At 60.6% G+C, this 105483-nt stretch carries 104 protein-coding genes, 5 tRNA genes and 2 pseudogenes; 88 read left to right on the forward strand and 23 right to left on the reverse strand.

The annotated features are described in order from the left end of the window. Positions 1-159: 159 nt before the first annotated feature. The 46 genes from KZO83_RS15690 (at position 160) to rplQ (ending at position 32937) form a co-directional block, all read left to right on the forward strand. Positions 160-1140: a biotin--[acetyl-CoA-carboxylase] ligase gene (locus KZO83_RS15690; RefSeq protein ID WP_247621431.1), complete on the forward strand. Its 981-nt coding sequence runs from the start codon at positions 160-162 to the stop codon at positions 1138-1140. Beyond that, positions 1137-1976, forward strand: coding sequence for a type III pantothenate kinase (locus tag KZO83_RS15695; RefSeq protein ID WP_178999560.1), 840 nt, complete (start codon positions 1137-1139; stop codon positions 1974-1976). Before KZO83_RS15690 ends, KZO83_RS15695 begins: the two co-directional genes overlap by 4 nt. A gap of 106 nt (positions 1977-2082) precedes the next feature. Continuing rightward, positions 2083-2166 (forward strand) — tRNA-Tyr (locus tag KZO83_RS15700). 50 nt (positions 2167-2216) lie between these two features. After that, positions 2217-2290, forward strand: a tRNA-Gly gene (locus KZO83_RS15705). 6 nt (positions 2291-2296) lie between these two features. Beyond that, positions 2297-2371 (forward strand) — tRNA-Thr (locus tag KZO83_RS15710). Positions 2372-2496: 125 nt separating this feature from the next. Further along, positions 2497-2572 (forward strand) — tRNA-Trp (locus KZO83_RS15715). 72 nt (positions 2573-2644) lie between these two features. After that, positions 2645-3013, forward strand: coding sequence for a preprotein translocase subunit SecE (secE, locus tag KZO83_RS15720; protein ID WP_178999559.1), 369 nt, complete (start codon positions 2645-2647; stop codon positions 3011-3013). A gap of 8 nt (positions 3014-3021) precedes the next feature. Then, positions 3022-3555 carry a transcription termination/antitermination protein NusG gene (gene nusG, locus KZO83_RS15725; RefSeq protein ID WP_040239448.1) on the forward strand — a complete coding sequence of 178 codons (534 nt, stop codon included), beginning with the start codon at positions 3022-3024 and terminating at the stop codon, positions 3553-3555. A 103-nt stretch (positions 3556-3658) separates the two neighbouring features. Further along, positions 3659-4090, forward strand: a complete 432-nt coding sequence (gene rplK / locus KZO83_RS15730; RefSeq protein ID WP_040239445.1) for a 50S ribosomal protein L11 — start codon at positions 3659-3661, stop codon at positions 4088-4090. 2 nt (positions 4091-4092) lie between these two features. Continuing rightward, positions 4093-4785, forward strand: a complete 693-nt coding sequence (gene rplA / locus KZO83_RS15735) for a 50S ribosomal protein L1 (protein WP_040239443.1) — start codon at positions 4093-4095, stop codon at positions 4783-4785. A gap of 261 nt (positions 4786-5046) precedes the next feature. Further along, positions 5047-5550: a 50S ribosomal protein L10 gene (rplJ, locus tag KZO83_RS15740; RefSeq protein WP_178999558.1), complete on the forward strand. Its 504-nt coding sequence runs from the start codon at positions 5047-5049 to the stop codon at positions 5548-5550. Between the two features lie 83 nt (positions 5551-5633). Continuing rightward, complete coding sequence (rplL, locus tag KZO83_RS15745) at positions 5634-6005, forward strand: 50S ribosomal protein L7/L12 (RefSeq protein WP_178999557.1); 372 nt, start codon at positions 5634-5636, stop codon at positions 6003-6005. Between the two features lie 227 nt (positions 6006-6232). Next, positions 6233-10309, forward strand: coding sequence for a DNA-directed RNA polymerase subunit beta (rpoB, locus tag KZO83_RS15750; RefSeq protein WP_178999556.1), 4077 nt, complete (start codon positions 6233-6235; stop codon positions 10307-10309). Positions 10310-10388: 79 nt separating this feature from the next. Then, complete coding sequence (gene rpoC, locus KZO83_RS15755; RefSeq protein ID WP_178999555.1) at positions 10389-14606, forward strand: DNA-directed RNA polymerase subunit beta'; 4218 nt, start codon at positions 10389-10391, stop codon at positions 14604-14606. 148 nt (positions 14607-14754) lie between these two features. Beyond that, positions 14755-15129: a 30S ribosomal protein S12 gene (gene rpsL, locus KZO83_RS15760; protein ID WP_040239433.1), complete on the forward strand. Its 375-nt coding sequence runs from the start codon at positions 14755-14757 to the stop codon at positions 15127-15129. A 110-nt stretch (positions 15130-15239) separates the two neighbouring features. Continuing rightward, on the forward strand, positions 15240-15710 hold the full coding sequence (gene rpsG / locus KZO83_RS15765) for a 30S ribosomal protein S7 (RefSeq protein ID WP_040239431.1): 471 nt from the start codon (positions 15240-15242) through the stop codon (positions 15708-15710). Positions 15711-15728: 18 nt separating this feature from the next. Further along, positions 15729-17849, forward strand: coding sequence for an elongation factor G (fusA, locus tag KZO83_RS15770; protein ID WP_040239429.1), 2121 nt, complete (start codon positions 15729-15731; stop codon positions 17847-17849). 29 nt (positions 17850-17878) lie between these two features. Further along, positions 17879-19072 (forward strand): elongation factor Tu, encoded by a 1194-nt coding sequence (gene tuf, locus KZO83_RS15775; protein WP_040239426.1) that lies wholly within the window; start codon positions 17879-17881, stop codon positions 19070-19072. A gap of 152 nt (positions 19073-19224) precedes the next feature. Next, positions 19225-19536: a 30S ribosomal protein S10 gene (gene rpsJ, locus KZO83_RS15780; protein ID WP_040239425.1), complete on the forward strand. Its 312-nt coding sequence runs from the start codon at positions 19225-19227 to the stop codon at positions 19534-19536. A gap of 130 nt (positions 19537-19666) precedes the next feature. Next, complete coding sequence (gene rplC / locus KZO83_RS15785) at positions 19667-20305, forward strand: 50S ribosomal protein L3 (protein ID WP_247621432.1); 639 nt, start codon at positions 19667-19669, stop codon at positions 20303-20305. A 14-nt stretch (positions 20306-20319) separates the two neighbouring features. After that, on the forward strand, positions 20320-20928 hold the full coding sequence (gene rplD, locus KZO83_RS15790; protein ID WP_040239419.1) for a 50S ribosomal protein L4: 609 nt from the start codon (positions 20320-20322) through the stop codon (positions 20926-20928). After that, positions 20925-21221: a 50S ribosomal protein L23 gene (rplW, locus tag KZO83_RS15795; RefSeq protein ID WP_040239417.1), complete on the forward strand. Its 297-nt coding sequence runs from the start codon at positions 20925-20927 to the stop codon at positions 21219-21221. Before rplD ends, rplW begins: the two co-directional genes overlap by 4 nt. Positions 21222-21237: 16 nt before the next feature. Further along, the gene (rplB, locus tag KZO83_RS15800) at positions 21238-22068 is read left to right on the forward strand and encodes a 50S ribosomal protein L2 (protein WP_075369414.1); all 831 of its coding nucleotides are present in this window, start codon (positions 21238-21240) and stop codon (positions 22066-22068) included. 34 nt (positions 22069-22102) lie between these two features. Beyond that, complete coding sequence (gene rpsS, locus KZO83_RS15805; RefSeq protein WP_011505733.1) at positions 22103-22378, forward strand: 30S ribosomal protein S19; 276 nt, start codon at positions 22103-22105, stop codon at positions 22376-22378. An 18-nt stretch (positions 22379-22396) separates the two neighbouring features. After that, positions 22397-22729, forward strand: coding sequence for a 50S ribosomal protein L22 (gene rplV, locus KZO83_RS15810; RefSeq protein ID WP_040239413.1), 333 nt, complete (start codon positions 22397-22399; stop codon positions 22727-22729). A gap of 11 nt (positions 22730-22740) precedes the next feature. Next, positions 22741-23439, forward strand: coding sequence for a 30S ribosomal protein S3 (gene rpsC / locus KZO83_RS15815; protein ID WP_178999553.1), 699 nt, complete (start codon positions 22741-22743; stop codon positions 23437-23439). Positions 23440-23454: 15 nt separating this feature from the next. Next, on the forward strand, positions 23455-23868 hold the full coding sequence (gene rplP / locus KZO83_RS15820; RefSeq protein ID WP_011505736.1) for a 50S ribosomal protein L16: 414 nt from the start codon (positions 23455-23457) through the stop codon (positions 23866-23868). Continuing rightward, the gene (gene rpmC, locus KZO83_RS15825) at positions 23868-24059 is read left to right on the forward strand and encodes a 50S ribosomal protein L29 (RefSeq protein ID WP_011505737.1); all 192 of its coding nucleotides are present in this window, start codon (positions 23868-23870) and stop codon (positions 24057-24059) included. The genes rplP and rpmC overlap by 1 nt, the downstream gene beginning before the upstream one ends. A 1-nt stretch (position 24060) precedes the next feature. After that, positions 24061-24321, forward strand: a complete 261-nt coding sequence (gene rpsQ, locus KZO83_RS15830) for a 30S ribosomal protein S17 (protein WP_075369413.1) — start codon at positions 24061-24063, stop codon at positions 24319-24321. A gap of 51 nt (positions 24322-24372) precedes the next feature. Further along, positions 24373-24744 (forward strand): 50S ribosomal protein L14, encoded by a 372-nt coding sequence (gene rplN / locus KZO83_RS15835; RefSeq protein WP_040239405.1) that lies wholly within the window; start codon positions 24373-24375, stop codon positions 24742-24744. 14 nt (positions 24745-24758) lie between these two features. Beyond that, the gene (gene rplX, locus KZO83_RS15840) at positions 24759-25073 is read left to right on the forward strand and encodes a 50S ribosomal protein L24 (protein WP_247621433.1); all 315 of its coding nucleotides are present in this window, start codon (positions 24759-24761) and stop codon (positions 25071-25073) included. Between the two features lie 18 nt (positions 25074-25091). Next, positions 25092-25631 carry a 50S ribosomal protein L5 gene (gene rplE / locus KZO83_RS15845; protein ID WP_040239400.1) on the forward strand — a complete coding sequence of 180 codons (540 nt, stop codon included), beginning with the start codon at positions 25092-25094 and terminating at the stop codon, positions 25629-25631. A gap of 10 nt (positions 25632-25641) precedes the next feature. Further along, a complete protein-coding gene (gene rpsN / locus KZO83_RS15850; protein ID WP_040239397.1) occupies positions 25642-25947 on the forward strand; it encodes a 30S ribosomal protein S14 in 306 nt (101 codons plus the stop codon). A gap of 28 nt (positions 25948-25975) precedes the next feature. After that, positions 25976-26368, forward strand: coding sequence for a 30S ribosomal protein S8 (rpsH, locus tag KZO83_RS15855; protein WP_178999552.1), 393 nt, complete (start codon positions 25976-25978; stop codon positions 26366-26368). A gap of 9 nt (positions 26369-26377) precedes the next feature. Then, positions 26378-26908: a 50S ribosomal protein L6 gene (rplF, locus tag KZO83_RS15860; protein WP_178999551.1), complete on the forward strand. Its 531-nt coding sequence runs from the start codon at positions 26378-26380 to the stop codon at positions 26906-26908. 9 nt (positions 26909-26917) lie between these two features. After that, a complete protein-coding gene (rplR, locus tag KZO83_RS15865; protein ID WP_040239390.1) occupies positions 26918-27268 on the forward strand; it encodes a 50S ribosomal protein L18 in 351 nt (116 codons plus the stop codon). Positions 27269-27279: 11 nt separating this feature from the next. Then, positions 27280-27780: a 30S ribosomal protein S5 gene (gene rpsE / locus KZO83_RS15870; RefSeq protein ID WP_178999550.1), complete on the forward strand. Its 501-nt coding sequence runs from the start codon at positions 27280-27282 to the stop codon at positions 27778-27780. Positions 27781-27786: 6 nt separating this feature from the next. After that, the gene (gene rpmD, locus KZO83_RS15875; protein WP_040239387.1) at positions 27787-27972 is read left to right on the forward strand and encodes a 50S ribosomal protein L30; all 186 of its coding nucleotides are present in this window, start codon (positions 27787-27789) and stop codon (positions 27970-27972) included. Positions 27973-27975: 3 nt separating this feature from the next. Further along, positions 27976-28410: a 50S ribosomal protein L15 gene (gene rplO / locus KZO83_RS15880; RefSeq protein ID WP_178999549.1), complete on the forward strand. Its 435-nt coding sequence runs from the start codon at positions 27976-27978 to the stop codon at positions 28408-28410. Then, positions 28410-29741: a preprotein translocase subunit SecY gene (gene secY, locus KZO83_RS15885; protein ID WP_040239383.1), complete on the forward strand. Its 1332-nt coding sequence runs from the start codon at positions 28410-28412 to the stop codon at positions 29739-29741. The genes rplO and secY overlap by 1 nt, the downstream gene beginning before the upstream one ends. 31 nt (positions 29742-29772) lie before the next feature. Beyond that, positions 29773-29886: a 50S ribosomal protein L36 gene (rpmJ, locus tag KZO83_RS15890; protein WP_075369409.1), complete on the forward strand. Its 114-nt coding sequence runs from the start codon at positions 29773-29775 to the stop codon at positions 29884-29886. Positions 29887-30008: 122 nt separating this feature from the next. Next, a complete protein-coding gene (rpsM, locus tag KZO83_RS15895) occupies positions 30009-30365 on the forward strand; it encodes a 30S ribosomal protein S13 (protein WP_075369408.1) in 357 nt (118 codons plus the stop codon). Positions 30366-30404: 39 nt separating this feature from the next. Then, positions 30405-30791 carry a 30S ribosomal protein S11 gene (gene rpsK, locus KZO83_RS15900; protein WP_011505752.1) on the forward strand — a complete coding sequence of 129 codons (387 nt, stop codon included), beginning with the start codon at positions 30405-30407 and terminating at the stop codon, positions 30789-30791. Between the two features lie 12 nt (positions 30792-30803). Beyond that, positions 30804-31424 carry a 30S ribosomal protein S4 gene (gene rpsD, locus KZO83_RS15905; protein ID WP_040239375.1) on the forward strand — a complete coding sequence of 207 codons (621 nt, stop codon included), beginning with the start codon at positions 30804-30806 and terminating at the stop codon, positions 31422-31424. Positions 31425-31515: 91 nt separating this feature from the next. Then, on the forward strand, positions 31516-32514 hold the full coding sequence (locus tag KZO83_RS15910) for a DNA-directed RNA polymerase subunit alpha (protein WP_040239374.1): 999 nt from the start codon (positions 31516-31518) through the stop codon (positions 32512-32514). A gap of 39 nt (positions 32515-32553) precedes the next feature. Continuing rightward, positions 32554-32937, forward strand: a complete 384-nt coding sequence (rplQ, locus tag KZO83_RS15915) for a 50S ribosomal protein L17 (protein ID WP_178999548.1) — start codon at positions 32554-32556, stop codon at positions 32935-32937. An 87-nt stretch (positions 32938-33024) separates the two neighbouring features. Here the strand turns inward: rplQ and uvrA are convergent, their stop codons facing one another. Beyond that, entirely contained in the window at positions 33025-35895 is a 2871-nt protein-coding gene (gene uvrA, locus KZO83_RS15920) for an excinuclease ABC subunit UvrA (RefSeq protein ID WP_178999547.1), read from the reverse strand. Between the two features lie 244 nt (positions 35896-36139). Here uvrA and KZO83_RS15925 point away from each other — a divergent pair, with 244 nt between their 5' ends. From KZO83_RS15925 to pgaD, 7 genes are all read left to right on the forward strand, one after another. Continuing rightward, positions 36140-37522 (forward strand): MFS transporter, encoded by a 1383-nt coding sequence (locus KZO83_RS15925; RefSeq protein WP_040239366.1) that lies wholly within the window; start codon positions 36140-36142, stop codon positions 37520-37522. A gap of 33 nt (positions 37523-37555) precedes the next feature. Beyond that, a complete protein-coding gene (gene ssb, locus KZO83_RS15930; RefSeq protein WP_040239365.1) occupies positions 37556-38095 on the forward strand; it encodes a single-stranded DNA-binding protein in 540 nt (179 codons plus the stop codon). Positions 38096-38329: 234 nt separating this feature from the next. Next, complete coding sequence (pgaA, locus tag KZO83_RS15935; RefSeq protein ID WP_247621434.1) at positions 38330-40534, forward strand: poly-beta-1,6 N-acetyl-D-glucosamine export porin PgaA; 2205 nt, start codon at positions 38330-38332, stop codon at positions 40532-40534. Further along, positions 40534-42654, forward strand: a complete 2121-nt coding sequence (pgaB, locus tag KZO83_RS15940) for a poly-beta-1,6-N-acetyl-D-glucosamine N-deacetylase PgaB (protein WP_247621435.1) — start codon at positions 40534-40536, stop codon at positions 42652-42654. The genes pgaA and pgaB overlap by 1 nt, the downstream gene beginning before the upstream one ends. Beyond that, complete coding sequence (gene pgaC / locus KZO83_RS15945) at positions 42651-43757, forward strand: poly-beta-1,6-N-acetyl-D-glucosamine synthase (protein WP_247621436.1); 1107 nt, start codon at positions 42651-42653, stop codon at positions 43755-43757. The genes pgaB and pgaC overlap by 4 nt, the downstream gene beginning before the upstream one ends. 21 nt (positions 43758-43778) lie before the next feature. Beyond that, a complete protein-coding gene (locus KZO83_RS15950) occupies positions 43779-43949 on the forward strand; it encodes a hypothetical protein (RefSeq protein ID WP_247621437.1) in 171 nt (56 codons plus the stop codon). A 1-nt stretch (position 43950) separates the two neighbouring features. Then, positions 43951-44409, forward strand: coding sequence for a poly-beta-1,6-N-acetyl-D-glucosamine biosynthesis protein PgaD (gene pgaD, locus KZO83_RS15955; RefSeq protein WP_247621438.1), 459 nt, complete (start codon positions 43951-43953; stop codon positions 44407-44409). Positions 44410-44454: 45 nt separating this feature from the next. Here the strand turns inward: pgaD and norR are convergent, their stop codons facing one another. Next, positions 44455-46029 (reverse strand): nitric oxide reductase transcriptional regulator NorR, encoded by a 1575-nt coding sequence (gene norR, locus KZO83_RS15960; protein WP_247621439.1) that lies wholly within the window; start codon positions 46027-46029, stop codon positions 44455-44457. A gap of 251 nt (positions 46030-46280) precedes the next feature. Here norR and hmpA point away from each other — a divergent pair, with 251 nt between their 5' ends. Further along, positions 46281-47462, forward strand: a complete 1182-nt coding sequence (gene hmpA, locus KZO83_RS15965; RefSeq protein ID WP_247621440.1) for an NO-inducible flavohemoprotein — start codon at positions 46281-46283, stop codon at positions 47460-47462. 156 nt (positions 47463-47618) lie between these two features. Here the strand turns inward: hmpA and KZO83_RS15970 are convergent, their stop codons facing one another. After that, positions 47619-48413 (reverse strand): 2OG-Fe dioxygenase family protein, encoded by a 795-nt coding sequence (locus KZO83_RS15970; RefSeq protein ID WP_247621441.1) that lies wholly within the window; start codon positions 48411-48413, stop codon positions 47619-47621. Positions 48414-48709: 296 nt separating this feature from the next. On the opposite strand from KZO83_RS15970, the gene KZO83_RS15975 reads away from it, so the two are divergent. The 3 genes from KZO83_RS15975 (at position 48710) to KZO83_RS15985 (ending at position 52356) form a co-directional block, all read left to right on the forward strand. Next, entirely contained in the window at positions 48710-50557 is a 1848-nt protein-coding gene (locus KZO83_RS15975; RefSeq protein WP_247621442.1) for a putative bifunctional diguanylate cyclase/phosphodiesterase, read from the forward strand. 174 nt (positions 50558-50731) lie between these two features. Then, positions 50732-51604, forward strand: a complete 873-nt coding sequence (locus KZO83_RS15980) for a sugar nucleotide-binding protein (protein ID WP_247621443.1) — start codon at positions 50732-50734, stop codon at positions 51602-51604. Next, on the forward strand, positions 51601-52356 hold the full coding sequence (locus KZO83_RS15985) for a lysophospholipid acyltransferase family protein (RefSeq protein ID WP_247621444.1): 756 nt from the start codon (positions 51601-51603) through the stop codon (positions 52354-52356). The genes KZO83_RS15980 and KZO83_RS15985 overlap by 4 nt, the downstream gene beginning before the upstream one ends. A 103-nt stretch (positions 52357-52459) precedes the next feature. On the opposite strand, the gene fabB is transcribed toward KZO83_RS15985, so the two are convergent. After that, positions 52460-53677, reverse strand: coding sequence for a beta-ketoacyl-ACP synthase I (fabB, locus tag KZO83_RS15990; RefSeq protein ID WP_040239353.1), 1218 nt, complete (start codon positions 53675-53677; stop codon positions 52460-52462). A gap of 13 nt (positions 53678-53690) precedes the next feature. Beyond that, positions 53691-54206 (reverse strand): 3-hydroxyacyl-[acyl-carrier-protein] dehydratase FabA, encoded by a 516-nt coding sequence (gene fabA, locus KZO83_RS15995; protein WP_247621445.1) that lies wholly within the window; start codon positions 54204-54206, stop codon positions 53691-53693. Positions 54207-54417: 211 nt separating this feature from the next. Here fabA and KZO83_RS16000 point away from each other — a divergent pair, with 211 nt between their 5' ends. Further along, positions 54418-56253, forward strand: a complete 1836-nt coding sequence (locus KZO83_RS16000) for a putative bifunctional diguanylate cyclase/phosphodiesterase (RefSeq protein WP_247621446.1) — start codon at positions 54418-54420, stop codon at positions 56251-56253. On the opposite strand, the gene KZO83_RS16005 is transcribed toward KZO83_RS16000, so the two are convergent. From KZO83_RS16005 to KZO83_RS16045, 9 genes and pseudogenes are all read right to left on the reverse strand, one after another. Beyond that, positions 56222-56788, reverse strand: coding sequence for a DUF2878 domain-containing protein (locus KZO83_RS16005; protein ID WP_336296581.1), 567 nt, complete (start codon positions 56786-56788; stop codon positions 56222-56224). The genes KZO83_RS16000 and KZO83_RS16005 overlap by 32 nt on opposite strands. Next, positions 56709-57978: pseudogene (locus KZO83_RS16010) on the reverse strand (class I SAM-dependent methyltransferase). Before KZO83_RS16010 ends, KZO83_RS16005 begins: the two are co-directional and overlap by 80 nt. After that, a complete protein-coding gene (locus KZO83_RS16015; protein WP_247621447.1) occupies positions 57975-58742 on the reverse strand; it encodes a DUF1365 domain-containing protein in 768 nt (255 codons plus the stop codon). Before KZO83_RS16015 ends, KZO83_RS16010 begins: the two are co-directional and overlap by 4 nt. Continuing rightward, positions 58739-60057, reverse strand: a pseudogene (locus tag KZO83_RS16020) (NAD(P)/FAD-dependent oxidoreductase). The gene KZO83_RS16015 and the pseudogene KZO83_RS16020 overlap by 4 nt, the downstream one beginning before the upstream one ends. Then, positions 60054-60845 carry an SDR family NAD(P)-dependent oxidoreductase gene (locus tag KZO83_RS16025; protein WP_247621448.1) on the reverse strand — a complete coding sequence of 264 codons (792 nt, stop codon included), beginning with the start codon at positions 60843-60845 and terminating at the stop codon, positions 60054-60056. Before KZO83_RS16025 ends, KZO83_RS16020 begins: the two are co-directional and overlap by 4 nt. A 21-nt stretch (positions 60846-60866) precedes the next feature. Next, positions 60867-61313 (reverse strand): nuclear transport factor 2 family protein, encoded by a 447-nt coding sequence (locus tag KZO83_RS16030; protein WP_247621449.1) that lies wholly within the window; start codon positions 61311-61313, stop codon positions 60867-60869. Positions 61314-61364: 51 nt separating this feature from the next. Then, positions 61365-62786: a deoxyribodipyrimidine photo-lyase gene (gene phrB, locus KZO83_RS16035; protein ID WP_247621450.1), complete on the reverse strand. Its 1422-nt coding sequence runs from the start codon at positions 62784-62786 to the stop codon at positions 61365-61367. Between the two features lie 27 nt (positions 62787-62813). After that, complete coding sequence (locus KZO83_RS16040) at positions 62814-63731, reverse strand: MerR family transcriptional regulator (RefSeq protein ID WP_247621451.1); 918 nt, start codon at positions 63729-63731, stop codon at positions 62814-62816. Between the two features lie 88 nt (positions 63732-63819). Next, positions 63820-64200 (reverse strand): sirohydrochlorin chelatase, encoded by a 381-nt coding sequence (locus KZO83_RS16045; protein ID WP_247621452.1) that lies wholly within the window; start codon positions 64198-64200, stop codon positions 63820-63822. Positions 64201-64362: 162 nt separating this feature from the next. On the opposite strand from KZO83_RS16045, the gene KZO83_RS16050 reads away from it, so the two are divergent. Next, a complete protein-coding gene (locus KZO83_RS16050; RefSeq protein WP_247621453.1) occupies positions 64363-65259 on the forward strand; it encodes a TIGR01777 family oxidoreductase in 897 nt (298 codons plus the stop codon). 22 nt (positions 65260-65281) lie between these two features. Here the strand turns inward: KZO83_RS16050 and rapA are convergent, their stop codons facing one another. Continuing rightward, on the reverse strand, positions 65282-68224 hold the full coding sequence (gene rapA / locus KZO83_RS16055) for an RNA polymerase-associated protein RapA (protein WP_247621454.1): 2943 nt from the start codon (positions 68222-68224) through the stop codon (positions 65282-65284). A 121-nt stretch (positions 68225-68345) separates the two neighbouring features. Beyond that, positions 68346-69149 (reverse strand): TlpA disulfide reductase family protein, encoded by an 804-nt coding sequence (locus KZO83_RS16060; protein WP_247621455.1) that lies wholly within the window; start codon positions 69147-69149, stop codon positions 68346-68348. A 138-nt stretch (positions 69150-69287) separates the two neighbouring features. On the opposite strand from KZO83_RS16060, the gene KZO83_RS16065 reads away from it, so the two are divergent. Continuing rightward, the gene (locus KZO83_RS16065) at positions 69288-69536 is read left to right on the forward strand and encodes a hypothetical protein (protein WP_178999532.1); all 249 of its coding nucleotides are present in this window, start codon (positions 69288-69290) and stop codon (positions 69534-69536) included. A gap of 8 nt (positions 69537-69544) precedes the next feature. Here KZO83_RS16065 and KZO83_RS16070 read toward each other — a convergent pair whose 3' ends face one another. The 3 genes from KZO83_RS16070 to ispB all read right to left on the reverse strand — a co-directional run bounded on the left by KZO83_RS16070 (position 69545) and on the right by ispB (position 71448). Continuing rightward, positions 69545-69961 (reverse strand): hypothetical protein, encoded by a 417-nt coding sequence (locus KZO83_RS16070; protein WP_247621456.1) that lies wholly within the window; start codon positions 69959-69961, stop codon positions 69545-69547. 354 nt (positions 69962-70315) lie between these two features. After that, positions 70316-70392 (reverse strand) — tRNA-Pro (locus KZO83_RS16075). A gap of 81 nt (positions 70393-70473) precedes the next feature. Beyond that, a complete protein-coding gene (ispB, locus tag KZO83_RS16080; RefSeq protein WP_247621457.1) occupies positions 70474-71448 on the reverse strand; it encodes an octaprenyl diphosphate synthase in 975 nt (324 codons plus the stop codon). 274 nt (positions 71449-71722) lie between these two features. On the opposite strand from ispB, the gene rplU reads away from it, so the two are divergent. The 15 genes from rplU (at position 71723) to KZO83_RS16155 (ending at position 86516) form a co-directional block, all read left to right on the forward strand. Further along, positions 71723-72034, forward strand: a complete 312-nt coding sequence (gene rplU, locus KZO83_RS16085) for a 50S ribosomal protein L21 (RefSeq protein WP_040239266.1) — start codon at positions 71723-71725, stop codon at positions 72032-72034. Between the two features lie 33 nt (positions 72035-72067). Beyond that, entirely contained in the window at positions 72068-72325 is a 258-nt protein-coding gene (gene rpmA / locus KZO83_RS16090; protein WP_040239264.1) for a 50S ribosomal protein L27, read from the forward strand. An 85-nt stretch (positions 72326-72410) separates the two neighbouring features. Then, positions 72411-73598, forward strand: coding sequence for an Obg family GTPase CgtA (gene cgtA, locus KZO83_RS16095; RefSeq protein WP_247621458.1), 1188 nt, complete (start codon positions 72411-72413; stop codon positions 73596-73598). Between the two features lie 26 nt (positions 73599-73624). Then, a complete protein-coding gene (gene proB, locus KZO83_RS16100; RefSeq protein WP_247621459.1) occupies positions 73625-74761 on the forward strand; it encodes a glutamate 5-kinase in 1137 nt (378 codons plus the stop codon). Positions 74762-74969: 208 nt separating this feature from the next. After that, positions 74970-75236 (forward strand): 30S ribosomal protein S20, encoded by a 267-nt coding sequence (gene rpsT / locus KZO83_RS16105; RefSeq protein WP_178999527.1) that lies wholly within the window; start codon positions 74970-74972, stop codon positions 75234-75236. A 193-nt stretch (positions 75237-75429) separates the two neighbouring features. Next, on the forward strand, positions 75430-76941 hold the full coding sequence (gene murJ / locus KZO83_RS16110) for a murein biosynthesis integral membrane protein MurJ (RefSeq protein ID WP_247621479.1): 1512 nt from the start codon (positions 75430-75432) through the stop codon (positions 76939-76941). 75 nt (positions 76942-77016) lie between these two features. Continuing rightward, on the forward strand, positions 77017-78084 hold the full coding sequence (gene ribF, locus KZO83_RS16115) for a bifunctional riboflavin kinase/FAD synthetase (RefSeq protein ID WP_178999526.1): 1068 nt from the start codon (positions 77017-77019) through the stop codon (positions 78082-78084). Between the two features lie 9 nt (positions 78085-78093). After that, positions 78094-80934 (forward strand): isoleucine--tRNA ligase, encoded by a 2841-nt coding sequence (gene ileS / locus KZO83_RS16120; protein WP_247621460.1) that lies wholly within the window; start codon positions 78094-78096, stop codon positions 80932-80934. Between the two features lie 65 nt (positions 80935-80999). Beyond that, entirely contained in the window at positions 81000-81545 is a 546-nt protein-coding gene (lspA, locus tag KZO83_RS16125) for a signal peptidase II (protein WP_040239247.1), read from the forward strand. Further along, the gene (gene fkpB, locus KZO83_RS16130) at positions 81542-81985 is read left to right on the forward strand and encodes an FKBP-type peptidyl-prolyl cis-trans isomerase (protein ID WP_035415327.1); all 444 of its coding nucleotides are present in this window, start codon (positions 81542-81544) and stop codon (positions 81983-81985) included. Before lspA ends, fkpB begins: the two co-directional genes overlap by 4 nt. A gap of 61 nt (positions 81986-82046) precedes the next feature. Further along, a complete protein-coding gene (ispH, locus tag KZO83_RS16135) occupies positions 82047-83000 on the forward strand; it encodes a 4-hydroxy-3-methylbut-2-enyl diphosphate reductase (RefSeq protein ID WP_247621461.1) in 954 nt (317 codons plus the stop codon). Positions 83001-83130: 130 nt separating this feature from the next. Further along, a complete protein-coding gene (locus tag KZO83_RS16140) occupies positions 83131-83658 on the forward strand; it encodes a GspH/FimT family pseudopilin (protein ID WP_247621462.1) in 528 nt (175 codons plus the stop codon). After that, complete coding sequence (gene pilV / locus KZO83_RS16145; protein ID WP_247621463.1) at positions 83655-84080, forward strand: type IV pilus modification protein PilV; 426 nt, start codon at positions 83655-83657, stop codon at positions 84078-84080. The genes KZO83_RS16140 and pilV (KZO83_RS16145) overlap by 4 nt, the downstream gene beginning before the upstream one ends. Before the next feature lies 1 nt (position 84081). Beyond that, a complete protein-coding gene (locus KZO83_RS16150) occupies positions 84082-84651 on the forward strand; it encodes a PilW family protein (RefSeq protein ID WP_247621464.1) in 570 nt (189 codons plus the stop codon). Beyond that, positions 84651-86516, forward strand: a complete 1866-nt coding sequence (locus KZO83_RS16155; RefSeq protein WP_247621465.1) for a polymer-forming cytoskeletal protein — start codon at positions 84651-84653, stop codon at positions 86514-86516. The genes KZO83_RS16150 and KZO83_RS16155 overlap by 1 nt, the downstream gene beginning before the upstream one ends. A gap of 1 nt (position 86517) precedes the next feature. Here the strand turns inward: KZO83_RS16155 and KZO83_RS16160 are convergent, their stop codons facing one another. Further along, complete coding sequence (locus KZO83_RS16160; protein ID WP_247621466.1) at positions 86518-87054, reverse strand: GspH/FimT family pseudopilin; 537 nt, start codon at positions 87052-87054, stop codon at positions 86518-86520. A gap of 71 nt (positions 87055-87125) precedes the next feature. On the opposite strand from KZO83_RS16160, the gene pilV (KZO83_RS16165) reads away from it, so the two are divergent. The 6 genes from pilV (KZO83_RS16165) (at position 87126) to KZO83_RS16190 (ending at position 92306) form a co-directional block, all read left to right on the forward strand. After that, positions 87126-87587 carry a type IV pilus modification protein PilV gene (pilV, locus tag KZO83_RS16165; RefSeq protein ID WP_261505799.1) on the forward strand — a complete coding sequence of 154 codons (462 nt, stop codon included), beginning with the start codon at positions 87126-87128 and terminating at the stop codon, positions 87585-87587. Continuing rightward, positions 87550-88320: a PilW family protein gene (locus KZO83_RS16170; RefSeq protein WP_247621467.1), complete on the forward strand. Its 771-nt coding sequence runs from the start codon at positions 87550-87552 to the stop codon at positions 88318-88320. Before pilV (KZO83_RS16165) ends, KZO83_RS16170 begins: the two co-directional genes overlap by 38 nt. Positions 88321-88349: 29 nt before the next feature. Beyond that, a complete protein-coding gene (locus KZO83_RS16175; RefSeq protein ID WP_247621468.1) occupies positions 88350-88949 on the forward strand; it encodes a pilus assembly PilX family protein in 600 nt (199 codons plus the stop codon). A 70-nt stretch (positions 88950-89019) separates the two neighbouring features. Next, positions 89020-89397, forward strand: coding sequence for a type IV pilin protein (locus KZO83_RS16180; protein ID WP_247621469.1), 378 nt, complete (start codon positions 89020-89022; stop codon positions 89395-89397). A gap of 80 nt (positions 89398-89477) precedes the next feature. Next, positions 89478-90566 (forward strand): glycine oxidase ThiO, encoded by a 1089-nt coding sequence (gene thiO, locus KZO83_RS16185; RefSeq protein WP_247621470.1) that lies wholly within the window; start codon positions 89478-89480, stop codon positions 90564-90566. A 108-nt stretch (positions 90567-90674) separates the two neighbouring features. Beyond that, the gene (locus tag KZO83_RS16190) at positions 90675-92306 is read left to right on the forward strand and encodes an NAD+ synthase (protein ID WP_247621471.1); all 1632 of its coding nucleotides are present in this window, start codon (positions 90675-90677) and stop codon (positions 92304-92306) included. Positions 92307-92458: 152 nt separating this feature from the next. Here the strand turns inward: KZO83_RS16190 and KZO83_RS16195 are convergent, their stop codons facing one another. Beyond that, complete coding sequence (locus tag KZO83_RS16195; protein ID WP_178999513.1) at positions 92459-93259, reverse strand: outer membrane protein assembly factor BamD; 801 nt, start codon at positions 93257-93259, stop codon at positions 92459-92461. Between the two features lie 105 nt (positions 93260-93364). Between KZO83_RS16195 and rluD the strand changes: the two genes are divergently transcribed. From rluD to clpB, 3 genes are all read left to right on the forward strand, one after another. After that, on the forward strand, positions 93365-94327 hold the full coding sequence (gene rluD, locus KZO83_RS16200; protein ID WP_247621472.1) for a 23S rRNA pseudouridine(1911/1915/1917) synthase RluD: 963 nt from the start codon (positions 93365-93367) through the stop codon (positions 94325-94327). Between the two features lie 7 nt (positions 94328-94334). Next, on the forward strand, positions 94335-95090 hold the full coding sequence (gene pgeF, locus KZO83_RS16205) for a peptidoglycan editing factor PgeF (protein ID WP_247621473.1): 756 nt from the start codon (positions 94335-94337) through the stop codon (positions 95088-95090). Positions 95091-95244: 154 nt separating this feature from the next. Further along, complete coding sequence (clpB, locus tag KZO83_RS16210; protein ID WP_247621474.1) at positions 95245-97827, forward strand: ATP-dependent chaperone ClpB; 2583 nt, start codon at positions 95245-95247, stop codon at positions 97825-97827. 133 nt (positions 97828-97960) lie between these two features. On the opposite strand, the gene KZO83_RS16215 is transcribed toward clpB, so the two are convergent. Then, on the reverse strand, positions 97961-99331 hold the full coding sequence (locus KZO83_RS16215) for a sugar porter family MFS transporter (RefSeq protein WP_336296582.1): 1371 nt from the start codon (positions 99329-99331) through the stop codon (positions 97961-97963). A 502-nt stretch (positions 99332-99833) separates the two neighbouring features. Here KZO83_RS16215 and KZO83_RS16220 point away from each other — a divergent pair. Further along, entirely contained in the window at positions 99834-101558 is a 1725-nt protein-coding gene (locus KZO83_RS16220; RefSeq protein WP_247621476.1) for an acetolactate synthase 3 large subunit, read from the forward strand. Then, entirely contained in the window at positions 101558-102049 is a 492-nt protein-coding gene (ilvN, locus tag KZO83_RS16225; protein WP_075368568.1) for an acetolactate synthase small subunit, read from the forward strand. The genes KZO83_RS16220 and ilvN overlap by 1 nt, the downstream gene beginning before the upstream one ends. Positions 102050-102135: 86 nt before the next feature. Here ilvN and ilvY read toward each other — a convergent pair whose 3' ends face one another. Continuing rightward, positions 102136-103017, reverse strand: coding sequence for an HTH-type transcriptional activator IlvY (gene ilvY / locus KZO83_RS16230; protein ID WP_178999508.1), 882 nt, complete (start codon positions 103015-103017; stop codon positions 102136-102138). A gap of 169 nt (positions 103018-103186) precedes the next feature. Between ilvY and ilvC the strand changes: the two genes are divergently transcribed. After that, the gene (ilvC, locus tag KZO83_RS16235) at positions 103187-104203 is read left to right on the forward strand and encodes a ketol-acid reductoisomerase (protein ID WP_247621477.1); all 1017 of its coding nucleotides are present in this window, start codon (positions 103187-103189) and stop codon (positions 104201-104203) included. Between the two features lie 156 nt (positions 104204-104359). Further along, positions 104360-105184 carry a CDP-diacylglycerol--serine O-phosphatidyltransferase gene (gene pssA, locus KZO83_RS16240; RefSeq protein ID WP_178999506.1) on the forward strand — a complete coding sequence of 275 codons (825 nt, stop codon included), beginning with the start codon at positions 104360-104362 and terminating at the stop codon, positions 105182-105184. Positions 105185-105483 lie beyond the last annotated feature (299 nt).

Raw genomic sequence — 105483 nt, forward strand, 5'->3', positions numbered from 1 at the left:
GGCGGGGGTTTTGTCGTTTGGGGGGATGAAAAAAATAGCAGTGCACGCTACGGCTAGATTGATGCCTGACAGAGTAATTTGTTGCGCTTTGGTCGGCTATGCTCCCCCGACGGAGTGCATTTCGATAGAATGGCATTTTTCCCGACGGGGATGATCGGAATGACGATTGGTGATCTGATCCGTTTGCTGAGCGACGGTGAGTACCACTCTGGCGAACAATTGGGCGAGCAGCTGGGCGTTTCACGCACGGCGGTCTGGAAGCAACTCAAGAAGCTAGAGAGCATGGGGTTGCAGTTGGAGGCGGTGAAAGGCCAAGGATATCGTTTGGCCGCACCGTTGGACCTGCTGTCCGGGCCGGCTATCATCGAGCGCCTGCCCGCGGAGCCACGTCATCATTTGACCCGCCTTTTCGTAGAAGATGCTCTGCCTTCGACCAACACTTTTTTGCGCGAGCGCTTCCAGCAAGGCGCTGGGCATGCTGAGGTGTGCCTAGCGGAGAGTCAGGAAGCCGGGCGTGGGCGGCGTGGCCGTCATTGGGTATGCCCCTGGGGGAGTGGTCTGTTGTTCTCGCTAGGATGGCGTTTCGATGAAGGCGCGTCGGCGTTGGAAGGCTTGAGCCTGGCTGTGGGCGTGGTACTGGCCGAAGTGTTGGAGCGCCTCTCCGTACCTGTGGCGCTTAAATGGCCCAATGATTTGTTGTTGCGCCGGGATGATGGCACGGCGAAGTTGGCCGGCATACTTCTGGAGGTGAGCGGCGATGTCGCCGGCCCTTGCGAGGTCGTCATCGGCATTGGGCTCAATGTCGCCTTGCCTGACGCCGCGAGAGATAGCGTTGACCAACCCGTTGCTGCCCTAAATGACGTGAGGTCCGATATCACGCGCAATGAATTGTCCGCATCGCTGGTTGAAGCCTTGCTGGGAATGTTGCCTCGTTTCGAGCAACATGGTTTCGAGCCGTGGCGTGATGCGTGGAATCGTCGCAATGCCTATGCAGGGCTCGAAGTGGATGTCGTTCAGGGTGGACACACTTATACAGCTGTTGCCGAGGGCGTGGATGCCACCGGGAACTTGCAAGTCAAAGTGGACGGGGAGGCCCGGCTGTTGGCCGGCGGTGAAATCAGCTTGCGCGCACTCTCATGATTTTGGATCTCGATATCGGCAATACCTTGTCGAAATGGCGCCTGAAGGATGTCGCGAGCAGCGAAATTCGCTCTCGTGGGGCCGTCTGGACACGGGAGGAATGGCGGCCTGGTGCCGACATACCAGATCTCGATGTCGTCGAGGCTGTGCGTATCTCGAGCGTTGCGCGAGAATCCGTATTGCGCGACACCGTGACCTTGCTACGGCGCCAGGTTGGAGTGGTTCACGTGGCGCGCTCTACTCCCGAAGCGCTTGGTGTCAGCTGTGGCTATGATGAGCCTGGGCGTCTTGGCGTCGATCGATGGATGGGAGTGCTTGCCGGCTATCAGCTGACTGGAGGCTGTTGCAGTGTCGATTGTGGCAGTGCGATTACCATGGATTTTGTGCTGCCGGGTGGTCGCCACTTGGGGGGATATATCATCCCAGGTCTACGCTTGATGAAGGAAAGCCTCAAGCTGGGGACGCGTAATGTGGCCATTGACCCTGACAGTGAAGCAGATGAGTTGCTGGCGCCAGGGCGCAACACGGTCGAGGCGGTCAATCACGGTATCTATATGTCGGCGGTGAGCGCCGTTAATCGTATCTATAGCGAAGTGTGCGATCGAGAGGGCGTTGCACTACCACTACTCTTGACCGGAGGAGATGCTCGAGTAGTGTCACGCGGACTGCGTATTCCACACGCAGTATGGCCGGACATGGTCTATGCCGGACTTGAAACATGTTACCCGTTGACGGCGGCGGAGCGCGCTGGGCGATTGGCCGGAGCGCCGCTGCCTCCCCCCGTCCCTCCCCTGGAAAAAGTCCGGGCCGGTCTTGCATTCTCAATGCTGCTTTGACACAATGCTGCGCGTTTCGGGTCGACGGGCTCATGGATAGAGAAAAAGCATTGTAAATTAAGTGCTTGACACACTTCTCAAAATCCGTAGAATTCGTCGCCACGTTGGAGGGGTTCCCGAGTGGCCAAAGGGAGCAGACTGTAAATCTGCCGCGAAAGCTTCGAAGGTTCGAATCCTTCCCCCTCCACCAGATTAAATGCTTGGCCGTCAGCCTTTAGGGCGCAAGCGACGAGTGGGTAGGCGGGCATAGTTCAATGGTAGAACCTCAGCCTTCCAAGCTGATGATGCGGGTTCGATCCCCGCTGCCCGCTCCAAGTTAAGCTCATGTAGCTCAGGGGTAGAGCACACCCTTGGTAAGGGTGAGGTCGACGGTTCAAATCCGTCCATGAGCTCCAGTATTGGGCGAGACACGCTTCTCGTCCTGGTGCGATACAATTGGGTTGCCTTCCTGGTTGTAGTTAGCTAACATGGCGCGCGCTATGGCAAAAGCCTACCAGTAAAGCGTCAGGTTGCAGAGTATAGGCCAGTAGCTCAATTGGCAGAGCAGCGGTCTCCAAAACCGCAGGTTGGGGGTTCGATTCCCTCCTGGCCTGCCAGCCTTCCTCAGTGCTGGTTCTTCCTTTATTCTTTCTTGTCACGCTTGTCGCGCCTTTAGGAGTTCCTTTTCCATGAAACAAAGCGCCGAGGTGCAAGGGTCGCGTTTCGATTTCGCCAGATGGGCGGTCGCCGTCGTTCTTGTCGTTCTGGCGGTGGCAGGCAATGCTTATTTTGCCGATCAGGCGCTGCTGTATCGCGTTCTAGGCGTCGTGGTGCTGGGTGTCGCCGCTGCGGCGGTAGCCTTGACCACGACCAAAGGGCGTGCGCTGACTGAGTTGGCGCGCGGGTCGCGTAAGGAAATTCAGCGCGTAGTGTGGCCGACGCGCCCCGAGACGATTCAGACCACTGCGATTGTCTTGGTGGCCGTAGTGTTGGTCGGCATTCTATTATGGCTGATCGATACGCTTCTCGGCTGGGCCATGTCCGGCATCATAGGTTAGGAGTTTTCATGTCCAAGCGTTGGTACGTCGTCCACGCCTACTCCGGTTTCGAAAAGCATGTGATGCGCTCTCTTCATGAGCGCGTCAAGATGTATGGCATGGAAGACCAGTTTGGCGAAATTCTGGTGCCGACCGAAGAAGTCGTCGAGATGCGTGACGGCAAGCGCCGCAAGAGTGAGCGCAAGTTTTATCCCGGCTATGTGCTGGTCGAGATGGAAATGACCGACGCCACCTGGCACTTGGTGAACGAGACGCCGCGTGTCATGGGGTTCATCGGCGGCACGCCGGAAAAGCCGGCCCCCATTACGCAAAAAGAAGCCGATGGCATCCTGCGGCGCGTGCAGGACGGTACGGACAAGCCACGTCCCAAGACGCTCTTCGATCCGGGCGAAACCGTGCGTGTCGTTGATGGGCCTTTTGCCGACTTCAACGGCGTGGTGGAAGAGGTCAACTACGAGAAGAGTCGCTTGCATGTCAGCGTGCTGATATTCGGGCGCTCGACGCCTGTCGAGCTCGAGTTCGCTCAGGTCGAAAAAGACTGAATTCAAGACGCCGGCTCGGTATGAGCCGGTGCGTGTCGTAGAGGCCTCAGGGTCTCATTGAAACGGGGAGCCGCAAGGCGTTAGCACCCAACTGGAGTCCAATATGGCGAAAAAAGTACAGGCCTATATCAAGCTGCAAGTTGCAGCGGGTAAGGCAAATCCGAGTCCCCCCGTGGGCCCCGCACTGGGTCAGCACGGCGTCAATATCATGGAGTTCTGCAAGACGTTTAACGCAGAAACTCAGGATATCGAGCCGGGCCTCCCGACGCCGGTCGTGATTACGGTCTACTCTGATCGCAGCTTCACGTTCATCACCAAGACGCCGCCCGCAGCAGTGTTGTTGAAGAAAGCGGCGGGAATCAAGTCTGGCTCTGGTGTGCCGAACAAGACCAAGGTCGGTACCGTGACGCGCGAGCAGCTGGAAGAGATTGCCAAGACCAAGGAGCCCGATTTGACGGCTTCCGACCTTGATGCGGCTGTCCGCACCATCGCAGGCAGTGCCCGTAGCATGGGCCTCAACGTGGAGGGTCTCTGATCATGGCCAAGCTTACCAAGCGCGTGCAGATGCTCAACGAAAAGGTCGACAAATCCAAGGTATATAACCTGGAAGAAGCGGTTGCCCTGTTGTCCGAAGTATCCGCGGTCAAGTTCAAGGAGTCCGTCGAAGTATCAATCAATCTCGGCGTTGACCCTCGCAAGTCCGACCAAGTTGTGCGTGGCGCTACTGTCATGCCTAACGGTACGGGCAAAACGGCGCGCGTCGCTGTCTTTGCGCAAGGCGCTGCTGCCGATGCCGCGAAAGAAGCCGGTGCCGATGTCGTGGGGATGGACGAACTGGCGGCAGACGTCAAGAAAGGCAATATGGACTTCGATGTGGTGGTTGCCGCACCGGACGCCATGCGTGTCGTGGGGCAGTTGGGCCAGATCCTCGGTCCGCGTGGCCTGATGCCCAACCCCAAGGTCGGTACCGTAACGCCGGACGTCGCTACTGCCGTGAAGAACGCGAAGGCAGGCCAGGTGCGCTTCCGTACCGACAAGAACGGCATCATTCATGCCGCCATCGGTAAGGTGGATTTCGACGCCAGTGCTATCAAGGGCAACCTCGATGCATTGATCGGTGACCTCAAGCGTCTCAAGCCGAGTACGTCCAAGGGCATCTACTTCAAGAAAATTACCCTGTCCACTACCATGGGACCAGGGCTGACCGTGGACCATACGCCGTTCGTGTGAGCCGCGGGAAAAGGCAGTAACTTTGCGGTCCCCGTACACAGCGTCTAGACGTGGCGGCGGGGCACCGTCAAAGACCGCAGGTGCCATGCCTTCTCGAGAAACATGGCTTAATGGACTTAAAAACCGCCTGCGCAGATGGTGTGGCCGCCAGATTTCTGGTGAGCACCATCACCCCGGCCCCCTCTCGTGATAAGCGAAGGTGGGGGAGATGGTAACCACTGGAACGCCCTAAAAGGCGTCCGGTACGAAGGAGTGATCACTGTGCCATTAGCACTCGAAGGCAAGAAAGCGATCGTTGCCGAGGTCAGTGAAGCCGCACAAGATGCGCTCTCCGTCGTCGTTGCCGATTCTCGCGGTGTGGCCGTAAGCGCCATGACCGAACTGCGCAAGCAGGCCCGCGAGAATGGTGTGCAAGTGCGTGTTGTGCGCAACACCCTAGCACGCCGCGCCCTCGAAGGTACTCCTTGGGAGTGCCTGAACGAGACGTTCTCGGGTCCGACCATGTTGGCCTTTTCCTATGAGCATCCGGGCGCTGCCGCTCGTCTGTTCAAGGAATTCGCCAAGAATGAGAAAGATTTCGAGATCAAGGCGCTGGCATACGAAGGCGAGTTCATCCCGGCTTCCGGTCTCGACCGTCTGGCGACGCTACCGACACGTGATGAAGCCATCGCCAAGCTGATGTCCGTCATGAAGGAAGCATCGGCTGGCAAGCTGGCTCGTACACTCGCTGCGTTGCGTGACCAGAAGCAGGAAGAAGCGGCCTAAGGGCAGGCTGAACCGCACTGGCACGAATCCTGTATCAACGAGCCCTCATAATATGAGGCTCCCGCAAAGTTAGGAATTTGATAATGGCACTGACTCAAGAAGATATCATCAACGCCGTCGCCGAAATGTCCGTCATGGAAGTGGCTGAGTTGGTTTCCGCGATGGAAGAGAAGTTCGGTGTTTCTGCGGCCGCCGCTGTTGTGGCTGGTCCGGGTGGTGGCGAAGCTGAAGAAGCTGAAGAACAGACCGAATTCGACCTGGTGCTGGCCAGCGCTGGTGATAAGAAGGTCAACGTCATCAAGGTGGTTCGTGAAATCACTGGTCTGGGCCTCAAGGAAGCCAAGGCAGCCGTCGACGGCGCCCCGGCAACCCTCAAAGAAGGCATGTCCAAGGAAGATGGCGAAGAAGCCAAGACCAAGTTGGAAGAAGCTGGCGCATCCGTGGAACTCAAGTAACTCCGGTGACCATGGCTTTACGCGCTGCGTAAGCTTCATGGCTGGCGGCGGGCTTTCCCGCTGCCGGCCTTTTTCTGTTGCTGCTAGCCAGAATGTCACGTGTCTGACTAGACGAATTCCGACGGCGAGCTCTCGTAAGGGCTTGCCGTCAGCGCCTGACGGGAGATCCCTTCAGGCGGCGCCGACCACGCACCGGTCACCCAAGGTGAACAAGCTGGGGAATACAGATGGCTTACTCATACACTGAGAAAAAACGCATCCGCAAGGATTTCGGCAAACTGCCACAAGTGATGGATGTGCCCTACCTGCTGGCCATTCAGCTTGATTCCTACTATGACTTCCTCCAGCAGGACCGGGCGATCGAAGAACGCCTCGACGTCGGCTTGCATGCTGCTTTCAAGTCCGTGTTCCCTATCGAGAGCTTTTCCGGCAATGCCGCTCTCGAGTATGTCAGCTACCGCTTTGGCACGTCGGCTTTCGACGTCAAGGAATGCCAGCTGCGTGGCGTGACCTATTCGGCGCCGCTGCGGGTCAAGGTGCGCTTGATCATCTACGATAAGGACTCGTCCAACAAGGCGATCAAGGACATTAAAGAGCAGGAAGTCTACATGGGGGAAATCCCCCTGATGACGGAAAACGGTACCTTCGTTGTCAATGGTACCGAACGCGTCATCGTCTCCCAGCTCCATCGCTCGCCGGGTGTATTCTTCGACCACGACAAGGGCAAGAGTCACACGTCCGGCAAGCTGTTGTACTCCGCGCGAATCATCCCATATCGCGGCTCATGGCTGGATTTCGAGTTCGATCCCAAGGACAACGTCTACGTCCGTATCGACCGTCGCCGCAAGCTGCCGGCCACGGTATTGTTGCGCGCGCTGGGCATGAGTGCCGAGGAGATTCTCGAGACGTTCTTCGACACCAGCACCTTCCATGTCGAGAAGAAAGGGTTCAGCGTCGAGCTGGTACCGTCACGCCTGCGTGGCGAGACGGCGACCTTCGATATCCAGGACGGCGAGGGTAACCTCATCGTCGAGGAAGGTCGTCGTATTACCCAGAAGCATATTCGCCAAATGGAAAAAGCCGGCCTCGAGCGTCTCGATGTGCCGATGGAATATCTATTCGGCAAGACGCTAGCCAAGGATCAGGTCGATCCGAATACCGGCGAGCTGGTGTGCGAATGCAATACGGAAATCACCCCCGAGCTGCTTGAAACGCTCGGTCAAGCGGGCATCACCACGCTCGAGACGTTGTACACCAACGATCTCGACGCGGGCTCGTTCGTCTCCGATACGTTGAAGATCGACACCACGCGCTCTCAGCTTGAGGCGTTGGTCGAGATCTATCGCATGATGCGTCCCGGGGAGCCGCCGACAAAAGAAGCGGCCGAGACGCTGTTCCACAATTTGTTCTTCACCGAGGACCGCTACGACCTGTCGGGCGTCGGTCGCATGAAGTTCAACCGTCGTCTGCGTCGCGAAGGGGATACCGGCTCCGGAATTCTCGACAATCAGGACATCCTCGATGTTCTCCGCGAGCTGATCAATATCCGTAACGGCTTTGGTGACGTCGATGATATCGACCACCTCGGCAACCGCCGCATTCGGTGTGTCGGTGAGATGGCGGAAAATCAGTTCCGCGTCGGTTTGGTGCGCGTCGAGCGTGCGGTCAAGGAACGCCTCTCCATGGCGGAGAGCGAAGGCTTGATGCCGCAGGACCTGATCAATGCCAAGCCGGTGGCGGCTGCAGTGAAAGAGTTCTTTGGCTCCTCGCAGCTTTCCCAGTTCATGGATCAGAACAACCCGCTCTCCGAGGTCACGCACAAGCGTCGCGTGTCCGCGCTGGGGCCGGGTGGCCTGACGCGTGAGCGTGCCGGTTTCGAAGTGCGCGACGTTCACGCCACGCACTACGGGCGCCTGTGCCCGATCGAAACGCCGGAAGGTCCCAACATCGGCCTGATCAACTCGCTGGCGACCTACAGTCACACCAACAGCTACGGCTTCCTGGAAACGCCGTATCGCAAGGTGAATGATCGTCAGGTGACCGACGAGGTCGTGCATCTGTCGGCTATCGAGGAAGGTGACTTCATCATTGCCCAGGCGTCGGCGACGGTGGACGAGGACGGCAAGCTAGTCGATGACTTGGTTCAGGTACGCCATAGAGGCGAGACGACCTTCATGGCGCCGGATAAGGTCACGTTGATGGACGTGTCGCCGCGTCAGGTAGTGTCCGTGGCCGCGGCGTTGATTCCGTTCCTCGAGCACGATGACGCCAACCGTGCCCTGATGGGCTCGAACATGCAGCGTCAGGCCGTTCCGACCCTGCGTGCCGAGAAGCCGCTGGTTGGTACGGGTATGGAGCGTTTCGTTGCTCGTGACTCTGGCGTTTGCGCAGTCGCACGGCGCGGTGGGGTGATCGATTCGGTCGATGCCAAGCGCATCGTGGTACGCATCAACGAAGATGAGATCATCGGCGGTGAAGCGGGTGTCGATATCTACAATCTCACCAAGTACCTGCGTTCCAACCAAAATACCTGCATGAACCAGCGCCCGATCGTGCGCCCGGGTGACACCGTGGCAAGCGGCGATATCCTGGCCGACGGGCCTTCCGTCGACATGGGGGATCTGGCACTGGGCCAGAACATGCGCATGGCCTTCATGCCGTGGAACGGCTACAACTTCGAGGATTCCATCCTTATCTCGGAGCGCGTAGTCGAGGAAGACCGTTTCACCAGCATTCACATTCAGGAACTTACCTGTGTGTCTCGCGACACCAAGCTGGGTGCCGAGGAAATTTCCTCGGACATTCCCAACGTCGGTGAAGCAGCACTTGGCAAGCTCGACGAAGCAGGTATCGTCTACATCGGTGCCGAAGTCGGCCCCGGCGATATCCTGGTCGGCAAGGTCACGCCCAAGGGCGAAACCCAGCTGACGCCGGAAGAGAAACTGCTACGCGCGATCTTCGGCGAGAAGGCGTCTGACGTGAAGGACACCTCGCTGCGTGCGCCGACGGGTATGAAGGGCACGATCATCGATGTGCAGGTCTTCACTCGCGATGGTGTCGAGAAGGACTCGCGCGCCCTATCCATCGAGCAAAGCCAGCTCGATGAGGTGCGCAAGGATCTTCAGGAAACCTACCGCATCGCCGAAGAGGCCACCTTCGAGCGCCTCAAGCGCACATTGCTCGGTCAGCCCGTCAATGGCGGTCCCAAGCTCAAGAAGGGTGACGTCCTTGATGAAGCCTACCTCGATGAGCTGCCGCGCAGCCAGTGGTTCAAGCTGCGCATGCAGGATGAGGCACTCAACGAGCTCTTGGCCCAGGCCGATGAGCAGCTGGAAAAACGTCGCAAAGAGATGGACGAGCGTTTCGAAGATAAGAAGCGTAAGTTGACTCAAGGCGATGATCTGGCGCCGGGCGTGCTCAAGATCGTCAAGGTCTACCTGGCCGTGAAGCGTCGCATTCAGTCGGGCGACAAGATGGCCGGTCGCCACGGTAACAAGGGTGTCATTTCGTCGATCATGCCCGTCGAGGACATGCCGTTCGACGACAATGGCGAGCCGGTCGATGTGGTGCTCAACCCGCTGGGTGTGCCCTCACGCATGAACGTCGGGCAGATCCTCGAGACGCACCTGGGCATGGCCGCCTGGGGGCTCGGGGTGAGAATCGACGAGATGCTGCGCGAGGCGCGTCAACAGCAGGTGGCGGAGATTCGTGACTTCTTGGGGCAGGTGTACAACACCGCCGAGACGCGCCAGGAGGATATCGACTCGCTCAGCGATGACGAGATCATCACCCTGGCGAAGAATCTGCGCAACGGCGTGCCGGTGTCGACGCCGGTCTTCGATGGTGCCAAGGAGCACGAGATCAAGCATCTCCTGAGCCTGGGCAACCTGCCGGATTCCGGTCAGATGACGCTCTACGATGGGCGTACGGGCGAAACCTTCGATCGCTCCGTGACGGTGGGCTACATGTACATGCTCAAGCTCAACCATCTGGTCGACGACAAGATGCACGCCCGTTCCACCGGCTCGTACTCGCTGGTGACTCAGCAACCGCTGGGTGGTAAGGCGCAGTTCGGCGGACAACGCTTCGGTGAGATGGAGGTCTGGGCGCTGGAAGCCTATGGCGCGGCCTATACCTTGCAGGAAATGCTGACCGTCAAGTCCGACGACGTGGAAGGCCGCACCAAGATGTACAAGAACATCGTCGACGGCGACCACTCGATGCAGGCAGGCATGCCGGAATCCTTCAACGTATTGGTGAAGGAAATCCGCTCGCTGGGTATTGATATCGAGCTGGAAGGCTGAGCGTTTCACGCTGACGAATGACGGTCCGCGGGGCCTTGATAGGCCCCGCTCATGACAACTCCGCTACGGAGCCGACCCCATGAAAGATTTGGTGAAAGTCCTCAAATCGCAGGCACAGTCCGAAGAATTCGATGCGATCAAGATTACGCTCGCGTCGCCGGACTTGATCCGCTCCTGGTCCTACGGCGAGGTCAAAAAGCCTGAGACCATCAACTACCGTACGTTCAAGCCTGAGCGTGATGGCCTGTTCTGCGCCAAGATCTTCGGTCCGGTGAAGGATTATGAGTGCTTGTGCGGTAAGTACAAGCGCATGAAGCATCGTGGCATCATTTGCGAAAAGTGCGGCGTCGAGGTCACTAAGGCCGCCGTGCGCCGCGAGCGTATGGGACATATCGAACTGGCTGCGCCGGTAGCGCACATCTGGTTCCTCAAGTCGCTGCCGTCACGCATTGGCTTGTTCCTGGACATGACCCTACGCGATATCGAGCGTGTGCTCTATTTCGAGAGCTTCATGGTCATCGATCCGGGCATGACCACGCTGGAGCGCGGCCAGCTGCTCAATGATGAGCAGTACTTCGAGGCGCTGGAAGAATTCGGTGACGACTTCGATGCCCGTATGGGTGCCGAAGCCGTACAGGCGTTGCTCAACGATGTCGATCTCGAAGAAGAGATCGAGCGCCTGCGCGAAGAAGTTCCGCAGACCAATTCCGAAACTAAGATCAAGAAGCTCTCCAAGCGCTTGAAGCTGCTGGAAGCTTTCTACAAGTCTGGCAACGACCCGGCGTGGATGATCATGGAAGTGCTGCCGGTGCTTCCGCCGGATCTGCGCCCGCTGGTGCCGCTGGACGGTGGCCGCTTCGCGACCTCGGATCTCAACGATCTGTATCGCCGCGTGATCAACCGCAACAACCGCTTGAAGCGGCTGCTCGATCTCAATGCGCCGGACATCATCGTGCGCAACGAGAAGCGCATGCTGCAGGAATCGGTCGATGCGCTGCTCGACAACGGCCGTCGCGGCCGTGCCATTACCGGCTCCAACAAGCGTCCGTTGAAGTCGCTGGCCGACATGATCAAGGGCAAGCAGGGGCGCTTCCGCCAGAACCTGCTGGGTAAGCGCGTCGACTACTCCGGCCGCTCGGTGATCACCGTGGGCCCGACGCTGCGTCTGCACCAATGTGGTTTGCCCAAGAAGATGGCGCTTGAGCTGTTCAAGCCATTCATCTATTCCAAGCTACAGGCGAGCGGCCAAGCGTCCACCATCAAAGCCGCCAAGAAGATGGTCGAGCGCGAGCTGCCGGAAGTGTGGGACATCCTTGCCGATGTCATCCGCGAGCATCCGGTGATGCTCAACCGCGCGCCGACCCTGCACCGCTTGGGTATCCAAGCCTTCGAGCCGTTGTTGATCGAAGGCAAGGCGATTCAACTGCATCCGCTGGTTTGCGCGGCGTATAATGCCGACTTCGACGGCGACCAGATGGCCGTACACGTCCCGCTGACGCTAGAAGCACAGCTTGAGGCGCGGACGCTGATGATGGCCACTAACAATGTGCTGTCGCCAGCCAACGGCGAGCCCATCATCGTGCCGTCTCAGGACGTCGTGCTGGGGCTTTATTACATGACTCGCGAGAAGGTCAATGCCAAGGGCGAAGGCATGGTTTTCTCCAACCTCGACGAAGTCGAGCGTGCGTTCGGGACCGAGAGCGTGTCGATGCATGCGCGCGTCAAGGTGCGTCTCACCGAATACGAACGGGACGACGAAAGCGGTGAACTGAACGGCAAGACCTCGCTGCGCGATACGACCGTGGGGCGTGCCTTGTTGTTCCGCATCTTGCCCAAAGGGATGCCCTACGAGCTGGTCGATCAGCCGATGAAGAAGAAGGCGATTTCCGGCTTGATCAATGCCGTCTATCGTCGTGCTGGCCTCAAAGATACGGTCATCTTCGCCGACCAGCTGATGTACACCGGCTTCCGTCTGGCGACGTGGTCGGGCGCGTCGATCGGCGTCAACGACTTCGTTATCCCCGACTCGAAGAAAGAAATCGTCGACGGGGCCGAGGAAGAGGTCAAGGAAATCGAGGACCAGTTCTCCTCCGGTCTGGTGACTGCGGGCGAGAAGTACAACAAGGTCATCGATATCTGGTCCAAGGCCAACGATAAGGTCGCCAAAGCTATGATGGCGGGGATCTCGAAGGAGACCATCACCGACCGTCATGGCGAGGAAGTCGAGCAGGACTCGTTCAATAGCGTCTTCATCATGGCCGACTCCGGGGCGCGTGGTAGTGCCGCACAGATCCGCCAGCTGGCTGGCATGCGCGGGCTGATGGCAAAGCCGGATGGCTCGATCATCGAGACGCCGATCACCGCCAACTTCCGTGAAGGTCTGAACGTCCTGCAGTACTTCATCTCGACGCACGGCGCGCGTAAGGGTCTGGCGGATACGGCACTCAAGACCGCCAACTCCGGTTACCTGACGCGGCGTTTGGTGGACGTGTCTCAGGACTTGGTGGTGACCGAAGAGGATTGCGGCACGTATGAAGGCCTGACGCTACATCCGGTGATCGAGGGCGGTGACGTCATCGTCTCGTTGGCACAGCGTGTGCTGGGTCGTGTCGTGGCTCAGGACGTCATCGATCCGCAGACCGAGGATGTCCTGATCCCGCGCGGCACGTTGTTGGATGAGGCCTGGTGCGCCGAGCTCGATACCATGGGCGTGGACGAGATCATCGTGCGCAGCGCCATCACCTGCGAAACGCAACATGGTGTGTGCTCAGCATGCTACGGCCGTGACTTGGCGCGTGGCCATCAGGTCAACATCGGCGAGGCCGTTGGGGTCATTGCGGCACAGTCGATCGGTGAGCCGGGTACCCAGCTCACCATGCGTACCTTCCACATTGGGGGGGCCGCATCGCGTGCCTCGGCCGTCGATAGCGTTCAGGTTAAGCACGGCGGTACGGTGCGCCTGCATAACATCAAGCACGTCGAGCGCAATGACGGCAAGCTCATCGTCGTTTCACGCTCGAGTGCTCTGGCCGTCGCCGACGAGCATGGTCGCGAACGCGAGTACTATAAGTTGCCGTATGGTGCCGAGCTTTCGGTACGCGACGGTGACATGGTCGAAGGTGGGACGCCGGTCGCCAAGTGGGACCCGCACACTCACCCGGTTGTGGCCGAGGTCGAAGGCAGGGCCCAGTTCAGCGACATGGAAGAAGGCATCACCATCCACCGCAGCGTGGACGAGATGACCGGCCTGTCGAACATCGAGGTGATCGAAACGGCTGCGCGTCCAACCTCCGGTCGTGAAAAGCGCCCGATGATCATGCTGCTCGACGACAATGGTGAGCATGTCACGCTGCCGGGCTCGAATACCCCTGTGCAGTACATGCTGCCCGGCAAGGCTATTATCGCAGGCGAAAACGGCGACCAGGTCGGCGTTGGTGAGGTTATCGCGCGTATCCCGGTCGAAGCGTCCGGTAACAAGGACATCACTGGGGGTCTGCCGCGTGTCGCCGACTTGTTCGAGGCGCGCAAGCCCAAGGAGCCAGCGATTCTGGCTGAGGTCACCGGGACCATCAGCTTTGGCAAGGAAACCAAGGGTAAGCGTCGTCTGACGGTCACGCCTGAAGAAGGTGAACCGGTCGAGATGCTGATCCCCAAATGGCGTCAGATCGGTGTGTTCGAAGGCGAGACAGTGGAGAAAGGCGAGGTCATTTCTGATGGCCCCAGCAATCCCCACGATATTCTGCGCTTGCTCGGGATCGCGGAATTGGCCAAGTACATCACGGTCGAGATCCAGGACGTCTATCGTCTGCAGGGCGTGGTCATCGATGACAAGCACATCGAGGTGATCGTGCGTCAGATGCTGCGCAAGGTAGAAATCACCGATGCCGGAGATTCTTCCTTCATTACCGGTGATCAGGCGGAATACGTTCGCGTCCTCGAGGAAAACGCACGCCTGGCCCAGGAAGGTAAATTCCCGGCGAAATGCGAGCGTCTGCTGCTGGGTATCACCAAGGCGAGCCTGGCTACCGAGTCGTTCATCTCGGCGGCATCGTTCCAGGAAACCACCCGCGTATTGACCGAGGCGGCGGTGTCCGGCAAGCGTGACTACCTGCGCGGCCTCAAGGAGAACGTTGTGGTGGGTCGTCTGGTGCCGGCCGGGACTGGTTTGGCGCATCACGCCGAGCGGCGTCGCAAGCGTGAGGGTGATGAACAGATCCTCAACCCATCGGCCTCCGACGTCGAACAGGAGTTGGGCGCGCAGCTCACTGCGCTGGACGCCGACGACGAAGATCTCTAGACGTATGCCGTCAAGTCCGGTGCCTACTGGGTGGCGGACTTGACGTGGCTCGTCGCCAGACATTAGAATGCGCAGCCTTTAACAGTGGGGTGGGTACGTCCTGTCCCAATGTTGAAAGGTTTGGCAACCATTGGAGTCAGCTACAGATATGGCAACGATCAATCAGCTCGTGCGCAAGCCGCGCAAGCGCCCGGCCGCCAAGAGCGACGTGCCGGCGCTGCAGTCTTGCCCGCAAAAGCGCGGGGTTTGCACCCGTGTATACACCACCACCCCGAAGAAGCCGAACTCGGCGCTGCGTAAGGTCTGCCGTGTGCGCCTGACGAATGGCTACGAAGTCGCTTCCTATATCGGCGGTGAAGGTCACAACCTGCAGGAACACTCCGTGGTCCTGATTCGCGGCGGTCGTGTAAAGGACTTGCCGGGTGTGCGTTATCACACCGTTCGCGGCGCGCTGGATACTTCTGGTGTTCAGAACCGCCGTCAGGGCCGTTCCAAGTACGGTACCAAACGTCCCAAGTCCTGATCGCAGCGCGATCAGAACTTCAACTGTTGTCGGTCAGATAAGAGTAAGGTCGAGCGCGCGATGCGTCGTCTCGAGTTTACCTGAAGGACCCTTCGAAACGAGGGCTTATCATGCCTAGAAGAAGAGTTATCGCCAAACGCGAAATCCTCCCGGATCCGAAATTCGGAAGTGAGCGTCTGGCCAAGTTCATGAACCACCTGATGATCAGCGGCAAGAAGTCTGTAGCTGAGCGCATCGTCTATGGTGCGCTGGACAGGGTTGCCGAACGTAGCAAGGATGAGCCGCTGGAAATCTTCGACAAGGCGCTGGAAACGATCCAGCCGATGGTTGAGGTCAAGTCTCGCCGCGTTGGCGGTGCGACCTATCAGGTGCCCGTGGAAGTCCGTCCTTCTCGCCGCCAGGCCCTGGCCATGCGTTGGCTGGTGGATGCGGCGCGCAGTCGTGGTGAGAAGACCATGGTGCAGCGCCTCGCTGGCGAAATGCTGGACGCCGCCGAAGGCAAGGGTGCTGCTGTGAAGAAGCGTGAAGACGTGCATCGCATGGCAGATGCCAACAAGGCCTTCTCTCACTACCGCTTCTAACCAACGGGGTATTCCATCGTGGCACGCAAGACTCCGCTTAATCGCTACCGTAATATCGGTATCGTGGCTCACGTCGACGCCGGGAAGACTACCACTACCGAGCGTGTCCTGTTCTATACCGGCCTGTCGCACAAGGTCGGCGAGGTTCATGATGGTGCCGCCACCATGGACTGGATGGAGCAGGAGCAGGAGCGTGGTATCACAATCACCTCTGCTGCGACCACCTGTTTCTGGCAGGGGATGAGCAAGCAGTTCGATGAGCATCGTATCAATATCATCGATACACCGGGGCACGTTGACTTCACGATCGAAGTCGAGCGTTCCTTGCGTGTCCTCGACGGTGCCGTCGTTGTACTGTGTGGCTCTTCCGGTGTGCAGCCGCAAACCGAAACGGTTTGGCGCCAAGCCAATAAGTATGAAGTTCCGCGTATGGTGTTCGTCAACAAGATGGACCGTGCCGGGGCCGATTACTTCATGGTACTCAACCAGCTCAAGCAGAAGCTGGGGGCCAATACCGTTCCGATCCAGATCAACTGGGGCGCGGAAGATAACTTCAAAGGGGTTATCGACCTGATCCAGATGAAAGGCATTCTCTGGGACGAAGCCAACCACGGCATGAACTATGAGCTGGTCGATATTCCAGATGAGCTCAAGGAAACCGCCGATGAGTATCGCGAGGCGATGGTCGAAGCCGCCGCCGAAGCGTCCGAAGAGTTGATGGACAAGTACCTCGAAGAGGGCTCTCTCTCTGAGGCGGACATCAAGGCTGGCTTGCGTCGCCGTACCTTGGATAACGAAATCGTTCTGGTGACGTGCGGTAGCGCGTTCAAGAACAAGGGTGTCCAGGCGGTGCTCGATGGCGTGATCGAATACATGCCGTCGCCGACCGAAGTCAAGGCCATTGAAGGTGAGCTTGACGATAAGGATGGCACTATCGCCACGCGTGAAGCTGACGATAAAGCCCCCTTCGCCGCGCTGGCTTTCAAGATCGCGACTGACCCCTTCGTCGGTACGCTGACCTTCATCCGCGTCTACTCGGGTGTGCTCAAGTCCGGTGATAGCATCTTCAATTCCGTGAAGAGCAAGAAGGAGCGCGTGGGCCGTATCGTCCAGATGCACTCCAACTCACGCGAGGAGATCAAGGAAGTTTACGCGGGCGATATCGCCGCGTGCATCGGCCTCAAGGATGTCACTACCGGTGATACTCTCTGCGATCTGCATGACAAGATCATTCTTGAGCGCATGGAATTTCCGGATCCGGTGATCTCGGTTGCCGTGGAGCCGAAATCCAAGCCCGACCAGGAGAAGATGGGGACCGCGCTGGGTAAACTGGCTCAGGAAGATCCTTCTTTCCGCGTCAAGACGGACGAGGAAACCGGTCAGACGATCATTTCTGGCATGGGCGAGCTTCACCTCGACATCATCGTCGATCGACTGCGTCGCGAATTCAAAGTCGACGCCAATATCGGTAAGCCGCAGGTCGCCTACCGTGAAACGATTCGCGCCAGTGTCGAGCAGGAAGGCAAGTTCGTTCGTCAGTCGGGCGGTCGTGGTCAGTACGGTCACGTGCTGCTGCGCATCGAACCGCTGACGGCCGAAGACAAAGGCGAAGACGAAGACATGAACTTCAAGTTCGCCTCCGAAATCGTCGGTGGTGTGGTTCCCAAGGAATACGTACCGGCCGTCGAGAAAGGGGCCTATGAGCAGCTACAGAACGGGGTCATCGCGGGTTACCCGATGATTGACGTCAAGGTCACGCTGTTCGATGGTTCCTACCATGACGTGGACTCGAACGAGACTGCGTTCAAGGTTGCCTCTTCCATGGCGATCAAGGAAGGCGCGCCGAAGGCCAAGGCCGTGCTGCTGGAGCCGGTGATGAAGGTTGAGGTCGTGACTCCCGAAGAGTTCATGGGGGATGTTATGGGCGACATTAACCGCCGCCGTGGCCTCGTTCAGGGCATGGATGACTCGCCGTCAGGCAAGATTATCCGCGCCACGGTGCCGCTGGCTGAGATGTTCGGTTACGCGACCGATTTGCGTTCTCAGACCCAGGGCCGCGCAAGCTACACTATGGAGTTTGCGGATTACGAAGAGGCGCCCTCCAGCGTCGTTGAAGCCGTCATCAACCAGAATGGTTAACCGTTAGCTAACGTAAAGAGGTTATAGCAGTGGCTAAGGAAAAATTTGAACGTAACAAATCGCATATCAACGTTGGTACCATCGGTCACGTCGACCATGGCAAGACCACGCTGACTGCGGCACTGACTCGCGTTTCCGCGGAGGTTTTCGGCGGCGACTGGCGCGAATTCGATACGATCGACAACGCGCCGGAAGAGCGTGAGCGCGGTATCACCATCGCGACTGCTCACGTCGAATACCAGTCCGAAGAGCGCCACTACGCTCACGTCGACTGCCCCGGGCACGCCGACTACGTCAAGAACATGATCACTGGTGCCGCTCAGATGGACGGCGCTATCCTGGTCTGTTCTGCCGCGGACGGCCCCATGCCGCAGACGCGCGAGCACATCCTGCTGTCTCGCCAGGTTGGCGTTCCGAACATCGTCGTGTTCCTGAACAAGGCCGACATGGTCGACGACGAAGAGCTGCTCGAGCTGGTCGAAATGGAAGTTCGTGAGCTCCTCAACGAGTACGACTTCCCGGGCGACGACTGCCCGATCATCACCGGCTCCGCTCTGATGGCGCTGGAAGGCAAGGATGATAACGGCATGGGTACGACTGCCGTTGCCAACCTGATCAAGGCTCTGGATGCCTACATCCCGGAGCCGGAACGTGCCATCGATCAGCCGTTCCTGATGCCGATCGAAGACGTGTTCTCCATCTCCGGTCGCGGTACCGTTGTGACCGGTCGTGTCGAACGCGGCGTCGTCAAGTCTGGCGAAGAAGTCGAGATCGTGGGTCTCAAGGATACCGCCAAGACGACCGTTACGGGTGTCGAGATGTTCCGCAAGCTGCTCGACGAAGGTCGTGCCGGCGAGAACATCGGTGCGCTGCTGCGTGGCACCAAGCGTGACGACGTCGAGCGTGGCCAGGTACTGGCCAAGCCGGGCACCATCACGCCGCACACTGTCTTCGAAGCCGAAGTCTATGTGCTGTCCAAGGAAGAAGGCGGTCGTCATACGCCGTTCTTCAAGGGCTATCGTCCGCAGTTCTACTTCCGGACCACTGACGTGACCGGTACTTGTGAGCTGCCGGAAGGTGTCGAAATGGTCATGCCGGGCGACAACGTCCAGATGACTGTGACGCTGATCGCGCCGATCGCCATGGAAGACGGCCTGCGCTTCGCGGTTCGCGAAGGTGGACGTACCGTGGGCGCCGGTGTTGTCGCCAAGATCGTCAAGTAAGGGTTCCGCCCTTCGATGATCGAAGGGGGCTCCTTTGGGAGCCCCCTTTCTGTGCATGTTTGACAGTCACTGTCAGCCTGCCTATAATGCGCATCCTTTGAATGCGTGGGTAGACGGCTCGCGCCGTCGACATCCATTGGAGTTTAAGGCTAATGCAGAACCAAAAGATTCGCATTCGGTTGAAGGCCTTTGACCATCGCCTGATTGACCAGTCCGCGCAAGAAATCGTGGATACCGCGAAGCGTACGGGTGCTCAGGTCCGTGGTCCGATCCCACTACCGACTAATCGCGAGCGCTATACCGTATTGGTCTCACCGCACGTCAACAAGGACGCGCGCGATCAGTACGAGATTCGCACTCACAAGCGTGTGCTCGACATTGTCGAACCCACGGAAAAAACCGTAGACGCGCTGATGAAGCTCGACCTCGCCGCTGGCGTGGATGTGCAAATCAAGCTCGACTGACCACACTAGTCACTAGCGGCTTTTACACAAGGTCGCCACGCCGAGACGGCGTCACACAATGTGCTAGTGGAATGCTCTGGAAAGGGCAGCCATAGCGGGTGATAGCCCCGTACACTAAAGGAGACTGAACATGACTATCGGTTTGGTCGGTAAGAAGAGCGGTATGACCCGCATCTTTACCGAAAATGGCGCCTCCGTGCCCGTAACCGTTATCGAGGTCGAGCCGAATCGCGTGACTCGCGTCAAGACTGTCGAAAGCGACGGCTATAGCGCGATTCAAGTGACTTCGGGATCCCGCAAGGCCAAGCATCTGACCAAGGCTGCCGCAGGGCAGTACGCCAAGTCAGGTGTCGAGGCCGGTCGTTCATTGATGGAGTTTCGTCTGGCAGAAGGCGAAGACGCTCCTGAAGTGGGCGGCAATATCACCGTATCCCTCTTTGAAGCCGGTCAGAAAGTCGATGTGACTGGTACCTCTAAAGGCAAGGGCTTCCAGGGCGCCGTCAAGCGCTGGAACTTCCGCACCCAAGACAATGGTCACGGCAACTCGCTTGCGCACCGTGCACCGGGCTCCATCGGTATGTGCCAGACGCCGGGTCGCGTCTTCAAGGGCAAGAAGATGGCCGGTCAGCTGGGCAATGAGCGTGTGACCGTCCAGAGCCTGGAAATCGTGCGCGTCGATGCCGAGCGTAATTTGCTGCTGGTCAAAGGCGCCGTGCCGGGTGCGACCGACTGCGAAGTCATCGTACGCAGTGCCGTTAAAGCTCGCTGAGGGGTATGAGACCGATGAATTTGAATCTCGCAGGTGCCGAAGCCGGCACTGTCGAAGTGTCCGACGCTACCTTCGGTAAAGAGTTTAATGAGTCGCTGGTCCACCAGGTCGTGACTGCATACTTCGCAGCCGGTCGCCAGGGGACTCGTGCACAGAAGACTCGCGCCGAAGTACGTGGTGGCGGAAAGAAGCCGTGGCGTCAAAAAGGAACCGGCCGTGCGCGTGCCGGCACGATCCGCTCGCCACTGTGGCGTAGCGGTGGCGTGACCTTTGCAGCACGCCCGCAAGACTACACCCAGAAAGTCAACCGCAAGATGTACCGCGCAGCCATGCGCTCGATTCTCTCCGAGCTGGTGCGTCAGGAACGTCTGGTCGTCGTTGACAGCATTGCGGTGGATGCCCCCAAGACCAAGCAGCTGATTGCCAAGCTGAAGGACCTGGATCTCGAGAAGGCGCTGATCGTCACCGAAGATATCGACGAAAAGCTGTTTCTCGCCGCACGTAACATCCCCTACGTCGATGTGGTGGATGTCGCGGCTGCCGATCCGGTGAGCCTGGTTGCCTTTGACAAGGTGCTGGTCACCGTTTCCGCTCTGCGTAAATTCGAGGAGAAGCTGGGATGAACCAGGAACGCGTATTCAAGGTTCTGCTCGGGCCTCATATGACCGAGAAGGCCGCATTCGCCGCCGAAAACAACCAGTACGTGTTCAAGGTGGCCCAGGACGCGACCAAGCCCGAGATCAAGAAAGCCGTCGAAGCGCTCTTCGAGAAGAAGGTCGCCGGTGTGCAGGTCTTGAACGTCAAGGGTAAGACCAAGCGCACGCAGCACGGTGTTGGTCTGCGCAAGGGATATCGCAAGGCATACGTCACACTGGCGGCCGGCGAGACTCTCGAAGACTTCTCTGGCGCCGAGTAAGGCAGGAGTACGGATCATGGCAGTTGTTAAGACCAAACCCACGTCCGCCGGTCGTCGTCACGTCATCAAAGTCGTCAACGACGAGCTCTACAAGGGCCGCCCTTATGCCGGCCTGTTGGAAAAGAAATCCAAGAGCGGCGGTCGTAACAATAACGGTCGTATCACTACCCGTCATGTCGGGGGTGGGCACCGTCAGCACTATCGTGTGATCGATTTCAAACGTGCCAAGGATGGCGTTGCCGCTGTCGTTGAGCGTCTTGAATACGATCCTAATCGCAGCGCCAATATTGCGTTGCTCAAGTACCTGGACGGCGAGCGTCGCTACATTATCGCTCCGCGTGGCGTGAAAGCGGGCGACCGCTTGGAGTCCGGCGTCAATGCAGCGATCAAGCGTGGTAACGCGCTCCCGCTGCGTAACATTCCGGTAGGGTCTACCGTGCACTGCATCGAGATGAAGCCCGGTAAAGGTGCTCAGATCGCGCGGAGTGCCGGTGCCAGCGCCCAGTTGGTAGCACGTGAAGGCAACTACGCCACCGTGCGTCTACGTTCCGGCGAGATGCGCAAGATTCTGGCGGAATGTCGTGCGACCCTGGGTGAAGTGGGCAATTCCGAGCACAGCCTCCGTCAACTTGGCAAGGCCGGTGCAAAGCGCTGGAGAGGTGTGCGCCCGACGGTTCGCGGTGTCGCGATGAACCCGGTCGACCATCCGCATGGTGGTGGTGAAGGCCGCTCCAGCGGTGGCCGTCACCCGGTCAGCCCGTGGGGTATCCCCACCAAGGGCCATAAGACCCGCAAGAACAAGCGCACCGACAAGCTGATCGTCCGTCGCCGCAAGGCCCGGAAGTAAGCATCTAACGCCAAGACATTAAGAGGTAACGGCTGTGCCACGTTCACTGAAGAAAGGTCCCTTTATTGACCTTCATCTGTTGAAGAAGGTTGAGACTGCAGTGGAGAAGAGCGATCGCAAACCGATCAAGACTTGGTCGCGTCGCTCCATGATCCTGCCCAACATGGTCGGGCTCACCATTGCAGTCCATAACGGTCGCCAACACGTCCCGGTGCATGTCTCCGAGGAAATGGTTGGCCACAAGCTGGGCGAATTCGCTGCCACCCGCACCTACCGCGGCCATGCGGCGGACAAGAAAGCCAAACGGTAAGCCAGAGAGGTTAGAGAGATGGAAGTCACTGCAAAGCTGCGTGGCGCTCGTTTATCCGCCCAGAAGGCCCGTTTGGTGGCTGACCTGGTGCGCGGTAAGCCGGTCGCCGAAGCACTGGATACATTGACGTATTCGCCGAAGAAAGCGGCGAAGATCGTCAAGAAAGTGCTTCAGTCCGCCATCGCGAATGCGGAAGAAAACAATGGCATGGACATCGACGAGCTGCGTGTCTCGACCATCTGCGTCGATGAGGGCATGACGCTTAAGCGCATCCAGCCTCGCGCCAAGGGCCGTGCGGATCGCATTTTGAAGCGCACTTGCCACATCACCGTCAAGGTAGCCGAGAAGTAGGAGTCGACCAGATGGGTCAGAAAGTAAATCCGACAGGTATTCGGCTAGGTATCGTCAAGGACCACCGCTCCGTCTGGTACGCCGAGCGTGGTGCTTATGCCGATAAGCTGAATAATGACCTCGAAGTGCGTCGTTTCCTGGAGCAGCGTTTGAAGAACGCCTCCGTGAGCGACATCACCATTGAGCGTCCAGCAAATAACGCACGCATCACCATTCACACTGCTCGTCCGGGCATCGTGATTGGCAAGAAGGGCGAGGATGTCGATCGCCTGCGTCGCGATGTCTCTGAGATGATGGGCGTGCCCGTTCACGTCAACATCGAGGAAATCCGCAAGCCGGAACTCGACGCCCAGCTCGTCGCACAGAATGTGTGCGGCCAGCTCGAGCGCCGCGTGATGTTCCGTCGTGCCATGAAGCGCGCCGTACAGAACGCCATGCGCCTAGGCGCCGGTGGCATCAAGATCCAGCTGTCAGGGCGTCTTGGTGGTGCGGAAATCGCGCGTACCGAATGGTATCGCGAAGGTCGCGTGCCGCTGCACACGCTGCGCGCAGACATCGATTACGCCACTTACGAAGCGCACACCACTTACGGCGTTATCGGCGTCAAAGTGTGGGTCTTCAAGGGTGAGATCCTCGGCGGTATCGAGGAAGTGCGTGCCAAGCAGAAACAAGCTCAGGCACCGGGGCCCAAGAAGAAAGGTTCCAAGTAAGGGGAGAGTGGATCGATGTTACAACCCAAGCGTACGAAATTTCGCAAGGTGCAGAAGGGCCGTAACCGCGGTCTCGCGCATCGCGGAAGCAAGGTGAGCTTCGGCGAGTACGGCCTGAAAGCCACCGGTCGCGGACGTATCACCGCTCGCCAGATCGAAGCCGGCCGTCGTGCCATTACGCGTCACGTCAAGCGTGGCGGCAAGATCTGGATCCGCGTCTTCCCGGATAAGCCGATTACCGAGAAGCCGCTGGAAGTCCGTATGGGTAAGGGTAAGGGCTCCGTTGAATATTGGGTCGCCCAAATCCAGCCCGGCAAGGTGCTCTACGAGATCGAAGGCGTATCCGAGGAGCTGGCGCGTGAGGCTTTTGACCTGGCCGCCCAGAAGTTCCCGGTCTCCACCACCTTTGTGAAACGGACGGTGATGTGATGAAAGCCCAGGAAATTCGTGAAAAATCAGTCGAAGCGCTTCAGCAGCAGCTGCTCGAGCTCCTCCGGGAGCAGTTCAACCTGCGCATGCAGAAGGCCACCGGCCAGCTGAGCCAGACCCATCTGCTCAAGCAGGTGCGTCGCGATATCGCTCGCGTTAAGACTGTGCTCAATGAGAAGGCAGGTGACTGAGATGGCTGAAGAAAATAATGCCCGCACACTGAATGGCAAGGTCGTGAGCGACAAGATGGACAAGTCCATCGTCGTTCAGGTCGAGCGCCGTGTCCGGCATCCGATTTACGACAAGTACGTGAAGCGCTCCACCAAACTGCACGCCCATGACGAGGCGAATCAGGCGAAGGTCGGGGATACGGTCTCTATCGAAGAGTGCCGCCCGATCTCCAAGTTGAAAGCCTGGACGCTGGTCGAGGTGGTCGAGCAGGCCAAGGGCTGAGCAGGCCAGAGCCTTTCACCAGTGCAGTCAGTTTAGGTTTGGAGAAAACCGATGATTCAGACGCAGACAATGCTGGATGTCGCCGACAACAGCGGCGCGCGCCGGGTGCAATGCATCAAGGTGCTGGGTGGGTCACACCGCCGTTACGCCCGTGTTGGTGACGTCATCAAAGTGACGGTCAAGGAAGCGATTCCGCGAGGCAAGGTCAAAAAAGGCCAGGTCCTCAAGGCCGTCGTTGTACGTACCAAGAGTGGTGTCCGTCGTACAGACGGTTCACTGATCCGCTTCGATGGAAATGCGGCCGTTCTGTTGCAAAACGCCAACGAGCAGCCGATCGGTACCCGTATCTTCGGGCCGGTTACGCGTGAGCTTCGCAATGAGAAGTTCATGAAGATCATTTCCCTAGCGCCTGAAGTGCTGTGAGGAGCGAGGCGGATATGCGAAAGATTAAACGTGACGACGAAGTAATCGTCATTGCCGGCAAGGACAAGGGCAAGCGCGGCACGATCAAACGGGTCCTGGACGGGTCCTATGTCGTGTCCGGTGTGAACATGGTTAAACGTCACACCAAGCCTAACCCCATGCAAGGCAAGCAGGGGGGTATCGTCGAGCGTGAGGCCCCGATTCACGGATCCAACGTGGCCATCTTCAATCAGGAGACCGGTAAGGCGGATCGCGTCGGCTTCCAGATTCAGGAAGACGGTACCAAGGTACGTATCTACAAGTCGACGCAAAAGCAGATCGACGCCTAACGCGAGTCGGGTAGCAAAATGGCGAACTTGAAAGAACGTTATCAGAACGAGGTGGCAGCTCAGCTCCAAGAGCAGTTCAGCTACGCCAACGTGATGCAGATCCCTCGGATCACCAAGGTGACCCTCAATATGGGCATCGGCGATGCGACCAGCGATAAAAAGCTGATCGACAACGCCGTCGGCGACCTGGAGAAACTCTCCGGTCAAAAGCCGGTAGTGACCAAGGCGCGCAAGTCAATCGCAGGCTTCAAGGTCCGCGAGGGCTGGCCGATCGGCATCAAGGTGACTTTACGTCGCGAACGGATGTGGGATTTCCTCGATCGTCTCGTGAACGTCGCGATTCCGCGCGTTCGTGACTTTCGTGGTCTGAACCCCAAGTCCTTCGATGGTCGTGGCAACTACTCAATGGGTGTGCGTGAACAGATCATCTTTCCTGAACTCGAATATGATAAGATTGATCGTATTCGCGGGTTGGATGTCACAATCACCACTACTGCCAACACCGATGAAGAAGGCCGTGCGCTGCTGAGCGCGCTGAACTTCCCGTTCAAGAAATAAGGGTGGGATCATGGCAAAGAAAAGCATGATTGAGCGTGAGCTCAAGCGCGCGAAGCTGGTAGATAAGTACGCGGCCAAGCGTGCCGAGCTCAAGGCCGTCATCTATGACGTCAACGCTTCTGATGAAGAGCGCTTCGACGCCCAACTGAAACTTCAGGAGTTGCCGCGCGATTCCAGCCCGGTGCGTCAGCGTAATCGCTGCCGCGTCACCGGTCGTCCGCACGGCTTCTATAACAAGTTCGGCTTGGGCCGCAATAAACTGCGTGAAGCCGCCATGCGTGGCGACGTACCTGGGCTCAAGAAGTCCAGTTGGTAAGCTACGCGAGAATCAGGAGCGCAACGTAATGAGCATGCAAGATACTCTGGCGGATATGTTTACCCGTATCCGCAATGCGCAGATGGCCACCAAGGAGACGGTTTCTTTGCCGTCTTCCAACCTCAAGGTCGAGGTGGCTCGCGTATTGAAGCAAGAGGGCTATATCCACGACTTCACCGTCACGGAAGGCGCCAAGCCCCAGCTGACCGTTACTCTCAAGTACTTCGAGGGTAAGCCGGTCATCGAGCACATTCAGCGCTTTTCCAAGCCGTCCCTGCGCTCTTACAAGGGCAAGGACACGCTGCCGAAAGTCGCGGATGGTCTGGGCATCGCGATCGTCACCACTTCTCAGGGCGTGATGACCGACCGTGCGGCGCGTCAGGCCGGTGTCGGTGGTGAAGTCATCTGCACCGTATTCTAGGAGTTTGGAATGTCCCGCGTAGCCAAATATCCGGTGAAACTACCGAGTGGCGTCGAGGTCAAACTCGAGGCTAACAAGCTGACCGTCAAAGGCGGTCAGGGCACGCTCTCCATGACCGTGCATTCCGATGTCACTGTGGGCCAGGAAGAAGGCCAACTGACATTTAATCCGAGCGAGTCCGCTAAAAGCTGGGCGATGGTCGGAACCACCCGTGCGCTGGTACAGAATCTCGTGACTGGCGTTTCGGAAGGCTTCACCAAGTCTCTCGAGATCAACGGTGTCGGTTACCGCGCGCAATCAAGCGGCAACACACTCAACCTGACATTAGGCTTCTCGCACCCCGTCGAGTATACGCTGCCTGAAGGTGTGACGGCCGAAACGCCGAAGAACACCACGATCGTGCTGAAGAGCGCGGACAAGCAGAAGCTCGGCCAGGTCGCAGCGGAAATTCGTGCCTTCCGTCCCCCCGAGCCCTACAAGGGCAAAGGGATTCGGTATGGCGACGAAGAAGTCCGCCGCAAAGAAGCCAAGAAGAAGTAAGGCAGGGTTATGAACGCGAAGAAAGAATCTCGTCTCCGTCGTGCCCGCCGCGCTCGCGCCAAGATCCGCGAGCTTGGCGTGTCTCGCTTGTGCGTCAATCGCACGCCGCGCCACATCTACGCGCAGATCATTTCGCCGGATGGCGGCCAAGTACTGGCCAGCGCATCCACGCTCGATAAGAGCCTGCGTGAAGGATCCACGGGCAATGCGGACGCCGCCTCCAAGGTGGGCGCCCTGATTGCCGAACGCGCAAAGGAAGCGGGCATCACCGAGGTGGCCTTTGATCGTGCCGGGTTTAAATACCACGGTCGTATCAAGGCCCTGGCAGATGCCGCTCGTGAAGGCGGCCTGGAATTCTAAAGGGTTTTACGATGGCGAATAACGAACAGAAGGGCGGCGATCTGCAAGAGAAACTCGTGCAGGTAAACCGCGTCGCCAAGGTTGTGAAAGGTGGTCGTATTTTCGGCTTCACCGCACTGACCGTCGTTGGCGATGGCAACGGTCGCGTCGGCTTCGGCCGCGGCAAAGCACGTGAAGTGCCAGTCGCGATTCAGAAGGCGATGGATCAGGCGCGTCGCAACATGGTGAAGGTAAGTCTCAGCGGCGCTACGCTGCAGTACCCCACGAAGGCCCGTCATGGCGCCTCCAAGGTGTTCATGCAGCCGGCGTCTGAAGGTACCGGCATCATTGCTGGCGGTGCCATGCGCTCCGTACTCGAACTGGCAGGCGTCCATGACGTTCTCGCCAAGTGCTACGGTTCCACCAACCCGGTGAACGTGGTGCGCGCGACTATCAAAGGTCTCGCCGCCATGCAGTCTCCGGAGGATATTGCCGCTAAGCGTGGTATGTCCGTCGAAGAGCTCGCGGGGTAAGGCATCATGGCAGCAGCAACGATCAAGGTTACCCAGACTCGTAGTACCATCGGCATTCTGGAAAAGCACAAGGCCACTATTCGTGGCTTGGGCCTGCGCCGCATCGGTCACACGGTTGAGCTGGAAGACACCCCCGCCGTACGCGGTATGGTCAACAAGGTTAATTACCTTGTGCGTGTTGAGGGAGAGTAATCCATGAAACTCAATAGTCTGAGTCCAGCACTGGGCTCGAAGCACGCCGAGAAGCGCGTCGGTCGTGGTATCGGCTCCGGTCTGGGTAAGACCGGCGGTCGCGGCCACAAAGGCCAGAAGTCACGTTCCGGTGGGTCCGTGAAGCCCGGTTTCGAAGGCGGTCAGATGCCATTGCAGCGTCGTCTGCCGAAATACGGTTTCACGTCCATCAAGTCGTTGGCATCCGAAGAGGTGCGCGTGGCGGAGTTGGCCAAGATCGACGGTGATATCGTCGATCTGGATAGCCTTAAGAAAGCCAACGTACTTAAGGATAGCACCAAGTACGCGAAGGTGATTCTCTCCGGTGAACTGAACAAAGCAGTCACGGTTCGTGGTCTCAAGGTCACCAAGGGTGCCCGTGGCGCGATCGAAGCTGCCGGTGGCAAGGTAGAGGACTAATGGCTAAGTCAGGAAACATGCCGGCCAGTGGAAGTGGTCTGAGTGAACTTTGGGCGCGTTTGCGTTTCGTGTTCATCGCCATCGTGGTGTACCGTATCGGTGCCCATATTCCGGTGCCTGGCATCAATCCTGACCAGCTTGCTGCCTTGTTCAGGGAAAATCAGGGCACCATCTTGGGCATGTTCAACATGTTTTCGGGTGGTGCGCTGTCGCGCATGAGTATTTTTGCGCTGGGGATCATGCCGTATATCTCCGCGTCGATCATCATGCAGCTCCTGACGGCGGTCTCGCCTCAGCTGGAACAGCTGAAGAAGGAAGGTGAGGCTGGCCGGCGCAAGATCAACCAGTACACGCGCTACGGTACGGTGCTGCTGGCATTGATCCAAGCGACCGGCATGGCAGTCGGTCTGGTCGGACAGGGCGTCGCCTATAGCGGCGATCTCAGCTTCTACTTCACAGCAATCGTGACGTTTGTCGCGGGTGCCGTGTTCCTGATGTGGCTGGGAGAGCAGATCACCGAAAAAGGTATTGGTAACGGCATTTCCCTTATCATCTTCGCGGGTATCGTAGCGGGTCTGCCGAGCGCTATCGGGCAGTCTTTCGAACTGGCGCGAAATGATGGGGCTTGGAATATCTTGCCGCTGCTGTCTTTGGCAGTCCTGGGGATCGCGACTGTTGCATTCGTGGTCTTCATCGAGCGTGGCCAGCGACGGATCAAGGTGAATTATCCGCGTCGTCAGGTAGGCAACAAGATGTATGCCGGGCAGAGCAGCTATCTGCCGCTGAAGGTCAATATGGCCGGTGTTATTCCGCCGATCTTTGCCTCCAGCATCTTGCTGTTTCCGGCCTCGATTGGCCAATGGATCGGTGACGGGCAGAACATGGCCTGGCTGCAGACGGTGTCACAAGCGCTTGGCCCGGGGCAGCCGCTATACATCTTGCTTTTCGCGGCGGCGGTGCTATTCTTCTGCTTCTTTTACACGGCGTTGGTCTTCAATCCCAAGGATGTCGCCGACAACTTGAAGAAATCAGGAGCGTTTCTACCGGGGATTCGTCCGGGTGAGCAAACGTCCCGCTATGTCGATAAGGTCATGACACGTCTGACGCTTTTCGGCGCCTTGTACATCACCGCAGTTTCCTTGATGCCCCAGTTCCTCGTGGTGGCCTGGCAAGTACCTTTCTACTTTGGCGGTACTTCCCTGCTCATCGTGGTAGTGGTGGTCATGGACTTCATGGCCCAGGTGCAGTCGCATCTGATGTCGAATCAATATGAATCGGTGATGAAGAAGTCCAACCTGAAAGGCTATGGCAGCGGCGGTATCCTGCGTTAAACGAGCCCCGCTAGGTTTTTTGGAGAGAACGATGAAAGTTCGAGCTTCCGTCAAGAAAATGTGCCGTAACTGCAAGATCATTCGGCGCAATGGCGCGATTCGTGTCATCTGTAGCGAACCGCGGCATAAGCAGCGCCAGGGTTGATCCTGCGCTGACTTAAAAGCGGGCGTAGGCATACCCCTTGTCTCTAAGGAGGCAAAGGGGTATGCTATTGCGCCCTTATAGACGACTAAACGAGCAAGCCGCTCAACATTCGGAGTAAGCTGATGGCCCGTATTGCAGGCGTCAATATCCCGGACAACAAGCATGCGGCGATCTCGCTGACCTACATCTTCGGGATTGGCCGTACGCGTGCGCAGGAAATCTGCGTCGCTACCGGCATCGCGCCGACGACGAAAGTGCAGGAGCTGTCCGCCGAGGAGGTGGATGTCCTGCGTAACGAAGTCGGCAAGTATACCGTTGAAGGCGATCTTCGCCGTGATACGACGCTTAACATCAAGCGTCTCATGGACTTGGGTTGCTATCGTGGTCTGCGTCATCGTCGTGGTCTTCCGCTGCGTGGTCAGCGTACCAAGACCAATGCGCGTACCCGTAAGGGACCGCGTAAGCCGATTCGCAAATAAAACGCACGTTCTGGCGTTAAGACAGGAATAGACATCAACATGGCTAACCCGCGTAGTAACCGTAAAAAGGTGAAAAAGCAGGTAGTGGATGCGGTTGCCCACATCCATGCCTCTTTTAACAACACGATCGTGACGATCACAGACCGCCAGGGCAACGCTCTTTCTTGGGCGACTGCCGGTGGTTCGGGTTTTCGTGGTTCTCGTAAGAGCACCCCGTTCGCTGCTCAAGTAGCAAGCGAACGTGCAGCGACTGCTGCAGCCGAGTATGGTGTGAAAAACGTCGACGTGCTGGTCAAGGGACCCGGTCCCGGCCGTGAATCCGCCGTGCGTGCGCTCAATGCTGCGGGTTTCCGCGTGCAGAGCATTACCGACGCGACGCCCGTTCCCCATAACGGCTGCCGTCCGCCGAAGAAACGCCGCGTTTAAGGAGACAGATTCATGGCACGTTATATTGGACCGAAGTGCAAACTGTCTCGTCGTGAAGGCACCGACCTCTTTTTGAAGAGCGGTGTTACTCCCTTCGAGAAAAAGTGCAAATCCGAGCAGATCCCGGGTGTCCACGGCCAGCGCCGTCAGCGTCTTTCCGACTACGGCTTGCAGCTTCGTGAGAAGCAGAAAGTACGCCGCATGTACGGCGTACTCGAGAAGCAGTTCCGCAACTACTACAAGGAAGCGGCCCGCCTCAAGGGCGCGACCGGCGAGTTGTTGTTGCAGCTCCTCGAATCCCGACTGGACAATGTCGTCTACCGTATGGGCTTCGGCTCCACGCGCTCAGAAGCGCGTCAGTTGGTCAGCCACAAGGCAATCGCCGTGAATGGCCGTAGCGTCAACGTGGCTTCCTATCAGGTCAAGCCGGGTGACGTGGTGTCCGTTCGTGAAAAGTCCAAGAATCAGGCGCGCATTCAAAACGCCCTGGGAATCGCCGCCAACCGTGGCGATGTGACTTGGATCGACGTCGACTCCAAGAAGATGGAAGGCACTTTCAAGGCTGTCCCGGAACGCGGCGACCTGTCTGCCGACATCAACGAAAACCTGATCGTCGAGCTGTACTCGAAGTAATCATGCAGCCACTGCGTGATGCCGCCAGGCCCCATGCCAGGGCCTGGTTTCGAGTACCGAGTATCCGTTTGGCAGCCTGAAAGGTGTTCTTATGCAGCGTTCAGTGACAGAGTTTCTCCGTCCTCGCGACATCAAGGTCGAAGAGATCAACGCGAATCATGCGAAGATCGTGCTCGAGCCGTTCGAGCGTGGTTTCGGCCATACCCTGGGGAATGCTCTGCGTCGCATCCTGCTGTCTTCCATGCCCGGTTGCGCCATTGTGGAAGCGGAGATTGAAGGCGTTCTACACGAGTACAGCGCCATCGAGGGCGTCCAAGAAGACGTCATCGAAATTCTCCTGAACCTCAAGGACGTCGCCATCAAGATGCATGGCCGTGACGAAGTGGTTCTGACGCTGAGCAAGCAGGGTCCGAGTGTGGTGACCGCGGGCGATATCGCCGTCGATCATGACGTCGACGTCATCAACCCGGATCACGTTATCGCGCACCTCAACGACAGCGGCGAGCTGAAAATGGAGCTCAAGGTGGTCCGCGGTCGTGGCTATGAGCCGGCGGATACCCGTGCTTCCGAGGAAGACGAATCGCGCGCGATCGGTCGCCTCCAGTTGGATGCGACTTTCAGCCCGGTGCGTCGTGTGTCTTACTCCGTGGAAGCCGCGCGTGTCGAACAGCGTACCGATCTCGATAAGCTAATTATCGACTTGGAAACCGACGGCACCTTGGATCCGGAAGAGGCGATTCGCCGCAGCGCGACCATTCTGCAAGAGCAGTTGGGCGCGTTCGTCGATCTCGAAGCCGACAAGGAACAGGAAGTCGAAGAAGAAGAGGATCAGATCGATCCGATTCTACTGCGCCCCGTAGACGATCTCGAGTTGACCGTTCGCAGCGCCAACTGCTTGAAAGCCGAGAATATCTATTATATCGGTGATCTGATTCAGCGTACCGAAGTAGAGCTGTTGAAGACCCCGAACCTCGGCAAGAAATCCTTGAATGAGATCAAGGACGTTCTGGCAGCGCGCGGTCTTTCCCTCGGCATGCGGCTGGAAAACTGGCCGCCGGCGAGCCTGAAGGACGACAAGGCCTCTGCGTGAGCGCCGACTCGAGTCCCAGTTTGGTAAGGAATTTCAACCATGCGTCATCGTAAGAGTGGTCGTCACCTCAATCGTACGAGCTCGCATCGCCATGCCATGTTCAAGAACATGTGTGTGTCGCTAGTCGAGCACGAAGTCATCAAGACTACCCTGCCCAAGGCCAAGGAGTTGCGTCGTCACGTCGAGCCGCTGATTACTCTGGCCAAGCAGGACAGCGTCGCCAACCGCCGGCTGGCCTTCAACCGCACCCGTTCCAAAGAAACGGTCGGTAAGCTCTTCAATGAGCTGGGCCCACGTTATGTCGAGCGCCCGGGCGGCTATGTGCGTATTCTCAAGTGCGGTTTCCGTACTGGTGACAATGCGCCGATGGCTTATGTTGAGTTGGTCGACCGTCCGATCGTAGAGGAAGCCGCCGAGGAGTAATCTTCGTCAGGCTTCGCCATCTCGGCACAATAAAGCCGGCCCCTCGGGGCCGGCTTTTTTATGCGTTGTTGATAGCCGATATTTCGATCAGGTTTCGGCAGTACTCGCTTCGCGCGTTGCCTTGGCAGTTGTGCGCTTGGCTAGGATCGGCTCGAGGAAGCGCCCGGTGTGCGAAACGTCCATCTTGGCGACTTGCTCTGGTGTACCCTCGGCGATGATGCGTCCCCCGCCGGAACCGCCCTCCGGGCCAAGGTCGATAACCCAGTCGGCGGTCTTGATTACGTCGAGATTGTGCTCGATGACCACGATGGTGTTGCCATGATCGCGCAAGCGATGCAGGACACCCAGTAATTGCCGGATATCTTCGAAGTGCAGACCGGTAGTGGGTTCGTCGAGAATATAGAGCGTCTTGCCAGTATCGCGTTTGGCTAGCTCGCGGGCGAGCTTGACGCGCTGCGCCTCCCCGCCGGAAAGAGTGGTTGCGCTTTGCCCCAAGCGCACGTACGACAGGCCGACGTCCATCAGTGTCTGCAAGCGCCGGGCAAGCGCCGGGACCGGTGAGAAGAACTCCAATGCCTCCTCGATGGTCATTTCTAGCACCTCATGGATATTCTTGCCCTTATACTGAATCTCCAGAGTTTCGCGGTTATAGCGCTTGCCCTTGCAGACGTCGCAGGGCACGTAGATGTCGGGCAAAAAGTGCATCTCGACCTTGATCAGCCCCTCGCCCTGGCAGGCTTCGCAGCGTCCGCCCTTGACGTTGAAACTGAATCGCCCAGGTTTGTAGCCGCGCGAACGTGCCTCTTGGGTGCCCGCGAAGAGCTCTCGGATCGGTGTGAAAATGCCGGTATAGGTGGCCGGGTTGGAGCGCGGGGTCCGTCCGATCGGGCTCTGATCGATGTCGATGACCTTGTCGAGCAACTCTAGCCCTTGGATGCGCTTGTAAGGTGCGGGCGTGAGGCTCGTGGCGCGATTGAGCTCGCGCGTGGCGACGGGCATTAGCGTCGAATTGATCAGCGTCGACTTGCCCGAGCCGGACACCCCCGTCACGCACACGAAAAGGCCCAGGGGCAAGTCGAGCGTAACGTTCTGCAGATTATTGCCGTTGGCACCGGTGAGGTGCAGCATTTTCTCTGGATTGCCGGGGATGCGATATGGTGGGATCTCGATGCGGCGTTTATCCGATAGGTATTGGCCGGTCAGCGAGGCTTCGCATTCGGTGACTTGCTCGGGGGTCCCCTGCGCGACGATACGGCCGCCATGCACCCCGGCGCCGGGGCCGATATCGAGGACATGATCCGCCGCGCGTATCGCCTCCTCGTCGTGTTCGACGACGATGACCGTATTGCCGAGATCGCGCAGGCGTTCGAGCGTCTGAAGTAGCCGGTCGTTGTCGCGTTGATGCAGGCCGATCGAGGGTTCATCGAGGATGTACATGACGCCGACCAGGCCTGCGCCGATCTGGCTGGCCAGGCGAATGCGCTGAGCCTCTCCGCCGGAGAGTGTGTCGGCGCTGCGCTCTAGGGTTAGGTAGTCGAGCCCTACATTGACTAGGAACTCCAGGCGTGAGTGGATCTCATGGACGATCTTGACGGCGATTTCACCCTTGCGTCCAGGCAATTCCAGCGCCGCGAAGTAATGCCAGGCCTCGCCGATGGGCAGTCGTGAAATCTCGGGGAGTGGACGCCCGTCGATATACACATGGCGGGCTTCCTTGCGCAGCCGTGTTCCTTGGCAGGACGGGCAGGGCTGTACCGCCAGGTGTTTGGCGAGGTCTTCTCGCACCATGCTCGACTCGGTTTCGCGGTAGCGCCGTTCCATGTTGGGTAGGACGCCCTCGAAGGCATGTTCGCGTGTGACCTTGCGCCCCCGGTCGTTGACGTAGCTGAAGGCGATCTGGTCCTGCCCACTGCCGTGCAAAATGACATCACGCTCATGCCGGGCAAGATCCTGCCAGGGCGTTTCTAGCGCGAAGCGATAATGCTGGGCGACCGCCTGCAACTGGTTGAAGTAATACACGCTACGCCGATCCCAGCCCTTGATGGCGCCTTCGGCTAGCGACAGCTCGGGATGGCTGATCAGCTTGTGCGGATCGAAATACTGGCGTACCCCGAGGCCGTCACAGGTTGGGCAAGCCCCGGCGGGATTGTTGAACGAGAACAGCCGCGGTTCGAGCTCGGCGATCGAGTAGCCGCACACCGGGCACGCGAAGCGTGCCGAAAAGACGATATCGTCGCGCACGCCATCCATATCGTGAAGGATGGCGATGCCGTCGGACAGGCCGAGTGCGGTTTCGAACGACTCGGCCAGACGCAGGGCTAGCCCATCGCGTACCTTGATACGATCAACCACCACGCTGATGTCGTGCTTCTTGTTCTTGTCGAGCGGGCCAAGCTCGTCGAGTTCCACGGCCTGACCGTCGACCATGGCACGGACGTAGCCCTGGGAGCGCAGCTCGGCCAGTAGTTGCTGGTGCTCGCCCTTGCGACCACTAATGACCGGTGCCAGTAGCATCAACTTGCTGCCTTCGGGCAGCGCCAAGGCTTGGTCGACCATTTGCGAGACGGTTTGTGCTTCGAGATCGATGTCGTGATCGGGGCAGCGTGGCGTTCCCGCGCGGGCATAGAGCAGGCGCAGGTAATCGTGAATCTCGGTGATCGTGCCGACCGTCGAGCGCGGGTTGTGGGACGTCGATTTCTGCTCGATGGAAATCGCTGGCGAGAGCCCTTCGATGTGGTCAACATCGGGCTTTTCCATCATCGACAGGAATTGGCGGGCATAGGTGGAGAGGGATTCCACATAGCGGCGCTGTCCCTCGGCGTAGAGGGTGTCAAAGGCCAACGATGACTTGCCGGAACCGGACAAACCGGTAACGACGATCAGCTTGTTGCGCGGTAGTTCGACGTCGATGTTCTGCAAATTGTGGGTGCGTGCACCCCTGACCAGAATTCTGTCCATGCCCACCTCGTGCCGGTTGCGCCGTGGCGGTGGCGCGGTCAAAGGATCGATTATAGAGGGTGCAGTGGAGTCCGAGCAAAGCGCGTCCTTTCCTTGGCAGGCAGGCAGTCGGTAAAATGCGCTTGGTCGGCGTCTGCGCGCGTGCGAGACGCCGAGGTGTTGGTTCGTCACGGCCCCTGCGGCAAGGCCTCGCGGGCCGGTTTCGGTATCGAACGTTTCTTCTCTTCAACGACGCGACTCAATCATGTCTTCATCATTACTTCACACCGAGCGGCGTGCCATTTTCGGCCTCGCCAGCTTATATGCGACGCGCATGCTCGGGCTTTTCATGGTACTGCCGGTCCTGGCGCTGTATGCCGGGGACCTGGATGGTGCGACTCCCTTGCTGGTGGGAATGGCGCTGGGTGGTTACGGCCTGACACAGGCGATTCTACAAATTCCCTTCGGGCTGCTGTCGGATCGGTTCGGCCGCAAGCTCATCATCAGCATTGGACTCTTGTTGTTTCTGCTAGGTAGCGTTGTCGCCGCCCAGGCGACTTCGATCGGCTGGGTGATTGTCGGGCGCTGCCTACAAGGCAGCGGCGCAGTCGCCGGGGCGATCATGGCGCTGCTGGCCGATCAGACCCGCGAAGAAGTGCGTACGGCGGCGATGGCGACCATCGGGCTGTCGATAGGCATCGCGTTTGGCGTGGCGATGGTCGTGGGCCCCTTGGTCGCCGATCCTTTCGGCTTGGCCGGCGTGTTCTGGTTCACGGCCGCACTCGCGGCGGTGGGGATGCTGGTGCTGTGGCGCCTGGTGCCGCGTGCACCGCGTTTGGTGTCGCATCGCGATGTCGGGCTCGACCGCACCCAACTCCGCGCGATGCTGGCGCGGCGTGATCTGCTGCGCCTGGATTTCTCGATCTTCGCCCTGCACGCCATCCTGACGGCCTGCTTCGTGGCCGTGCCGTTTCGTCTGGAAGCGTTGGGCATTGCGCCGGCGCACCATGGCTGGGTGTATCTGCCGATCATGGCGCTGGCCTTCGTGGCCATGGTGCCGTTGGTGATCGTGGCTGAAAAGTACCGCAAGATGAAACCGATCTTCATCGGTGCCGTGGCATGGCTGACGCTATGTCTGGCGGGGCTGGTGGAGTTTTCCGATGGGCGTTGGGCGTTGTTCTCGCTGCTCTGGGGATTCTTCGTGGCTTTCAACTTGTTGGAAGCCACGCTGCCGTCGATGATCAGCAAGCTGGCCCCGGCGGGCGCCAAGGGCACGGCGATGGGCGTGTACTCCACCAGCCAGTTTCTGGGTGCCTTCCTGGGCGGAACGGCGGGCGGCTTCCTCTCCCAGCACTTCGGTCTGGACGCGGTCTTTCTGGGCGCGACGTTGTTGGGTGCGGTATGGTTGGCGATTGTCTGGAAGATGCCGGCACCCCGCCACCTCTCGAGCGAGATCGTCGCCCTGGACGAGCGCTCGATGGGCACGATGGATACACTGATGGAGCGATTCGCCGCCGTGGCTGGCGTCGAAGATGTCATGGTGGTGCCCGACGAGCGTGTCGCCTACCTCAAGGTTGACCGTCAGCGGCTGGATGCCGAGGCGCTAGAACGCGTCCTCGGGTCCGAGCGAGATCACAAGAGCGCCTGATAACGGGCGCGGAACTATTTCAAGGAGACTCACATGGCGCGCGGCGTGAACAAGGTCATCCTGATCGGCAATCTCGGTCAGGACCCGGAAGTCCGCTTTCTACCTTCCGGTAATCCGGTGTGCAATCTACGCATCGCGACCACCGATACCTGGACCGACCGTCAGAGCGGTCAGCGCCAGGAGCGTACCGAATGGCATACGGTGGTGATGTTCAATAAGCTGGCGGAAATCGCCCAGCAGTACGTGAAGAAAGGCTCGCGTATCTATATCGAGGGTCGCCTACAGACGCGTAAGTGGCAGGGTCAGGACGGGCAGGATCGGTATTCCACCGAGATTGTCGCCAACGACATGCAGATGCTCGATTCGCGCAGTGGCCAGGGTGGCGGCGACTATGCGCAACCCTCGCAAAATGCGCCTCAGCAGGGCGGTGGCTACGGCCAGCCACAAGGCGGTCCGCCCCCGCAGCAGCAGGCACCTCAGCAACAACCGCCCCAGCAGGGTGGCCAGCAAGGTAATTACGGTGCTCCCAATCCCGGCAACTTCGATGATTTCGACGACGAGATTCCGTTCTAGCGTTGCCGACGTGCTAAGTCGATAGACGTTTGTAGAGCCCCGTTAAACGGGGCTTTTTTATGTTGCCCGTGAAGGAAAGGCGCTCGAATCGTCATGGACACGCAAAAACACACAATATTACACTTGTTTGCATGCGGAGGTATTACCTACTAGCCTCAGTGGCGCAAAAGCACCCGCTCAACGGATTTGAGCCCTCATCTCGTTAATGGAACTAACGGTGGTGTCATCCCAATAATGCAACCTCTCCGCTTCGGCGGCCGGTGGATGGGTGGCCATCCAGGCCACTGCTCACGTGCGCGTACCGGCTGTCATCGTTTTCTACGCCCTTTTATTGGGTTTGCGGCGCTGGGTCTGCTGTTGGCGCCGACAGGTGCCGCTCAGGCGGACGCGCGCTTTCCCGATGGTCGACTGCCGGCCACTGATGCGCCGGCATCGGCCTATGGTGACGACGTGCGTGCAGGGCCTGATGGACATCCCAACGCCGATGATCTGGCAGGGATAGCCGAGCGCCAACGACAGCAAGGCCACCCCGGTATTGCACTGCAGCTCGCTGAGCGTGTCTTGACGTATGCGTCATCCAACCCTCAGGCGCTCGAGACGAAAACTTCCAGTCTCTCCAACTTGGGAGCCTATCGGCGTGCCGATCAATTGAGGCGACGTCATCAGCCCGAGTGGCCAGAGGATGTGGGCGACCGCTTCCGAGCGGATAAGGCGACGGCCGCTATCCAAAATGGAATGCTCGAGCAATCGCGTCACCAGCGTCGGCACAGATACGCTCAGGACGACGTCGCGCTATCGGCTGCGCTGGAGCAGCTCAATGCCAATCTCGATGACTTTGCTGCCGGTAGCGAGGCGCGTCGGCGCACTCGGTTCGATCGACTCGTGGTGCTACGCCAGTTGCGGCATTTCGATGATGTCATCGACGAATACGAAGCGTTACGTCGGGCATCGGTGACGTTACCGACCTATGCCCAGGCCCCGGTGGCTGATGCGTATCTGGCACGCCAACGACCCGAAGAGGCGGCGGCACTGTATCGCCAAGTGCTCGACGCCGATTCGTCGGCACCGCTCGCGGTCAAGACGGGGTATTACTACGCGTTGATCGAGAGCGAAGACTACGAGGGAGCCAAGCAACAACTGGCGCGCCTGAATGATCGCACCCCGACGTGGCGCTACCGCGAGAATCAGACGGCGTCGCCGGTTCCCAACTGGGAACGCAGTGAAATAGATCGCCTCCGAGTCCGCGATGCGGCGTACAGGCATCATGAAGAGGTGGCGCTTGATAGGGCCGCTACGCTTTATCGGGCGGCACCGCGCAACACCGATGTCATCAATACCTTGGCTACCGCTCAGCGTGCTCGCGGCTGGTATCGACAAGCGCAAGCGACGACCGAGCTAGCCGAGGCGTACGCGCCTGACGATAAGGCCACGCGTTTGAATATTGCCGAGAATGCCCAGGCCCTCGAAGCGTTCCCGCGTTGGCAGGCGACCAGCGAGGCTCTAGCGGAGCAGTTTCCGAGCGACTCGGCGGTGCGACGTAATCGGCTCGAATGGCTGGATCGCCAGCATTTTTCCCTCGAGGGGCAGGGGAGTTTTGGCCGCTCTCACGGTGGCAGTGCCGTCAATGGTAGCCAGGATGGCGATTATCAACTGCGCTTGAACTCGCCCTGGAGCGCGGGAGGCTATCGCATTTATGCCGAGCAGTCCTATCAATGGGGCGATTATGACGAGGGCGCGGAGCGCCATAGCCGCCAGAGCTTGGGTGTCGAACGTCAGTGGCTGCGCCGACACTGGTGGGCGGCATTGAGCGGTGAGCCTCTCAATGAAGATTTCGGCCTCGATCTTGGCTGGTCGCAATGGCTTGGCGATCATTGGCAGTACCAGTTACGCACACAGACGCAGTCACCCGAGACACCGCTGCGTGCCGAGCGCGCCGACCTGGACGGACGTCTTTACCAGACGCAAGTGACCTGGCGCCAGAATGAATCCCGCGACGCCACGCTCACGCTGGGCGCACTGGATATCAGCGACGGCAATTTACGCAGCGATGTAGCGGCCGAGCTGATCCAGCGCGTTCAGGCCAGTGCCCATCATCAGACCCGGCTGATTGGTTCGCTGTCGGCCGAACACAACCGCGATGTCGATGCCGATTATTACAACCCCGAGGATCAGCGCACGGCAGGCATTACGCTCGAACACGACTGGTTGACTTGGCGTCGCTACGACCGCTCGCTGACTCAGAACCTGTCGTTGGGTGCGGCATCTGAGTGGGAAAGCGGCTACGGCGGTGCGCCGGGTTATGAGGTGTCCTATGGGCATACTTGGCAACTGACGCGGACGTGGTCGATCAATTACGGCATCGGCTGGGAAAGCCATGCATACGAAGGCGAGCGCGAGAAGCGCTGGTATGGACAGTTCGGTTTCGAGGGGGTGCTGTAATGCCATCGCTGGTATCAATATTGCTGTTCGGCATGGGGTTGTTGATGGCCGGCCCCAGCGTGGCCGAGCCGTCGGCTGCGCCGTCCCCGAGCGATCCCGCTGTCTCGGCCAATGTGCACATACCGGATGGCCACTTCGCGACGCTCGCGTTTCATGATGTCCGTGACGCCGCCCAACCGGCGGTGGGGCGTGACCCCTATGCGATCAGCCATGAACGGCTGGCGGCATGGTTCGATTGGATGCTGGCGCATGACTGGCATCCTGTTTCGTTGGACGACATTCAAGCAGCACGCCAAGGCAAGCGGCCACTACCCTCGAATGCCGTACTGCTGAGTTTCGACGATGGCCTGGAAAGCTTCTATCGGCGCGTGTACCCGCTATTACAGGCCTACGACTATCCGGCACTCTTCGCGATCGAGACAGGATGGCTCGAGCGGGTCCGCAAGGGTGAGAGGGGCCAGGATAAGCATATCGCGACGCGCGAGACCGCCCAGTTGGCGGCCCATCTAGGCAATGCGACGAGCGACCCGCGTGACGAGGCAGCCGCGGATGAAATCCAGTACAACGGTGCGAAGCGTGGCCAGGCAGGGTTCGTCACCTGGGGGCAGGTACGTGAAATGCAGGCCTCGGGCCTGGTCGAGATCGCCACGCATACCCACGACCTGCACCGTGGCATTCGCGCCAACCCCCAGGGCAACGTCGAACCGGCCGCGTTGGCGCGGCGCTATGATCCGGCGAGCGGTGAGTATGAAGACGATGCCGCGTATCGCCAGCGCATTCATGACGATCTCGTACAGAGTGCCGATGTGATCGAGTCGAACACGGGCGTGCGTCCCAGGGCCGTAGTCTGGCCATATGGCGCTACCAATGCCGAAACCGAAGCGATTGCACGAGACGCGGGTTTTGAATTTACCTTCAACCTGGGGGACCGGCACCTACCGACACCGGCCTCGGGCCCTGACTTCGGACGCCTGCTGGTCATGGGCAATCCCCCACCGGTGGACATCGAAGCACAGGTCGCGCAGACCCTCGACCCGCCGGCGCGTATTCAGCGTGCCGTGCAGGTCGATCTCGACATGCTCTACGATGACGATCCCGAGCAGGTCCATGCCAACCTGAGCGCGCTACTCGATCGTATCAAGGCGATGCAGGTGCGCACGGTCTATCTGCAGGCGTTCGCCGACCCGGACGGCGATGGCACCGCCTCATCGCTTTACTTTCCCAATGATCATCTGCCGATGCGGGCCGACCTGTTCAACCGCGTCGCCTGGCAGCTCAAGACGCGTGCCGGGGTGGATGTTTATGCTTGGCTACCCTTGTTGGCCTTCGACTTGCCGGATGACTCACGGCAGCGTCGCTTGCAGGTTCGGGTACACGAGGCCGATGGCGAAAGCCGCGTTGCCGAGCGTGCCTATCGGCGCCTGAGCCCGTTTCGTCCCGAGGCGCAAGCGCTCGTCCATGACATCTACGCGGACTTGGCACGCAGTACGCCAGGCATCGACGGCATACTGATTCACGATGATGCTTACCTGGCCGCTGATGAAGATGCTCAGGCGTGTGCCCCCGAGGCTCGCTGGCCGGATAGCGGACGCCAGATTACCGATTGCAAGCTGAGCGCGCGTGACAAGACCCGAGCATTGATTGACTTCGGTGAGCAGGCGCTCGATGGAGCGCGACATTACGCCAATCTCAGCAATCGCTTTCGTGTAGCGCGCAACCTTTATGCGCGCGTTGTGCTCGACCCGAGTGCGGAAGCGCGTTTCTCCCAGGCGCTGGGACCATTCCTCGAGCATTACGATGATGTCGCCTTGATGGCGATGCCTTATCTGGATGGTACCGAGAAGCCGGCGGAAGAGTGGTTGGACACGCTTGTGGATCGGGTGCAGCGCTATCCGCGTGGCCTCGATAAAACGGTGTTCGAGCTGCAAACCTATGATTGGGAGCGCCAGGAGTGGATCGCGCCGAGGCGCCTGCGTGACTGGATGCACCAGCTCGTGCGTCGTGGCGCACTCAATCTGGCGTATTATCCGGATGATTTCATTACCGGCAAACCAGCGTTCCAGCCGACGTTCGAAGGCATGAGCCTTAACGAGTTTCCCCACCGTCGGAGCCAGCCATGATCGATGCACTCGTTTCCTGGATACTGACCATCGATTGGCGGGCAACGATGTTCGGTTTTGCTTTTTACTACCCGATCTTCATGGCCTGGATGTGGATCATCGGCGGGTTATGGTTCTATCTGCGCCGCGAACGTGGCCACACAGAGACACCGCGCTTCGAGGGTTCGGGGGCGGAGGTGGAACCCGTCAGTATCGTGATTCCATGTCACGATGAAGCGGACCAAATCGAGCAGACCATCCGGTATGCGCTGGCGACGCACTACCCCCGCGTCGAGGTTATCGCCGTCAATGACGGTAGCCAGGACGCGACCGGTGCCATCCTCGATAGGCTGGCAGAGAGCGATGCGCGTCTGCGGGTCATTCATTTTGGCGCCAACCAGGGCAAGGCCGTGGCGCTTAAGGCCGGGACGCTGGCGGCGTGCAGCGACTACCTGGTGACTATCGATGGCGATGCCTTGATACACCCTCATGCCGTCTATTGGATGATGCGCCATCTAACCGGAGGACCACGCGTGGGCGCGGTGAGCGGCAATCCGCGTATTCTCAATCGCTCGACCCTACTGGGGAAGATACAGGTCGGCGAGTTTTCCTCGATCATTGGCCTGATCAAGCGTGCCCAGCGTACGTATGGGCGTATTTTTACCGTATCAGGAGTCATCACGGGCTTTAACCGGGCCGCGCTGGATAGCGTGGGCTATTGGCGTGCCGATATGGTGACGGAAGACATCGACATTTCGTGGCGCCTGCAAATGGATCACTGGGACATACGTTTCGAGCCCGAGGCGCTTTGTTACATCTACATGCCGGAAACACTGAAAGGTCTATGGCAGCAACGCTTGCGTTGGGCTCAGGGCGGCGTCGAGGTGATGCGGCGTTATGGTCGAGGCTTGTTCGCCTGGCGCCAACGACGTTTCTGGGGCGTGGCAATCGAATACTTCACCAGCTTGATCTGGGCCTATGTGATGCTGGCGATTGCCGTGTTGTTTTGTTTGGGACCGTTTGTGCCCCTGCCACAGCAGTGGCGGGTGGCCACGCTGCTGCCCCAGTGGAATGGCCTGCTGCTGGGGGCGACATGCTTGATCCAGTTTCTTGTCAGTCTCTAGATCGACCAGCGTTACGAACGCATGGGTTTCCTGCGCCACTACTTCTGGGTGATCTGGTACCCCTTGCTCTATTGGACGCTGTCGACCTTTACCGCCGTGGTTGCGGTGCCCAAGACGTTACTTTCTTCACCCTGTCGGCGGGCACGTTGGCAGAGTCCCGATCGCGGCATCCAAACCGATAAGGACGCATGACATGCGAGACGATACTGCGGCGCTCGAGTTGCCTGAGATCATTCATCGTCCCGACCTGCAGTCGCGCCGTCAGCGTGGTGTGTTCGCGCTGCTCTCGGGGCTGGGGTGGATGCTGTGGCTCTACCTGTTCTTACCCTTGTCGACTCTATTGGGATGGGCCTTCGGGAGCGAGCGTTTTCAGGCCTATGTGATCGACAGCCACGAGCACAGCTGGGCCTCGCTGACAGTTTATGCCGTGACTGTCTTACTGGCGGGAATGGCGTTGCTGATATGGGCCTTCTACAACTATCGGCGCTTTCGGTATGCCGATCGCCGCCGCCCACCAACCCCGCTGACCACTGAGCGCCTGGCAGCTTCTTTCGGTGTGAGCGAGGCGCAGGTCGAGCATCTTCAGCGCAGCCGCGTGACGACCCTGCATCATGATGCGCGGGGTCACATCGTCGGCATTGAGTCGACATAGACGCTGTGAAGAGCGAGCGGCTGCGCTAGATGCCAAGCGTACCGCTTAAGGCTTGAGCCCCAGGCGTTTGCCCAGACGGTGCAGATTGCCGCTGTCTATCTGCAGGGTTCGCGCGGTAGCGGCCCAGTTGCCATCGTGTACCTCCAGTGCGTGGGCGATATGCCGGCGCTGGAAGTCCTCGACGGCTTCGCGTAGCGGGACTGTGGCTGGAGGGACGGGGTGCGCCTCGGCAATTGTCGGTTGGGGAGGCGTGGTGTCATCGGCAAGCGCCGTCGGCAGTTCCAAGTGATGTGCGGCGATGCGGACCACGGCATTGCGACGCGCGTCTTGCCCAGCAGGAGACTGCTCGCCGAAGGCACGTAGCGCGGCACGGCCCAGGGTGTGTTCCAGCTCGCGGATGTTTCCTGGCCACGGCCAGGACAGTAGGGCGTGTTCGGCCGCGAGGTCGAGGCGCAGATTGGCGAGCCCCAGGCGAATGCGGTTGTCCTCAAGGAAGCCACCGGCCAGCAGTGGCACGTCCTCGCGACGTTCCCGCAGGGGTGGGACCTGCAAGGGGAAGACGCTCAGACGGTGGTAGAGGTCTTCGCGGAAGCGCCCGGCGGCGACCTCCTGACTCAGGTCGCGATTGGTGACCGCGACCAGGCGCACGTTGACGCGCTGCGGGGTTTCGCTTCCCAGCGGCTGAATCTCCCCTTCCTGCAGCACGCGCAGTAGCTTGGGCTGCATGGCCAACGGTAGTTCACCGATTTCGTCGAGCATCAGCGTGCCTTCGTGGGCCATGGCGAAATGGCCGCGATGATCGCGGACGGCCCCGGAAAACGCGCCGCGCCGATGGCCGAAGAGTTCACTTTCAATCAGCGACTCGGGCAGGGCCGCGCAATTGACGCGTACCAGTGGCCCCTCGCGACGTGTGGAAAGCGCATGCACGCGGCGGGCGATACGCTCCTTGCCGACCCCGGTTTCGCCATGCAACAGCACACTCATGTCGGTGGGCGCCACCAGGGCGAGGCTTTCCTCCAACCGCCGCATGGCAGGACTCTGCCAATCGGGCGTGCTGTGACGCGGTGCGTCCTGATCGTTGAGGTGCTGTTCGAGTGCCTGATTGAGGCGCGAACGGGTATCGCTGAGCTGCTGTGAGAGACGCAGGCAAGTCGCCAACAGGCCCGCCGCGGCCAACAGTTCGTCATCATCGACGGTGGCTAGGCAACCCGGCGTCAGGGCATCCAGCGTCAGCATGCCGAGCAGTCGGTCGCCATCGCGCAGGGCCACGCCCATGCAGTCATGCACATGGCTCAAGGTGTCGTCGAGCAGACCATCGAAGGGATCGGGCAACGGCGAATCTAGCGGGAAGCGGCACACGCCGGGATGCGCGGCGATTGCGGCTAGACGCGGGTGCGCGATCAGGCTAAAGCGGCGCCCGCGGACTTCGTCGTCTAGGCCTAGCACGGCCACGGGCTGCAGGCCGTCGTCGTGAGCGACCATCAACGTGCTGGCATCGGCGGGATAATCGCCGACCAGCGCGGCGAGCAGCTTTGCCCAGCGCTCGGGCAGAGCGTCGCTGCCACGCCCGACGCTGAGATCGGCGAGTAGGTCGCGCAGGGTATGCAAGAAGACTGTCATTTGGACATTCTCTCTTGAGCAAATTGTCATAGTGACATGTGGTGTGGGTGTTATTTTGACAGTCATTACGCCGAGGGCAAGTGCTCGTCGTCTACCGGGCTGCGCCCTGTCGTTTCTGCAACGCGGCAACCACGCGGTCTCGACAGGCACTGGCGTGTCACAATGTCGCGGACACGGCTAAACGAACCGAGTTGGCACTCCGATTGCGATAGCAGGGGCACACACTTGAACGCTCATCGCGAGGAGACATCATGCTGACATCCGCCCAGGAGTCCGTAATCGCCGCCACCACACCGGTGGTTGCCGAACACATCGAAGCCATCGCCAAGCGCTTTTACCCGTTGATGTTTGCGCGTTATCCCGAGGTGAAGACGTTGTTCAACGCCGCGCATCAGCAAAGCGGCGGACAGCCGCGCGCGCTGGCGGGCGCCGTCGTCGCCTATGTACAACTGCGGCACGAGCCTGAACGTCTCGACGAGGTGCTGGGTATCATCGTCGACAAGCACGTCTCGCTGGGTATTCGTCCCGAGCACTATCCCATCGTCGGTGAATGCTTGATGGCGGCGATCGGCGAGGTGCTGGGCGAGGCGGTGACAGAGGACGTCGCCGATGCCTGGGGCGCGCTCTACGAGGAGCTGGCGGGATTGTTGATCGAAAAAGAGGCACGTCGCTATCACGACTTCGCCGCCCAGCCTGGTGGGTGGGACGGTACCCGTGAGTTCCGCATCGTCACCAAGCATCCCGAGAGCGCCGTCATCACTTCCTTCGAGTTGGCGCCGGTAGATGGCGGGCCTGTCGCCGAGCATCGTCCTGGGCAATACATCGGCTTCAAGCTGACCATCGACGGTGAGACCGTGCACCGCCACTATAGTCTGTCAGCCTCGCCCAACGGGGAGACCTATCGCGTATCCATCAAACGCGAGGACGGAGGCAAGGTCAGTCGCCATTTTCATGACCGCCTGGCCGAGGGCGATATGCTGGAGTTGTTGCCGCCGGCCGGCCATCTGACGCTGGACGAGGGCACGTCGCCGTTGATGTTGATTAGCGCGGGCGTCGGCCAGACACCGATGCTGCCGCTGGCACGGCAGGCGCTCGAGGAAGGACGCCGGGTCGTCTACCTGCATGCGGCACGCGATGGTGAAGTGCGTGCGTTTGCCGACGAGCTGGAGGAGTTACGCAAGGCGTTTCCGGCGTTGCTGCAAGTGGTCACCGTCTATTCGCAACCGCGCCCGGAGGACTCCCCTGATCACGTCGGCCGTGTGGATGCCGCGCTGCTGGCGGACTACGCCCCGCGTGACGCGCAGTACTATACGGTGGGGCCGGCGGATTTCATGCGCTGCGTCGATGCGGCGCTGGAAACGCTCGGCGTCGCGGCCAGCCGGCGCCATCATGAATTCTTCGGGCCTGCCGAGTCGTTGGCACGCGTCGCCTGAGACGCCGTGTCGATGACCGAAACGCCACGCCATTCGGCGTGGCGTTTTGCGTTGTGCGCCAGGCATGACATGCAGCGCCTGACTGGCGCTTTTATCTAGGGAAGAGGCGCCGGAGACGAACTCCGGCGCCGACCCGTTTGGGATTTGCGGTGAATCTTAGCGGGTCTCGTTGAGCACCGCCTCGGGAAAGTGCCGACGCAGGATTTGGTTCTGAAACGGATCCACGAAGCGGCTGTTGATGATGATGATGAAGCGCTCGAAGGGCGCGCCGGCATCTTCCTGGTGGATGGCATCCACGCTATGAAAGAGACGGTCATCACGCAGGTGGAGGATATCGCCCGGGGCGAGGGTCGTGTCGGCCACGGGAGAAGTGCCCGCCTTGTCAGCATAGAGGTGGTTATCGCCTCCGGCGACATTGTGGCGGCTTAACACCAGGATGCTCAGCGCCTTGCAGCCGTCGGCATGAATACCCTGACCCTGCAGAGGGTCGATCATGCCTTCGCCACGCACGCCGGTTATCTGCATCAGGATGGGCTCGTTGGGCTTCAGGCCCCAAAGCCGTGCCCAGGCGCGCACGAAGTCCTTGACGTCCGGTCGGGCCATGAATGCTGGCGTCAGTGGCTCATAGTAGCGCAGGCGGTCCGCCATGCTTTCGGCATCATTAAAGGCGCCGCCCTGTGCCATGGGACAATGGCCCATATCGACGACGTCGTCACGTTCATCCAGAGTCAGCCAGGACATGCGTTTCCAACGACGATTGACATAGGGGTCCCGTGGCAAGTCGGCGGTGAATGCTTGCCAGGCTTCGAGATCCACCCGGGAGCGGATCTCGGTCCTTGCCCAGCCCTGATAGTGTAAGGCTTGGGTAATCGATGGCGACCAGTAGTCGGCGAACGGATCGGCAGGTATGGTGCTTGAATTGACGCCATGCTTGAGGGTGTCGAGTGTCATGAGATCTTCTCCATTACAGTGTGAACCGAGATTGCCCGAGATTGCCCGAGATCGTCCGAGCAACCCTCGGAAAGGAGAATATCTGTAGCTAAATGTCAAAAAATGTATGAAAAGTGTCGCATTGCTTTGACGCTGATCACGATTAATTACGCTAGATGACAACGGTCATGCCGAGTCGGGCTGACGTGTAGATGCATGCCTGCGTATGCCTTGAAGGTGGGGTGATCTAGGTGGTGCGAAGATGCCTTCTGGCCTCATGATGCAGGCAACAGCATCTTTCGATGATGGGAAAGTTGATGAGCGGTTACGATGTCGTTTTCCGACGCTGGCTAGGCGCACAGTGTCATAAACTAGTGCGTTGGTGGCAGCAGTTCAGAGCGAGAGGGACAGAGGCTCAAGGCGAGAGCGCTCGGGACGATATCGAGCTCGTGCGCCGTCAGTATCTGGAGAGCGAACAGCGCTTTCGAGCCCTGCTGGAAAGCCTGCCCAGAGTGGCGGTCCAGGGCTATGATCGCGATCGCTGCGTGATCTACTGGAACGAGGCCAGCACCCGGCTCTATGGTTATGGCGCCGCGGAGGCGCAGGGCCAAGCGCTGGAAGAGCTGATCATCCCGGACCCCATGCGTGAATCGGTGATTCAGGCGCATCAGGCCTGGGTAAAGGAGGGGATCGAGATTCCGGCGGAGGAACTCGAACTTCAGCACAAGAGTGGTGAGCCGGTTCCGGTCTTCTCGCATCATGTCATGCTCGGTGAACACACCGAGAATCCCCTGATGTTTTGTGTCGACGTAGACCTCTCGGATCAGAAGCGAGCGTATCGCGAGCTGGATTTTGCCACGCGCTTCGATGCGCTGACCCACCTGCCCAATCGCCAGACCTTCGAAGCGCAGTTGGATGAAATCATCGCCTATTGCCGGCGAAAGCGTGTCGGGGTGACTCTGGTCTACCTGGATATCGACGACTTCGTAGCGATCAACGACGCTCTAAGCTACGAACAGGGAGACCGGTTACTCGTCGAGTTGACTCAGCGGCTGCATCAGGTAGTGGGAGCGTCAGACATCATGTCGCGGCTTTCCGGCGACGAGTTCGTGATCGCCTGCCCCATGTTCCAGCGCAAGGAAGTGCTCTTGCAACTGGTCCACAAGATTCAAGAGGTCCTTCGTTCTCCTTTCCTGATGAACGGTTCTCGGCATCAAGTGACCGCCTGCCTGGGGATCAGTCTCTATCCGGATAATGGCGAAACGGCCCGCGAGCTGATCCGCAACGCCGATGTGGCCAAGAATCGAGCCAAGATGGATGGTCAGGGTAGCGTGTGCTTCTTCGATCAGACGTTCCATGACCAACTGCTCTACCAGCATCGCCTTGTCGATCGGCTGACGAAAGCTCTGGACAGCGGAGAGCTCTCGCTGCATTACCAGCCTCAGGTGTCTGCTGCGAGTGGGCGTATCGAGAACCTCGAGGCGCTGCTTCGCTGGCAGCCGGCAGAGGGGCCTCCGATCTCACCGGCCGAGTTCATTCCCCTCGCCGAGCGTTCCGACTTGATCCATCGTCTCGGTGATTGGGTCATGGAAACCGCCTGTCAGCAGCGTGTGCTGTGGCGGGATGCCGGGCTAGCCGTCGGGCGCATCGATATCAACTTCTCCGGTCGACAGATGAGCAGGCCCGATGTCTTCCAGCGCTTCGAAGATTGCTTGGCGCGTCATGGCCTGGGGCCTCAGGACATAGGATTGGAACTCACCGAGAACGTACTCATCGAAGCCGACGACCGTATCCTGGAGGGCTTGCGCCGGCTTCATGATCTGGGATTTCGCATCGCCATCGATGACTTCGGCACCGGCTACTCGTCGCTGAGCTATCTCAAGCACTTTCCGGTAACGGCGCTCAAGATCGATCGCGCCTTCGTGCGTGATGCCCCGGATGAGCCCAAGGATCGCGCGATCATGGAGGCCGCGATCTTCATCGGCCACCGCCTGGGCCTGGAGGTCGTGGCCGAGGGTGTCGAAAATCGTGAGCAGCTCGCGCTGATTCGGGAGATGCGCTGCGACTTGGTTCAGGGGTTCTATTTCTTCCGCCCCATGCCCGCTCTGGAAATGGAACGTGTGCTGGGCGGTCTGGTAACGGGGCATCCTGGGGTTTCGGGCTGAGTCCACCGCCTGCATGGCGTAGAATGCGAGCCTTGCGCACGACCACGGCACGTCTCCGTGCGCAGCCTGTCGGCGGCAATGAGGATGACAGGCAATACGGCGATGGGCGAATATGTGCCCCTGTCGACGCGGTGGACGACGAATCGAGGAGACGAGCATGCGAAAGGAGAGGCCGTGAAGCTGTTGCTGGCGAATGCGGGACATTGCTTGAGCCTGGCGCTGGCGCGTGAGGCCAATCGACGTCGCGATACCCAATTGACCATCGTCGAGGAGACACAGGTCTCGGCGGAGGCCTTGGCCGAAGCCCGGCCCGATGCGCTGGTGGTGCCACCGTTATCGGCGCCGTCACGTCTGGCGCCCGCTGAGGTCATGGCCCATGTCGAGGCGGTCGACGCCAATCTCGCGCTGTGTCGGGAATACGATGTGCCGTTGATCTGGTGCGTATCCGATGAACTCTATGAGGATGGGGGCGACGGGCCGCTCGACGAGCATGTCATCCCGGCGCCACGCGATGACAGTCTGAAGCGCTTGATCGCCACCGGCGACCGGGTGCGTGAGTGTCTGCCGAGACATCTCATCGTACGGCTGGGGCCGCTGTTCGCGCTCGGCGGCGCGCATGCTTGGTTACCCGAGTTACTCGACACGCTGCTGGCGGGTGACGAAGTGCGCGCCGCGGAAGACATCATCCTGTGCCCGACTTCGGTCGATGCGGTGGCCATGGCGTTGATCGGCATGATGCAGCAGCAAGGGTGTGGCGCCGACGCTTGGGGCGCCTATCATCTGGCAGGTACCGAGCCGATCAGCCCATATACGTTCGCTTCCGTCGTACGCACCTACCTCACCACGCATCTCGAGCGGCAGGAGCGTGACGCCACATTAGGGACATTGCACGCCTTGCATCATCATCACGACCATCCCTTACGGCGTGTCCTGAATTGTCGCCGCGTATTGGACGTTTTCGGTATCCACCAGAAGCCCTGGCGGCTCGAGCTGAGCCGCATGTTGGATGACTGGTGCCTGCTGCATGACAAGGAGTCGGCGACGTGAAGGTGTTACGCAGTATCGTATTTTATACCGGCTACTTTTTGGCGCTGCTGATCAGCGGCCTAGTGTTGTTACCGACCGCACCGTTCTTGCCGTTGTTTTCGCGTTTTCGGCTGCTGAATCTGTATAACCGCTTCATCGTGGGTTGGTTCGCTGTGTCCTGCGGGGTGCGTTATCACGTCAGCGGGCGCGATAACGTGCCTGAGGGGCCCTGCGTGGTGCTCGCCAATCATCAAAGCGAGTGGGAAACCCTGTTCCTGCAGCTGCTCAAAGTGCCAGTGTGCACGGTACTCAAGCGTGAGCTGCTCAATATGCCTGTCTTCGGCTGGGGGCTGCGTTTGATCAAGCCCATCGCTCTGGATCGCTCGCGACCGTCGCGGGCCATGCGCATGGTACTCGAGCAAGGCACGCAGCGTTTGGCTGAGGGGCTATCGGTGCTGATCTTTCCCGAGGGTACGCGGGTGGCGCCTGGGCAGCGGCGTCGCTACAACAAGAGTGGGGTGGTGATTGCTTGTCGCTCAGGGGTCCCGGTGTTGCCCGTAGCCCATAATGCCGGTGAACACTGGCCGGGACGGCACTGGGTCAAGAAGCCTGGAGACTTGCATGTGGTGGTCGGCGAGCCGATTGCCACGCAGGGGCGCTCCACCAACGAGGTGTTGGCCGAGGTCGAGCATTGGATCGAATCGCAGCTTCGCGAGATCTCCGCGGTACCGCGTCCAGAGGCCGAGGGCGAGCCCACCAAGGTGCCCGCCTGAGCCTCTGCCGACGGAGGGTGTACCCGCACGCAAAAAGGGGCGTCTCGTGAGAGACGCCCCTTTTTCATGTCACCGGGGAACCTACGACGCTGAGGTCGCGCGCTTAGTCCCGGTAGCGTTGCAGCACCAAGCAGGCGTTGGTGCCGCCGAACCCGAAGCTATTGGATAGCACGCGCTCGATGGCGACATCGTCGCGACGTTGGTCGACGATATCGAAGCCTTGGGCGGCATCGTCCAGCTCGCTGATGTTGGCCGAGGCGGCGATGAAGGCGTGCTCCATCATCAACAGCGAGTAGATGGTTTCCTGCACGCCAGTGGCGCCCAGCGAATGCCCAGTCAGCGATTTGGTGGAACTCATCGCCGGCGTGGTATCGCCGAACACCTCGCGAATCGCCTTGAGCTCGGCGATGTCGCCCACCGGGGTGGAGGTGCCATGGGTGTTGATATAGTCGATCGGACCATCCACGTTCGCCATGGCTTGCCGCATGCAGCGCGCGGCGCCTTCGCCGGAGGGTGCGACCATGTCGTAGCCATCGGAAGTAGCGCCATAGCCGACGATTTCGGCATAGATCTTGGCGCCACGCGCCTTGGCGTGTTCCAACTCTTCGAGCACTAGCATGCCGCCACCGCCAGCGATGATGAAGCCATCGCGCGAGGCGTCATAGGGACGCGAGGCGGTTTCGGGGGCGTCGTTATAGCTAGTCGAGAGTGCGCCCATGGCATCGAACAGGCAGGACAGCGTCCAATGTTCCTCTTCGCCGCCACCGGCAAAGACTACGTCCTGCTTGCCGAGCTGGATCTGCTCGACGGCACTGCCGATGCAGTGGGCCGAGGTCGCGCAGGCCGAGGAGATGGAGTAGTTGACGCCCTTGATCTTGAACGGCGTGGCGAGGCAGGCGGAGACCGTGCTGCCCATGGTCCGCGTGACCCGGTAGGGGCCGACACGACGCAGCCCCTTCTCGCGTAGGACGTCGGCGGCTTCGACCTGGTTGGCGCTGGACGCGCCGCCGGAGCCAGCGATCAGGCCGGTACGCTCGTTGGAGATATCGCTTTCGTCGAGGCCGGCATCACGGATCGCCTGTTCCATCGAGACATAGGCGAATGCCGCGGCATCACCCATGAAGCGACGCAGCTTACGGTCGATTAAGGTATCGAGATCGATATCGATGGCACCGGCCACGTGGCTGCGGAAGCCACGTTCGGCGTATTCATCTTTGTAACGAATACCCGAGCGTCCGCTGCGTAGCGCGTCCAGTACCTGGTGCTGGTCATTGCCGAGGCAAGACACGATGCCTTGGCCGGTGACTACCACTCGTCGCATGGAAGCCTCCTGATCAGAAATTCGCGGTGGAGGTAAACAAGCCAACGCGCAAATCGTTGGCCTGATAGATATCGCGACCGTCGACCGAAACGGTGCCGTCGGCAATCCCCAGTATCAACCGCCGGGTAATAATCCGCTTGAGGTTGATCCGGTAGGTGACCTTCTCGGCGTTCGGCATGATCTGGCCCGAGAACTTGACCTCGCCACAGCCCAAGGCGCGCCCGCGGCCAGGATGACCCAGCCAGCCGAGGTAGAAGCCGACCAGTTGCCACATGGCATCCAGACCCAGACAGCCGGGCATGACCGGGTCGCCGGGAAAGTGGCAATCGAAGAACCACAGGTCGGGGTGGATATCCAGTTCGGCGATGAGCTCGCCCTTGTTGTACTCGCCTCCGCCCTCCTGGATCTGCGTGATGCGGTCGAGCATCAGCATGTTGGGGGCCGGCAGCTGGGCGTTGCCCGGGCCGAAAAGCTCGCCCTGGCTGCATGCCAGCAGTTCTTCGTAGCTGAAAGAATGTTGCTTGGTCACTGAATCTTTCCGAGAGTCGAAATTGTGGTGCGTCGCAGAGCACGAACACCTTAGTCTACTGGCAGTGCCGAATGAATGCACGCTGGGCTAGCCTACCGGGCGCGCGTGATGGGTGCAATCCGCGGATGGGTGCGGGTTGCGCCGGTCGCAAGAGAAGGGGCATGATGCCTGCACTTTCACGAACCTCTATTGATTGAGCCGCTAATTCGCCATGTGGTCCGTCTTTACGCTCAACCGTCCCTTGGTATGGACGGGCATTGCTGCCATGGCCTCCATGAGCCTTTTGCCAACGCTAATGTTGCGACTGGCGGCTCTGGTGGTCGTTGTCATCGGTGGCCTGGATGCCTGGCGGCAGATTCGTCTGGAGGCGGCCCGTCGCCGGCTGACTGAAACGGCGCTCACACTCTCCCCCGATGGCGTGGTTATTTCCAACGCCCATAATCGCATCGAGGCGGTCAATCCGGCCTTTACGCAAATCACCGGCTACAGCGATGACGAGATACGGGGTCTCGATACGTCGGTGCTCTCCTCCGGTCGCCACGACAAAACTTTTTACGAACATTATTGGCAGACCCTCAATGCCACTGGGCAATGGGAAGGGGAGGTCTGGAACCAGCGCAAGCATGGCGATCAATTCCCCGAATGGCTGCGTGTGCGGGCGGTCACCGATGACAAGGGGCGTGTCACGCATTACGTGGGGTTGTTCACCGATATTACTCGTCACAAGGCACGGGAGCAGGATCTGCAGCGTATCGGCTTCGAGGATCCGTTGACCGGCTTGCCCAATCGCCGGCGTCTGCACGATTTGCTGGCCTCGCGCTTGCAGCGCCTGCGAGCCGGTGAGGGGTTGGATATCGCGTTGATCGACATCGATGGCTTCAAGGCAGTCAACGACACCATGGGCGTCGACAAGGGTGATCGCCTGCTATCGCGCTTCGGACAACGGCTCGCCGCCTTCGTCGCCGGGGGCGTGGTCGGTCGCTTGGGCGGCGACGAGTTCATGGTCATTCGCACCACGACCTATGACGATCATGAACAATGGGTGGAAGGGCTACGCGGGCATCTTAGCGAACCGTTCGAGGTCGGCGATAAACCCCTTCGCCTAGGGCTGACCATCGGAACTTGCCGCGCGCCCGACGACGGGCGTGATTCCGGCGTGCTGTTCCAGCGTCTCGAGTCGGCTCTCTATGCCGCCAAGCGTCACGGGCGAAACCACAGTCAACGCTTCCGTCCCTCGCTGGAAGTCGCGGGGGACCCTCAGCTCGAGTTGCTCAACGAGCTTCGCCAGGCTCTGGCGCACGGTACGCAGCTCGAGCTCTTCTACCAGACCCAGCACTATCTCGACGACGGGCGACTGGCCGGTATGGAAGCCTTGTTGCGCTGGTATCATCCCACGCATGGCATGATTTCGCCGGGAACGTTCATCCCTCTGGCCGAGCGCCATGGTCTGATGGCCTCGCTGGGTGACTGGGTGATCGATCATGCCTGCGCGCAGTTGGCGACCTGGCGCCAGCAAGGGGTGTCGTTCGTGCCGGTGTGGATCAATATTTCTGCGGTGCAGCTCATTCAGGGCGATCTTGAGTCGCGGTTGTCCGCCAGTCTGTCCAAACACCACGTGCCTGCGGCCATGTTGGGATTGGAACTGACCGAGTCGGTGCTGCTCGACGAGCGCGCCGGGGATATCTCGACGCGTCTTGTCGCGCTGCGTGACAAGGGGCATCCGATTGCCATAGATGACTTCGGCACCGGCTATTCATCGATGGCCTATCTCAAGCAGTTGCCGGTGGATAAGCTCAAGCTCGACCGTGCCTTCGTGCGCGCCTTGCCCGACGATAGCGCCGATGCCGCTATCACGTCGGCAGTGCTCGCCATGGCACGCGGCCTGGGGCTGGATGTGATTGCCGAGGGGGTGGAAACCGAGGCGCAGCGGGACTATCTGCGTTCAGAAGGCTGTGCCATGGTACAGGGCTTCCTCTATGCACGCCCTGAACGGGTGACCGATGTCGAGATGCGGCTCAAGGGCGATCTCGAGATGTCGCTGCCCTGAGCGCCAGCCATCCGCATATGCTGCTCCACACTATGGCCTGCACCACCACTGCCCAAGGCGCCAGTTCGACATCCGCCAGGCGCGCGCCGCCTAGATAGGAACTCGGCCCTCCGAGCGCCCCGCCCAGTATCGCCAGCCAAGGGTGTGACCATAGCCAAGCGAGTGAATGGTGAAGGGTGGTCGCGAATAGTGGCCAGAGCAACCACAGCCATAGCGGCAGTTCCGAGGCACCGGGAAAGCGTAAACCGCCGAGCAACGTCAGCGTGCCATCCACGCCCGCGCCGAGTAGCGCGAACCCTGCCAGCCAGCGCCACTCTCCTGGTATGCCCAGCCACAGCAGGTGGCATGTCACGATCATTATGACCGTGGGCAAGGCCCAGGGCGTACCGCCGAGCACGCAGGCCAGCCAGCCGACCTGAAACGCGAGCGCGTTTAAAACCTTGCCCAGCATGGGATCAAGGTGCGCCGGTGAGTGGCGCGCGCCGACTGCCAGGCTTGGCCAGCAGCCACTGCGAGGCACCGATGGTGCGCTCACGGAAGCCGCCTTCGCAGTAGCACAGATAATAACGCCACATGCGGATGAAGCGTTCGTCATAGCCGAGCGTTCGAATATGCTCAAGGCGGGCCTCGAAGCGCCGGCGCCACTCGCAAAGCGTGCGTGCATAATGTGCCCCGATCTCATCAAGGGCGAGAACGTTGAGTTGCGTGCGCCGCGCGATACTTTCCAACATCGCCTGGTGGGAAGGCAGGAAACCGCCAGGAAAGATGTAGCGCTTGATGAAGTCGACCTCGCGCTTGGCCGCTTCATAGCGCTGATCGCGAATGGTGATGGCCTGAATAAGCGCCAGGCCGTCGTCGTCGAGTAGACGGTCGACGGTGGACAGATAAGTGGCCAGGTACTGATGCCCCACTGCCTCGATCATTTCCACCGATACCAGGCGGTCGTAACGCCCCTCGAGAGCGCGATAATCGCGCTTGAGTAGGGTGATGCGATCCTCGAGGCCGGCTTCGCGAATGCGCTGCGCGGTATGCGCGTACTGCTCCTCGGAAATGGTCGTGGTGGTGACGCGGCAGCCTCGTGTGCGCGCCGCGTGAAGTGCCAGTCCCCCCCCAGCCGGTACCGATTTCCAGCAGATGATGCTCGGGGCCGACATCCAGCTTGTCGAGAATGAGCTCGAGCTTATAGGTTGAAGCGTCTTCCAGGCTGGCGTCGGGGCATGGAAAGATGGCGCTAGAGTAAAGCCAGTGTTCACGATCGAGGAACGTCTCGAAGAGGGCATTGCCGAGGTCGTAATGCGCGGCGACATGGCGTCGGGCGCGGCCAGTGGTATTGCGTTGCAGGGCTTGGAGCGCGCTGAGAACACCTTGCGCCAGTCGTGCAGGGCCTTTCTCCAAACGTTCGTTGACGTGCTCCAGGTTGCGGGCGAGCAAGCGAATCAGCGCGACCAGGTCGTCGCAGTGCCAGTCACCGTCCATATAGGTTTCCCCGGCCGCGACGCTGCCCCCCAGCGCGATACGCCGCCAGACCCGGTCGTGATGTATCCGCAGGCGTACCGTGAGTGGCCCGCCCTGGCCGAGACGATGCGTGCGTTCGGCGTCCTCGACGATCAGCACGCCGCCCTCGAGGGTCGACAGTTGGCGCAGTAGGCGTGGCTTGAGCCAACGTGCTACACGCGCATCGAGCGTTCGAACAGGCGCCTTGGTGGCGGAACGGGTCGTCGTCACGGGCGTGTCTCCTCGCCACGGGGATGTGAAAAGAGTGGCACGCGCTTCAACCATAGGCGCAATGCTTCGAAATGAATGCCGGCCAGCGTCTTGAGACTCATCCACGGGGCTCGTGCCAGAGCGACAAGCCACGCCCGCCGCCCCGCGGGTTCGAAACGCAGACTCAGCGTGGCATCGAAATGGCGCGTGTCCTCGCGCCATGCCTCCATATGCATCAGTAGGTGTTCGCTTGGCGTGTTGAAGCGCCAGCGATAGCGCATTTCCATGGGATTGAACGGCGAGACATGCAGCGCCTTGTCGAAATGCGCGCTATGGGTATGGCGTGTCGGCGTCACTGAGTAGGCATAGACGTGGCGTTCCCGCCACGGCGTGTTGGTCACTTCGCCGAGGATGGCGCGCAAGCGTTCGTCATGGTCATAGACGTAATACAGCGTGATGGGATTGAAGAGTACGCCGCAGAGGCGCAACTGGGTCAACATGCGGACGGGACCTGCGGGTGCCGCCTCACCCAGCTCATGGCGCAACCGCTGATGGACTGCCGTCTTGAGCGGTAAATGCGTGGGCCCTAGATAATCCTCGCGGCGAAAGCGTGCCAGTGCCGCACGGCGTGCACTGAAGCCCGGCAGTGCATCGAAGAGCTCGGGCAACTCGTCCAGATCGAGCCAGACCATCCACACGCGGTAGATGAAGCGATGCGCGCGCGGCGTGAATCGCCGATGACGTAGCTCGCCCAGGGCCACCCGGCTATGCAAGAAAGCGCTCATGCCGGGACTCCTTCAGACACCGCGGTTGTCGACGAGCAGGACCCTGGCAGGGCATCGGGTTCATCGCAGCCCAGTGCGCGTGCCACGCGCAGCGCACTCCAGACGCCATCCTCGTGGAACCCGTGGCGCCAGTACGCGCCGCAGAAATGCGTACGATGGTGCGGACCGGAGATTTCCGCATGACGTTGCTGGGCGGCGGCCCCCGCCAGCGTGAAGCAGGGATGGCGATAGACGAAGCGCCGCAGCATGCAGTCGGGGGCGATGGCGTCGCTGTCGTTGAGCGTCACGCAGAAGCGCGTCACGCCTGGTAGATGCTGGAGACGATTCATGTCGTAGGTCACCGAGATGCGGGCGTCATCCTCACGGCCGTCGATGCGATAGTTCCAGCTCGCCCAGGCGCGGCGCCGACGTGGCAGCATTCGAGTGTCGGTATGCAGGACGACGTCATTGTCTTGATACGGCAGGGCATCGAGGATTTCGTGCTCCGCGTGGCTGGGCGAGGCCAGCATCGCCAGTGCTTGGTCACTGTGGCAGGCGAGTACCACCTGATCGAAACGCTCCCGGCCTTGGTGCGTGGTCAGTGTCACGCCCGTTGCATCGCGCTCGATACCCAGCACCGGGCAAGCCAGGCGGATGCGCTGGGCGTAGGCGGCTGTCAGCGGGGCGATGTAGCGTCGTGCACCGCCCACTAGCGTGTACCACTGGGGGCGGTTTCTCACCGACAGCAGTCCATGATGATGGAAGAACCGCACGAAGGATGTCAGCGGGAAATTCGCCATGTCGCGCTCGCTGGCGGACCAAATGGCGGCGCCCATGGGCAGCAGGTAACGGCGCCGGAAGATCTCTCCATAGCCACCCCGCGTCAGATACTCGCCCAGCGTCATGCCTTCCGGCAAGGTGCCGTGCGATAGATCGCGTACCGCGTGACGATTGAAGCGCAGGATATCGCGCAGCATGCCGTGAAAGCCGGGGCGGAGTAGATTGCGACGTTGGGCGAACAGGGTGTCGAGGGTGTGGCCGTTATATTCGAAGTCCTCGTGGGTGGCATGCACCGAGAAGCTCATTTCGGTGGCTTGCGCGGACACGCCCAACTGCGCCAGCAAGCGCTGAAAGTGCGGTCGTTGAAGACGATAAAACCGGTATCGATGGCATGCCGGTGCCCATGCAGTTCGACATCCACGGTTGCAGTGTGGCCGCCGAGGTGTGCGTTGGCCTCGAACAGTGTCACCTCGTGGCGTTGCGAGAGGTAATGGGCACACGCCATGCCAGCAATGCCGCCGCCAACTACTGCGATGCGTGAGGCGGGCACATTCATGAGCGATCCTCTTCGGCGGTATTGCGGGTCATGAGGCGTCCGAGGCGATGACGTAGTGCAGGCGGCAGGATACCCGCCAGTTTGACCAGCAAGGTGAAGCGACGCGGGAAGTGGATGTCGAGTGCACGTTTCTCCAGGCCGCGCAGGATGGCCTCCACGGCCTCATCGACCTCAACGCGCATGGGCATGGGGAAGTCGTTGCGTTCGGTTAGCGGCGTGCGCACGAAGCCCGGGTGTATGACGCTGACATCGATGCCTTCCGCCGCCAGATCCAGTCGCAGGGACGCGAGGAAGTAGCTGATTGCGGCCTTGGATGCACCGTAAGCTTCGGCGCGCGGCAGCGGAAAATACGCCGAGGCGCTGGAGACCGCCGCCAGCTGCGGACGCTGGGTGCCATGGCGAGCGCGACGCAGTAGCGGCAGAGCCGCATCGATGGCATACAGCGTGCCGTGAAGATTGGTGGCCAGCACGCGCTCGATGAGGTCGACATCGAAGTGTCGCGCGTCCACGTATTCGCAGGTGCCGGCGTTGAGCAGGGCCAGCTCGAGCCCCCCGAAGACGGCTTCTATGTATTCTCCGGCGGCGGTGACCGAGGTGCGATCAGTGAGATCGGCGGGAACGATCAGGGCGTTCTCGAAGGGGGCTGCCAACGTCTCTAGGGCATCGCGTCGACGTGCGGTCAGCGCGACCCTGTGGCCTTCCTTCAGCAACCGCACGGCAAGTGCCTCGCCGATGCCCGAGGTGGCGCCGGTTAACCAGATGCGCTGGGGGGCTGCTGATGTGGTCATGCGCTCTCCTTTAGACGAGGCCTAGTGCGATGAAGATGTTGGCCGCATATGCCGCTTGAGCCATCGGATCAGCGTGCCGAATACGGGCAGGTGCTCGTACAGCATGGCGCCGGCATCGAAGTAATCGCGTTGCTGGCAGATTCGCTCGTCACGAAACGTTAGCCGCGAACACCCCGCGACCTCGACGCCACGTCCGCCGGCAAGCCGGGGATGCGTGACATGCATGACCCAGTCTACGCAGGCTTCATCGCCCTCACGTTGATAGTGCCCGGTGTCGAAGCGGCACTCGGTCACGTTGGCGAGCATTTCGGTGTAGTAGTGCAGCAACGCACCGCGCCCCTCGATATGGTGTAACGGGTCCGTGAACGACACATCTTCAGTGTAGAGGTTTTCGAGGCTCTTTGTACATGTCTTGTCAAGCTTTTTGAAGGTCTGACAAAACGTCTCCAAGATAGGGTCCTGGCGCATGCGGTCCTCCGAAAAGGGCGTTGAGCTGTGGCGTGGGCTCGGGACTCGCGATTACGTCGTCAGTGACTTGAAGGCATCCAGCGCGCGTTGGCGTGCCGCCTTGTGGTCGACGAGGGGCTCGGCATACCCGGTTTGCCGGCGTTGCGCAGCGTCGGGGAAAAAGCGTGACTTGAGCGGCAACTCGGCCAGCTCTGGCAGATATTCCGCGATGAAGTGCCCTTCCGGATCGAAGCGTTCCGCCTGGGTGGTAGGGTTGAAGATACGAAAATAAGGCGCGGCATCGGTGCCGGTGGAGGCGGCCCACTGCCAACCGCCATTGTTGGAGGCGAAGTCGCCGTCAACGAGGTGGCGCATGAAGAAGGCTTCGCCACGACGCCAGTCGATCAGTAGGTGTTTGGACAAGAACATCGCCACGACCATGCGTAGGCGGTTGTGCATCCAGCCACGCTGAACCAACTGGCGCATGGCGGCGTCGACCAGCGGATAGCCGGTACGTCCTTCGCACCAAGCCTGAAACCCCGCGTCATCGTCGCGCCAGGCCAGGGCCTTTGTATGCGACTGAAAGGGGCGGTGGCGGTTGATGTCGGGGAAGCTGGCAGCGATATGCAGATAGAACTCGCGCCAGACCAATTCATTGGCCCAGGCGATGAGGCCGGCGTCGCCGTCGGCCAAGTGCCCCTCGTTGTTGCTCATCACCGCATGTAAGCACTGACGATGCGAGATCATGCCCAACGATAGGTAGGGAGACAGCTCGCTGGTACCGGGAAGCGCGGGGAAATCGCGCTGGCGCTTGTAGTGATGGCCACGGAAGCGCAGGAAGCGCTCGAGCCGGTCGCCGGCCTCGTCCTGGCCCGCAGGCCACAGGCTCGGGTCGAGTGGTGCGTCGGCCATTGTCTCGAGATCGCGAGAAGGCGGCGGGTCGGCGTCGATAGCCAGTTGAGCTTGGGGTTCAGGTTCTTCCACCAAAGCGATGCGGCTTGACGCCAGCTGGCGATGCCAAGCCTTGGCGAACGGCGTGAACACGCTATACGGCTCGCCCTTGCCGGTGAGCAGCTCTCCGGGCGCGTAAGCGACGGCGTCGGTATGCCCCCAGGCCGTCAGCCCTGCCGCCTGAAAGGCAGACTCCACCGCCGCATCGCGGCGGCGCTCGTTCAGAGGGTATTCGCGATTGAAGTGCAGAGCGCGGGCGCCGTGCTCACGCGCCAGCTCGAGCAGGGCCGCAGGTGCCTCGCCGAAGGTCGCGATGCGTCGCTGCAGCAAGGGGATATTGAGACCGGCCAAGTGTTCGCGAAGCGCCGCTACGCCCCGTAGCCAGAAGTCGACCTTGTTGGCGCCGTGGTCGTGGCGTTGCCACTGTGGAAGGCTGGTCAAAAAAACGGCGATCACCGGTCCGCGTTCGGCGGCGGCATGCAAGGCGCGGTTATCGAAGGTTCGCAGGTCGCTGCGGAACCACATCAATTGCACATCGGACATGGCCAATCCTTGGCGCAGGTATGAAAGTTAGCGCCCCAGCAGCCCATGCAGGCGGCTGAGCGCAGTGGGTAGTGCATCGCCGAGCGAGGCGATCTGAGTGCTTTCCAGCTCTGCGCTGCGGATACGTGCCACTGGGCCGACTAGGCACAGCGGTATCTCGAGCTGCTCCGCCAGACGCGGCAACTGACGTCGAATGAGATCGCTGCGCTCGGCATATCCACTGGTCATGAGCACGGCCTCTGCCTTGAAGCGCTCGGCGGCCAGCGGCACCTCGTTGAGCGGCAAGTCGGCATCCAGCCATTCGACCCGAAATCCCGAGGCAGACGCGACCAGCGCCAAAAGCAGCAATCGCAACAAGTCGCGCTCCTCGGGCAGGCGCAATAGCAGTAGGCGCGCCCCCCGCGCGGCTTGATTGGCGTGGTACAGGCGAATGGCGACTCGCGTACGTAAGAAGCTTTCCAGCAAGCGGCGCTGCAATTCGGCACCGAACTGATCGCCCCAGCGCTCCTCGAGCTGATCGATCACCGGCTGCCATAATTCGGTCACGCACGAACCAGCGGGATAAAGCGCCATGCTGCGGTTGAACAGGACGTCCAGCGTATCGCTATCCAGCGCGTCGACGGCCTGCAGCAGTCGCTGGCGCTGGCCTTCCCAGTCGCTGATATCCGGCGGCGGGACATCATTGGTCGTGGGTTCGGCCTGCTCGAGCAGGTCGCGTACCTGACTGACGGGAACGCCCCGGTTGAGCCATTGCAGGATGCGTTCGACGCGGCGTATGTCCTCGCGTGCATAGAGACGGTGTCCCTTGGGGGTACGCTGCGGACGGATCAGGCCGTAGCGGCGCTCCCAGGCGCGCAAGGTCACGGAATTGACGCCGGTCAGCCGTGAGACCTCGCGGATCGGGTACAGCGGCGAACTGGCCGGATCCATCGCCTGTTCACTCATGCGCTTAGGTTCCTCCTGTGAATCTTGCCACTTAGCATGGGGGATGAAGTTGTACGTCGCAATGATTTTGTACAATCCCCATCACGTCTTATGGCTCCGACGACGCCTCTACGCGGGCTGTCACGATGCCCGCCAATGCCTCGACGAAGGCGGGGTGCTGGCCGACGGGATCGAGCAGCGTCAATGCCGCTTGGGGATACTGAGCCTGCAATGCCTCGAGCTGGGCTGGAACGTCCTGACGTAGGTGGCGCCCGGCGGCGAAAAACAGCGGCAAGATATCGAGGTGTCGATGCCCCGCGTCATAAAGTTCGGCGACTCGGGTTTCCAGCGAGGGTTCGCTTAGCTCCATGTAAGCGATGACCGCAGGGGTCTCGAGGCGCGCGCGCAGGTCGTGCTCAAGCGTTTCGAAGGGCGCGCGCCAGCGCGCATCGCTAGAGCCATGGGCAAGTAGTATCAAGGCGTGGCTCATCGAGCGATCTCCTATGGTGAGTGACGTGGCGCCTTGCATGGCGACGACAGCCGCGTGGCGGGTGACCATGAGCTATGCTGTCCAGTCAGGCCAACGCATATTTACCTGGACAACTCTAGCAAATCGTACAACGGTCGTATAATTCGTATTCGGAGAGTCATCATGCGCATTTTGATCACCGGCGGTAGCGGTTTCGTCGGACGGCTGCTTTGTCAGCGCCTCCACGAGGCTGGCCATCGGTTGCTAGTGGTGTCGCGTTCGCCGGCTCGGGCGCAGACGCATCTGCCCGAGGGCGTCGAGGTCCGCGAGTCGGTCATGGCATTTGTGGACGACGCTCCCGAGGCGGTCGTCAATCTTGCCGGCGAGTCCATCGCCGACAAGCGCTGGAGCGAGACGCAGAAACAGCGGTTGCTTGAGTCGCGACTGACCATTACGCGTGATTTGGTGACGCTGTGCGAGCGCCTGGAGACGCCGCCTCGGGTCATGGTATCCGGGTCAGCCATGGGGTTTTACGGCGATCAGGGAGAGCGCGACGTTACCGAGCAGACGCCTCCCACCGATGAGTTCGCCCACCGTCTGTGCGCGCAGTGGGAATCGGCGGCGCGGGCAGCCGAGCCGCTGGGCGTGCGGGTCGCGCTATTGCGTACCGGACTGGTGCTCGATGCCGGTGGAGGGACGCTGAGCAAGCTGCTCCCGCCTTTCCGGCTGGGGCTCGGTGGTCGTCTGGGGAGCGGGCGTCAGTACATGCCGTGGATTCATCGCGAGGATCTCGTGCGCATCGTGCTGTTGTTGCTCGAGCGGGATGACCTCGAAGGGCCTTTCAATGCGTCTGCGCCGTATCCCGTCACCAATGCCGACTTCACGCGTGCCGTGGCGCGTCACCTGCATCGCCCTGCACTGATGAAGGTGCCTGCCGGCCTACTGCGGTTGGCCCTGGGGGAGATGTCACGCTTGTTGCTGACCGGCGCCCGTATGCGCCCCGCGCGCCTAGAGGCGGCGGGGTTCACGTTTCGCTATCCGACGCTGGACAGCGCCCTGAAGGCGATTCTCGGACGCTGACGCGTGGCCTCTCGGCCTAGATTTACTCGGGTGGGTCGACGGTAACGATCACGCGCACTGCGTCGAGGCGCAGCCGCGTGGCATCGATGGCCGTATCCAGCGCCTGGCGCTCGTGGGTGAGGGCGTCGATTTCCGCGTCGCGCACTGACGGATTGTGGCGTGCCAAGGCCTTGAGGCGGGCCAGCTCGGTGTCCAGCGTCTCGCGCATGCGCGTCTGTGCGGCCTCGACGATGCTCGGCAACTCGTTTTCGGCCTCGCCCTCGGCGTTGGTCAATAGCTCGCGCAATTGCGCATGGCGCGACTTGATCAGGTCGCGCGCGACGGCTTTCTTGACCTTCTTGAGGTTCTTCGCCAGGCCCCCGAACGAGACCTTCTGAGTCAGGTTGGCGCCCGACTCGTCGAGCAGCAAGCGAACCGCCGTGGGTGGCAAGAAGCGCCCGACATTCAAATGTTTGGGCGCCGGGCAATGGGTCCGGAACACCAGCTCGGCCATCAGCCGGCCACCGGGGATCGAGGGATGCTGAAGCAGTGCCAGTGCAGTATTGCCCAAGGTGCCGTCGAGGATGCGTTCCATCATTTCGCGCACCAGAGGGTGTTCCCAGGAAAGACGCTGCACGTCGTCGCGGGCCAAGGCACGCTGCCGATCGAACGTGGCCGAGAAGCCTTCCTCACCTTTGACTAGCCCCGGCAGGCCGTCGAGCATGTGCGGCCCTGCCAGCAGGTGCTGTATATCGCCGCCCAGGTCGCGGCTCTCGACGCCGAACACGTCCAGGGCCTTGTCAACGTAACGTGGCAGTGTCTTGTCTTCGTCCAGCTCGCGGATGGCCTCGGTGACTTCCTGGGCGCGCTCCGGGCGACAGGCGTTCCATTCCAGCAGCCGATCGCGGCCGGCCTCATGCGCAGCGAGGCGGCTTTCGAAATAGGCACGCGTTTCCGCGATGACCTCTTCAAGGGAGTCGTTGTCGAGCAGGGAATCGGCCACGGTATCGCCGAAGGCATCGTAGAGCTCGCTGCCGATGCCATGCGGCGCGTTGAAAGCACGCATGCCCTCATCGTACCAGCGCAGCAGGCACTCGCCGGGGCTATCTTCGAACACCGGCACGTAGAGCTCGATGGCGTGTTGTTGGCCGATACGGTCGAGGCGGCCGATGCGTTGCTCGAGTTGATCGGGATGTGCGGGTAGATCGAACATCACCAGATGGCGGCAGAACTGGAAGTTGCGTCCCTCGGAGCCGATTTCCGAGCATACCAGTACCTGGCAGCCGTCTTCGTCGTCGGCGAAGGCCGCCGCGGCCCGATCGCGCTCGATGAGCGTCATTCCCTCGTGGAACACGGGTGCCTGGAGGCCGCCCAGCACGCGTAGTGCCTCGCTGAGGTCGCTGGCGGTTTCGCGGTCGTGAGCGATGACCAGCACCTTGTCGCGGCCGACCTCGGTCAGGCGCTCCAGGAGCCAGGTCACGCGTGGGTCGATCTGCCACCAGGGTTCGGTGTTGAGCGATACGTCGCCCGGCGAATTGTCGCTCAGCGCACGGTACATGGCGTCGGGATAGAGCAGTACCTCGGGATGATCGAGCCCGGTAGCGATCAGCAGATCATCGAGGTAGTCCATGTCGCGGTCCAGCTTGCGTAGCTCGCGGCGGTAGCTGGAAGGCGGGGTCAGACGCGTGACGTGCAAATGACGCTCGGGGAAGCCGGCGACATGGCGGCGGCTGTTGCGGAACATCACGCGGCCGGTGCCGTGACGGTCCAGCAGCTGCTCGCGGAGTTGGCGGCGGGCGCTATGGTGCTGCGCCTCGTCGCTTTCGGGGTCGAACAGCGTCTCGAGCAGTGCCTGGCTGTCTGCGTCGTCGATGACGGCGCCCACGGTGTCGCGATCGGCGGCATCGCCGGGCAGGCGCTCGAGAGCGTCTACCGCCTCGGCGACCTGGGCATAGCCCGCTTCTTCGGCGGCGAAGGCCTCCAGGCTGGTGTAGCGCTCAGGGTCGAGTAGGCGCAGCCGCGCGAAGTGGCCGGCTTGGCCCATCTGCTCGGGGGTGGCAGTGAGCAGCAGTACACCGTCGATGACACGCGCCAACTGCTCGACGCAGGCATAGCCGGGGCCGCTGGACTCGGGCGTCCAGTCGAGATGATGGGCCTCGTCGACGATCAGTAGGTCCCAGTCGCAGGCCTGGGCCTGGGTTTGGCGGTGCGGATTGGCGAACAGCCATTGCTGACTGGCGAGTACCAGTTGGGCGCTCTCGAAAGGGTTGCCCGCGCTGTGTTGGCTTTGCTGTTCGTCGAGCAAGGTGAAATGCAGCGAGAAGCGGCGCAACATTTCCACCAGCCATTGATGGCTCAGGCTGTCGGGCACCAGGATCAGCGCACGCTCGACACGCCCAGTGAGCAGCAGACGATGCAGGATCAAACCGGCTTCGATGGTCTTGCCCAGGCCTACTTCGTCGGCCAGCAGTACGCGCGGCGCATGACGGCGCGAGACCTCGTCGGCGATGTATAGCTGGTGGGGAATGAGATCCACCCGCGGGCCGGCCAGGCCATTCGCCGGATGCTGGGCGATACGGTGATAGTGATGCAGGGTGCGGTAGCGTAACTCGAACCAGTCGTTGCGATCGACCTGGCCGGTGAGCAGTCGATCGCGCGCCTGCTGAAAACGCATGCTATCGGCGAGGCGGCTTTCGGGCAGCTCGTCGTATTCGCCGGCCGCCGTCTCGACGATATAGACCAGCAGCCCGTCGGCTTCCTTGGTGTCGTCGACGGTCAGGGTGCGGCCGTCGGCGGCTTCGATCCGGTCGCCGGCGCCGAATACCACGCGGGTTAGCGGCGCCTGGCGAACGCTGTAGGTGCGCGTTTCCTGGCTGGCGGCAAAGAGAACGGTCACGCTTCGGAGGTCACAGCTTAGGATCGTGCCCAGCCCCAGCTCGGCTTCGCCGTCGCTGACCCAGCGCTGGCCCGGAATGAATTCGCTCATGATGCCTCGGGATGATGATGTAACGGTACGTGGCGCGCCGTCTTGCCGGGGGAGCATGCAGGACGGCGGGGCGCGGTATTCTACCGGAAAGCGGCGGAGGGCTTAACAGGCGATTGCGTTTTCAGGTCGTGGGCGATAGCCAGCGCATGAGATGCGCCGTGGACATCTCGCCTGCCTGGTAATCGCGAAGCCTGCCCTGGGCGTCGAGGCGCATTATCAGCGGCAGTGCAGGCATCCCGAAGTAGGCCTGCAGGCGTTGGTATGGATCACGCAGGTCATGGCTGAAGGCGGCATGCCGAGCATCGAGATAGCGCGCGGCTTGCAGTAGGGTCTGGCCTTCGTTGACCGTCACGACGCTGGCGGCATCGCGCTTCAAGTCGGTGAGCCGCGCCAACGTGCGGCGGCATGCCCGACAGTCGCTGCGCCACAACACCACGATGAGCGGCGATGGCGACGCCAGCGTTTCGATGGGCGTCGGTGTGCCGTCGAGTGCCTTCAATGTCAGGCGCGGTAGATGTGAGGGCGGAGGATCGCCCGTCAGCGGTTGCCAGACGTTCAACCCCCACCATAGCGCACTGCACACCATGAGCGCACCCGTGGCTCGGCGCATTTGCTGGGCGGGCAGGTCGCGCAGGTGCCACAGTGTCCACGCGACGGCGCCGAGCAAGGCGCCCAGCGGATGATACCCGGTTTGCCACAGTGTGAAGGCCTCGAGCGGCGCCTCGCGATAAGCCTCGGCATGAAGCACGATATACATCAGGCGAGCCCCGATCAGCGCCGCCACCAACGTACCGCTCAACCACCGGCGTCGATGCGTGCGGGATAGGCGCAACAACGCGCCCAGCGCCAACAGCGCGAGCGCCGTGACGGCGGCGTATAGAGGCGCAGGTGGCAGCGGTACGTGGCCGAGCATGATCGGTGCCATGGGATCCTCATGGTGGCGATGACGAATCGCGATGCTGGACACGTTACACTAACGGTCTTGGGGTCGCCTCTTTAAAGCGTGGTAGCTGGGTTGAAGTCCTCGCGCGGCGGTTAGGACGAGACGGAACGGGGAGAATGCATGGTGAGTTCGCGCTATGGGATCGATGGGTTGCGCGCGGCAGCCATCGCCAGTCAGGCCCTGGGGTTCATCCTGATCATGACGCTGGAAACGTGTCTGGGCGACGCGGCACGCCCCTGGCAAGGTGCGACCCTGGCGCTGATGCTTCTTGCTGCATGCTGGGTGGCGCTGATGCGCCGCTATCGTCGCAACAAACAGCGCCGGGCGATGGCCGAGCGGGTCAGGCGAGCGCAAGAAGACGATGAGTGATGGGCTCGTCAAGGAGTCAGCCCGTGCGGACCCAGGTGTTGGCAGCGGTGTGGGTCGAGGGCGAGCAGCATCAGCTGCCAATCGCCGGGTAGCGGCATGGTCAGTACCCGCCAAGCACAGCCACGTGAGGCGCTGGGGTGTTCGCGCGACGCTTCCAGGCAATGTGCACCTTGGCTCATCAGTCGAGGTGCAAGACGCTCGAACTCCACATTGTCGGCTTCTAGGCGTAGCGTGCTGGCAGGAGCCTCAGGATGTTCTTCAAGCAGTAGTACATGACTGTTATGACCTTTGCGATGCAGCTCCAGATAAGCGCTGTACGAAGTACGTAACAAGACGGTCAGTGCCAGGTGTACCTGTAACCACTCGAGCAAGGGCGCAAGGCGCGCGACATGAAGTGCGGTGGGCTCCAGCGATAAGCGTTGCATGGTGGGCTCCCAGGACGCTGATGGGCACATCCATCAGTATGGATGCTGATGCGCCGTTGGGAAGCACAGCGTGGCTATGGTGAGGATGTGCAACGTCTATCGACGTGTTGGTGCCGTTGTTCGGGTGGGCGTTCTAGTGAGGAGTTGCGGAAGGTTGGCACATCCATGTGCCATTGGGCTTCCTAGCTTGGTCACGGTGTGCTCATGCGCCAGTATTATCGATAACCTGGGTTAAGAATGATTGTGCGTTAATGTAAAGCGGTGGCCGATGCGGCAGTCAGCCGTACTGGAAATCACTGCGTCTAGACGTAAAAAAGCCCATGACGATTTGATCGCATGGGCTTTTTTGAATTTTGGTCGGAGTAGCAGGATTCGAACCTACGACCTCTGCCTCCCGAAGGCAGCGCTCTACCAAGCTGAGCTATACTCCGTTCGCGCCGGGGGTGCCGACTCGACGGGGCTGCATTATACGCATCCGCGATGCGCGCGCAACCCTTTTGCGAGGCGGTGGATCAGGTCTGACGCTCGACAGCGAGATGAGCGAGTTCGGCCATGCTATCGCGGTAGCGGCTCTCGGGCAGAAGCTCGAGCTGAGCCAGGGCGCGGTCGGCCATTTCCACGGCGCGGCGGCGGGTATATTCCAGCGCACCAGTCTCGTTGACGATGGCCAGCACTTCGTCGAGATGGTCGAGCCCGCCTTGGCGAATGGCGCGCCGAATCGTCTTGGTCTGTTCGGCATCGCCGACGGCCATGGCATGGATGAGCGGCAGTGTGGGTTTACCCTCGGCAAGGTCATCGCCGACGTTCTTGCCCATGGCGTCGGCATCGCCCTGATAGTCGAGCAGGTCGTCGACGAGTTGGAATGCCAGGCCTAGATAGCGTCCGTAGAGTTTGAGGGCCTCTTCCTGTGCGGGACTTGCCTCGGCGAGCACCGCGCCGCTATGGCTGGCGGCCTCGAAGAGCATGGCGGTCTTGCCCTGGATGGTGTCGAAGTAGGCGGCCTCATCGATATCGGGGTTGCCGATATTGGTCAACTGCAGCACCTCGCCTTCGGCGATCACGCAGGTGGCGCCGGAGAGTATCTCCATCACGCGCATCGAGCCGACTTCGACCATCATCTGGAACGAGCGCGAATAAAGGAAGTCGCCGACCAGCACCGAGGGCGCGTTGCCCCAGGCGTCGTTGGCGGTGGCCTTGCCACGGCGCAGGTGCGATTCGTCGACCACGTCGTCGTGCAACAGCGTCGAGGTATGCATGAACTCGATCAGCGTGGCGAGGGTCACGTGGCGATCGCCTGGGTAGTCCAAAGAGCGCGCCGCGAGAAGCACGAGCAGAGGGCGCAGCCGTTTGCCACCGCTTTCTATGATGTAGTGGCCAATGGTTTCGACGAGGGGAACCCGGGAAGCCAGTTGGGCGAGGATGGTGCGGTCGACGGCGGCGAAATCATCCGCGACCGCCGCATGGATGGGCGATGCGTTGGGCTGCATGGGTCGGCTTGTCGCAATAAGGGGTTGGGCCGCCTCTTATTGCGGCCTTGGGCTCGGGCTATGCTAGGGGGCCCCCCGGAAGGCGTCAAGGCGCATGCCGGGGTCTCGCCAGGCCGCGTCAGTGATGGCGTGAAAGACGCTTGCCCGGTATGCCCGAGTGTCGCTATAATACGCGGCTCGACTCATCATGCTCCCTGTCAGATGGCTGCCGGAAGGGGCGCCACTCGCCGCAGGCCGATGAAGAGCGCAACCCCGATGAGTGCTGGAGAGTGACATGTACGCAGTAATCAAGAGCGGTGGCAAGCAGTACCGCGTTCAGGAAGGCCAGACCCTGAAGCTCGAGAAGCTGGAAGTGGCCACGGGTGATACCCTCGAGCTCGACCAAGTTCTGCTGGTCGGCGATGATGATGATATCAAGGTCGGCGCGCCGCTGGTCGACGGGGCCAAGGTAACGGCAGAAGTCGTTTCACATGGTCGTGGCGAAAAGGTCCAGATCATCAAGTTCCGTCGCCGTAAGCACCAGATGCGTCGTCAAGGCCATCGTCAGTGGTTCACCGAAGTCAAGATCACCGGAATTTCCGCGTAAGCGATATTCCCTAGATAACGCGAGGTATTTGCAATGGCTCATAAAAAGGCTGCCGGTAGTTCTCGTAACGGTCGCGATAGCGAATCCAAACGCCTTGGTGTCAAGCTGTTCGGTGGCCAGGCGGCGACCGCCGGCAACATCATCGTGCGTCAGCGTGGCACCAAGTTCCACGCGGGCAGCGGCGTTGGCATCGGCAAGGATCACACCTTGTTCGCTTTGAACGAAGGCGTGATCAAGTTCGAGACCAAGGGTCCGAAAAACCGCAAGTTCGTGAGCGTCGTCTCCGCCTGAGACCGCCACGAACGATGAAAGGAAAGGCCCCGCTCAGGCGGGGCCTTTTCGTATAGGGCGGCCGTAGCCGTCGGGAGAAGTGTCCATGCAATTCGTCGACGAAGCCTCGATCATTGTGGAGGCCGGTAAGGGTGGCAACGGCTGCCTGAGTTTCCGGCGCGAGAAGTACGTTCCCAAGGGTGGGCCGGACGGCGGCGACGGTGGGCACGGCGGTAGCGTCTATCTGATCGGCGACGACGCCCTCAATACACTGATCGACTTCAAGTATCAGCGTTTCTACAAGGCGCCCAATGGGCAGCCGGGCCAAGGTCGTCAGATGAGCGGCCGTAACGGTGAGGACTTGCACGTCAAGGTGCCGGTGGGGACCACGGTGATCGACGAGGATACCCTCGAGGTGATCGCCGACGTAACCGAGATCGGCCAAGTCGAGTTGGTGGCGCAGGCGGGTCGTCGAGGGCTGGGCAATATTCACTTCAAGTCTTCTACCAACCGGGCGCCGCGCAAGACCACGCCAGGCACCGAAGGCGAGCGTCGTAACTTGCGCTTCGAGATGAAGGTGATGGCCGACGTGGGCTTGCTGGGCGTCCCCAATGCCGGCAAGTCGACGCTGATTCGTGCCGTCTCGGCCGCCAAGCCCAAGGTTGCCAACTACCCCTTCACCACGCTGGTGCCCAATCTCGGGGTGGTCAAGTTGGGGACGCATGAGCATTTCGTGATGGCCGACGTGCCCGGATTGATCGAAGGTGCGTCCGACGGTGCAGGTTTGGGGCTGCGCTTTCTCAAACACCTGACCCGCACGCGGTTATTGCTGCATGTCGTCGATGTGGCGCCGTTCGATGAAAGCGATCCCGTGGAGAGTGCGCGGGCCATCGCGTACGAGCTCGAGCAATTCTCCACCACGCTGGCCGAACGGCCACGCTGGTTGGTACTTAACAAGCTCGATTTGCTTCCTGAGGAAGAGCGCCAGGCGACGGTCGACGACATCGTCGCGCGTCTGGAATGGACGGGGCCGGTGTTCCGGGTGTCGGCGATCAGTAGTGAGGGTACCCAGCCGTTGGTGCAGGCGGCGCACCGTTGGCTGACCGAGCAGCGCCAGCTCGAGGCGGAAGACGAGGCGGCCTTCGAGCATGAGCGCGAGATGCGCCAGCGCATGGAAGACGAGGCCGTGGCGCGTGCCGAAGCGCGCATGTCGCACAAGCGCAAGCCGGCCCAGGAAGAGGACGATGACTTCGACGATGACGATTATGACGTCGAGGTGGAATACGTCCCCTGAGTCGAGGCTAGAAGGGAGAGAAGCCGGTGAGTGAGTCGCAGTCGACGGGCCGTGATGCCTTGCGTAGTGCGCGGCGTGTCGTGATCAAGATCGGCAGTGCATTGTTGACCAACGATGGGCGTGGCCTCGATGCCGAGGCTATCGGTGGTTGGGTCGATCAGATCGCCTCCCTGCATGCGCGCGGTGTCGAGGTGGTGCTGGTCTCGTCCGGCGCGGTGGCCGAGGGTATGGCGCGTCTGGGCTGGGTATCCCGGCCCTCGGCAGTGTATGAACTGCAAGCGGCCGCCGCGGTGGGGCAGTCGGGCCTATCGCAATGTTACGAGGGTCACTTCGCGCGTCACGGCCTGCGCAGCGCGCAAGTGCTACTGACGCATGATGACCTGTCCGACCGCAAGCGTTACCTCAATGCGCGCTCGGCGTTGCGCACGCTGGTCGCACTGCGCGTGGTGCCGGTGATCAACGAAAACGACACCGTGGTCACCGACGAGATCCGCTTCGGCGATAACGATACGCTGGGTGCGCTGGTGGCCAACCTTCTGGAGGCGGACGCGCTGCTCCTGCTCACCGATCAGGAAGGTTTGTTCGATGCCGATCCACGCCACGATCCCGAGGCGCGGTTGATCAGCGAAGGGCGTGCCGATGATCCTGCCCTGGCGGCGGTTGCCGGTGATGGCGGTGCTTTAGGGCGCGGCGGGATGACGACCAAGGTGCGTGCTGCTCGCCTGGCGGCGCGCTCCGGCGCGCTGACGGTGATCGCCAGTGGGCGTCAGGCGTCGGTGCTCACGCGGCTGGCGGAAGGTGAGACGTTGGGCACGTTGTTGATGCCGGACCACGCGCCGTTGGCGGCGCGCAAGCGGTGGTTGGCGGGGCAGCTCCAGGTGCGCGGCACATTGGTGCTCGACGATGGTGCGGTCGAGGTATTGCATCGCCATGGTTCGAGCTTGCTGCCGGTGGGCGTGCGGCGTGCTGAGGGTGCCTTCAAGCGCGGCGACATGGTGGTCTGCGTCAACGAGCAAGGCGCCCGAGTCGCCAAGGGGTTGGTCAACTACGGTAGCGACGAAGCGCGGCGTATCGTGGGCCAGCCCAGTCATCGCATCGAGGCGTTGCTTGGCTACATGGAGTCGCCGGAGCTCATTCATCGCGATAACTTGGTCATCATCTGAGGGGCGTGATGTCGAGGCGTCTATCGGTGAACTATAGCCGTTTCCACGTGGGCCATGCTAGAATGCTGCATCCTCTCAGACACGGCCCGTTGATGGGGCGCCTCGCGAGTGGCGATCCCGTTTTGGCCGATTCGCATGAAGTAGTCGAAACGTCATGCGAATCAATTTCTTACAGAACATGACTGTCAACATCTCCAAGGAGTAGACGGTGGCGAACACCAAACAGGCCCGTAAACGCGCCCGCCAGGCGGAGCAGCGTCGTCAGCACAATGCCAGCCAACGCAGCATGGTGCGCACGTATATCAAGCGCGTCGTCAAGGCGATCCAGAATGGCGATCACGGTCAGGCCATGACCGAGTTCAAGGCGGCACAGCCGGTCATCGACCGCATCGCCGACAAGGACGCGATCTCCAAGCGTAAAGCTGCACGCATCAAGAGCCGTCTGAACAAGCGAATTAAGGCCCTGGCTGCCTGAAGCCGGGACTTGGCGGTAACGCGTGAAAAAACCGGCTTCGGCCGGTTTTTTTGTAAGTGGCGCTTGGGCGTCAACTCCGGGTGCTTGGAGGTAGTCGGTGACGGGTAAGCAATCGCAGGCAGTGCCGGAAGAGGATGCGTCGCCAGTATCGGAGGCGCGGCCTTCAGCGCGTGGCGGTCTATTGCGCTCGGGAATGGTGGTCAGCACGATGACCATGCTCTCGCGTGTACTAGGGCTGGCGCGCGATGTCGTGATCGCGGCTTTGTTCGGGGCCGGTAGCGGCGCGGATGCCTTCTTCGTCGCCTTCAAGATTCCCAACTTCATGCGTCGCCTGTTCGCCGAGGGCGCCTTCAATCAGGCGTTCATTCCGGTGCTGTCTGAGTATGCCACCCAGCGGACACGTGAAGAGGTACGCGAACTGCTCGATGCGGTCTCGGGCAGTCTTGGCGTGATACTGGCTCTGCTCAGCGCCGTGGCGGTACTCTTCGCGCCCTGGCTGGTGTGGCTATTCGCGCCGGGATTCAGCGCCGATCCCGGCAAGCTGGCGTTGACCGCCGACATGCTGCGCCTGACGTTTCCCTATCTGTGGTTGATTTCGCTCACCGCCTTTGCCGGCAGCGTGCTCAACACCTGGAACCGGTTCGCCGTCCCGGCGTTCACGCCGGTGCTGCTCAACCTGTCATTGATTGGCGCGGCGCTGGGCCTGACGCCTTGGATGCAGGACCCCTCGATGGCCCTGGCCTGGGGTGTGCTGATCGCCGGGGTCGTCCAGTTGGGCTTCCAGGTGCCGTTCCTGGCACGGCTGGGACTGATGCCGAGGCCGTGGCCGAACTTTCGCCACCCCGGGGTGCGCCGCATCCTGACACTGATGGTGCCAGCGCTGTTCGCGGTCTCGGTCTCGCAGATCAACTTGCTGCTGGATACCGTACTGGCGTCCCTGCTGGCGTCGGGCAGCGTGTCTTGGCTCTACTATTCGGATCGCCTGGTGGAGTTGCCGTTGGGCGTGTTCGGCGTGGCACTGGGCACGGTGATCCTGCCGGCCCTCTCCAAGCGCCATGCCGAACAGTCGCCAGCGCACTTCGCGAAGATGCTCGACTGGGCGTTGCGCGCGGTGCTATTGATCGGGCTTCCCGCAGCTCTGGCCTTGGTGTTGCTGGCCGAGCCATTGCTGGTGAGTCTGTTCCACTATGGCGCGATGACGGACCACGATATCGTGATGGCGGCACGCAGCATGCGGGCCTATGCGTTAGGTTTGTTGCCCTTCATGCTCATCAAGGTGCTGGCACCGGGGTACTTCGCGCGCCAGGATACCAAGACGCCGGTCAAGATCGGGGTCGTGGCGATGGTCGCCAACATGGTCTTGAACCTGCTGTTGATTTGGCCGCTGGCGCATGCGGGATTGGCGCTGGCCACGGCGCTGTCGGCGTTTCTCAATGCTGGCTTGCTGGGCTGGGGGCTACGGCGGCGTGGCGTACTGACATTTCAGCCGGGCTGGGGACGCTACGCGTTGACAGTGAGCGGTGGCTGCGTCGTCATGGGGGCCGGGATTTGGTGGCTATGCCCCGAATGGCATCAGTGGCTGGCCTGGGGCGTATGGCAGCGTGCGGCAACATTGCTCGGGCTGACCCTGGGCGGTGTCCTGGTCTACTTTGGATGGCTGGCGCTGTGCGGCGTGCGCCTCAGGCATTTCCGTCTGGGTGGCTGATGGTAGGGCAGGCATGGCTGTCAGGCGTGGCCCCCTTGGTTATAATCGAACGTTTCACCGGCATATGAACGGCATATGGAACTGATCAGAGGACTGCACAATCTGCGCGAGGCGGGCCCGTGCGTGGCGACGATCGGCAATTTCGATGGCGTACATCGTGGCCATCAGGCGATCCTCGATCAGCTCAAGAGTCGCGCCACGGCGTTGGGGTTGCCGATGACGGTGGTCGTCTTCGAGCCCCAGCCGCGTGAGTATTTTGCCGGCGAGCAGGCGCCGCCTCGTTTGAGCAGGTTGCGCGACAAGGTCGAGCTGCTGGCCGAATATGGCGCCGAGCGTATCGTCTGCCTGCCCTTCAATGCTGCTCTGCGAAGTCTGACGGCCGATGAGTTCATCGAGCGCGTGCTGATCCGCGGCCTGGGGGTCAAGCATCTCGTCGTGGGAGACGACTTCCGTTTCGGCTGTGACCGGGCGGGCGATTTCGCGTTGCTGCAACGCGTGGGCGAGCACCGTGGTTTTGAGGTCGAGCATACGCGTACCTTTGCCCTCGACGATGAACGCGTCTCGAGTACTCGGATACGCACCTTGCTGGCCAGCGGCAATTTCGCCCAGGCCGCGCGGTTGTTGGGGCGGCCCTATCAACTCTCGGGGCGCGTGGTTGCCGACCGGCAGTTGGGACGCACCATCGGCGTGCCCACCGCTAATCTGCCGTTGACGTCGCGTTCCCTGGCATTACGCGGTATCTATGCCTGCGTCACGCGGTTGCCCGATGGTCGCGAGCTGCTGGGGGCGGCCAATATAGGCTGGCGGCCGACGGTGGGCAGCTCGCGGCCGGTGCTGGAGGTGCATCTGTTCGATTTCGAGGGTGACCTCTATGGCCAGCGCCTTACGGTCGTGCCCTGCGCGCGGCTGCGAGGCGAGGTCAATTTTCCGGGGCTGGAGGCCCTGACGCGTCAGATTCATGCTGATCTGGCGCAGGCACGTCGCTATTTCCGCACGGCGACACCGCTCGATGCCACCGCGCTCGAGCTGCCGTGTGCTTCGACTGGCTGGACTTATCCGCTGGCCTCGGCGCCCCTGGCGCCCGAGCCTTCGACTTCCGACTCCTCGGCCGGCGCTCGCCCGGCCGACCAAGACGATGGCTGACCTTCCGCTATGAGCGATTACAAACATACCCTGAACCTCCCCGAAACCGACTTCCCCATGCGCGGCATGTTGCCCAAGCGTGAACCGGGGCGGGTATCGCAATGGCAGGACATGAACCTCTACGAGCGCCTGCGCGAAGCACGCGCCGGCCGTGAGAGCTTCGTACTGCACGATGGCCCTCCTTATGCCAACGGCAGTATTCACATCGGTCACGCCGTCAACAAGATTCTCAAAGACATCGTCGTCAAGTCGAAGGCGCTGGCGGGGTACGATGCGCCCTATGTGCCTGGTTGGGACTGTCACGGTTTGCCCATCGAGCACAAGGTCGAGACTACTCACGGCAAGCATCTCGCCGCCGGCGAGGCGCGTGATCTATGCCGCGAGTACGCGGGGGCGCAGATCGAAGCGCAGAAGACCGACTTCGTGCGCCTGGGCGTGATCGGCGACTGGGAGCACCCCTACCGGACCATGGATTTCGCCAACGAAGCGGGTGAGATTCGCGCGCTGGCGAAGATGGTCGAGGGTGGTTACGTCTTCAAAGGACTGAAGCCGGTCAACTGGTGCTTCGATTGTGGTTCGGCCCTGGCCGAGGCGGAAGTCGAGTACGCCGACAAGAAGTCCGATGCCATCGATGTCGCCTTCACCGCCGCCGATCCCGCCAAGCTAGCGACGGCGTTTGGGCTCACGTCGCTCGACAAGCCGGCGGCGATCGTCATCTGGACCACCACGCCGTGGACCATTCCCGCCAACCAGGCGCTGAACGTGCATCCCGACTTCACCTACGCCCTGGTCGATACCGGCGAGCGGCTGCTGGTGCTCGCCGAGGAGCTGGTCGAAAGCTGTCTGGCGCGCTATGGCCTCGAGGGCGATGTTGTGGCCACGACGACGGGCGCGTCGCTGGAGTTCATCAATTTCCAGCATCCTTTCTATGAGCGTATGGCGCCGGTGTATCTCGCCGACTACGTGACCGTGGAAGAAGGCAGCACGGGGATCGTCCACTCGGCGCCGTCATACGGCCTGGACGATTTCATGACCTGCCGCGCGCACGGCATGAGCTTCGATGACATGCTCAACCCCGTACAGGGCAATGGCGTGTACCGCGATGATCTGCCGTTCTTCGGCGGCGAGATGATCTGGAAGGCCAACCCTCAGATCGTCGACAAGCTGCGTGAAGTGAACGCGCTGATGGTGCACACGCCGATCACGCACAGCTACATGCACTGCTGGCGTCACAAGACGCCGGTCATCTACCGCGCGACCGCCCAGTGGTTCGTGGGCATGGACCGCGAGGACGATACGGGGCGCACCCTGCGTCAGCGCGCGCTGGATGGCGTCGAGGCGACGCAGTTCGTCCCCGCCTGGGGCAAGGCGCGGCTGCACTCGATGATCGCCAATCGTCCTGACTGGTGCATTTCGCGCCAGCGCAACTGGGGGGTGCCGATTCCATTCTTCCTGCACAAGCAGACCGGGGAGTGGCATCCGCGCACCGTCGCGCTGATGGAAGAGGTCGCCAAGCGTGTCGAAGCCGAGGGCATCGATGCCTGGTTCCGTCTCGATGCACAAGAGCTGCTGGGCTCCGAGGCCAGCGACTACGAGAAAGTCACCGATACCCTGGATGTGTGGTTCGATTCCGGCACCACGCATTGGCATGTCTTGCGGGGCTCGCATTCGCTGGGGCACCCACAAGGGCCGCGTGCCGATCTGTATCTCGAGGGTTCCGACCAGCATCGCGGCTGGTTCCATTCGTCGTTGCTCACCGGTTGCGCCATCGACGGCCATGCGCCCTACAAGGCGCTGCTGACGCACGGGTTCACCGTCGACGAAAAGGGACGCAAGATGTCCAAGTCGATGGGCAACGTGATCGCGCCGCAGCAGGTGATGGACAAGCTGGGCGCCGATATCCTGCGCCTGTGGGTCGCCTCTACCGATTACTCCGGTGAAATGGCGGTCTCCGACGAGATTCTGAAGCGCACCGCCGATGTCTACCGGCGTATCCGCAATACCGCGCGCTTCTTGCTGGCCAACTTGAATGGCTTCGATCCCGCGCGTGACGCCGTGGCGTTCGAGGATATGCTGGCGCTGGATCAGTGGGCGGTGGATCGCGCCGCACAGCTTCAGCAGCGCATGCAGACGGCCTATGACGACTACCGCTTCCGTGACGTCTACCAGCAGGTGCACGACTTCTGCGCGCACGAGCTGGGCGGCTTCTATCTGGATGTGATCAAGGATCGCCAGTACACCACCCAGGCTGACTCGCTCGCGCGCCGCAGCTGCCAGACGGCGCTCTATCATGTGGTCGAGGCGTTGGTGCGCTGGGTGGCGCCGATTCTGTCCTTCACCGCCGAGGAAATCTACGAGGCCATCCCCGGCACGCGCGGCGATAGCGTGCTGCTGGAGGAATACTATCCGCATCTGACGACCCTGAAGTCGGATGCCGTGATGGGGCGTGAGTTTTGGTCGCGGGTGCTCGAGGTCAAGCAGGCGGTCAACAAGTGCCTGGAAGACGCGCGTAACGCCAAGGTGATACGCAATAGTCTCGCCGCCGAGGTCACGCTCTACGCTAACGATGACGTGCGCGAGACCTTGTCGCAGCTCGGCGATGAACTACGTTTCGTGCTGTTGACCAGCGAAGTGCATCTGGCGTCGCTGGACGCAGCGGGCAGCGAGCAGGCCGAGGCCAGCGAGCTCGATGGCCTAAAGGTGGGTGTGATGGAAAGTCCGCACACCAAGTGCGATCGCTGCTGGCATCATCGCGCGGACGTGGGCACGCATGCCGCCGACCCGAACCTGTGCGGTCGTTGCCTGAGCAACCTGCCCGACGGGCCGGGCGAAACGCGCCGCTATGCCTGAAGCTGCGATGCCTGATGACGCACCCTGGATCATAGCGCCGCTTGGTCATGATATGAGAGGCTCGAATGAACGACGCTGCAACGCCTGATCGATCGGTATCGCCGCCCATGCAGCGCCCCTTGCGCTGGCTGTGGCTGGCGCTATTGGTGATCGTGCTGGACCTGGGCAGCAAGCTGCTCGCCAGCACGTATTTGATCTATGCACAACCGGTCGAATTATTGCCGGTGTTCAACTTCACGTTGCTGCACAATACCGGCGCGGCGTTCAGTTTCCTGGCCGATCACGCCGGGTGGCAACGCTGGTTGTTCGCGGCCATCGCCATCGGCGTGAGCATTGGCCTGACCGTGTGGTTGACGCGTCTCAAGGCCGATGAACGCCTCTCGGCGGCAGCCATCGCATTAGTGATCGGTGGGGCGTTGGGCAATCTCTACGATCGCCTGGTGCATGGCTATGTGGTCGACTTTCTGTCGTTTCATTGGCAGGGAAATTACTTCCCCGCCTTTAACTTGGCCGATACCGCCATCACCTTGGGAGCCATTGGTTTGATTCTGGCCTCCCTGCGTGACGGCCGACGACACACGGCAACATCCGATAAGAGAGACGCCCCATGAGTGAGTACCGCATCGGCGATGGGATGGAAGTGACGTTGCATTTCACCGTCAAATTGGAAGACGAGACGGTGATCGACTCCACCCGCGACAAGGCACCGGCGACGTTCCAGGTCGGCGATGGCAATCTGCCGCCGGGGTTCGAGACCCCGCTCAAGGGCATGACCGATGGCGAGACCGGCCGTTTTACCATTACCCCCGAGCACGGCTTCGGCCAGCACAATCCGCAGAATGTGCAGCGCCTGCCGCGCGATCAGTTCGACGACGAGCTCGAGGTCGGTACGATGATGTCGTTCACCGACCCGGGTGGCGGCGAGCTGCCCGGCGTCATCGCCGAAATCGACGAGCGTAATGTCGATGTGGACTTCAATCACCCGCTGGCGGGGCGTACCCTGACCTTCGAGGTGGAGGTGATCGAGGTTCGCCCGGCCACGACCCATTAAGTTTTGACGGGCGCACGCCGCCCATCGATACGATGCCACGGCGCATCGAGGCGAGGTAAGCATGCAAATCAAGCTGGCCAATCCACGCGGTTTCTGTGCCGGCGTCGACCGCGCCATCGAGATCGTCAATCGCGCGCTCGATGTGTTCGGGCCACCCATCTACGTGCGTCACGAAGTCGTCCATAACCGCTTCGTGGTGGATAGTCTGCGCGAGCGCGGGGCGGTATTCGTCGAGGAGTTGCATGAAATCCCCGACGACGTGATCGTCATCTTCTCCGCCCACGGCGTGTCGCGTGCGGTCCAGGAAGAGGCCGAGCGGCGTGGACTGCGTATCTTCGACGCCACCTGTCCGCTGGTCACCAAGGTGCATATGGAAGTCCTGCGCTACGCCAAGCGTGGCCAGGAGTGCGTGCTCATCGGGCATGCCGGCCATCCCGAGGTCGAGGGCACCATGGGGCGTTACGACACGTCCTTCGGCGGCCAGATCCACCTCGTCGAGGACGAGCAGGACGTGGCCAATCTCGAGGTCAACGATCCCGAGCGGCTGGCGTTCGTCACCCAGACAACGCTGTCCATGGACGATACGTCGAAGGTCATCGACGCCTTGCGCGAGAAGTTCCCGCGTATCGACGGGCCGCGCAAGGATGACATCTGTTACGCCACCCAGAACCGTCAGGACGCGGTGCGTGAACTGGCGAGCGAAAGCGGCCTGGTGCTGGTGGTGGGCAGCCCCAACAGTTCCAATTCCAACCGCCTGCGGGAATTGGCAGAGCGCACCGGCACGCCGGCGTATCTGATCGATACCGCCGAGCAGATCCGCCCCGAATGGGTAGATGGTGTGGGCACCATCGGCATAACGGCCGGTGCCAGCGCACCGGAAGTCCTCGTCCAGGCGGTCATCGACCGGCTCAAGTCGCTGGGCGCCGAGGACCCCAATGAACTCGCCGGGCAGGCGGAAGACATCGTCTTCTCCATGCCCAAGGAACTGCGCGAGCAGGTGATCGCCAGCACGTGAGAGGTGCCGCGTCTTCGATGTGATGTGAGCGTTACAATTCGTTGCAAAGTACGCTACATTGACAAAGCGCATGGGGTGCCGCCCCATGCCGCGTACGTAACGCGTCGCCTCACCGATCAGGAAGTCGTACGTGCCGCATCGTGCTTATCGCCTTCGCTATGTGTCGCATAGCCGTGGCTTTTCCCTCCTCGAATTGCTGATCGTGCTGGTGATCTTCGCGATCATGGCAAGCATCGCCGTGCCCAGCTTCCAGTCCTTGCGCCAGCACCAACAGCTCACCGACGTCAGCAACGAACTGGTCGCCGCACTGCGCTTGGCACGCGGCGAAGCCATCATGCGCGAAGCCGAGGTCACGCTGTGTGCGAGTACCGACGGGGATTCATGCGGGGGCAATGACTGGTCAAAAGGCTGGCGTATAGAGGTTGAAGGGGATAGTGAGAACCCTATCGCCGCCCACCAGCCGCTACCTGACCAGCTCAGCGTAGGAGACAAGAACGCCCAGCCTCCCGATGAAGTCACTTTCGATGATCTGGGATATCCCGATGCTGATGGCGAATGGCGTCTCAGTCATGCGGGGCTACCGAAAGTTTCGCGGGTATGCATGAGTGCGATCGGACGAGCTTATGTCGCCGAGTCAGATAAGGGATGTGACGCATGATGGAACCGGCGCAACGTCCTCCCCGTGCTCAATGCGGCTTCGGCCTGATCGAAGTGCTGGTGGCGCTGACCATCCTCTCCATCGGCATGCTGGGGCTCGCCGCCATGCAGCTCAACTCGTTGCAGAATGCCCGCGACAGCCTCAATACGACACTCGCGACCATTATGGTCCGCGACATGAACGAACGCGCCTGGGCGCAGCAGGATGAGGCTTGTGAGAATCTTGGTGGGCTCGTGGACAAATGGGAGAACTATGTCAGAGCGACGGCGCCGATGCCTAATGCAAGACCTGAGCGCGAATATTTGACCGAAGAAGGTTCTAAACCAGTAAGTGGTCGCTACTATGCCCTGACCATTGAGTGGGGCAGTGAAGACGACAACGCCGTGGAACTTGTCACCTTCTTGCCATGCAAGGAGTCATAGGATGAGTCACCAACATCGTCAACGAGGCTTCACGCTGATCGAAATGATGATCAGCATGTTTCTCGGCTTGATTATCCTCGGCGGCACGATCACGGCCTACCAGGCGATCAGCAGTGTTAGTGAGCAGCGAGATAACAATTACAAGCTGCAAGACGAGCTGATGTATATACACAGGGAGCTGTCTTCATCGGTTAAAGTGGCAAAATCGATCTCGATAGAAAACAACGATGAAGGGAGTAAGCTTATCTTGGAGTCATATTCAGGTGAAGATATAAACAAAATAAGATGTCCTGGAGCTGATGATGGTAGTGGTCGCATCGAGTGGATAACGGACGTGGATGACAAGTGGCTTACGTGCAATGATCAGGAAGTAATGGCGTTGGCTGCTCCAGGCATTACCAGTGTACGATTTGGTGATGAAGGTGATTCAGTGTGTGACGATGCCGCGAGTCCGTGCGTGCGTGTCACGTTGAAGTACAAACCATGCCGTGAAGAAGATGAATGTGACGTGAAAACCCTGAGCTTTCATCTTGCCTCTCGCGCAACTTCTGATAGTGATGGTGATCCGTGATGCGTTCTCATAAGCAGTCTGGCTTCGTGCTTGTTATAGGTTTGATGCTGCTGACGGTGGCATCCGGGGCTGTCGTGTCCAGCATGTCTGTCAATAAGTATCAAGAGCGCCAAGCCGGTAATTATGTACGCACCAATAATTATGAGGCGGGCGCGGACGAGGCTTTTCGGCGCTTCAGTAAAAATGAAGGTGAGTGGTCGAAAGAATTAAGCGAAGTTAGCCAAAAAATGGAGGAAGCGCTAAAGAGCGAAGATGTCAAAAGCGGCGAACCTATATTTGATAATAAGAGTGAAAGTGGCGCTATTTTTTTGACTGGTGACGAGCGTAAGTGTGCAGCTGAGAATCGTGCTTGGGAAGCAAGGCATGATGAAGAGGGAGGATGCGATCATAAGAATATTGAATATACATTCACCCAGGCCGGGATTAAGAAAGTTGTCAAGATAGATAGTTCTCACGTGCGTGTGGAGTTCTGGGGGGAAAGAGAGTTGAGTGACAATAATAACGATAATACTGAAGGTAGTGGTGGGCAAGATATCCTGAGTGCTATTTATTCTATAAAGGCTGGCGGCGCTTACCAAGACGTGTTGCTCGGCTGCGAGGGGGTTCAGGTCAGTGGCGGAGGGGGAATTAATGGTAATGTTCGAACGTTGCAGCCAGGTGCCGGAGTGAGGCTTAGCGGTGATGCCAATGTTGATGGCAACGTGACAACAATGGGCACGCTATACACCGATAGCAGCATCACAGGCAACATTCTTGCCGGTGATGATATCACTTTGGATGCAGGGGGTGGTTATGCTTATGGTGGTTCCATCGCTACAACGGGGAGCGTTTTTTTTGAAAATTCGGCGCCTGCCAAGGGTAATGTCTCGGCCAACGGTGATGTTGAATTCAACAATGCTGCCACTGTCACAGGTAATGTTTCAGCAGGTGGCAAGGTCATCTTTTCCAATAGTTCGGCTTCCGTGGGTGGCGATATCGAATCGCAGGAAGGGACTGTCAATACTGCAAACGGAAAGGAGATCGATAAGTTTGCTGGTGGTTCGGTTAAGGTCGGTAGCCATACATCTGTCTCCCCTGTAAGTGGTGGTGAGTGCGATCCAAAAATTTTTTCCGGCAACCACAACTTGTCTATGGAGGTGAGTGATCTGCTTGCAGCCGTTCCTACCGATAAAACCGGCGCTGACAAAGACATTACGGTTGGTAGTTATCCAACGGTGGACGCTTCCCTGACCCCCGGCGGCCTATCGGCGTTTGATGAAACCTGGAATGTTCAGAAAGATGTTACCCTCGCGGAGGCAACTACGGTTGAAGCGCCGACCTTCGACAAACCTGTTTCCGTTATCCGCACGAAGGATTTCACCCAGAAGAATGGCGAGCTCAATGTTAGTGGCGGCGACGTGGTGTTGCTGGTCGATGGTGACCTCACTCTGGGCTCCGGTGGAGGAAAAGGGCTTACTATCGATTCAGGCAGTACGCTGACGATCTTCGTGACCGGCGAGACTCATATCAAGAGCTCCACCCAAATGGCGGATGTTCCGGCCACGACCAATGGCCGTTCCACCTTGTCGCTTTACTCCAACCATAAGGATAGTGACTCTTATAGTAGAGGTGTGTTGATTGATGGCAGTGCCCAGGCGTTGGCAAATATTTATGCGCCGTATGCCAACGTTTCTGTCACTGCCGGCGGTGGTCTACGCGGTTCGGCAAGAGGTAAGACCGTTACTGTCGATGGTGGTGGGGAAATCGAGTATGTGCCCAGGTCGACCTCAGGAGGCGGTGACGGAAGTGGTGACAACGGCGATGATAACTCCAGCGCCTCCGGTTGGTCTCTAGAAGGCTTGTCGTACGGTAGTCCGGAGGAGTGATTCATCGCGCGCAGGCGGTATCACCATCGGGCAGGCGCTCGATGCGTACCCGGCCGCCACGGCTCAGCACGATCCGCCGTGCCGGTGTCGTCGCTTTGGCCGTGCATAGATAGAAGCTGCCGATCTGAAAGCTGCCGGAGGCGCGGATCGAGTAGCCGTTCGACGCGTAACGCACGTAGCGACGCAAGGGCTGATTGGCGTGCAGCCGAAGTCCGCCCGGTGGGGCGTCACCCGCGCGTAGTGTCGGCTCCGAGGGCGATTGCTCGCCATCGTCGTCGCGATCGGCGAATATGCGCCAGCCCTGTTCCCAGCCATCTGGTTCACTCACCATCATCACCGGCACACCTTGGCGAATCGCTTCGCTACGCGCGTAGTAGAGCGCTTGATAGAGCGTATGGCTGGCGGCCTGCAAGCGTTGATCACGTAGCACATGACCCATGGCGGGGACGCCCTGGGTGGTGAGCAGGCCGACAATGACGATGATCACGAGCAATTCGAGCAGTGTCATTCCTCGCATATGCCACGACGTCGTATGCATCGATTGCCTTACTTTGTATTAGCATTTACTTTATTTGTTTATAAAGTAGTCTTGGCGGTCGAGCAAATACGATGAGGGTAATACACAGGGACGCGCGGTCGCGGCATGGGCGTACGCGGGGTTTCAGCTTGATCGAAGTGCTGATTACGCTGTTCATTTTGTCCTTCGGCATGCTGGGGGTGGCGGCGACTCAGACCCAGGCGCTGCGCGCCCAGCGGAATGCCGATGCCCAGTCTCAGGTGGTGCAGCGGGTGGGGGCTATGCTCGAACGCTTGCGCATCGACCGCCACGGCGCGCTGGCCGGCGCCTACGACCAGCCGTGCAGTGACGATCCCGCTAGTGCCGGTTCGGCCCAAGTACGTGCCTGGTTGGCGGGGCTAGTGAACGCGCTTCCCCAGGCGCAGGGCTGCATCGAGGTGATGGGCGATGACGACCTGGCGACGGCCACGGTGAAAGTGACCTGGCGAGCGCCCCGCGTGAGCTGGAGTGATGACGATGGGCAGCGGCAATATCGATTACAGACCCGACTTTGAGCGACCCACTCCGGGGCGGCGCCGTCAAAGCGGGGTGTCGCTGATCGAGTTGATGGTGAGCCTGGCGCTGAGCATGATCGTGCTGCTTGGCGTCATCGACCTGTTCATTGCCTATCAGCATCAGTACCGCTTGCAAACGCAACTGGCTCAGGTGCAGGAGAGCGGTCGCTTCGTGACTGACGTGCTGACACGGGAGCTACGCAAGGCGGGGTATGCCGAATGGCAAGAGGCGCAGACCTTTCCGGCGACATTGCAATTTGCCCAAGGCGCTATCGTGGCGGGGGACGACAGCACCTTGCGGGTCCGCTATTACGGCAGCACGGGTGAGCCTCTGCAGGATTGCCTGGGCGGGGATCTCGAGAGTGCTGACATCACGCGGGCGACGCTATCGCTGAACGCCTCGCAGGGGCTGGACTGCGCGGTGGATGGCACGTCTCCCCAGCCGCTCGACGCGAATGTCGAGGCCATGGCGCTGCGCTATTTCGTCGAAGGCCGTTGGCGCCGCGCCTCGGGCGTCGGCGATTGGGCCAGCGTCAAGGGTGTGAGCATCGAATTGCTGGTGGCCTCGCGACAGGATGGGCTCGTCGACACGGCATCATCCTATGTCTTCGATGGCGAAACCGTCACGGCACCGGATCGTCGTCTGTATCGGGTGTACGCCACGAGCGTGGCTCTGCGTAATGTGGCATCCCCGCCGCCGCTTGTCACCTCGCAGGGTGACACGTCATCGTGAGCGTCAGCGGCCCCTCTCGGGAACGGGGCATGACGCTGATCGTCGCGCTGATTCTGCTGATGGCGATGACGGCGTTGGGACTCGCCGGCTTGCAGGGCGCGGTCCTGCAGGAGCGCATGGCGCGCAACGTCATGGACCGCCAGGTGGCGTTTCAAGCAGCACAGGCAGCACTCAAAGAAGGCGAATGGCGATTGCGTCATGCGGATTACACACTGCCCGATGCCCACGGTGACTGCACGGCGCCTGATTGCCTGATGCCACAGGCGTCGCATGCCAGCCAATGGTCGGCTGCTCGTTGGCGACGTGACGGCGTGGCCTATGGCGATAGCGGGGCACCCATCCCGCTCGATACCCACGAGCCGCCCCGGGTGACGCTGGCTGCCCTGTCGAGCTCGTGTCCCGAGGCCGGCGCGCCCTGCCAAGCACGTATCGAGGTGACCGCGTTCGGCTGGGGTAAACGCCAGGTAACGCATGCGGTACTCGAGCGCCGCGTTACGCTGATGTTGCCTCGCGAGTCAGGCGAAGCGTTGATTCAAGCCCGCCAGGCACAGGCCGATAATGACGACACGCGCGTTATCCGCTCTTCCGAGGGGCCCACTCGTCCGGCGTGGCGCGAGGTCTTGCGCTGAGTACCTAGCGTTGAACGTCTCTCTTTCCGTCTGCAGCCCTTTTGTAAACACCCTCTCAGGAGTCCATGCCATGCGTCGAACCCAAGGCTTCAGCTTGATCGAGTTGATGATCGTGCTGGTCATCATCGGGATCCTTGCCGCGATCGCCATTCCCTCGTATACCGAGCATGTGCGCAAGGCGAATCGGGCCGATGCCCAGGCCACGTTGATGAAATGGGCGTATGAGATGGAACGTCAGTACACGCAATATAACAGCTATAAAGCCGGCGAAACCGACGAACTGGTGCCGGAGAGTGAGGCTTACAAGTTCAGCTACGCTGCGCTTTCGGCCAACGAATTTACGCTAAAGGCGACGCTCAAGAACAACCAGGGTGGGCAGGATTGTGCTTGGATGACGCTGGATCAAGCCGGCCAGCGGGGGGAGCCGAAGGGTGAGGATTGCTGGTAACTCAGAGGGTCTCCGCCGCTGCCCCGCACATGCGGCACATGATAGATTGCGGGTTTCTCAGCGATGAAATGAGTGCCCGTGTGAGTGAATTCTTGATCGTTGGAGGCGGTGTCATCGGCATGATGACGGCCCTGCAACTCGCCGACGCTGGCCGTTGCGTCACCCTGCTCGAACGCGGCGAATGTGGCCGCGAGGCCTCCTGGGCCGGTGGCGGCATCGTCTCCCCGCTGTACCCCTGGCGCTATAGCGCGCCGATTTCCGCATTGTCGCGCTATTCCGAAGGTGCCTATCCCGAATTGTCGCTGCGCCTGCTGGAAGAAACCGGTATCGATCCCGAGTATCGCCAGCGAGGGCTCCTGTATCTGCGTGTCGATGATGAGCCTCAGGCGCTCGCGTGGGCGCGTGAGGTTGGCAAGCCCCTGGAACGGGTCGGGGCGGAGACGATTTATGCCAAGGAGCCTAATGCCGCGCCCGGTTTCGATTCGGCACTGTGGATGCCGACCCTGGGTAGCATTCGTAATCCGCGCTTGTGCAAGGCGCTGCGGGCCCGCCTGCAGGCGATGCCTAACGTCACCCTGCGCGAGCATGTCGAGGTCGAAGCGCTGGATGTGGCGGATGGACGCCTTCGCGGCGTTCGGACATCGGCGGGACATGAAGCCGCCGAGCGCGTAGTGGTATGTGGCGGCGCCTGGGCCGGCCAGCTGCTGGCGGGTATCGGCGTGACACTGCCGGTGCGTCCGGTGCGTGGGCAGATGATCCTGTTCAAGGCGTCGCCGGGGTTGGTCGAACGTGTGGTGCTGAAGGATGGGCGTTATGTGATTCCGCGTGGCGATGGGCGTGTCGTTGCCGGCTCCACCTTGGAAGAGGTGGGCTTCGATCAGCGTACCACCGAGACAGCAAAGGGCTCGCTTTACGATAGCGCACTGTCGATCGTGCCGGCATTGGCCGAATGCCCGGTGGAGCATCACTGGGCCGGCTTGCGTCCCGGGTCGCCGGATGGCGTGCCGTCCATCGGCGCGGTACCCGGCATCGAAGGGTTATGGGTCAACGCTGGCCATTATCGCAATGGCCTGGTGTTGGCGCCGGCGTCGACGCGCCTGTTGGTCGATCAACTACTGCAACGCACCCCGGTGGTCGACCCCGCCCCCTACCGGCTAGGTGGCGTCTGACGACAAGGCGTTTTGCCAGCGAGCCGGCGTTGCGTGACAATACATCCATGAGGCCGTCTCGACGGCAGTTTACTCAGCCAATCACGATGAGAGAGGCGTATTCCGCTCATGCAAGACCTGACTCTGGTGATGGCCCAGCTCGACCCGCTGGTGGGCGATATCCCCGGCAATACCGCGCAAGCCATCGAGGCCGTGCGCGAAGCGCGCATCGAACATCGTGCCGATGTGGTGGTCTTCCCCGAACTGTTCCTGACCGGTTACCCGCCGGAAGACTTGTTGTTGCGCGAATCGATGGAAGCACGCCTGGAAGAGGCACGCGCGACGATGGCGCGTAAGGTGGCGCGCGATGTGATGGTCGTCATCGGCTATCCAGGCCGGCGCGAAGGCCGGCTGCATAACCTCGCGGGCGTGCTGTACAACGGCGAATGGCTCGGCGAATACGCCAAGCAGGCGCTGCCCAATTACCAGGTATTCGACGAGCAACGTTATTTCGCGGCGGGATCATCGCCGCTCGTCATCGAGCATCGTGGTGCCAAGCTGGGCATCCTGGTCTGCGAAGACCTGTGGGACGGCGCACCGGTGACCCAGAGCGTCGAGGCCGGCGCCGATATTCTCATCACACTCAACGCCTCGCCCTACCATCGCGACAAGCCGCTGGAGCGCGAACGCTTGTTCGCCGAGCGGGCCCAGGCGGCTGCGCGGCCGCTGGTCTATCTCAACCAGATCGGCGGCCAGGACGAGTTGGTCTTCGACGGCGGCTCGCTGGTGCTCAATGCTCAGGGCGAGGTGGCGGTACGTGCACCGTTCTGGGAAGTCGGCCTGATGCCGGTGCGTTTTACCGACGCCGAAGGCGCATGGGCGCCGGAGGCCGGCGAATGCGAACCGCTGCTGGCGTCGGAAGAAAGCTTATATTGCGCGCTGGTGACCGGACTTCGCGACTATGTCAACAAGAGCGGCTTTCAGGGCGTCGTGCTAGGGCTTTCAGGGGGGATCGACTCGGCCCTGTCGCTGGCCATCGCGGTCGATGCCCTGGGGCCCGAGCGCGTGCAAGCGGTGATGATGCCCTATCACTACACGGCGGATATCTCCAAAGCGGATGCAGCCGCGCAAGCCGAGCTGCTCGGCGTGCATTATGAGGTCATGCCGATCGCGCCGATGGTCGAGGCTTTCACCGCCACGTTGGAAGAGAGCTTCGCCGGGACTGAGCGCGATACCACCGAGGAGAATCTGCAGTCGCGTTGCCGGGGCGTGCTGTTGATGGCGCTTTCCAACAAGAAAGGGCTGATGGTATTGAGCACTGGCAACAAGAGCGAGATGGCGGTGGGCTATGCCACGCTATATGGCGATATGGTGGGCGGTTACAACGCGCTCAAGGACGTCTACAAGACGTGGGTGTATCGCCTTGCCAAGTGGCGCAATAAGCAGGAGCCGGCGATTCCCGAGCGCGTCATCACGCGTCCTCCGTCGGCGGAACTGGCGCCCGATCAGATGGACAGCGACTCCCTGCCGGGTTACGACGAGCTGGACGCCATTCTCGAGCGTTACATCGAAGGCGATATGAGTGCCGAGGCGATCATCGATGCCGGCTATGCCAGCGAAGATGTCTATCGGGTCGTGAAGTTGGTCGACCGCAGCGAATACAAGCGGCGTCAGGCACCAGTGGGGGTTCGCGTGACGGCGCGTGGTTTCGGGCGCGATCGTCGTTATCCCATCGTCAACGGCTGGCAGCCGGGGGAATGACCCCGGCTGTCGCCGGGGAGCTATAAGAAGGAAGAGCGGCGCTGCGCGCCTGGAAGCTGGAAGAATCGCTATCTGCCAAGACAGGTGTTTTTAGCGTTTGATTTTTCTTCCAGCTTACCTCTTATGACTTACAGCTCCCCGGAGGGGCGCCGTTAGAGCGTCAGCGGCTTGGCGTCGACATGCTCGGGCTCGAATGTCTTGCCATCGAGGCGCGGATTGTCGGGATCGTTGTTGATGAGCGTCTGCAATGCAGTGCGTGCCCGCTCGGGCATGTTCAGCCCCATGTAGCCCTCGACGATGACCGCCAGGGCGTCGCGCGTGGCGGGTGTCTGCGGGTAATGCTCAAGCACCCATTTGCCGCGATTGATGGCCGCCAGGTAGGCGCCCTTGCGTAGATAGAAATCGGCGACTTGCAGCTCGTGACGCGAGAGTACGTTGCGCAAATAAACGATGCGCTGACGCGCGTCGGCTGCGTAGGGGCTTTCTGGGAAGCGACGCACCAACTCGCCGAAGTCGACATTGGCATCGCGCGTGGCGCCAAGGTCACGCTTGGAGATATCGATCAGCTCGAGCCCTTCGAGGCTGAAACGCCCGGATTGGTAAGCTGCGAGACCGCGCATGTAATACGCGTAGTCGACCTGCTCGTGATCGGGGTGCAAACGAATGAAGCGGCTGGCGGCGGCGCGCGCTTGCTCCCAGTCCTCGGTCTGGTAGTACGCATAGATCAGCTCCAACTGGGCCTGCTCGGCGTAACGACCGAAGGGAAAACGGGTATCCAGCGCCTCGAGGCGTGTCACGGCGGTGCTGTAACGTCCGGCATCCAATGACTCTTGAGCTTGCTGGTAAAGTTCCTGCTCTTGTATATCCGGGGCCGGCTCGTTGCTGGCGCAACCGGCAAGCAGCGCGCCACTAAGCAGTAACGCACCGAACGTGCCAAGTGAAGGGAATCGCATCGTCATCCTCGTTCAACCAATACGGGGCGGCCGTGCTAGAATCCGCCAGTTCGGAGTCACTATAAAGCAAACGCCCCCGGTGGCGAAATGGAACCGAGCATTGCCATGGCAGATACCGTGCAGCGAGAAGAACGCGTCCCCGAAACGATGGCTGGCCAGCGTCTGGATCAAGCTGCCTCGACGCTGTTCGCGGACTTCTCCCGCGAGCGCCTCAAGGCGTGGATCAAGTCGGGGGCGCTGACCTGCGACGGCGCGTCCGCGCGCCCCAAGGATAAGTTGCGCGGCGGCGAGCAACTGACGCTCGAGGCCACGCTCGAGGAAGACACGCGCTTCGCGCCGCAGGCCATGGCGCTTGATATCGTCCATGAAGACGATGACGTCATCGTGATCGATAAGCCGGCGGGGCTGGTCGTGCATCCCGCTGCCGGCAATCCCGACGGTACCCTGCTCAATGCATTGCTGCACCATGCGCCCGGACAGATGCAGCTACCCCGGGCAGGCATCGTGCACCGGCTCGATAAGGACACGACCGGCTTGATGGTGGTGGCCAAGACGTTATCGGCGCATGCCTCGTTGGTTGAGCAATTGCAGGCGCGCACGGTGTCGCGCGAATACGATGCCGTGGTGACCGGCAGGATGACCGCGGGTGGCAGTGTCGATGAACCGATTGGGCGGCATCCCAAGGACCGCAAGCGCCAGGCCGTTACGCCCTCGGGCAAGCCGGCGGTGACACACTACCGCGTGGTGGAGCGTTTTCCTTCCCATACGCATGTCCGCTGTCGGCTCGAAACCGGACGTACTCATCAAATCCGCGTGCATTTGGCGCATCGCCGGTTTCCATTGATTGGCGACCCGGTCTACGCCGGACGCCTCAAGATGCCGGCCGGGGCCAGCGAGGCATTGAAGGACGTGCTGCGGCACTTTCCGCGTCAGGCGCTGCATGCTCGCAAGCTGGCCTTCGTGCATCCCGGTACCGGCGAGGCGGTGGAGTTTCGCGCGGCGTTGCCGGACGATATGCTGATGTTGCTGGATTTTCTGCGCGACGCAGCCGACACGCACGCTAAGTGAGCCTTTCATGAGCGAACGCCCCACCTTGATTCTGCCCGATTGGCCGGCGCCGAGCACGGTCGGTGCTTTCGTCACCACGCGCGAGAGCGGCCCCAGCCAGGGCGCCTTCGCGTTTTTCAATACGGCGTATTACGTAGGCGACGATCCCGCCTCGGTCGACCGCTGCCGCCGCCTGTTGAGTGCCGAGCTCGACGACGCCCGCCCCTTGTTATGGCTGAACCAGGTGCATGGTGCCGCCGTCCAGCAGGACTACCGCGCAGCGTTTGCCGAGCAGCCGCCGCAAGCGGACGCCTCGGTGGCTTTCGATACGGGATACGCCTGTGCCGTGCTGACCGCCGATTGTCTGCCGGTGTTCTTCTGCGATCGCCAGGGGACGCGCGTGGGCGTGGCACACGCCGGCTGGCGGAGCTTGGCGGGTGGTGTGCTGGAAGCCAGCGTGGCGGCCTTGGGGCAGCCTCCGGATGAGCTCATGGCGTGGCTGGGGCCGGCGATTTCCAAGGCACAGTTCGAAGTCGGCCCTGAAGTGTTCGAAACCTTCGTGGCCGTTCAGCCCGAGGCGGAAAGCGCCTTCGAGCCCAGCCCCTATCGCCTCGGCCACTATATGGCGGATATCTATCGCCTGGCGCGGTTGCGTCTCGAGCGTTTGGGTATCGGCCATATCGGCGGCGGTCACTTCTGCACCGCCTGCGAGCCGCGTTTTTATTCCCACCGCCGCGACGACGGCCACACCGGTCGCATGGCCAGCGTGATCTGGTTGCGCTGAACGGCGCTTCGCGTCCGACCCTAGCGTTATCGAACGTCGGAACGATTTTTGCACGCCCTGCCTTGAAACGCCTCGAGCATACCTCCATTGATGATGTCAACATAAGATAATCGTGCGGCGCGCCGATGGCGTGTCGCGATGAAGGAGGGGTTCGATGCGTATCGATCGCATGACCAGTAAATTGCAGAATGCCCTGGGCGAGGCGCAGTCCCTGGCGGTAGGGCGCAGTCATAATCAACTCGATCCCGGCCATGTGCTGATGGCGCTCGTCGAAGCGCAGGAAAATGGCATCAAAGGCTTGGTTCAGAAGGCCGGCGGCGATGTCTCTCGTCTGCGCAACGGGCTTTCCCAGTATCTCGACGATTTACCACGCGTCGGTCAGTTCGACGGCAATGTGCAGCTTTCCTCGGCGTTGTCGCAGTTGTTCAATCTCGCCGACCGCGAGGCCCAGCAGCGTGGCGATCAGTATATCGCCAGCGAGTTGGTGGTACTGGCGGCGCTGGAAATGAAAAACACAATCAGCAAGGTGCTCCAGCAGGCCGGTCTCGACGTGCAGTCCGTACGTAGCGCCATCGATAGCCTGCGCGGCGGTAACAAGGTGGATGACGCCTCGGCCGAGGAAAGCCGCGAGGCGCTGGACAAGTACACCATGGATCTGACCCAGCGTGCCGTGGATGGCAAGCTCGATCCGGTGATCGGTCGTGACGACGAGATTCGTCGCACCATCCAGGTGCTGCAACGGCGTACCAAGAATAACCCCGTGTTGATTGGCGATCCTGGCGTGGGCAAGACCGCCATCGTCGAGGGCCTGGCAAGCCGCATCGTCAATGGCGAGGTGCCGGAGGGGTTGAAGGACAAGCGCGTGCTGTCATTGGACATGGGCTCGTTGCTGGCCGGCGCCAAGTATCGCGGCGAGTTCGAGGAACGCCTCAAGGCCGTGCTCGGAGAGCTGGCCAAGGAAGAAGGCCGCGTCATTCTGTTCGTCGACGAGTTGCACACCATGGTCGGCGCCGGTAAGGCCGAGGGCGCGATGGACGCTGGCAATATGCTCAAGCCGGCACTGGCGCGCGGCGAATTGCATTGCGTCGGGGCGACCACGTTGGACGAGTATCGTCAGCACATCGAGAAGGATGCGGCGCTCGAGCGGCGCTTCCAGAAGGTGCTGGTTGATGAGCCCAACGAGGAAGATACCGTGGCGATTCTGCGTGGCCTCAAGGAGCGCTATGAAGTGCATCACGGCGTCGATATCACCGATGGCGCGATCATTGCTGCGGCCAAGCTGTCGACGCGCTATATCACTGATCGGAAACTGCCCGACAAGGCCATCGACTTGATCGACGAGGCGGCGTCTCGGATCCGCATGGAATTGGATTCGATGCCCGAGGAAATGGATCGTCTCGACCGTCGGCTGATCCAGCTCAAGATGGAGCGCGAGGCGCTCAAGAAAGAAACCGACGAAGCGACACGCAAACGGCTCGATTCCCTAGAGGCTCAGATCGACGACCTGAGCCGTGAATATGCCGATCTCGAAGAGGTCTGGAAGGCCGAGAAGGCCAGCATCCAGGGCGCGGCGCAGTTCAAGGCGGAGCTCGAACAGGCGCGCATCGACCTCGAGGCGGCACGCCGCCAGGGCGATTTGGGGCGTATGTCCGAGTTGCAGTATGGGGTGATTCCCCGGCTCGAGCAGCAGATCGCCGAGGCCAGCGAGCATGAGGCGGATACCGCCAAGCACCAGCTGTTGCGTTCCAACGTCACCGAGGAGGAGATCGCCGAAGTGGTCTCGCGCTGGACCGGCATCCCGGTGTCCAAGATGCTCGAGGGCGAGCGCGATAAGCTGCTGCGCATGGAAGAGGCGCTGCACGAACGCGTCATCGGTCAGGACGAGGCGGTGACTGCAGTGGCCAACGCCGTGCGCCGTTCGCGCGCGGGGCTCGCCGACCCACATCGCCCCAACGGATCGTTCCTGTTCCTGGGGCCTACAGGGGTCGGCAAGACCGAATTGTGCAAGTCGCTAGCCAACTTCCTCTTCGATACCGAGGAAGCCATGGTGCGCATCGACATGTCCGAGTTCATGGAGAAGCATTCCGTGGCGCGGCTGATCGGCGCGCCGCCGGGCTACGTCGGTTATGAAGAAGGCGGCTATCTGACCGAGGCGGTGCGCCGCAAGCCTTATTCCGTGCTGCTGCTCGACGAGGTCGAAAAAGCGCACCCGGACGTTTTCAACATCTTGTTGCAGGTGCTCGAGGATGGCCGACTGACCGATGGTCAGGGGCGCACGGTGGACTTCCGCAATACGGTGATCGTGATGACCTCCAACATGGGGTCGGACATCATTCAGCGCATGGGCGGCGATGACGCCGATTACGCAGTGATGCGCGATGCCGTGATGGGAGTCGTGGGCGATCATTTCCGTCCGGAATTGATCAACCGTATCGACGAAGTGGTGGTGTTTCACGCCTTGGGGCAGGAGCAGATCCAGTCCATTGCGGCGATCCAGCTCGAACGTCTCCAGGCGCGCCTGGTCGAGCGTGAGATTCGTCTCGAGATCAGCGACGACGCCCTGGCACAGTTGGCGGTGGTGGGCTTCGACCCAGTGTTCGGCGCACGACCGCTCAAACGCGCCATCCAGAGCCGGATCGAGAACCCGCTGGCGCAGGAACTGCTCGCCGGGCGTTTCGCCGCGGGGGATACCATCCGCGTGACCACAGAAGACGGCCACCTCGTCTTCGCCAAGTAACGCGAGCGGCCCGGAGTACCGGGCCGCTCGACGCTCTCGCTCCACGGTCGTGTCCGGACCGTCACTCCGCCCGCGACGTGCTGTGTCGCGGGTTTTTTGTGCCTCTCTTCTGGGGCAGCGTCTTCAGGGCCGATTACTCCTGCGGGGAAAGCTTGCGCTGCAGCTTTTCCAGGGACACGCCTTTCGTCTCCGGCATCAGGAAGGCGACGAAGACGATCTGTAGCACCATCATGAAGGCGAAGAAGGCAAACACTGGCCCGCCGTTGAAAACGCTTAGCACCCAGGGCGTGACCAGCGTGATCGCGGCGGCGAAGAACCAGTGCGTGAAGCTGCCCAGCGACTGACCGCGGGCGCGTTCGCGGTTGGGGAATATCTCGGAAATGAAGACCCAGATGACCGTGCCCTGGCTGATGCCGTGGGCGGCGACGAAGAGGCATAGCTGAAGAGGAATCAGCGCGCCGCCCAAGTTATCGGTAAAGAACGCGTGCGAAATGATCGACAGCGAAATGATGTAGCCCACCGAACCGATATACATCAACTTGCGACGGCCGAAGCGGTCGATCAGCGCCATGCCGATCATGGTGAAGATCACCATGACCAAGCCGATGCCTGCGGTAGAGAGCAAGGAGGCGCTGGCGCCGAGCTGTGCCGATTCGAGAATGCGCGGCGCGTAGTAGAGCACGAAGTTGATACCGGTGAACTGATTGAAGAAGGCGATCAAGAACGCAAGTGTGATCGGCAGCCGGTATCGGCGCGAGAAGAAGCGCGAGTGGACCTTGTTGTCCTCGCGATCGGCGGCCTGAATCTCCTCGATCTGCGTATCGATATCACGCTTGGCATCGATCTGGCGTAGTACCTCAGCAGCGCCACGGGTGTCTTGGCGATTGAGAATCAGCCAGCGTGGGCTCTCGGGCACTTTGAATAGTGCCAGGGTATAGATAAGTGCCGGTACGGCTTCGATACCGACCATCCAGCGCCAGGCATCAGCACCGAGCAGGCTGCCGAGGATCGCGTTCGAGACGTAGGCCATGAAAATGCCGAACACCACATTGAATTGATAGAGCGCTACCAGGTTGCCGCGCCTTTCGGCGGGGGCGATCTCGGAGATATAGGCCGGCGCGGCGACCGATGACATGCCGACGCCGAACCCGCCGATCAGCCGGAAAAAGGAAAACCAGAACGGGTCGGTGGCGAGTGCAGAGCCCACGGCCGACACGAAATATAGGACGCCGATCGCGAACAGTGTCTTGCGCCGTCCCAGTCGGTCAGTGGGCCAATTGCCGAAGATCGCGCCGAGCACCGTCCCCCATAGCGCCATCGACATGATGAGCAGGCCATGCTGGAGATCGCTGAGTCCCCAGAGCTCTTGCACGGGTCTGTCCGCTCCGGAAATCACGGCGGTGTCGAAGCCGAAGAGGAAGCCCGCCATGGCGACGAATACGGACCATTTCAGGATGGGCGACATGAGCGACTCCTTTGCGTGTGGCTGAATCCATTCACTAATCCTCTAATCTTAACCAAGATGACAGCAGCAATGCCTTAATAATGCCGTCGGCAAGCATCCAACTTTAGTAGATGAATGGTGCGTCAATGGGGAATTGAGAAACGCCGCCGGCCGCGTGTGAGTGGCGGAGGTTGACAGCTCGGGGGTGCTGATGGAATCTAGGTGGTTCCTGATTGCGGGCGCAGCCATTGACGGGTGATCCCCGGTCGCTGCGTGAAGGGTAGGTTGAAAATGCCTCTACCCGCCTGTCGAAGGAGATCAAGGGTATGGGCCAAACGCCTGTTCCCGCCAACCCCGACACGGCGATCTGCCGTGCCAGGAACCGCTCGGACCAGCCGGTCTCGGTGGTTTCTATGAGTGCGGGTCCCCACCCCGGGCCCAGAGCCAGGATTATGGCATCAGGTGCCGGCGTAGCCGGCAGCGGCGTACCGCCGCATCGACACTCTACTGCCCGTAACGTGGCGGTGGAATGGCACTCGTTATCTCCAGGGGAGAACTATCAGTGGAATTGCTTTCCGGCGCCGATATGATCGCCCGCTTCCTGCAGGATGAGGGCATCGAACGTATCTACGGTTACCCCGGTGGCGCAGCGTTGCATATCTATGATGCGCTGTTCCGCCAGGACAAGGTCAAACACATCCTCGTTCGCCATGAACAAGCTGCTACCCACGCCGCCGATGGCTATGCCCGTGCCTCGGGCAAACCCGGCACGGTGTTGGTCACTTCCGGTCCCGGCGCGACCAATGCCGTGACCGGCATCGCCACCGCCTACATGGATTCGATTCCGATGGTGGTGCTGTGTGGCCAGGTGGCCAGTCATCTGATCGGTGAAGATGCCTTTCAGGAAACCGACATCGTCGGCGTGACGCGCCCTATCGTTAAACACAGCTTCGCCATCAAGCACCCTTCGGAGATCCCCGAGGTGCTCAAGAAGGCTTACTATCTCGCCGCGACAGGTCGCCCCGGGCCGGTAGTAGTGGATATTCCCAAGGATATGACGGCGCCCACCGAGCGTTATGAATACGTCTATCCGAAGAAGGTCAAGATCCGCTCCTATAACCCGGTCACGCGGGGGCACAGCGGCCAGATCAAGAAAGCCGTGGACATGATGCTCAAGGCGCGGCGGCCGGTGTTCTATACCGGCGGCGGTATCGTTACCAGCGGCGCCAGCGAAAACCTGACGGCGTTGGTGAAGCGCTTGGGCTTCCCCATTACCACTACGTTGATGGGCATCGGCTCCTATCCGCAGACCGATGCGCAGTCGCTGGGCTGGCTGGGCATGCACGGCAGCTATGAGTCCAACATGGCCATGCATCATGCCGACCTGATCGTCGCCATCGGGGCGCGTTTCGACGATCGCGTGACCAATAACACCTCGAAATTCTGTCCTACGGCCAAGATCGTGCATGTGGATATCGACCCCAGCTCGATCTCCAAGACGGTGCGCGCCGATGTGCCGATCGTGGGGCCGGCGGATAGCGTCATCAATGAAATGATTAGCCTGCTGCAAGGCCGGGAAATGGCTAATGCCGAGGCGCTGCCGGAGTGGTGGACGACCATCGATGGCTGGCGCGCCGAGCGCGAAGGCAAGCTCTACGAGGCTTCTCAGCCGGGCGAACGGCTCAAGCCGCAGGAAGTCATCGAGGCGGTGTATCACATCACGCGCGGCGAGGCCTTCGTGACCACCGATGTCGGCCAGCACCAGATGTTCGCGGCGCAGTATTACAAGTTCGACAAGCCCAATCGCTGGATCACCTCTGGGGGGCTAGGCACCATGGGCTTCGGTTTCCCGGCGGCAATGGGCATCAAGCAAAACTTCCCCGATGACGTCGTGGTGTGTTTCACCGGGGAGGGCAGCTTTCAGATGATGATGCAGGAATTGTCGACCTGTAAGCAGTTCGGTACCGGGGTAAAGATCATCAACCTCAACAACGGAACGCTGGGTATGGTGCGCCAGTGGCAGGACCTCAACTACAAGTCGCGCCATGCGCACTCGTATGTGGAGTCGCTGCCGGACTTTCAGAAGTTGATCGAGGCCTACGGTTTCACGGCGCTCAAGGTGGAACATCACGACGAGCTCGATGCGGCGCTGGAGCGCACGTTCGCCGACAACGACGAACTGGTGTTCCTCGATATCGACGTCGACCCCCGGGAACACGTCTATCCGATGCAGGTGCCCCTGGGCGCCATGCGTGACATGCTGCTTTCGAAGACGGAGCGGACCTGATGCGCCACATCATCTCGATCCTGCTGGAAAACGAACCCGGCGCCCTGTCCCGCGTAGTGGGGTTGTTCTCCCAGCGCAACTTCAACATCGAAACGCTCAACGTGGCGCCTACCGAGGACCCGAGCCTGTCGCGCCTGACCGTGACCACGGAAGGCGACGACCGCGTCATCGAGCAAATCACCAAGCACCTCAATAAGCTCATCGATGTGGTCAAGCTGGTCGATCTGACCGAGGGCAATCACATCGAGCGTGAGCTGATGCTGGTCAAGGTGAAGGCCCTGGGCGCGAGCCGCGATGAGGTCAAGCGTACGGTGGATATCTTCCGCGCGCAGATCGTTGACGTCACGCCGAGTGTCTACACGGTGCAGATCACCGGCGATGCCGGCAAGCTGGATGCTTTCGTCCAGGCCATGGCGCCGATCGGTATTCTCGAGGTGGCGCGTACCGGGGTGTCGGGTATCTCGCGAGGTGACAAGATACTCAGCCTCTGAGGCATGTGCTCGCCTGCCGTGCCACTCGCGTACCATTCCATTAAAGGCCGCTCACGAGCGGCCTTTTTTGCTTTAAGGGATCAAGGTTAGCGGATCTGCGACCACAGGGCCTTGACCAGCGGATTGCGTAGCTTCTTCTCGGTGACGCAGAGCCCAACCTCGTAAGGCGTTAGCGCGGGCTCGACCTCGAGGGCCTGAATGCGCTCGGCCAATGGACTGTTGTCGACCACGATCTGCGGTACGACGCCGACCCCGAAGCCCAGCCCGACCATGCTGACGATGGCCTCGTTACCCGCGACCTGGGCATAGATGCGCGGCTTGATACCCAACTGGCGGAACCACGCATCCGTTCTCTCACGGGCGAGTCCCGACTCCGATAGGATCATGGGAATGTTGCCCCAGTTGGCGGCGTCCGTCGTGGCGGTGAGGCCGGCCAGCCATTCCGGCATGGTGCGCGGCGCGATGAACAGCAGCGGCGAGGTGGCAATCGGCTTGAAGGCTAGCTGTGTGGGCAGGGTTTCGGGGCGCGCGGTGATCGACATGTCTTCTTCGCCGCTGAGCACGCGTGAAACCGCGCTGGCCGGGTCGCCGGTGTGCAGCTTCAATTCGATGCGTGGATGGCGCTGGCGAAACTCGCTGAGCAACTCGTAGAGAAAGCTGTAGCTGGCGGTCACCGAGCAGTAGATGCTGATTTCGCCGGACAGTTCGCGGCTTTCCGCCATCAGCGAGTGACGAAATACATCCCATTGCTCCAGGGCATCGCGTGCATAACGCTGGAAGAGGCGGCCTTCATGGGTCAGGCGGACACTGCGGTTGTCGCGTTCGAACAAGGTGACGCCGAGTTGTGTCTCGAGTTGGCGGATCGTGCGGCTCAGCGTCGAGGGGCTGACGTGGCATAACTCGCTCGAGCGGCCAAAGTGCAGGGTATCGGCCAGGCTGAGGAACTGCTGGTAGGGACGAGTATCCATGGCAATATCATTTCAATTTTCGGCATACGGTATTGCAAATATAGCGTTTTACGCAACGCCTGGGGCTGGCGTAAGGTGACATCAAAGCGTCGCGACAGACGACGCTCATGGCGGAAAGCCATCAACGCTGACACTTCATACGTTTCTTCTTCGATATCTGGAGTACGACATGCGCGTTTATTACGACAAAGATTGCGACCTCTCGCTGATCCAGGCGAAGAACGTCACCATCGTGGGGTATGGTTCCCAGGGCCACGCCCATGCCCATAACCTCAAGGAATCCGGCGTCGAGGTCACCGTGGCGCTGCGTCCGGGTTCTTCATCCATTGCCAAGGCTGAAGAGGCGGGCTTCAAGGTGGCCTCCGTGCCCGAGGCCTGCAAGACGGCCGACGTGGTGATGCTGCTGGCGCCCGACGAGAATCAAAAGGCGATCTACGAGCAGGATATCGCGCCCAACTTGAAGGAAGGCGCGACGTTGGCCTTCGCGCATGGTTTCAACATCCACTACAACCAGGTGACGCCGCGCGCGGATCTGGACGTGATCATGATCGCGCCGAAAGCGCCGGGTCATACAGTGCGCTCCGAATTCGTGCGCGGTGCCGGCGTTCCCGACTTGATTGCCATCCAACAGGATGCCACCGGCCAGGCCAAGGAATTGGCGCTGTCCTACGCAGCCGGTATCGGCGGTGGTCGCAGCGGTATCATCGAAACATCCTTCAAGGATGAAACCGAGACCGACCTCTTCGGTGAGCAGGCGGTTCTATGCGGCGGTGCCGTGGAACTGGTCAAGGCCGGCTTCGAGACGCTGACCGAGGCGGGTTACGCTCCCGAGATGGCGTACTTCGAGTGTCTGCACGAACTCAAGCTGATCGTCGACCTGATGTACGAAGGCGGTATCGCCAACATGAACTACTCCATCTCCAACAACGCGGAGTATGGCGAGTACGTCACTGGTCCCAAGGTCATCAACGAGCAGTCGCGGGAAGCGATGCGCCATGCCCTGAAGGACATTCAGACCGGCGAATACGCCAAGATGTTCATCAACGAAGGCAACAGCAATTATCCGTCGATGCATGCGCGTCGCCGCCTGAATGCCGAGCATCCGGTTGAGCAAGTGGGTGCGAAGCTGCGAGGCATGATGCCTTGGATCGCGGCCAACCAACTGGTCGACAAGAGCAAGAACTAAGCGCTGCCGGCGAGTCGGTATCGAGCGGGCGCGGCCAATTGGCCGCGCCCGTTTACGTTTTGGGTCGTCAAGGAGGCCGACTGTCGACTAGGCTTGCAGTGTGTAGAATGTCGGCATGGCTCACCAAGGGCCGTCCCATGGCAACGGATGATTTTTATGACGCAAGAATCGGGCACACCAGAATCGCCCAAGAAAGCCGACACCGAGAATGCCTCGGAGGAAAATGCGGCGTTTCAGGACGAAGACGAAATCATTGAAGAAACCATCGAGAACGGGAAGCGTGTGCGTCGACGAGGCATCTATTTGTTGCCCAACCTGTTCACGCTGTCGGCGCTGTTTTCTGGCTTCTTCTCCATTATCGCAGCGATGAACGGCAACTTCTCCGGAGCCGCTATCGCGATTTTCGTCTCCATGGTGCTCGATGGGCTAGACGGACGCGTGGCACGGATGACTAACACGCAAAGCGCCTTCGGTGCCGAGTTCGACAGCCTGGCCGACATGGTCTCGTTCGGGGTGGCGCCTGCTCTGGTCGCGTTCTCCTGGATCCTGCAAGACGTCGGCAAGATCGGTTGGATCGCTGCTTTTATTTTTGCTTCCGGGGCAGCCTTGCGCCTAGCTCGTTTCAATGTGCAAATCGGCAGTACCGACAAGAAGTGGTTCGTTGGCTTGCCGAGTCCTTCCGCCGCCGCGCTCGTCGCTGGCTGCGTCTGGACATTGCATAAGTTCGACGCCGACGCCTTGGGTTTCAAACTGTTCATCGCGTTCGTCGTCGCGGCGGCAGGGGTGCTGATGGTCAGCAATATCCGCTACCACAGCTTCAAGGAAGTCGATTTCAAGGGGCCCGTACCCTTCGTCGTGCTGCTGGCGATTGTGCTCGCGTTCGTGGTGATTTCACTCGAGCCCTCGCTCATGCTGTTGATCCTGTTCGGTTGCTATGTGGTGTCAGGGCCACTGCTCGCACTCATGCGCAAAATGCGCTGAGTTCGTTTCTTCAATACCCAGCGCCTACCACGGTATAGCGCTGAATTATCCACACCCCCTTTTATGCGCTGCCATGTTCGGGGTGTGGATAAGGCGGATGGCGGCGACATTGCGTTGCCGTCAATCGAGCGCCAACTATTTTCGCATCCTCCCCTTGCGTTCAGCCGCTGTGGATCGTAAAGTACGCATCCGCTGCCGGCGACGGACCTCGTGGCCAGCGGTGGAGAGGTGGCGCAAGTGACTGACTTGCTTGAGAATTTCAAGCCTTTGGGTGGATTTCTCGCTTGACAGTGACGCCG

The sequence above is a fragment of the Chromohalobacter moromii genome, assembly GCF_023091865.1.
GTDB classification, from domain to species: domain Bacteria; phylum Pseudomonadota; class Gammaproteobacteria; order Pseudomonadales; family Halomonadaceae; genus Chromohalobacter; species Chromohalobacter moromii.

What these genes read in the sequence shown, in the direction of transcription:
- rplA (WP_040239443.1), top strand. Translation starts at nt 4,093, where the DNA reads ATGGCCAAGCTTACCAAGCGCGTGCAGATGCTCAACGAAAAGGTCGAC.
- rpoB (WP_178999556.1), top strand. Translation starts at nt 6,233, where the DNA reads ATGGCTTACTCATACACTGAGAAAAAACGCATCCGCAAGGATTTCGGC.
- rluD (WP_247621472.1), top strand. Translation starts at nt 93,365, where the DNA reads ATGGCAGATACCGTGCAGCGAGAAGAACGCGTCCCCGAAACGATGGCT.
- rplD (WP_040239419.1), top strand. Translation starts at nt 20,320, where the DNA reads ATGAATTTGAATCTCGCAGGTGCCGAAGCCGGCACTGTCGAAGTGTCC.
- pgeF (WP_247621473.1), top strand. Translation starts at nt 94,335, where the DNA reads ATGAGCGAACGCCCCACCTTGATTCTGCCCGATTGGCCGGCGCCGAGC.
- KZO83_RS16050 (WP_247621453.1), top strand. Translation starts at nt 64,363, where the DNA reads ATGCGCATTTTGATCACCGGCGGTAGCGGTTTCGTCGGACGGCTGCTT.
- pgaD (WP_247621438.1), top strand. Translation starts at nt 43,951, where the DNA reads ATGCGAGACGATACTGCGGCGCTCGAGTTGCCTGAGATCATTCATCGT.
- pgaC (WP_247621436.1), top strand. Translation starts at nt 42,651, where the DNA reads ATGATCGATGCACTCGTTTCCTGGATACTGACCATCGATTGGCGGGCA.
- rpsK (WP_011505752.1), top strand. Translation starts at nt 30,405, where the DNA reads ATGGCTAACCCGCGTAGTAACCGTAAAAAGGTGAAAAAGCAGGTAGTG.
- ilvN (WP_075368568.1), top strand. Translation starts at nt 101,558, where the DNA reads ATGCGCCACATCATCTCGATCCTGCTGGAAAACGAACCCGGCGCCCTG.
- KZO83_RS15910 (WP_040239374.1), top strand. Translation starts at nt 31,516, where the DNA reads ATGCAGCGTTCAGTGACAGAGTTTCTCCGTCCTCGCGACATCAAGGTC.
- rplB (WP_075369414.1), top strand. Translation starts at nt 21,238, where the DNA reads ATGGCAGTTGTTAAGACCAAACCCACGTCCGCCGGTCGTCGTCACGTC.
- rplO (WP_178999549.1), top strand. Translation starts at nt 27,976, where the DNA reads ATGAAACTCAATAGTCTGAGTCCAGCACTGGGCTCGAAGCACGCCGAG.
- ispB (WP_247621457.1), bottom strand. Translation starts at nt 71,448, where the DNA reads ATGCAGCCCAACGCATCGCCCATCCATGCGGCGGTCGCGGATGATTTC.
- KZO83_RS16155 (WP_247621465.1), top strand. Translation starts at nt 84,651, where the DNA reads ATGCGTTCTCATAAGCAGTCTGGCTTCGTGCTTGTTATAGGTTTGATG.
- rpsC (WP_178999553.1), top strand. Translation starts at nt 22,741, where the DNA reads ATGGGTCAGAAAGTAAATCCGACAGGTATTCGGCTAGGTATCGTCAAG.
- rpsQ (WP_075369413.1), top strand. Translation starts at nt 24,061, where the DNA reads ATGGCTGAAGAAAATAATGCCCGCACACTGAATGGCAAGGTCGTGAGC.
- KZO83_RS16195 (WP_178999513.1), bottom strand. Translation starts at nt 93,259, where the DNA reads ATGCGATTCCCTTCACTTGGCACGTTCGGTGCGTTACTGCTTAGTGGC.
- KZO83_RS15925 (WP_040239366.1), top strand. Translation starts at nt 36,140, where the DNA reads ATGTCTTCATCATTACTTCACACCGAGCGGCGTGCCATTTTCGGCCTC.
- fkpB (WP_035415327.1), top strand. Translation starts at nt 81,542, where the DNA reads ATGAGTGAGTACCGCATCGGCGATGGGATGGAAGTGACGTTGCATTTC.
- rpsJ (WP_040239425.1), top strand. Translation starts at nt 19,225, where the DNA reads ATGCAGAACCAAAAGATTCGCATTCGGTTGAAGGCCTTTGACCATCGC.
- pilV (WP_261505799.1), top strand. Translation starts at nt 87,126, where the DNA reads ATGAGGGTAATACACAGGGACGCGCGGTCGCGGCATGGGCGTACGCGG.
- ispH (WP_247621461.1), top strand. Translation starts at nt 82,047, where the DNA reads ATGCAAATCAAGCTGGCCAATCCACGCGGTTTCTGTGCCGGCGTCGAC.
- uvrA (WP_178999547.1), bottom strand. Translation starts at nt 35,895, where the DNA reads ATGGACAGAATTCTGGTCAGGGGTGCACGCACCCACAATTTGCAGAAC.
- cgtA (WP_247621458.1), top strand. Translation starts at nt 72,411, where the DNA reads ATGCAATTCGTCGACGAAGCCTCGATCATTGTGGAGGCCGGTAAGGGT.
- pgaA (WP_247621434.1), top strand. Translation starts at nt 38,330, where the DNA reads ATGCAACCTCTCCGCTTCGGCGGCCGGTGGATGGGTGGCCATCCAGGC.
- rpmJ (WP_075369409.1), top strand. Translation starts at nt 29,773, where the DNA reads ATGAAAGTTCGAGCTTCCGTCAAGAAAATGTGCCGTAACTGCAAGATC.
- ssb (WP_040239365.1), top strand. Translation starts at nt 37,556, where the DNA reads ATGGCGCGCGGCGTGAACAAGGTCATCCTGATCGGCAATCTCGGTCAG.
- KZO83_RS16170 (WP_247621467.1), top strand. Translation starts at nt 87,550, where the DNA reads ATGGGCAGCGGCAATATCGATTACAGACCCGACTTTGAGCGACCCACT.
- KZO83_RS16065 (WP_178999532.1), top strand. Translation starts at nt 69,288, where the DNA reads ATGGTGAGTTCGCGCTATGGGATCGATGGGTTGCGCGCGGCAGCCATC.
- rplV (WP_040239413.1), top strand. Translation starts at nt 22,397, where the DNA reads ATGGAAGTCACTGCAAAGCTGCGTGGCGCTCGTTTATCCGCCCAGAAG.
- KZO83_RS16045 (WP_247621452.1), bottom strand. Translation starts at nt 64,200, where the DNA reads ATGAGCCACGCCTTGATACTACTTGCCCATGGCTCTAGCGATGCGCGC.
- KZO83_RS16150 (WP_247621464.1), top strand. Translation starts at nt 84,082, where the DNA reads ATGAGTCACCAACATCGTCAACGAGGCTTCACGCTGATCGAAATGATG.
- rpsM (WP_075369408.1), top strand. Translation starts at nt 30,009, where the DNA reads ATGGCCCGTATTGCAGGCGTCAATATCCCGGACAACAAGCATGCGGCG.
- rplL (WP_178999557.1), top strand. Translation starts at nt 5,634, where the DNA reads ATGGCACTGACTCAAGAAGATATCATCAACGCCGTCGCCGAAATGTCC.
- KZO83_RS15970 (WP_247621441.1), bottom strand. Translation starts at nt 48,413, where the DNA reads ATGACACTCGACACCCTCAAGCATGGCGTCAATTCAAGCACCATACCT.
- secY (WP_040239383.1), top strand. Translation starts at nt 28,410, where the DNA reads ATGGCTAAGTCAGGAAACATGCCGGCCAGTGGAAGTGGTCTGAGTGAA.
- KZO83_RS15975 (WP_247621442.1), top strand. Translation starts at nt 48,710, where the DNA reads ATGAGCGGTTACGATGTCGTTTTCCGACGCTGGCTAGGCGCACAGTGT.
- rpsE (WP_178999550.1), top strand. Translation starts at nt 27,280, where the DNA reads ATGGCGAATAACGAACAGAAGGGCGGCGATCTGCAAGAGAAACTCGTG.
- rplX (WP_247621433.1), top strand. Translation starts at nt 24,759, where the DNA reads ATGCGAAAGATTAAACGTGACGACGAAGTAATCGTCATTGCCGGCAAG.
- rpsG (WP_040239431.1), top strand. Translation starts at nt 15,240, where the DNA reads ATGCCTAGAAGAAGAGTTATCGCCAAACGCGAAATCCTCCCGGATCCG.
- norR (WP_247621439.1), bottom strand. Translation starts at nt 46,029, where the DNA reads ATGACAGTCTTCTTGCATACCCTGCGCGACCTACTCGCCGATCTCAGC.
- pilV (WP_247621463.1), top strand. Translation starts at nt 83,655, where the DNA reads ATGATGGAACCGGCGCAACGTCCTCCCCGTGCTCAATGCGGCTTCGGC.
- KZO83_RS16190 (WP_247621471.1), top strand. Translation starts at nt 90,675, where the DNA reads ATGCAAGACCTGACTCTGGTGATGGCCCAGCTCGACCCGCTGGTGGGC.
- rpsN (WP_040239397.1), top strand. Translation starts at nt 25,642, where the DNA reads ATGGCAAAGAAAAGCATGATTGAGCGTGAGCTCAAGCGCGCGAAGCTG.
- pssA (WP_178999506.1), top strand. Translation starts at nt 104,360, where the DNA reads ATGACGCAAGAATCGGGCACACCAGAATCGCCCAAGAAAGCCGACACC.
- rpmD (WP_040239387.1), top strand. Translation starts at nt 27,787, where the DNA reads ATGGCAGCAGCAACGATCAAGGTTACCCAGACTCGTAGTACCATCGGC.
- murJ (WP_247621479.1), top strand. Translation starts at nt 75,430, where the DNA reads ATGGTGGTCAGCACGATGACCATGCTCTCGCGTGTACTAGGGCTGGCG.
- KZO83_RS16000 (WP_247621446.1), top strand. Translation starts at nt 54,418, where the DNA reads ATGTGGTCCGTCTTTACGCTCAACCGTCCCTTGGTATGGACGGGCATT.
- ileS (WP_247621460.1), top strand. Translation starts at nt 78,094, where the DNA reads ATGAGCGATTACAAACATACCCTGAACCTCCCCGAAACCGACTTCCCC.
- KZO83_RS16040 (WP_247621451.1), bottom strand. Translation starts at nt 63,731, where the DNA reads ATGAGTGAACAGGCGATGGATCCGGCCAGTTCGCCGCTGTACCCGATC.
- KZO83_RS16060 (WP_247621455.1), bottom strand. Translation starts at nt 69,149, where the DNA reads ATGGCACCGATCATGCTCGGCCACGTACCGCTGCCACCTGCGCCTCTA.
- lspA (WP_040239247.1), top strand. Translation starts at nt 81,000, where the DNA reads ATGAACGACGCTGCAACGCCTGATCGATCGGTATCGCCGCCCATGCAG.
- rplN (WP_040239405.1), top strand. Translation starts at nt 24,373, where the DNA reads ATGATTCAGACGCAGACAATGCTGGATGTCGCCGACAACAGCGGCGCG.
- pgaB (WP_247621435.1), top strand. Translation starts at nt 40,534, where the DNA reads ATGCCATCGCTGGTATCAATATTGCTGTTCGGCATGGGGTTGTTGATG.
- fabB (WP_040239353.1), bottom strand. Translation starts at nt 53,677, where the DNA reads ATGCGACGAGTGGTAGTCACCGGCCAAGGCATCGTGTCTTGCCTCGGC.
- rplQ (WP_178999548.1), top strand. Translation starts at nt 32,554, where the DNA reads ATGCGTCATCGTAAGAGTGGTCGTCACCTCAATCGTACGAGCTCGCAT.
- KZO83_RS16030 (WP_247621449.1), bottom strand. Translation starts at nt 61,313, where the DNA reads ATGCGCCAGGACCCTATCTTGGAGACGTTTTGTCAGACCTTCAAAAAG.
- ilvY (WP_178999508.1), bottom strand. Translation starts at nt 103,017, where the DNA reads ATGGATACTCGTCCCTACCAGCAGTTCCTCAGCCTGGCCGATACCCTG.
- secE (WP_178999559.1), top strand. Translation starts at nt 2,645, where the DNA reads ATGAAACAAAGCGCCGAGGTGCAAGGGTCGCGTTTCGATTTCGCCAGA.
- ilvC (WP_247621477.1), top strand. Translation starts at nt 103,187, where the DNA reads ATGCGCGTTTATTACGACAAAGATTGCGACCTCTCGCTGATCCAGGCG.
- rplU (WP_040239266.1), top strand. Translation starts at nt 71,723, where the DNA reads ATGTACGCAGTAATCAAGAGCGGTGGCAAGCAGTACCGCGTTCAGGAA.
- rpsL (WP_040239433.1), top strand. Translation starts at nt 14,755, where the DNA reads ATGGCAACGATCAATCAGCTCGTGCGCAAGCCGCGCAAGCGCCCGGCC.
- phrB (WP_247621450.1), bottom strand. Translation starts at nt 62,786, where the DNA reads ATGTCCGATGTGCAATTGATGTGGTTCCGCAGCGACCTGCGAACCTTC.
- rpmA (WP_040239264.1), top strand. Translation starts at nt 72,068, where the DNA reads ATGGCTCATAAAAAGGCTGCCGGTAGTTCTCGTAACGGTCGCGATAGC.
- rplK (WP_040239445.1), top strand. Translation starts at nt 3,659, where the DNA reads ATGGCGAAAAAAGTACAGGCCTATATCAAGCTGCAAGTTGCAGCGGGT.
- hmpA (WP_247621440.1), top strand. Translation starts at nt 46,281, where the DNA reads ATGCTGACATCCGCCCAGGAGTCCGTAATCGCCGCCACCACACCGGTG.
- rplC (WP_247621432.1), top strand. Translation starts at nt 19,667, where the DNA reads ATGACTATCGGTTTGGTCGGTAAGAAGAGCGGTATGACCCGCATCTTT.
- rpmC (WP_011505737.1), top strand. Translation starts at nt 23,868, where the DNA reads ATGAAAGCCCAGGAAATTCGTGAAAAATCAGTCGAAGCGCTTCAGCAG.
- rpsD (WP_040239375.1), top strand. Translation starts at nt 30,804, where the DNA reads ATGGCACGTTATATTGGACCGAAGTGCAAACTGTCTCGTCGTGAAGGC.
- KZO83_RS15690 (WP_247621431.1), top strand. Translation starts at nt 160, where the DNA reads ATGACGATTGGTGATCTGATCCGTTTGCTGAGCGACGGTGAGTACCAC.
- ribF (WP_178999526.1), top strand. Translation starts at nt 77,017, where the DNA reads ATGGAACTGATCAGAGGACTGCACAATCTGCGCGAGGCGGGCCCGTGC.
- KZO83_RS16070 (WP_247621456.1), bottom strand. Translation starts at nt 69,961, where the DNA reads ATGCAACGCTTATCGCTGGAGCCCACCGCACTTCATGTCGCGCGCCTT.
- KZO83_RS15950 (WP_247621437.1), top strand. Translation starts at nt 43,779, where the DNA reads ATGGGTTTCCTGCGCCACTACTTCTGGGTGATCTGGTACCCCTTGCTC.
- rplW (WP_040239417.1), top strand. Translation starts at nt 20,925, where the DNA reads ATGAACCAGGAACGCGTATTCAAGGTTCTGCTCGGGCCTCATATGACC.
- rpsH (WP_178999552.1), top strand. Translation starts at nt 25,976, where the DNA reads ATGAGCATGCAAGATACTCTGGCGGATATGTTTACCCGTATCCGCAAT.
- clpB (WP_247621474.1), top strand. Translation starts at nt 95,245, where the DNA reads ATGCGTATCGATCGCATGACCAGTAAATTGCAGAATGCCCTGGGCGAG.
- KZO83_RS16015 (WP_247621447.1), bottom strand. Translation starts at nt 58,742, where the DNA reads ATGAGCGCTTTCTTGCATAGCCGGGTGGCCCTGGGCGAGCTACGTCAT.
- rplP (WP_011505736.1), top strand. Translation starts at nt 23,455, where the DNA reads ATGTTACAACCCAAGCGTACGAAATTTCGCAAGGTGCAGAAGGGCCGT.
- rplR (WP_040239390.1), top strand. Translation starts at nt 26,918, where the DNA reads ATGAACGCGAAGAAAGAATCTCGTCTCCGTCGTGCCCGCCGCGCTCGC.
- rapA (WP_247621454.1), bottom strand. Translation starts at nt 68,224, where the DNA reads ATGAGCGAATTCATTCCGGGCCAGCGCTGGGTCAGCGACGGCGAAGCC.
- rplE (WP_040239400.1), top strand. Translation starts at nt 25,092, where the DNA reads ATGGCGAACTTGAAAGAACGTTATCAGAACGAGGTGGCAGCTCAGCTC.
- rplF (WP_178999551.1), top strand. Translation starts at nt 26,378, where the DNA reads ATGTCCCGCGTAGCCAAATATCCGGTGAAACTACCGAGTGGCGTCGAG.
- KZO83_RS16160 (WP_247621466.1), bottom strand. Translation starts at nt 87,054, where the DNA reads ATGCATACGACGTCGTGGCATATGCGAGGAATGACACTGCTCGAATTG.
- KZO83_RS16175 (WP_247621468.1), top strand. Translation starts at nt 88,350, where the DNA reads ATGACGCTGATCGTCGCGCTGATTCTGCTGATGGCGATGACGGCGTTG.
- KZO83_RS15695 (WP_178999560.1), top strand. Translation starts at nt 1,137, where the DNA reads ATGATTTTGGATCTCGATATCGGCAATACCTTGTCGAAATGGCGCCTG.
- KZO83_RS16025 (WP_247621448.1), bottom strand. Translation starts at nt 60,845, where the DNA reads ATGACCACATCAGCAGCCCCCCAGCGCATCTGGTTAACCGGCGCCACC.
- nusG (WP_040239448.1), top strand. Translation starts at nt 3,022, where the DNA reads ATGTCCAAGCGTTGGTACGTCGTCCACGCCTACTCCGGTTTCGAAAAG.
- rpoC (WP_178999555.1), top strand. Translation starts at nt 10,389, where the DNA reads ATGAAAGATTTGGTGAAAGTCCTCAAATCGCAGGCACAGTCCGAAGAA.
- KZO83_RS16180 (WP_247621469.1), top strand. Translation starts at nt 89,020, where the DNA reads ATGCGTCGAACCCAAGGCTTCAGCTTGATCGAGTTGATGATCGTGCTG.